Below are 91122 nucleotides of genomic sequence, written 5' to 3'. Positions count from 1 at the left end.
AATTTGTCTTAATTGCTCCTTTGCAATAGCCATAATAATAGGCTCCTCTCTGATAAGAATATTCATATTTAATTCTTACCAGATTGGAACCATTTATTACCAAAGACACAAAATTTATGACACTACCCAGATCTACAATCTGCTGCTTGAATTCAGGGGTATAGGATTTTTGATTTTTTGCCATGATTGAACACTCCTTTATTATATTATAGAATGTTCAACTTTCCGTGTCCATAGTTATATACTAACACCAAATTTTATCATGGTCATAGCCATAACTCTTACGGTCATACAGTTTTGATGTTCCTTGTGCTGCTCTTTGACGGATGCCCCACTTGATATTATCACTTCGAGCTTCATTCTCCGCTTGAGCCAAAGACTCGATAATAGAAATCATCAGCGAACTTTCTACATCTTTTGTATCCAAGCTTTCTTGTTCAAATATCACTCGGACTTCGTATTCTTTCATCAAATTCAAAGCTTTTAATGTGTCAACGGTATCTCTTCCAAAACGGCTAACGCTTTTTGTAATGACAATATCAAGCTTTTTATTTTTACAATCCTCAAGCATTCGCTCAAAATTTGCTCTTGGTGATTTTTTCTTTGCTGATGCGATGTCAACATAGCAATCTACCAATCTCCACTCGTCAACGGTAGATACCAATCTGGTAAGAGCAGAAATCTGGTTTGTAAGGCTATTCAGTTGTTCTGTATCATTTGTACTTACTCTGCAATAGATTCCAACTTTCTTCTGTCTGAAGGAACGAACTGCAGGTATGTAATTCACCTTCTTCTCCATCTCTGCTCCTCTCAGGCTAATCATCATATTGGTATATAATCCATATGATAATTAGCCTAAATTTCTTGTCAACAATCCTATCTCCACAACCTACCCATTTTCATACTGTCAACTCAACCCTAAGGCATTTTAACCGTGGATATGTTTGGTTTTAGGCAGTTCTACGGGATTTTTGAATTTCTTATTTTTCTTTGGAATCTTGAAAATCCCTTTATTTCAAGTCTTTTTAAGTGCTTACTTCTCAACCTTTGACATCAATACAACCGTCTCAACGTGTGTTGTCACTAACAAAGGAACACACTTCCTTAACCTCGTTTGTGATATGGGAACACAATTCTTTAGCTTTATCCACCGCACCATTCGTCTTGCCAAAACGCTCTTTGGCATTTCCAATTTCATTTTTCATTCCTGTTTTATATATGAAAGTTAACATATAGGGATCTTTATTTCCATCTTCATCTATTCCGCCGACTATAACCTTTTCGATTATACTCTCGAATATTCCTCTGTCAAACTCCTCCAGCACTTCATTTTTTGATAATGCCTTTTTAAAATCTGACAATCTCCGTTGTAAAGAATTTTCATCTATTATTTCTCCTTCAAGCATCTTAAGTTGAGCTTTCGCATTAGAAAGTTTTCTTTCCAGCCCCACATCAGTTTCTTCATAAATATCCTGTGTCACAACTCCATTCAAAAACTTATCTAATAGCATTTTACGCTTCGCCTGGATATTGTCCACACTTTTTTGTTGCTTTGCAATTTTATCTTCCAGAGAGTTTTCATTTAAAGTTCTCTCTATCCTTTTAAGAAATTCTTCCAAGACATCTCTATTGTCTACACATAACATCCGATATGATTCGACAAATGCTTCTTCTATAACCTGCTCTGGAATCCCTTTACTGTCAGGGCAGAATCTCTTTCCTTCTTTAGTAGACTTTACACATTGCCAGATGGTTTTCTTATACTTTGAACTGCTATGCCATCGCCTGCGTGATAGGCTCGCTCCACAGAAGCCACATTCCAACATACAACTAAATGCAAACTGTCTGCTGAATTTTTCTCTTTTTCCAACGGTTGCTGATTTTCGATTACCATTTCTACGACTTCGTATTTCCTGCGCTCTAGCAAATGTTTCTTCTGATATGATAGGCTCATGGTGATCACGAATATAAAATCGGTCCTCTTCACCTAAGTTTTCTAATCTTCGTTTTGAAATCGGGTCTACGGTAAAAGTCTTACCTAGTAAAATATCCCCTTTGTATTTCTCATTATTGATAATGCCCATAACACTTGATGATACCCAAGAATTACCCTTAATAGTCAAATGCCCCTGTTCATTCAGTTCTCTGGCAATCATCGTACTTCCAGCGCCCGCTACATACCTATCAAATATATAGCGCACCACCTTTGCACCTTCTTCGTTGATTGAGAGTGTTTTGGTTATCACATCATAATCATATCCGAGACATCCCTGAAAGCCAACCAACTCTCCACGCTTCATTTTCATCTTTAAGCCTTTTTTTACATATGCTGAAGTATTTTCCACTTCTTGCTGTGCCACTGAACTTAATATGGTCATCAAAAATTCCCCATCCTTCATGGTATTAATTTTCTCGACCTCAAAATAAACTGCAATGCCTCTCTCTTTTAACATCCTCACATATTTCAACGTGTCCAGCGTATTTCTCGCAAATCGTGGGATGCTCTTAGCAATAACCATATCTATATTACCCGACAAACATTCCTGAATCAATCTCTGGAACTCTTCCCTCTTATCCGTCTTAGTTCCTGTTATGGCTCTATCTGCAAACACGCCTGCAAAAATCCATTCCCTATTGTTCTTTATTAAGTCTGTATAATACGTAACCATAGAATTATAACTTTTTATCTGATCTTCATCATCTGTGCTTACACGACAATATGCTGCTACTCGTAGGCGTTCAATTTTTCTGCCCTTTGAGGAACTGTCAAATGGATCATTTGCTTTGATTACTTCTATTTCCACTTTATCCCCTCCTCTTTATTGTGTTCCTTTCGTAGTGTTGATATTATCATTATAATGCAATACACGTATTCCGTCAAGCAGTTATATTGGATATAACACCATAATCTTTCATTAGTCTTTTCTCAATCATAGCGTATTCTGTATTGTTGATTAACTTTAATGAAAGTAATTGTTTTAACATTGATAACTGCATACTATATCTCAATAATTTCTTTCCTTCCATAATAATACCCTTTCGCTATTTAAAAAAATAATCCTGCAGACAGCCTCGGAATATGGCCTCATTGGTATCTCACCATCTTTTCAGACCGGAGCAGCTACCTCCGGAAGTATCATTATCAGAAGCAGTATCATCGCCACAGAGTTCCCGATTCTCTGGCTGCAACCAGATATATTCCGCTCGTACCTTTACTTCAATGCCGTACAGAGCATTTCATCGTTTACAATGTGGGAAACTTTGCGACACGATGTCGCAAAGTTCCACACACAGGCAGTCATGGCGTATCTGTTGCAAGGCTCCACTGTTTCATATGTCCTGCAGGATAAATATTCATTTGTCAAGGTGCAAATTACGCCAACAGCCATAGACGGATAGAAAGGGTATCCCGTCCACAGTTACTTAGCGTACAATCTTGAATTTCAATATCTTAGTAATCAGCTTCGTTTCCAAACGTCTCCGCAATGTCTCATCCACGCAGTAATGTACATTCCCATATTCGTCATACATTCGTCTGGTAGACAGGTTTGCTATGTATCCTTTATAGTGGTCAAGCACTTCGTTGATTGATAACGTATCTCCTTCGGATGCCGCCTTAATAATATGAAATGGTAGCAAACCGCTTTCACACGTATGGTTATTTCCGTTTCTCATTTACGTTTCCCTCCAGAATTTCTTTTAATTGTTCCAGTGAACGTCTGCGGTGTTCATGGACTGTACTGCGCACCAGCTTCATTTTTCTGGCAATCTCCGCATCACTCATATCCATGAAATACGACAATAAAACTACATTTCTCCGTTTTTCAGTAAGTATCTCCAATGCCTCCGCAATCAGGCTGTCTCTGACTTCTATATCGTAGCCAAGCACCTTATACCATTGGCTGTCCAACTCATATTCGTCCACTGTGGACAGTTTGCCAAGTTCACTATCTGACAGCTCTGACAGCATCACCTCGTGATTCTGTCTATAAACCATATGCCGACAATAATCTGCGGCTTCGCCCTCTAAAGCCAGCTTACATACCCGGTCAAATTGATTCCGTACTGTCATCTCATCATAGGAAGAGGATTCCCTCATATCGAGTTCACCTCCTTCCCGTTCCACAAAGGCATGAGTGAAATTATTGTTCCCCTTTCACTCTTAGTCCCGAATGGGAATACCCGAATGTTCGGGTCTGGAAGAAAACTTTTTAAAAAATGTTTGAATTCAACTAATTTTTCTGTTTTATTGCAATCTATCTTTCTTTACCTCCGATTTGAATTTCAAAAAAATCAAATCGAAGTATGGCGGTGCTCTGATTGTTGCCTTCCTGTATTGTTCATATATTATTTTGTTGAATTTTGTCGCAAAAAAAAGTGTCATAACTCCGTCAAGAGTTATAACACCATATTGAATTTCAAATATATTTTTAGTTTTTCTTAAGTTTTCAGGCAAATATACTGCTCCTTTGTTTTTTCAAGGTTCTCCTTGGAATGCAACGAAAGCAGTATATTAGGTGCAACTATTATTGCACTGCCAAATACCAGGCAAATGACAACCTCTTTTAAAAATATGAAAAGACAGACCTAACTGACCAAAATAGCTAAGTCTGTCTATTTTACAACTAATTTAAATTGTTATCTCACATTTCGGGTACTTCTATCTATATCCCTCCCTAGACCTCATTTTATTTTATCTCAATTAATTAAAACATACCGAGGTTATCCCAAAGCTTCTCGTATCTTCTTAAGTTCGTTCCTAATATCAATATGCTGTGGGCAAACCTTTTCACACTTACCGCATTCGATGCACTCTTCTGCACTGTTAAGTCCATGTCCGGCTACTAACCACTGCTCCTGATTCTTAGCTGCTTCCCTTACATTAAACAAAGTCAAATAATTCATGGCCGTAAAAGAGCCTGAAATACCAATATGCATTGGACAGACCTTTGCACAATAATTACATGTTGTGCATTGAATTAGCGGAATTTGATTCAATGCTCTACGTGCATCCTCCAGAATCCTTTTCTCCCTAACAGAAAGCGGTTGAAAGCCTTTCATATAAGACAAGTTATCCTTCATCTGCCCGATATTACTCATTCCTGATAGAACTGTAATAACCCCCTCCAAACTTGCCGCAAACCGAATGGCCCATGATGCATTTGAAGCCTCTGGATTAGCTTTTTTGAATATATCTTCAACTATAGCTGGCGGTGTCGCAAGCATTCCACCTTTCACTGGTTCCATAATAACTATAGGTTTTTTATATTTGCGGACGATTTCGTAGCACTCCCTTGACTGTACCGCCGGACTTTCCCAATCTGCATAATTAATCTGTAACTGAACAAATTCGACTTCCGGATGTTCAATTAAAATTTTCTCTAATTCTTTTGGTGTTGAGTGAAAAGAAAATCCAACATGTTTAATTTTTCCCTCTTTCTTTTGCTCCTGTACAAATCCCCACATATCAAAATCATCAAAGAATTTTGTTCTTCCTTCTCCCAGATTATGTAACAGATAAAAATCAAAATAACCTGCCCTGGTCTGCTCCAAAGATTCAGTAAACTGCCTAATCGCATCTTCTCTATTCCTGCATTGTATCCAAGCCGAATTCTTAGTAGCTAATTGATAGTTTTCTCTCGGATAACGCTCTACTAATGCCTGGCGAATAGCATCCTCACTTCCCGTATACGCCCACGCAGTGTCAAAGTATGTAAACCCTGCTTCCAGATACATATCAACCATAGACTTAACCTGATCAATATCAATAACTCCCTCCTTTTGAGGAAGTCTCATAAAGCCAAATCCTAATTTTTTTATATCCTTTCCTAAATATTCCATCTCCACATTCCACTCATTTCACTCCTATATCTTTAAGCAATTTCTTGTTCCTTCCGGAATATCAATTAAATATGAAAATGCTGCATCTAGTGCTTTACTCCACGTATAGATATCATGATTTCCCTCCGTTTCCATATATGTAACTGGCACCTTGCTGTTCCTCAATTCCTCCACAAATTTTTTATCCTGTTGATAAACAATAAAATCATCTTTCCCACAAAATAGGAATATATCTTGACAGAACTCCTTGCTCGTGTACTGTTCTAAAAGGTTATACCCCAAATTATCATACATTCTTTTATTTCCAAATAATCTGTTAAAAAGTTTCTCTGAAAATCCAGAAACCGGATTACAAACCATAACATCATATGGATCTACACATGGTGAAAGTGCAACAACCTTTGAGAAAGTTTCATGATATCTTGCTCCATTATATAAAGCCCCATAACCTCCCATTGATATTCCGCCAAGAAATGTATCCTCTCTCCTGTGAGACAGGGGAAGCAATTTTCTCGTCACCTCTATAAGTTCCTCACCTATAAACTTACTATAATTTAGGTTATAGTCTGGCTGATCTATATAAAAGGCATTTTCACCATTGACAATTACAATCGCAATCCCTTTTAATTCACTTTGGCTCCTTAACTCTAAATATTGTAAAATTTCAGTGCTGTCCGCTCCATACCCCGGCAAAAAGTAAAGTGTTTTATAAGGTGTTGGTATTTCCATCCCTGCCATACAGTCAGTAGGTAATATTACCTCTGCTGATACTCCTCTTACCAATTCTTTCGATTTGAAGTTTAAACTAATATATGCCATTTTTGTCTCCCTTGCTTTAAAATGATATTTTGTATTCTAATGTTTTCAAATCAGCTTCTAACTTGGCCGATTCCTTTCCATTCGTCCATAAAAACCAGATTTTACTTTTTTCACATTTCACTTTAAAATCTGCACCATCCGCAAAAGCTTTGCAGTTATTCCGCATTCTGAGTAACTCTATTTGTTTCTGAACAATCGGTAATTTAATACGTTTCGTTATCTCGGCAATTGATAGATTTGTTCTGTTAATTTCTTTGTGCCCGCCCTCACCAGACCGCCGAACCGCTTCATAATCATTTTTCCCTGCAAACAAATCCAGGTACCAGACCTGAGGAGTACCTGGCATAAACATTTGAATTGCCCTTGCAAGCAACATCTTCTTTTCATCTTCTCCAAGCGCACTATAATAAGTGGCATTAACTTGATAATAAATATTCTTTTTTCCATGAAGATTCTTTACATACCCACCGCGCTTGACTACTACGTCTATCAACTGTTGAATTCTTTCATCTGGGAGCATTCCTTTCAAATCAAGAAGCGGAATCCCGTCATGGCACCCTAGCATATTTACCGTTTGTATTTGATTTTGCCACAGCTCCACTGCCCACGAAACCAGCATATTACCGCTTTTATTCTCCAAAGCATCGATAATCAGCCCAGGCAAAAAGAAATCATACGTCATATAGCCTTTTTCCGATAAAGTCCTATACGTCTTTTCATCATAACTCGCATGTATTTCCGGCAGCAGCTGCAAACGGTATTTATCCGCCATTTCCTGTACCTTTTCTAATAATTCCCACGTTCCAGGCTCATTCAGAAAATTCTTTGCGCCCACCTCCTTTGGTGCATATGCGAAAGCATCCAATCTGATAATCTTAGCGCCATAATCCGCCAAAGTATGAAGAACCTCATCATAATATTCCCACACAAGCGGTGAGTTAATATTCAAATCCATTTGCCCCAGATATTGCCTCCCCTCATCAACCACTTCTTGATAAAAAGTGTTCCAGTAAGGGATCTTTGTACCATCTGGCATGGGAACCATAAGAATTGGTAGTCCTGGTTTCCGAAAGAACATATCTTTTATCAAATCTGTATTTGGCTGAATGTATCCATCCTTGGTCATTGATCCATGACCTGCCCAAAATGTATTCCAGTTTATAAAAAAATCCTTATACTTGGACAATTGTCCATTCTTTAAAATGTCCTGGAACTGTTTTGACTGAATGGATAAGTGATTTAATACAAAATCCAGCTTCAGGGTCATTCCTGTGTCCTTAATCATATTCAACGCTTCTTTAGTGGCAAGTTCTGGATTTAAGTCATAACTAATAATCGAGAATCCCCTATCCAAATCTGAGACAAACAAGCTGGGCAATATATAGAAAGTAGAAAAGACTCCTTTAAATTCTTCTCTATTTAATATATCCGCTATATCTTGCAAAGTTCCGCCGATACTATCGGGATAAGCATTTAAAATAACATTACACGCCATCATCTTCCCCCTTTTATACTCTGTTATATACTAACTGCAGCCCATTTTTTTTCACACACATCCCTTGGCTAAGCCCATCATCTACATAAATTCCTTTATATTTTCCCGAAATAATATTGTCACACAAATCCAAATACCGTTCAAAAATGTCCGCCTTAACCGGCACTTGATGATGAGATGGTAAAATCTGATAACCGTCATGCTGTTTGTAAAACACTTGCATCTTAGTGATAGAATCTCTGTATCCACTGACACTGGAAGAATGTTCAAAACCAAGCAGCACTCCCTCTTCACATAGCATATCCCCCGGAAAAAATGTTTTTGTCTGCTCATCCCACAGGCAGATACTCCCTATTGTATGCCCCGGTGTTTTTAAGTATAAAACTTTGCGGTTTCCCAGTTCAAAATACCCTTTCTCTGGCAAAGGCAGTGGGTTAAATTTCTTAACATGTATGCTTTGTTCTGCCTCTTTCCTAATCTTTGCATTTCCAAAGAGTGTATTGATTGCAGGAACTGCTTTTTCATAATGGTTCAGCATTTCTTTTAATATCTCATAATCAGAGTGTAGTTTTGCAGTTTCCCAGTCCTCTTTCGACATATAAATTTTATCAAACTCACTATTACCGCCGATATGGTCAAAATGTCCATGCGTATTTACTACTTCCACAGGCAACTCCGTTACACTTTGTACGTATTCACGTGCATGAGTGTTTGAAAAACCTGTATCAATAAGCAATGCTTTTTCGCCACCAATAATTAGATACATATACACATCCGCCAGTCCAAGCCAATAATATTTAATCTGATAAATCCCCTCTGAAATCTGTACAATTTCATTTTTACTCATAATCTTTGGCCTTCCCTTCTATCTTAATACCCATCCCCTATTCCATAATCTGTAAATATGTAGAATAAGGCACAATTTTTCCTGATTTAGTTACTATAATTTTCGCTTTGTGCGCCTGACTTTTTAATTTTCCCTGCTCAATTTCCAATACCATAGAAGTAAATGGACTGTCTACAGAACCGTCGCGATTTCTTGCTTTACGATGATCTAGCGTTTCCTTAGGGGTACTGTTTAATAGGATTGCTACATCTATTCCTGTCAAATAATCGCTATTGCCATGTGTCCATTCCAGCATTAGAATACAAGTATCAGAAAAATCCACTTCCTCAAACCACAGTTCATCTTTACTTCTCCCCATACGCTTCAATTTTATTTTTGATTTTCCTGATTTAAAGGAATCAATAATCTGATTAACCATTCTAAAATCAATCTCCTGATCTGTACCGAGGTAATTAACTAATGCTTCCCTTCCTCCCTTTTCAAAAACCTTAAGCCGTTCGTTGTCATTTTCCGACGGTATGCGATATGGATAATTGTCTCCTGACATGGTATAGCTTTTCAGCCCTTCATTGCAAAGCATATATGAAAGAAGTGATGCTGTCTCCGATTTTCCTACGCCAGATCCTCCACATACTGAAACTACAATTTTTTCTTTTCCCTCTTCTTTCAGACCTCGAATATGTTCCATCAACTTAGGCATAATCACATTCGCCTTTTTAACATGGCTTTCTTCAATTTTAATCACATCTCCTGGCATGTCACCATGCGGAATATTACTATAATCCATAATTATCTCTCCTTATAATACAAGTTTTGTATGTACCTTATAGGGTATACCCCAAAAGGCATACCATAACCCATGCCTTGTTACGTACTCATCCTATGGAACAAGATATGAATATGCTTCACCTGTTGGTATATATATAACCTTTAACGATGTTCCTGCTAATTGCTGTATCCAATTCGTCGCCTCTTTCATACCTAATTCTTCAAGAGAAAAATGACCAATAGGAAAGCAGGATTTCCCTCTTCCTAAAAAAGAGGCATCTCTTATATAAGAAAGGATTGTCCACTCAACGATTTCACCTGGAATAAGCGCATCCATCTTTTCCGTTTCCATCACATGCATCAGATCCATACAGTAATCATGGTAGAATCCATCATGCCCTACCCCATCCATATAAAATGCATTTGGATACAAGTGTGCGGCAATTAATATTCTCTTTACCTCATCATCATCTTTTCCAATATATCTCGTTCCCTTTAAGCCAATTCTATTTGCCAGGTACATGCTCAGCTTACGGACTGTTGTTGGTTTTGGCAACTCAACCCTATAAGTGAGCGGTAATTTTATTTTGCCTTCTATTTGATGCTCTTTCCATCCCAATTGCTTAATAACCCCTGAGAATATACTGTCCGGCTTGTGTGCATGCATATGGTCATGATCTCTCCAGACCGTCATATGATATTCTTCCAGCAACTTTTGTTTTTCCTCATAGACTGTATTTTGAAAGGAACCCCTCCACTCAGAATAATCCGGTGTCTGATAAAATATGGGTTCGTGAGTTATTAAAAGATTGCAACCGCACCTGTGGGCTTTCTCAATTACTTCGGCTGAAGGCACAAGCGCTACAGCTATTCCCTTACACTCTTCTTCCGGTGACCCAGATTTATAAGTGTCACATCCAGAATAATCAGGCAACGCTGGATGATACTTAATAATCTTTTCAATTATCTCTCGGTTTTTCATTGTTTTCACCTTTGGCAATGTTTATATTTTTCTTTCTGTCCATTAGTTCTTTCTGAATTTGTGGATAAATCTTATCTAATTTATAAAAGTACATAAGTATACTTGCAGCTAATACTGCAATCAATGGAATAATTGTAAATGCCACATTGACAGCACTTATCGCTGATGCACTCTGATGAACTGCTGTTGCATCATATCCTCCGGCACTAATGATCCACCCTACTAAAGCACCTGCAAGACCATTGGAAATTTTAGTTACAATTGTAAGTGCAGCCATTCCAATCCCTTCTGCCTTAAATCCGGTTTTCCACTCGCCATAGTCTATCGTGTCGGCAGCTATCCCATACAGACAAGCACCCGCAAGACCACCACCAATCCCTTTTAAAACACTGCATACTGTAATTACGTTTAAAGAAGACGGCACAATCATCTGTAAAACACATGCTATTAGCATTATAATTGAACCTATCAGCACCGTGTTTCGTTTTCCGAATTTTTTCATTGGAATGAATGCTAAAAATAAAACTGCAAGCTGTGTAATTGTCATTGCATTCATAAATACAGCGTAACTTCCCTCATTCCCTAGAACTGCTTTTGCATAATATATTCCTGATGAACCAGTTATCGTTGTAAAAATAAGTGCTGCAAAGCTAAAAGCAATTGCTATTAACCAATATCGATTCATTAAAACGGACTTAAACTCAGTTTTTATGTCTACCTTATGTTTTTCTCCCGGATTAATATCAGATAAAGTACGCTCTTTCGTTAGCAAAAAACATACCAAATGTAAACATAATCCCAGTACTGCATATATACTGACTACGATCTGCCACGCACGTTGATCTCCGCCTAATGCAGCAGTCGCTTTAATTACTGTTGATTGTACTATCAAAGTGCCAAGTGTAGCACCAACCATTACAAATACGCCTAAAAGCCCTCTTTCATATGGCTTCGTTGTCATATTACAGGTCATTGTATTATATGGCACATAAAGCGCAGTAAGAAAAATTGTATTGAATAAATTATATGTTAAAAATACATACACATATTGAATTACTTCGGTTGCACTACCCGGTACACATACAAGCAATATTCCACTAATTGCAAATGGAATACACGTTCTCAAAATCCATACTCGTGCCCTGCCATATTTTGTAAATGTCCTGTCAACAATCATCCCCATTATAAGATCTGTAACACCGTCAAACACACGTGACACTAATAAAATAGTACCAATAATGGCAGGATTTAACACCATTACATCTGTATAAAAGAACATCAGGAAAGTGGCAACAATTGTATTAACCAATGCGGTTCCCACATTTCCAAACATATATGCCCCTCTTTCGATGACACCAAGACTTGTATCTGGTTCGAGCGAATTCGTAAATAATTTCATTTTATAATCCTCTTTTCTTTCCACTGTTTTTATAGATGGTTTGTTTAAACATCTTTCAAAAATTCCTTGATAATGCTTTCATATCTTTCATAGTCACAAATACTATATGCATGTTCTCTTCCCGGAAATATCTCCAATCTGGATTTTGAATTCCTACAAGCCGCATAAATTTCTTCCGCATCAGCTACCGGAACTGCTGTATCCGCATCACCGTGGATGATGCAAATCGGGACATCTGAATTCCCGACGCTTTCAACGGGATTTGTATTTTCAATATGTAAGCCTAGTTTATGTGCCTTTTGTAGTATTCCCCTTTTCATGAACGGATTTGGAATAGGCATCATACTGTGAAGGACATATAACGCCCCCTCTAATGCCCTTGCCGGTCCACAGTCCTCTATTAGATAATCAATTTTATCAGTCAGTGCCAATGCATTCATCCCGCTCATGGCCCCCATTGAGACACCATGAACAATAATCTTAGAATCATCGCCTCTTTTCTTCTTTATCCATTCAATTAAAGCTACAATATCTTTTGCTTCCAACTCACTAAAACCGCCATGTTCCGCCTGACTTACTCCAAAACACCTTTCATCAAAAAGTAAAACATCCATCCCCATTTTTCGGAATATTTCAGCATAAGCTACTGATTGATATCTGTTCTGTCCAAATCCATGTGCCATAATTGCACATGCTTTCGCATTTTGCACCGGATGAAACTGAGCCGGGATACCTGTTCCATAATTGTCAAGTACAAATTCCTCTTTCTCCCAACTTTCAAAAGCGTCATAATCTGCTCCCGAATACATCGTATGCTTACTCGCGAATTCTCTTACTAAATTAGCGACTATCTGCTCCCTAGTTGGACGAAATTTCTGTGGTGGCTCAAAAAGAAGCATTCCGCAAAACCTGGCTAACATATATGATAGTATGGTGTACAAAAGAATTGCCGCTATAATCACAATAACTAATGCTGCCATCCTAAACCCCCTTAAAGATCATCTGTGCAAAATCATTCAAGCAATGGCGCCATACATTCCATTCATGCCGACCCTGATATATTTTCCTGACAAAAGGTATTTCATATTTTGTAAGAAGTTCATCGTCACTTTTGAAATGTTCGAGGTAAATATCCTTGTCTCCTATTGCCCTGAAAAATAATTTGTTGTTTTGCATAAATGCTTTTAAGTTCTCTTCCTTTATGTGTTCAGTTGTTCCGGTAAGTAAATCCTGTACAAACCCACTGAACACACCAACATAATCAAACATATCTGAATGTGTCATAGTAATCATAGAAGTCTGTAAACTCCCCATAGACAGCCCAGCCATAGCACGCTGTTTCTTATCAGCTATTGTCCTGTAATTTGAATCAATATATGGAATCACTTCCTTCAGTAAAAACTGTCCAAATTTTGAAATAATTAAATCTATCCCCTTTTCATTTTCGTCATAGTACATACCATTGCACATAACAACAATAGATGGAACGGCTTTCCCCTTTGCAATTAATTCATCATATATAAAATTTACTTTTCCCTGATGATACCAGACAAGTTCATTTTCCCCATGACCATGCTGAAGATAGAGAACAGGGAATCTTTTTTCTTCTTCTGCCAAATACGTTGGTGGCAAATACACCGCGATCCTTTCCTGCCGATTTGTCACATCGCTATTAATATACTCTATATTCAATGTACCCCGCCGCACAATATTCTCTGATAGTACAAGCTCCCCATCTGGGATATCTATATAATTTAGAGCCCTGTTGCCAGAATAACCGATTGGTAGATACGGAGAAATTGTTTCATTTTCATCTACAAACAGGGATACTCCAACCAATCCTTTTCCAATATCATATGCCCCCTTAAAAAATTCCCCCTCTTTGTTTAATTTGAAATCACATCCAAAAATTGTCTTCATCTCAACTTTAGATGCCTTGGGATAATACAGACAAAAATTAACTCTGCCATCTTCTAGGATTTCATAAGTCTCTGGAAAAAATTGATTGACATCTCGATGAATTAGTAATGTGTCATCTGGTACTCCATATTTTATTTTTGTATTTGACAAAATGCTGGTTTCATATAAACGGTTCATCTTTATTACATTCCTCACTTTTCATGTTCTATTATTAGAATCAGTCTCCCACTTACTTTGATTACTGAATTCCTTATCTATTCACACGTGTAATTCGTATCGCCTCCTGTTCCACATTGTTCCATTATTTTCTTTTGAAGATTAGTTCTGTTCCATATTTTGAGTATACACATCCGACATTATCATTGCAATATATTTGCATTTATTTCAGCATTTACGACAACACTCTTGTATTTTTCTAATAAATGTGCATAAAAAAAAGATGGAACATTATTTTGTTGTTCCACCTTTTTCAACTTTTACAGGGATAAAATATTTTTTTTCAACTTTTTCTCCAGTAGTTCTTTTCTGAATCAGTTCTGCACAAGTTCTTGCAATCTGTGCCACATCCTGCTTTATTGTTGTGATTTTAGGTATACTTAATTTTAAAATATCATTTCCATCATATCCAACAATTTTAAGATTTCGAGGCACATCTATATTTAATTGCCTTGCATTTTCCAGATAACAATACGCTGTTATATCATCTGCAAAAACCCCATCTACACCATAATACAATTCCATATATTGCTTTACAACTTCTTCTACTACTAGCAAAGATACATTCGCTGCCGGATACTCTGCCACAGTAACATTTACCCCTCGTTTTTCCAAATATTTTCTACATTCCTCTATTCGGTAATCTGCATACACCCTTGTTATATGTTTTGCTGTTATAATAAGTACATTCATACAACGATTTTTATATAATATTTCGCCAGCTTTCCTTCCACCTTGTTTATGCTCTGATGCCACGAAAGGAATTATCTCACCAAGTAAACGTTCAAAACTTATAACAGGCAATTTTTCTAAACGCTTCAATTCCTCTGGCGAAACATCAGCATTCATAATAATTCCCTGAATGATTCCCTTTTCTGCCAGCTCTATAACCTCCAAAACACGTCCTTGTATCCCTAATGTATTACATATTAATGTCTTATATCCCGTCTTTGCAAGCTCTATCTCCACATATTTTACGAAATTTCCATAAAAAGGCATTGAAATATCCGGCACAATAACACCAATTATTTTTTCTGTTAATATGTTATTCTTTCTTTTCCTTTCGGGAATTTTATAACCTAATTCTTCTGCCGCTGAAAGAATTTCTCTTTTTTTAGTTTCTGCCACATATCCTGTTCCATTTAAAGCCCTGGATACTGTTCCGATTCCTGCATTAGCCTTCTTTGCCACCTCACGGATTGTAGTCATATCTTTCACTCTTCCCATCCTGTATTCTATATAAAATAACATACCTGCCATTACCAACAACATAATAAATTCGTTGCCTGTTTTTTAGTATAACATATCCAACTTATTTATCACATACCAATTTTCCGGCAAAAAAGGGACTTAAAAAGGATAACTGTGCTAGCAATTGAATGGTTTTCTCTGTTCTCTCAGTGCCATTGCCCATTAAACCAGTCAATCGTAGAAGGGCCATAGGGAAATTTAGTCACACTTCTATTCTGCTTCATTACTATTCTCACAAAACAAATACATTAATTATTTCTTTCCCAAGCTGAAGAATAAAACGGCTTCTATTAATAGAAGCCGTTCTACTCTTTCAGAGCAAGATTCGCCCAAGTAACTCAAAACTCACTTCGTGAACTTTGCTTACTGGTCAATCTTGATGGGGATTCCGTTTCCCCATACCCTCGGCAGCCGCACACTTATAACTGTACGGTATTGGCTCCTATTACATAGTCGCAGCGTGGCAGTTACCGCCACGGGAAAGGAAAAGGTCATGGCAAGACCAAAAAAAGAGAAAGAATTGAAACGCCGGCACAATATCATGCTCCGTCTCAATGAGACAGAATACGCAATCATATCAGAAAATGCAAAACTCGCAAATCTTCCGGTTGCCGAATATGCCCGGAAGTCACTGATGAATAAACGTATCTCTATAAAATATGAGGTTGTGGCAGATGTGCCGGAACTTAAAAAACTGATTGGTGAATTTGGCAAAATAGGCAGCAATTTGAATCAGATTGCCCGCCACTTTAATACTGGCGGTATTCATTCCCAGGAAATGCGGAAAGCAATCAACCAATGCATTGTAGAAATTTATGAGATGAAATTTATCGTCTTAAAGATGGCGGGGGATTTTCATGGCAATTCTGAAACACATAGCAAGTAAAAATGCAGATTATGGAGAACCGCAACGATATCTCCTGTTTCAGCATGACGAATTTACTGGAAAACCCATTTTAGATGCAAATGGTAAAATGATGCTGCGTGAAGAATATTATATGGACGGAATCAACTGTGATCCTTTCACATTTGATACGGAGTGCAAGGAACTGAATAACCAGTACCGCAAAAACCAAAATTACAATGACATCAAAACCCATCATTACATTATCAGCTTTGACCCAAAGGATTGTGAAAATAATGGTTTGACGGGAGAACGTGCCCAAAAGTTAGGGCTGGAATATGCAAAGCAGAATTTTCCCGGACACCAGGCTCTTGTCTGTACCCACACAGACGGTTACAACGAAAGCGGCAATATTCATGTGCATATTGTAATTAACAGTCTGCGTAAATTCGATGTGGAGCATCAGGTGTTCATGGAACGTCCTTGTGATTCCCGTGCCGGCAATAAACATCACCTGACAAATAACTACCTGAATTACTTAAAGCAGTCCGTTATGGATATGTGCCAGCGAGAAAAACTTCATCAGGTTGATTTACTTTCCCCGGCAAAGAAGAAAATCACAGAACAGGAATACCATGCAAACCGCCGTGGACAAAAACAGATGGATGAACGTAACAAAGTAATGCAGGCAGACAATATATTACCACGGCAAACAAAATTCCAGACACAGAAAGAATATTTAAGACTCTCCATTGAAGAGGCTGCAGCATCTGCCTGCAGTCTGGAAGAATTTCAGAAGATACTTTTAGAGCAGTTTAGCATTACTTTAAAAATCAGCCGTGGCAGAATTAGTTATCTCCATCCGGAACGAACTAAACCAATTACAGGCAAAAGCCTGGGAACACAATACGAAAAATCCCATCTTCTGAATATGTTCAGGGAAAATGCTGCCCGTCCGGAAAACCAGATTTTTATGAAAGCAGATTTACGCCTTATAATAGATCTGCAGCAATGTATGAAAGCGCAGCAAAACAAAGCCTATGCAAGAAAGGTTAAACTTTCCAATTTGAAAGAAATGGCCAGGACAGTTGCCTATATCCAGGAACATGGCTTTGATACTTTAGAATCCCTTGACGCTGCGCTGGTCAAAGCAAAAGAAGATACTGTTGCTTTAAGAAAAGAATTAAAGGATACCGGCAATGCACTCAGGGATATAAACGAACAAATCCACTATACTGGGCAATACCTGGCTCATAAGTCTATCTATTCTCAATTTTGTGAAAGCAAAAATAAGGGAAAATTCCAGCAGGAACATTCCACTGAACTTACACTTTATAAAACAGCCTTGAAATACCTGAAAGACAAATCCGGCAATGATAAGCTGCCCTCAATGAAATTATTAAAAGCGAAGAAACAAGACCTGCTTAAATTGCAGCATGAACAACAGGAAAGATACCACAACTGTCGTGACATCCAGAAAGAATTAAGTACCGTATCTTCTAACATTCACACAATCTTAGGAGACTCACAAATACATTCGGCGCAGAAACAAAAGCGCCCGGATATATCGTAAGAACCAAACAGAACCAGAGCATTTCCTTTATGGATAGCTCTGGTTCTGTCTTTTAGTAAAACTCTATTTCTTTATCATCCAAATACAGATGAAATTGCTCCTGGTCATTTTTTATATCATATTCATCGTTATATTCCAGTGGTGCATATCGAATATGGCAGACAGGCTCCTTCTCACGAATGTCATCTTCCCATAAGTATACGTTAATCTCCAGTCTCCTCGGATACCCATTCACATCAGTAGAAAACATAATAGAATGAAATGCATTGTCCTGGCACATATGAATAACTTTTCTGGCAAAGGCTTCTTTATCTGGAATTGTGTCACTATTTGCAACCACAGTCAAATGATGATCTTGATTGGTGGATGTACTGCTGACTGCATCCGGCACTCCCAACATTTCTTTATTCACATTTTTAGGCTTTTCAGAAAATTTAAGCAAAAATATAAGCATAACAAAAAACAACGCTACACACCATATCCGGTACTTTCCCCTTACTATCTTCATAGCAAATCCTCCCTCTTCATAACGGTATGCCGTTAATTTATCATGTTTTACTTTGCGAGTCAACCGTACACCATTAACCTTGTTTTTCAAAAAAACCTATACTCGTATTAACCGTACAAAGTTAAGGAGAAAATCATGACTTATTCTGATGCGATTATTAAACGCCTTACGCAGCTATGTAAGGAAAGAGGAATTACGGTCAATAAACTTGCCACTCTATCCGGCATTACCCAATCAACCGTGGATAACCTAATGAAAGGCAAGACCAGAAATCCAAAATTAAAAACCCTGCATAAATTGGCAGTCGGGCTGGAAATGACGGTATCTGAATTACTAGATTTTCCAGAAATGAATTTTACTGCATTTGATGATGAATAATACAAACATACCATAAGGAGGTTCTCCATGACCTATTCCGATGTCATTATTTTAAGGCTTACCAGATTATGTGAAGAAAAAAATATCACTATAAATAAACTCGCCACTTTATCCGGCATCACGCAGTCTACCGTTGAAAATATCATGTCAGGCAAAACAAAAAATCCCAAACTGAAAACCCTGCACAAGCTGGCTCTCGGTCTGGGAATGACAGTTTCTCAATTATTAGACTTTCCTGAGATGAATGAAACAATATTTGAGGACGAATGATTACCCATATTTTTCATATAATATTACTGAACCATATAGTAACCGTAGGATTTTATGGGCATCGGGGTTTTGGACGCCTATTGACATTTCTATGAAGTTTTGCTATATTGAGTTCAGTGATCGTGTTGCGGAAACTTGCGAAGCCCGTGACCGGGGGAGAACTTTCGAGTCTCTCCCCTTTTTTTATTAAGGAGAAAACAGTATGGCACAGCAAAAGATATTTTCAACCTTTTCAGAGCAGGTTGAATGGCTACAGAAAGAAAAGCATTTGATTATCTCGGACAAAGCATACGCCGAAGATGTTTTAAAACGGATTGGGTATTTCCCTTTGATGGGCGGATACAAACATTTATTTCGTATGCCTCTGACAAAGAAATATAAAGAGGGTACTACTTTTGAAGAAATAGTTGCTCTCTATGAATTTGATTCAGAGTTAAGGGAACTGTTTTTCAAATATCTGCTGCAGATAGAGCGTCACCTGCGTTCCCTCATGTCTTATTACTTTTGTGAGAAATACGGGGAATCGCAAAGTGCCTACCTGGATATAAATAATTTCAACAACACCCGCCGCACGTACAAAACAGTATTAAGGCTGATTTCCACTCTGCAGCGGGCAGTAACAACTACTGATTACGTTTATATTAACTATTATCGGAATACATATGGGAATATTCCTCTTTGGGTACTGATCAATGTACTGACTTTTGGGAACCTATCAAAAATGTACCAGGTTTTCCCACAGTCTCTTCAATCCAAAATATGTAAGAATTTTGGGAGCATCAACCAACGGCAAATGGAGCAGTTCCTGTCTGTCTTAACTAAATTCAGGAATGTATGCGCTCATGGGGAACGGCTTTTTACATACCGGACAATGGACAACATTTCTGATTTGCCGTTACACAAAAAATTGTCCATACCTATGAAGGGAATCCAATATCAATACGGAAAAAAAGACCTTTTTGCGGTTGTAATAGCTTTCCGTTATCTGATCCCGGCTAAAGATTTTCTGGCTTTTAAAAAGAAATTATCAAGGCTGATAGATAATGCCTCAACGAGCCTGACACATATGGATGATTCTGAATTACTTGAGCGGATGGGGTTTCCTCCAAACTGGAAAGACATTACCCGTTACCGTTTATCCTAATAAAAACAGGAAGATGCTGCTTATTTAAAGCACACACCTTCCTGTTTTTTTACTCTTTTCTACGTTCCATATCCTCCGCCACTGACCTGTCAGGTATTGGCTGATTACTCCGTTTTGCTATCTCCCTTTGCTTTTGGTGCAGCTTTGCAAGTACAGAACTCCTTTCCTTTTTCGGTGCGGTATTATTATTCCGACCGTCTATCATATTATAATTCTGCTCCTCACTCATTTCTGCACTCCGCAGATATTCACCGTTTTCCATATATTTTTGCCAATTTTCAAGAGATGGTTTCTGAGCGGGGATTGGTGGAACTGGTATTGGCTCCTGTGGATGCACATAGTCTTTTAATTGCTGTTTCGTATAATCATCAAATCCATTCCGGTTATCGTCTGCCACGACTTTGCCATCCGCATCCAAGACCACATAAGCGGCATCTGCCCCATAACTTTCATGTTCCATGAGGAAAAATTCCCTGCCCTCAATAATGATCGTATCCAGAACAAGCCAGCTTCCTGCTTTTCCCTCAATATGAAAGTTTGTAGTTTCAAAGTTTAGAAGCGCTCCTGAAGAACCATTACGGATAAACCCGGTAATGACTTTAAATCCCTCTTTTTCAACATAATAAGCGGTTACCTCTCCCTCATGGTTTAACACAAGCACATCGCTGACGCTGATGGAATGACCTCTAAAGTTTTTTGGCAGTTTCTGTTTTAGGCGTAACCTTATGCTCCCTGGCGTGTCCTCACGCTGCATCCTGCTGATATAGACCAGTTCATAATGTTCATAGCGTACTTGAACCCCACTTTTTTGCAGAGTTTCATAAGCACGAAAGCGCATTTGTCTTGTCTGAGGAATATTCTTCATCTGATAGACTGCAAATTGATTTATGTCCATGTTTCCCTCATTGGCTCCTCCTCATATATTTCTAAATCTAACTGCTGAAACTCCTGGTCTGATATACGCTTTAATTTCTGCAAAGTGCCATCTACCAAGGAAAACATTTCTTCATCCTCAGTCAAGTATGACAATACATTCTTTATTGCGCTTATTGTCTGCTGGCGATTCTCTTTTTGAAACATCTCCATTATGTAATATTCATCCTGTTCAAATATCTCCATCATAATTCTGCTTCCCCTTTCTTGTGTGCCTGTGAAGTCTGCTCCTGCTTTGGTTGTTCCTGTGCCTTTAGCTTTTCCTTACGCTTCCGAAGCGCACTTAATACAGACTGCTTTTTACTCATAACTTCTGGTTCACCTTTATCCAGTTCTAATACTTTTCCCGTTGTTTCTTCCTCTTTCTCCTGAATATACAGTTTCTCCGGCTCTTTTGCAGACTGTTCTTCCTGTACATTTTCCCACCCGGATAGTACAGCCTCCATATCCGCTATGGCTTTCTGAACTAAATGGCTTTCCCTGTAATGGGGAATATCATTAATAATATCCTTACTTATTTTTCCACCAACCATCAGGTCAAAATTACCATCATAAATGCTGCCGTCCTTTAGGCAGAAACCGATTCCTTTAATTCCGTTTATCCGCTCTGCCGGAATTTTCTCATATAACTTCACAGCCTCTTGAAATGTCAGATTTTCATGATAATCCCCCAAAATAGGAAACTCCATACACTCTGCCACGTAGAAAGAAATCTCAGGGTCTGGCAGGATAACTACCATTTTTCCCGTTATCCGTCCTAGCAAGTCAGCCGCATCTTTCACGATTGGTTCATCTGCCTTATGTTCATGAATCAGAGATTCCAAATGACTGACATATTGATCCGTATCCTTTCTGGCAAGGGCATTATAAATAATGTCGTGAGCCTGGTATATTGGTTCTGGCTCAAATTCAGCTTCTCCATTCCAGAAATCCAATAAATCTTCCCCATAGTCCATGCCAAACCTTATAATATCAGTTGTCAGATTTCGCATTTCCTGCATATCCAAATATTTTTCCGCATCAGTCAGATACTCTTCCAGTGTTCCGGTCTTTTCCAGGGATATAGGGTTGATATCAACCGGCAACCCTGCTATCTTAAGTCCATCTTCATGCAGCCTGCTAAAAAAATCATCTTCGCGTATTCCACCACTGTATGATAGCACAACGTCAATATCCGAATTTTCCGTATAAAGCCCAGTTCTGGTGCGGCTCCCATACACCCTTGCCCCTAGTATTTCAACCTCATCCGTTAAGCCCAAAGCATCAATCTCTGCCTGGGCATAGCAAAGCACAGTTTCCTCAATCCCGGCAGGGGTTTGTCCATTTAAGGATGCTTCTGGTGCTGTCCTGTCTGAAATCAGGGGGATTTTTTTTCGCTCCGCTTCCATATCAGAAGCAGTTCTGTCCGCCATCTCTTTCAGCTTCCGGAAATCTGCCTGCTCGGTTTCTTGTATTTTTTCCTGCAGGTATGATATATCCACTTCCCGGCATTGTTCCAAATAAAAGCCCTCATCCTCCAAAACATCCTCTAAAGCCTCCTGGAAGGACAACTTTGAATTATCAAGGATTCCACCATCCAATTCACGAAAATCCTCGTCATAATAGGTATAATCATACCCATCCTCCGTTGTCTGTATAAATAAGTATCTGTCCTCTATTTGATAGGCTCGCTCGTCATCCTGGCTCGCTGATTCTGTCTCCAGGATATTGTTCTGCATGGGCTTCAAGAACTGTTCCTGTATCCCCGACCTGGCAAGACCTATAAAGCCGTCCAGCACTGCCGGATGGCTGTCCACAATATAATCTGCATTTATATTGATTCCCCTGCTGATATTTTCCGGTATGACAACCCCCTCTGCCCATGCCTTATTTTCTCTGGAAAAACGCCCATCACTCATATTCTGTTGTATGGTATTAGCAAGAATGAATGTGACACGTTCTGCCCCATACTTTTCAAGAACCGGAACAGCGGCACTATGTTCAAGATGCATACCGTCAAAATGTTCCCGTATGGCACTCTCGATTGCCTTTTTACAATCCAGATTCAGTTTTCTGGAATCCAGATACTCATCGACTGCACTATGTTCCATTGCATAAGTAAGCGGATGCATATAAACAGGCGGATAGCTTTTTGTCTCTTGTGTAATAACTTGTTCTGATGCAATGCCCAATTCTAATTCTCTCTCCCGGACAAAATCTGGAAGTTCCTCAAATCCAAAGCTGTCCACATAGTATGATTTTACTTCTCCATCCTTTCTCGTCACAATCACATCACTAACAGATAAAGAATGCCCCACGAAATCTTCCGGATGGTTTACATTAAATTTATAAAACAGAGAATCTAACGATTCCTGATCTGACAGGACATCACCATATATGAATTGATAATCTGTACCTTTCACCTCCATGCCATGCTCTCTGACGAACTCAAAATTCATAAAGCGATACTCATTTCCGCTGTCACCTTTCAACTGATAAATTCCATAACGATTCCCAGTACCATTAAAAAGCAAATTTTCCTGTCCATGTTCGGATTCCTGATACATTTTATTGTCACTTTCTACTTCTTTTTCTTTACTTACAGCTTCCATTATCCGGTAACTTTCCCAGGCTCTTGTTTCTATACCGAACATCCCGCCATCTGCCAGGATATCCTCTTCCGTATTCATTAGAGTACGGCTACCATCTTTATGAAGGCTGTATATGTGTTCTCCTGCCTGATGCAGTTCCACAGCCCGCTCTGCCGTAAGTGGCAGCACTGCTTCATCGTAGTAGCCAAATTGATGCATTTCAGATAACCCTATCATGCCATCCGGTAAGGCATCAATTTGTTCCTGTGCTTCCTGCCGTATCTGGTAGGCTTCCCGTATACCATCGTTCTCTATCACATCTTTCAAATCTTCGATTAATGCCTTTGTTTCCTTGATATCATCAAACTTAAAGGCATAATTCACAATCAGGTTCCGATCTTCATCACTAAATATCGTTCTGCCATACTCTGCACGGTGTATTAACAATTCTGCCTGTTTCATTGTAGAAAGCGTTGATACGTCAGAACCCCCGGCATCATAATCGTATGCCACATCATAAAAATTTACTGGATATTCCACAGTCAAACTGCCTGTATCATGCCAGGGATACAGCCTTACTCCTTGCCCATCCAGAAATGTCTCCACTGTCATTTCATTGCTTTGTGAATATAATTCATGATAGGATTTTAATTGCACCAACAGCTCACCCTTCTCCATGTTTTCAACAATAAAATACGTGGTGAAACCAGTGGACGGAAAAGATGTTACGAGTATCAAATCATTTTCTTCCAAATGTTCTTTTTCCGGTTGGTTTTGCATCAGCTCCTGCAGAACCTTCGTCATATGTTCTATAAATTCCCCTGCCGTTTTCCGGATGGTATCCATTGACAGACGCAGTTCTTTCATATCTATGCTGCTGCTCCATCCTGCAATATAGGGAAAGGAGTAATCGGAAGTATCCAGACCAAAATACTGGCAGACAGTGTAAGCCACACTCTCAGCCTCAACTTCACGGGTCATTTGCCCCTTTTTCTCCCCTAATTCTTCCATAAGCTCCCGGTCATGGAGTTTTGCATGGGTGACTTCATGGACAGCCGTTTTCATGGTCTGGCTTTCACTCATGCCTTCCCGGATCACAATTTCTTTTTTCTCATTGTCATAATAGCCCTTTGCCTCACTTTCAATTTCATCGAACCGGACAGGCACCGGAGAAACTGCCTCAATCGCTTTCATAAATTGGGCAAAGTTTTCTACACTTCCCATTAACTCCGGTGTGGCTAGTTCTGGCAGTGGATCTCCATCTGTCTGTGATACATCAAATACACTTGTGATACGAAAACGTGGAATCACCACTTCCAATTCTTCTGTTTCCTGCTGCCCATCCGGACGCAGAACCGGCTCTTGTGTCACCGGATCAATCTTTTCCATCTCCTGCTTTTCTCGTATTGGCACTGGTGCAATAATCTGGATTGCCTTTTCCCCACGTTTTACATGTCGGTTAAATTTTTTCTGCCATGCCTGGTATCCTGCTACCAGAGTGGCATCCGGTTTCTGCATAGCAATCAGTACCGTATTGTTAAAGCTGTAATTATGGAACTGTGACATCGCTTTTAGATAGTCTGTGTACATCTCCGAAGTAAACAGCTCTTTCACACCCTTTTCCAGTTTCTCCGTTATATCCTTCATCTGCTGGTCATGTTTGCCCGCCATATATAATTCCCTCCTTCAAATTGCCTGCTTCTTTTGCAGCATAAGACTTTCCCTATTTCAAAAATCCCGCCACTGGCTGTCCGCCATGACGGGATTTTAGGCTTATCCAAGTTCTGCTTCTTTCGTCCGCATTGTCTTTTGTTTATTGTTCTGATATTTTTCAAGCCGCTCTTTTGCCTGTCCAAGCCTGCCCAAAACAGACGGCTTATGGCCACTGTCTGCTATGTGGGATGCTTCGGATACCCTCCCTGCCATTGTAACGGCTTTCCTCGGACAATCAGCCACCTGGGTTATATCGTCGGCTCCATCCATACCAAGCACCTCTGTTGGTCCCTTCTCATCCATATTCAAAAGCGCATTTAACTCTGTCAGCCGCTCCATTTTTTTCACCAGTTCTTCTTCTTTTGGAAAAGGTTTTTGTACTTCCTCCTGTGCAATGGCTAACTGTTGCTGCAGGTTTTCCATTTTTTGTTCTGAATCTGCCAGTTTCTTTTCAATCCCTGCCAAAGCGTTGCTGATGCGCTGTAGGTTGCCAAGAGGGTCTTTTCCTATCTCAATAGGATAACTGCACTGTCGTTTAATTGTCAGAATATATTTCTGATTGAAGCTGTCAAAGTTTGCCATTAAAGCAAATCCCTGAAATTCCCCGATCTGTCCTGCGCTCTTAACTGCTTTTAACCCTGCACAGGCGGCAATCACCGCTGTTCCGGCTTCCTTACGGTCTGTATAGGTTTTCCCGCCGATTATCATCGCAAAATCATCGGTTTCCTTATCTTTATCCAGCACTGGTTTTACCGCAAGTGCATCTGCCTTTAAAGCGGCAATCCGTTCTTTCAGCGCCGTAATCTGCGCTGGATAATTTTTCGCAATATCGGTTTCCAGGCGGTATTTCTGGCTGGTGTGGTTTGCTTTCAGAAGTTTCAGCTTACTTACCTGGATATCCAAGTCCATCTTTTCTTTTATGTAAGGATTCCCGGTTGCCAACGCTTTTATTTCCGCATAAGAAAGCGCCGCATCATCCACATCCTCACAGGCACGTACAGGGGATTTGCTTGTCATAATCTGGGATATGAATTTTTGCTTATTTTCCAGTATCTGCCACATATATGCGTCAAAAGTTGCTTCTGTGACATACCGGAATATCTTCACCTTTTCGTTTTGGTTGCCCTGTCTTAAGATACGCCCTTCCTGTTGTTCCAAATCCGAGGGTTTCCAGGGGCAATCGAGGTGGTGAAGTGCTATTAACCTGTCCTGAATATTCGTGCCTGCCCCTAGCTTTGGTGTAGAACCAAGCAGAATACGCACCTGTCCGGAACGCACTTTTGAAAACAGTTCAGCCTTTTTGATTTCTGTTCCCGCATCATGGATAAAGGCAATCTCGTTTTCCGGGATTCCCATTGCCGTCAATTTATCCCGCACATCTGCGTATACATTGAAAGTGCCATCATTTTTCGGCGTGGATAGATCACAAAAAACCAGTTGTGTAGACTTTTCTGTTGTTGTCTCCTTCCAAATTTCATAAACATTTTTTACACAGCGGTTTACTTTGCTATCTTCTGCATCCGGCAGCATATCATTTATCAGCCGCTGATCCAAGGCACACTTGCGTCCATCGTTGGTGATTTTCAGCATGTTATCCTGTGTCGGTTCAACACCGCCGGCACGTACAATTTCCGCCCGTTCTGCAAATGCGCTGACCAGTTCCTGTTGTTCTTCACTGGGCTTTAAGACCTCATTGATATATTCTGCTTCCGGAACAGGCAGGTTCAACATATCTGCCGTCTGGATATCTGCACTTTCTTTAAACAGAGCAATCAGTTCCGGAAGGTTGAAAAAACGGGCAAACCGTGTTTTCGCACGATAGCCCGTTCCTTCTGGTGATAGCTCTATGGCTGTTACCGTCTCCCCGAAAGTGGCTGCCCAGGAATCAAAATGCCCAAGCCCCAGCTTCTGCAGAGTATCATATTGTAGATAACGCATGATTGTGTATAGTTCCACCATACTATTCGATACGGGAGTTCCCGTTGCAAATGTGATTCCCTTCCCCCCGGTAAGTTCATCCATATACTGGCATTTCATGAACATGTCGGAGCTTTTCTGTGCATCCGTCTGTGCAATGCCGGCTATGTTCCTCATTTTCGTATAGAGGAACAGATTTTTATAATTATGTGACTCATCCACAAACAACCGATCCACGCCAAGCTGTTCAAAAGTAACTACGTCGTCTTTCTGGGTCTGGTCATTGAGTCTTTTCAATCTGGCCTCCAATGATTTACGAGTTTTTTCCATCTGTTTAATTGTGTAACGTGGACTCTCATCGCTCTCTGCTTCCTGAATTGCCATCTCAATATCCATTATCTGTTTTTCGATTGTAGCTGCTTGCCGTTCTTTTGATAAAGGTATCTTTTCATACTGGGAGTATCCGATAATTACAGCATCATAATCCCCTGTCGCAATTCGGGAACAAAACTTCTTTCGGTTTGCAGGTTCAAAATCTTTTTTTGTTGAAACCAGAATATTGGCACCAGGATACAAACGCAGGAAGTCACTTCCCCATTGTTCTGTCAGATGATTTGGTACTACAAACATATTCTTCTTTGCCAGCTCAAGCCTACGGAGTTCCATCCCCGCTGCAATCATCTCAAATGTCTTACCTGATCCAACGCACTGAGCGAGAAGAGAATTATTTCCATACAAGATGCGTGCAACTGCATTTCTTTGATGAGTCTGGAAAGTAATTTCTGGTGTCATCCCAACAAACTGGATATGGCTCCCGTCATATTCACGGGGTCGGATACTATTGAACAATTCATTATACTTCTGGCATAAATCTTCTCTTCGGTCAATATCCTTGAATATCCATTCTTTAAATGCCTCTTTTATCATGTCCTGTTTTTGCTGCGCCAGCATGGTTTCCTTTTTATTCAGAACACGCTGTTCATCGACTTTATCATATATTTTTGTATCCCTTAAATTAAGAGCATCCTCAAGAAGCCTGTATGCGTTCGCACGGCTTGTTCCATAGGTGGAAGTGACCAGTGAATTTCCGTAACTATCTAAATTTTTACCGGAGATGTTCCACTGTCCGTTAATCGGGGCATATTTCACATCAATGTCTTTACCAAGGTAATACTTTGGAGTATGGAATGTGTCTCCCATAAATGCTGTAATATAAGAAGGATCTATCCAGGTAGCTCCAAGACGTACTTCTATTTCTGATGCTTCCAAATCTTTTGGCTGCACTTTTTCCAAATACTGAACGTTTATTTCAAATTCCGGTTTATTTTCAGCAAATATCCTTGCCGTTGCCAGCTTCTCCCGGACGTTTCCTGACAGGTATTCGTCAGATGCTTCCCATTGGTCGGTCAGAGGATTCTTAAAAATCACACCTGCCAAATCATCCGTGATTTCATCCTCACTTTTTCCGGTAAGTCCTGCCATGAAAGGAACGTCCACTTTTGCCCGTTCTCCAATGGAAATAGCCAGGGCTTCACTTGCAGTATCCACGGATGTGACCGGCTCTGCTTTCCGTATGGTACGTTTATAGAAAATGTCTGCCTTCCGTTTCAGATTTCCTTCCTCGTCTAAATGCTCCAAAGACGCTAAAAGACAATAACTGCTGTCCTGTGAAAACGCCCTGCGGTTCGCTGTACTGCTGATTAAGCCATACTGGGCAGTGAATCGGTCATACTGGTAATTTAACTTTTCCTGCAGCCTTGCGATTGCTTCATCGCTGCCGTCCTCCATCTGGCATTGAATCAATTCCTGGGTCAGATTCCTAAGTTCAATCATTCCAAGCACACGTTCCGTTGTCATGGCGGGCAATTCCATCAGATTCATAATGGAATTTTCACGGTAATAAACTTTTCCGTTTACATTGGTAAAACTGAAATTCTTTACATCCGGGTCTGCAGGTATAGAATTATCCGGTTCGTTTAAATCAAAATCATCCATCTCTGCTTCTATAATCTCACCCTGGATATGACTGACAGCCTCTTTAAGCTGTTCTGCCAAATCCGCCCCCTCGATAGGAACTACCGTCACCTCCTGCTTGCCATACTGCGTACTTTCCGTTGTAAAATTACCAAGCACCATTTCCGGATGTTCGGTAAAATAGGAATTAACTGTATACCCCTCTGGTGTTTTTCCCAAGCTCACCCAGGATGGCTGTTCTAAAGATGAACGGTCACGTTTTTGAAGGAACAAAATGTCTGATACAACATCCGTTCCTGCATTTTTACGGAACGTATTGTTTGGAAGCCGGATTGCCCCCAATAAATCAGCGTGGCTGGCAATGTATTGACGTACAGACGGATTTTGTTTATCCAGCGTACCACTGGAAGTAACCACTGCCACCACACCGCCCGGACGCACCAGGTCAAGAGATTTGGCTATAAAATAATCGTGGATCATAAAATTGTGCTGGTCATATCGGCGGTCTGCCACCTTATAGTTTCCAAATGGAACATTGCCGATCACACAGTCAAAAAAATTATCCGGGTACGTTGTTGTCTCAAATCCCTGGATAGCAATATGGTTTTGGGGATATAGCTGCCTTGCTATCCTTCCGGATATACTATCCAGTTCCACCCCAAACATATGGATACCGTCCATACTCTCAGGTATAAGCCCCATAAAATTCCCCACACCACAGGAAGGCTCCAGCACATTTCCTGATTTCAGCCCCATGTTATTTAATGCTGCATACATGGCTTTGATCACTGTAGGCGATGTATAAAATGCATTCAGCGTGGAAGCCCTGGCCTCCCGGTATTCTTCCGGTGATAATTCAGCATACAGTTCAACAAATTCATTCGACCAATTTTCACTACGCTCTTCAAACGCCTGGGATAACCCGCCCCATCCGACATAACGTGATAAAATTTCCTGTTCTTCCGGTGTTGCCATGCGGTTATCAAATTCCAGTTCATGTAGTAGACGCACCGCTTCCATATTGTTCCGGAATTTCTGTTTCGGGCCGCCTATGCCCAGGCTGTCATCTGTGATACGGAAATTTACCCGTTCCTCCTTTCTATCTGTTGGTTCCTGGATGTTTTCCTCTATCGGCTCTAATGGAAGATTCAAGTCTTTCCGTACTTCGTTGACTTCCTGTGCATCCATGCCATGCTCTGTAAGTGGACGAATTTCATTCTCAAATGCAACCTGTTCTTGTACTTCCATGCGTTCCATCACATCTGCGATAAGCTGCATTTGTTCCGCAGAAAATTCCGGATTCAACATATGTGTCAAGTTTAAATCATTTCCTGCCGCCACATAAATTACATCCATTTGCTCCGGGGAATAAGCACCATAATCGGTGCCGGACTGTTCCATTGCTTTAGAAACTTTTTCTTCAACTTCATTCTCTAAGATTTCCCGGCTTTCTTCACCATACTCTTTATCCTCTGCCATTTCCGGCACTGTTTCTGTAACTGATTTTTCTTCTGGATCTGGTACAACACCTTCCACGCTTTGATTTACCAAATCTTCTTTTGATATTCCAGTATCCATTAAATCAAACAATGACAACTGCTGACCACTCTCAATAACTGGTTCTATCACTTTTTCCCGTTCCGGAAAGATGGTATATGTGCCCTCAATATACCCATGCACATCCGTAAGAATCTGCACTTTTTTCTCATAATTCTCAAAGTCAAGGGGCAGGGAAGCAAGAGCTTCATCCATATGGCGCAGAAGTCCATTTCTGCCATCTTCGCTATTAAACAGGCTGACAACATCTTTGTGCCATGAAAGAAAATCCACATTTCCCTGCCACGGACGAAGCATATCCTCTGGCAGATGATAATAGAAATTTACCACACGGCTTGCCATGTGTTCTTTTTCATATTCCGGCATACGGGAAAAATCACCAGCTTTCAGAAACTTATCATGATTTATAAGGTATTCTACCCGCTTTGCTACCTTTGACCATTTCAGCAGAATTTCCATATCCGGATTTCCATAGTTTCCTCTTGCCAGCTTCAGACCTTTCCCATCATAGTCCGCATAGGAATCATCTGCCCCCGAAAGGGCATGGCTACATCCACCAATCCCATACTGCTTTTTAATAAAATCCGTTTTTTCTTTATCTGTCTTATCTTGTATAAAATATGAATATATGGTCAATCGCCCATCCGAATAAGCGCCTCCCCTTGCCAGGAAAGCGTCAATCTCATCCTGGGTGATAAATACCGGATGTTCTTCCCATGCAAACCCTTCTCTTGACTGATAAGGCACTGCTTCTTTTGCAAACTTCTGAAATTGAGCCAAAACTTTATCTGGCCGGTAATGGTGAAAACGCATAATATCCTTATCTTCTTTGTAAGCCTCTGCAAGTCCTTCCAAGCGCTCAATAAGGTCTGATAGATAATCTGGCTGTTTTAACAGACTGCTTACCTTTTCAGTGACATCCGGAAATACTTTGCGAAATACTTCCGTATCTTCAAAGACAAGTTCCGCAACACCCTCCGCCATATCTCTCTCCATGTAAATCAATGCATTGGCGTGTTCCTCCAATGCATTTGACCTGGCGGCATCCAGTACCACTTGCGGGGCATACTCCCCCTGCAAAAGAAGCTGGTGGATACGTCCGCTCACATCTTCCCAGGACAGAAATGCCTTATCCAGTATCTGATCCGTTACGGTATGACCCACAGCTATCTGCATCCCCAATTCATCGTACCATACGGAATACTCTTTGCCGTCAATGACTAAACCAATACCACCAGTACCATATTCCCGCCGGACAAACTCTGTATATTCTTCCGGCGTCTGTTCTATCATAAAGTTGTAAATGATACGGAGATGGCTTCCTGTATGATTCCCGCCGGCACGTAAAACCTCATCCACCACATCTGATGGAATCGCAATCTCCCCGGCATACAATGCTGCCATCCGTTGTTCAATCTCCCGGATCTGCTGTGCTGCCGTAGGTAATTCGGGCAAAGATAAAGCAGAGGCTATTTCTTCCTCTGCTTCACTCAAATCCTGTTCCGTTGTTTCCTCAATTAGCTGTATACCAATTCCGTCAAGATGCTCTCCTCTGCCATTGCTGTCAAATTGTTCATATGAGCCACCCACGCCATCTGATCCGTCTCCTTGTCCGGTGCCGGATATTTCTCCAGCAGCCCTTTCATCAGGACTTCCATCCGTTCCCTGGCTGCCTTCTCTATCTCCTGCAGGTGACGGTTCAGTTTCCCTGTCATTCTCATGCTCTGATACCAGTTCTTCTTGTGTTCTTTCAGAAACGTCCTCCGCAGCATCCCGTATTTCCCGATTATCACTTCCTGTTCTTTCTCTATTGTCAGGTTCGGGAACAGGTAATCGCCCTTGCGATGATATGTCAGTTCCATGCTCTGTACCTCCTTCTATACTTTCGCTTTCACGAATTAACGTGTTAAATTCATTATAACCGATGTTATTCCCGGTTGCAACCGTTTTTTCGGTTTCCTTTTGCATTTCTTCCCGATGCATTCTGCTTATAGTCCGACCGATATCTACAAGTACCGGCTCCGCTGCGGCACTTACCGCATTTCCCAAAAAAGATAAGACCGACAACTTATTAAAATAAGTGATCCCTATAAAATCTTCTTCATCCAAATACTCCATCGGTTCAAGCCCACAGCGCTGCGCAAGGCTATAAAATGTACTGTTCACGAAAAGGTTGCGAAACTCTATACGGATGCTGTCCTCATCCATCCCCTCTAAAAAAGTGCCTTCCAGTTCGTATTGCAGCCCCTCCATTGCATCTTCCAGATTTTCATCTGCAAGCTGTGATGCGATTTCCAAAAGAACTATTTCCAATTGTCCCGTTTTCTCCATATCCAGGGTATATGTATCAATGAGATGGTCTATAAGCTCATCCCTGTATGCATCCTTAAACCGCCACAAGTTCGGGGTCTTTCCCCCTCGTACCATGTGGGTGTCAGATATATCAAACACATATCGAAGCCGCTCTCTAGGTCCGGTATCGTCAAGAAGTGCAATCCCTTTTGCCCCACGGTTTACCCATCGGTTCATCTTTTCATTCCATAATTCTAAGGATGCACATGCTTGTGCATCCGGGCGCTGGACATGAATCAAAAGAGTATCAGAAAACGAATAGCGGTACAGCTTTGCCGCCGTATTTAAATAACGCATCCAGTCCTGCGGTGACTTGCTTACGTCTTCCGCTGTATACATTGCCAGCCCCTTTATGTCATGTAGTTTGGACATATCAATTCCCTCCCTTTTTGTTTGATTTTATTCCATTTACTTTAGCACGGCAAATTTTTACTGTTGCTTTCGAGAACCCTTTTTTCCCTTCCCTTTACTCGTTCTAAACTCCATCTTAAAACTGGCTCTACCTTCTTTGACATCCAAAAGTAAATCAGCGGCAAAATTCCTGCCAGTTTTTTGTGAGTACAGATCCTCCACATAAGTCCGCCCTGTATCCAGTAATTCCAGCGCCATTTTTTTACTTAGCTGTTTCCTCATGCCGGCAAGATAACGATTCTCTTTCCAAAGGGCAAAAGAGCACTCTCTGCTGGAACAATAAAAATTCTGCTTTCCTTCATACACTGGACTGCCGCACAATGGACAATTACCAATGTTCTCCTTTGGATGAAAACGCCGCTGTTCACTTTCCGGTATTGCTGCACATCCCTCTAGCATACGATCAATTAAATCTGTAATGCCTTGCATAAACTCCTCTTTGGGAAGCTGTCCTTTCTCCATCAGAAGCAGTTGGTTTTCCCATTCGGCAGTCATAGCCGCAGATTTTAAGTAATCTGGCAGAAGCGTAACCAGTTCCATACCATCCTTCGTAGGTAATATCTGTTTTCCTTTTCTCACTGCATAACCAGAAGATACCAGCTTTTCAATCACACTTGCCCTGGTAGCCGGAGTGCCCAGTCCTTTCTTTTCTGTCTCCTTGTCAAATTCTTTGTTCCCGGCAGTCTCCATTGCCGATAGAAGCGTATCTTCGGTATATGGTTTCGGCGGGGCCGTAAAGTGCCTGCTCTTTTCTGCATGGACAGAGGGAATCTCTATGCCTGCCTCTAATCCCTCTGGAATAGAGGAATCAGGCTCCTCTTTCTTTTTCCCTTTTTGTACTGTCATGGTGAAAGCAGACGCTATGTCCTGAAACCCCTGCTGAATCGTTGTTTTACCTTTCATACCAAAATGCTGCCCCTCACACTGTGCTTCCACCTCTGTTTCCTCATACATGCAGTCCGCCGATACAGCCTGTGCCAGACGCTGACCAATCAGCCGGAAGATGTTCTGCTGTTTTACGGAGAGACTATCCATATTCTGCTTAATAGCTTCTTTTGTAGGCAGCAACGCATGATGGTCTGATACTTTATCATTGTTAATGATTCTGCCTACATCCTTACTCATCTTATCTATCGGCAGGAAAGAAAACATATCTGGAAGTATCTCTAAAAGTTCCAGAACGGTTTCTTCCATATCTGCTGTAATATACTGGCTGTCCGTCCGGGGATAAGTGACCAGTTTTTTCTCATAAAGCTCCTGAAGTTCTTTTAGCGTCTCCTGGGCTGTATATCCGAAAAACCGGTTGGCTTCCCGCTGCAGGGTAGTCAGGTCATATAGCTTCGGCGGGGCGCTCTTTTTTTGTTTTTTCTCCACTTTGGTAATAACAGCTATTTTTCCCTGGCATTGTTTTACCAGTTCATCCGCCTTTGCTTCATCAGTTATTATTTCTGAAACAACGGAAATCCCGTTTCCTGTCAGTGTCACTTTGTAATAGGCTTCTTTCACAAATCCTTCCACTTTCTGCTGACGTTCCGCAAGCATGGCAAGAGTCGGGGTCTGTACACGTCCTACTACCAGCCGCTTATAATACTTTGTTGTAAATGCTCTGGTGGCGTTCATACCAATCAGCCAGTCCGCTTTAGCTCTGCATATGGACGCTTCACATAGGTTTTCATACTCCCTGCCGTCTTTTAAACAATCAAATCCGTTACGGATAGCCGTATCTTCCATTGAGCTGATCCATAAACGACGTACCGGTGCATTGCTTCCGGATAAATCATAGACACGTTTAAAGATCAATTCCCCCTCACGCCCTGCATCACAGGCATTGACCACATATTCCAGGTCACTGCGGTTCAGTAATTTTTTTAACACCGCATACTGTTCCTTTTTATCTTTCGCCACGGCAAGCTGCCATTTCGCCGGTACGATAGGAAGGTCTGCAAACTCCCATTTCTGATATCTGCTGTCATATACTTCCGGGGATACATATTCTGCCAAATGCCCCAGGCACCAGCTTACGATACAATCCCGCCCCGAAAAAAATCCGTTCTCCCGTTTATCCGCTCCTAAAACCTTTGCCAATGCCAACGAAACACTGGGCTTTTCTCCGATTACTAAATACATGTTTCCATCCTTTCTGAAAAAGGCAGCCGGTTCCACCCGACTGCCTTTTCTCCCGTTTTTATTGTTTATGATTACCTTCTTATCTGCTTATTCTTCGGTTTCATCATCCGGATTCTCCTGATCTGCTTCCTCGTCCTCATTAATGTAAGCATCATCATAGAACTCCAAATCCTCACCCTCTGCATCTTCCTCCGCTTTTTTGGGCTTAACAACTTTAAAATAATAATAACAGCCAACGCCCCCCGCTATCAGCAGAAAAATAGCAAAGATAGCGCCCGTATTCACGCTTTCTGTCTCCTTTTCAGGCTTATCTTTTGTCTCTTCTATGGAAGGCACTGGCTCTGTCTCCTCCGGCAGTACCACAGATGGTTTTTCTGTTTCCGGTTCCTTTGTCTCTGCAATAAACTCTGACAGGTCATTCTCGTCAATCATAGACAGCATATAGACATTCTCTGAATTGCTGGAACGGTCTAAAACCATAAAAAATGTATTTCCATTCTTAGTCTGAATAGTAAGGAACTGTTTTGTATCATCTCCGGATATATCATCTAAGAGCTGCCCGTTTCCTTCCACAGAAAAAGGCTTTGCTTCTGTTTCCGCTGATGGTTCCTCCGGCAGCGGTGTTTCTGATGGTGTTTCCGCTTCTGGTGGTGTTTCTGTCTTTGTAACTGTCTCCGCCGGCGGTTCCGTTTCCGCAGCCTGCACTACTGCTTCATCCGTGTAGGCGTATGCCGTCACACCAGCGGGAAAAGCCATGCCCAATACAGCAATGAACAATATGATCCACTTCTTAATTTTCATTTTCACTATGTTTTTCCTCCTTTACTGCTTCCGGTTCTTCCGGTATTCCGCTTATTTCTGTCTGTTCTGTTTCTTCATTTATCTCTGTGTTTTCATCATCCAGCTCCAGACAGGGCAATGAAATTTTGCCTCTCTGTATCTCTTCTAAGACTTCTGACAGCCTGCGGCTGTCCAGCTTCATGGAACGGATAGTCTTAATAATTTCCGCATCCTCAATCTGCTTTTTCCGCAGGTTCAGATTCCTTAAATGCTCCTGCCATTGCGCAATCCTTTCTTCCGTTTTTTCTATTTCATCCAAAAGCCGTTTTAATCTCACATTCATTTTCTACTTTCCCCCTTTTACTGGATTCTGCCAAACGCCATAAAATGCTGTTGCCAGTATGCGGAATTGATATTTGCATACTGGATGGGATCTCCACAATGGATCATCATGTTTTCACCTACATAGATTCCTACATGGCTAGCCCCTGATGTGTTATAGGTTCCCTGGAAGAAAATCAAATCTCCCGGTTTTGCCTGTTCTGGTGATACATAGGAGCAATGAGAACGAAGTGCATCTGCGGTCACTCTGCCCACATTCCAGCCATTTCCGCAGTTATTGATAACCCAGCATACAAAGCCGGAACAATCAAAGCTGGTACTCGGTGAAGCACCTCCCCATACATAAGGATATCCAAGATATTTTTCTGCTTCCCGTATCATTCTTGCAAACTTTTCATCTGACAATGCTTCTGCAGGTATTTCATAACCGAAGCCCCCATCTCCATAAGACGGAAGGCTGTCCACATCAAACAGATAGTTCCGGTTGCCATACGTGGTATTATAAATCTCATACCGTTTCTTCTCATTTTCATTCATCCTGCTTCTGAGAACTGCGTCCAGGCTATGATTTGATACGGTTACATCCAGTCGGTTCACTTCCCTTGTGCTGGTCACTTCTACTTCCTGGCTGCCATTGCTGTCTGCTATGTACGCCTCCCAAGTCTGATGACCATGTGCAGATGCAGATGCGTGGTCGCCGTAGTAAACATCAAACTGCACTCCATATCGGTCAAACGCCCCTGTATCTTCCACCACATACTCCACACCATTCATGACTATATGTGTTCCCATTGGTACAAAAGGATTGGATGCATCCACCGCTATGGTATGGTTTGCCGTTGGATAAACGCCGCTGGCTGTCGGACCCCCTGACCATATCCCACAGCAGATGGAGCAACTGCAGTAGCCACTTGTTACCACCTGTCCAAGAGATTCCCCCACACGCACTGTCCTTGTTTCCGTCACAGTTCCCCTGGTTTCATCAATGTCCAGACCATATTGCTGCCTGAATATTTCTTCAATTTCATCCGCTACCTGGGCATAAGTGAAATCTCCGTAAAGTGCCGTAAAATAGGAAATCAGGTGGTAGGGATTATGGGAAATCTCATCCACCTGATAGCGGTATTCATCATATCCCGGATGTCGGGATTCCATACTGTTTATTTGATTATTTAATGCTTCCTCCAACTGTGAATAGGCAGCTTCCACTGCATAGATATCCTCATCATCACTGGCGTAGGTAGTGCTCACAAATGTGGATGTGCTGCCCTGTAGCATTGCCCCACAGCTTGACAATCCAGAAGATACCATGACAAATATAAGTACACTAACTGCCGCTATGCCAAAAATCCCTTTATGGCTCTTCATAAAATTTGTGGCAATACTTTTTGCTTTTGCTATGAAAGACTGAGCTGTTTTTCTGGTTACTTCTGCTGTTGCCTCACCTTTCTTTGCTGACTGATATGCCTTCTTGTAACGCTGTTTTTGCCAAAACCGCTGAATGATGCTTTTCTTCGCCTGTTCTGTCTCCGCAGCATGTCTGCCAGCCGCTTTCCCTGTTTCCTGTGCCGTCTCAAACTGCAATCCACCAGCTTCTGCACTAGGGATGTTTTCTTTCAGCCTGGGCGCTTTGTTATGGATGCGTTTCCTTGAAGCGGCATACTGCAAGGCTTTTTCTCCTGCCAGTTCTGCCCTATGTGTTCCTTCTACCGCCGCATTGTCCTGTTCTGCTTCATGCCCTTTGGCATGGACATAGGTAGCTGCGGATACTGCCGCCGCTGTTGCGGCTTTTTTTGTGATACCCACGCCGGCACCACGTACCATGCCGTTGTTGTCCTCATCATCAAAGGACAGGCGGGATTTTTTCTTCCTCTGCTCCTGTTGTGCCTTCCCCTTTTTCTCTCCGCTAAAAGAATCCCCTGTTTCCTGAGAAAACTCAGCCTGGCCAGATTCCGTCCGTCCGGCAACTGTTTCTTTTTCCTCTGCCCTTAACTTTTCCTTTCTGGAATAAGCCTGCACCTGTTTTTTCTTTTGGGAATGACTGGTTTCAGCAGCAGCCTTGACATAGCTTTCACTTCCTGAAGGATGTCCCCGGATATTTTCCATACGTGATGAATGTTCCGTAAGTTTCCCGGTTTCATCCATTGGTACAGAATCTGTCTCTTCTCCATATGTGGCAGTCTCGTCTTTTTCTGATAATGCCCTGCGTGAAAATGCAGCTTCTGGCATTAAAATAGCTGTTGCCATGCCGCTTTCCGGGGAAAGCGCTTGTTCAACAGCCCGGTTACGCCGTTTTAAAGATGTATTGACTGTATCCTCCAAAGTAGCTGACGGATTTTTTCCCACCTGCTTATGCCGGTTATTTTGGAAGCTGACTGAATCCTCTTCCTGTCCGGACAAAGATAAACAGTCCTGCTCCCTCTGGCTTATCCTGACAGATTCCCCACTGTAAAGATTTTCTTCTATCAGACCGTCACGGCTTATCTTCCTCACGGTCTTATCTCTTGCTTTATATTCATGTTCTTGCACAACTGATCACTCCAGTCTCTGCTGTCTTTTATACACAAGTTGTTGCATACAGTTCCCATTTTTCCATTGTCTGGTCTATCTGTTCCTTTATTTTCTGGCTGTACTCCCACATCTCTTTTGGCATTTTCTTTTCATTTAACATCAGCAGACGCAGCATGGAACCCTGCACATCCAGCAGGGATGCAAAATAAATGAGGTCATCCATCATACAGGCAAATATTTCTTCCCCATCCCCCTCCCGGTCTGCATTCAGAAGCTTATTTAATTCTTCACATCTTTCTTTTTTTTCTATGTTTTCATTTTCAAGTATCATATTTTTCCCTTTCTATTCAGCTTAATGATTTTGTTATTAACAGCAAAGACGTTTGCCAATTATCTGATAATACTTATGTTCAATTTCCGCCCCCAGGTAATCACGTCCAGTCTGCTTTGCTGCCAATGCAGTGCTTCCAGTTCCAAGAAAACCATCAAAAACCAGTTCACCCGGCAGACTGGAAATCTGGATAAGCCATTTCAGCAACTCCACATTCTTAATTGTGGGATGATGAATCCCCTGCTGGATATGCCATGCAGAGTTATATGTTGCTTTCGGATATTCCTCACCAAACCAGCAGGCATTGAATCTGGTTTTATATTTCCTGCTCGGCGGCCTTCCCCTTTGGAAAAGACTGCCTTCCTTTTTCCGATTTTGTAGTAATGTGGTGTGGTTAAACAAGCGCCGCCCTTTCTGGCAGAAGATGATCCACTCCGCATTGTTCGCAAAACTCCCCTGCAAATCGCCAATGCCGCATATATTTCCCTTCTCTACAACCATACAGTTCTTCACGGAAAAACCTGCCTTAACCAAACATTCATAGTGATGCGGATAACAGTCAAATCTGGTAAAAAAATAAGCATGTGCGTTATCCTGTAAAATACGGTAGCTTTCCCTTGCCATTCTTTCATAATCAATCCCATCATCCCCAGGCAGCAAATCATGTTTCCTGTTTGCAAAATTATTTTTGTAAGAAATTCCATATGGCGGGTCTGTCAGAATCATGGACACATAGCCATCTGGTATTTCCTCAAATAAGTCCATACAGTCACCATGAAAAACCCGGTTTCGCAAGTCGATTTTTCCTCCCGTCATACTGTTTTCTCCTGCCGTTCCTTCAAATCAGAGGGTTTTGTTGACATCAAAGTATACAGACGCAGGGAATGATCAAACTTGTCTTTAAATGGGATAATGGTGCTGCCATAGAATATCAGCCCTTCTCCCTCGCCACTGTTGGTTACATAGGATAGCTGGTGCGGTGAGATATTTAACTGTTTTGCGAGAATCTGCCTGTCTCCGGCAGCCTGGTTTAACATATAAATAAAGTCCGAGTTTTCAAAAATGTTTTCAATTTCCCGGCTCGCCAGCAAGTCCTTGATATTCTGGGTAATGCCTGTGGGAATACCGCCCCACTTTCTAAAACGCTTCCAGATCTCCACGCTGTAAGCGGCGGTCTGTTCTTCTTTTAAAAGCAATGCCGATAGGTCAGACCCTTGCGGGTCTTTCGCCCCGGCCCACACCGTGCAAGCAGCTTTCACTGCACACGGCGTTCCATGGGAGAAGTCTTTTATTGCTAATGTAGTTGTTCACAAAGTAGAAATGTTTAGTTTAATTCGGTCAGCAGTATCGGTTTCAGTCCGGCGGCAATCCGCCACTTGTTGACCTTTACCAATCTGCCTTTTTCTTTGCAACCTGTTAATTCAAGATATTTCAGGATTGTTTCCTTTGTAGTGGCATGAATCAGCCGATGGACATTTTCATGCACAATACGCAGGTTGGAATACTCGTCGGTTCCACCTAAAGACACCGGCTTCCAGTGGTGGCAGTGGACTTCTTCGGCTGTCAGCATAACTCCTGTGATTTCGCATTTACCCTGTGCCGCAACAAACCGTGATAGTCGGTTATCGCAGTATTCAATACTTCGTTCCGGGTTCCTGCTCTGGCTTAATTCAAACAAGGTGGCAGAATAGGCTTCCTTGCTCAACATCTTATGGATTTCCGTTCTGCCCTCCGGCGTGTACTGGTTGATTGAGGAACGGTGGCACATTGGATTCCTGTGCCGACAGTACGCAACCGGGGCAAGGATATAGCCGTTTATGTACCAAATCTGCTTGGACTTCCTGTATTTCTCATAGATGAATAAATCCATTCCACCATGCAGATTGGGCGGCTTTGCCCTGCTTAGGTTGCACCGGGTATTCAATCGGACTTTCATGGTTCTGTCCAAACTCGGAAAGAGCTTATGGACATCTTCATTTATCATGGTTGCCATGCTGTAATACTCATGGACACCCACAACAGCCTGATTGTAGCGGATTATCGCCATATGCTGAATCTCCGCATTTTCATAATCCTTGCAAGCCTTTACTAAATGCTGCTTCAAGGCGGCCTTTTGGGTCTTTATGGCTTTGTCAGTCATGTGTGACTTGACGCACCACTTTTTTCCTTTCCGATACACCTTGAATTGAATGCCTAAAAATTCACTGTAACCGTCTTTCAGGTTGGTAATCTTAGATTTTTCCTCGGAAGTTTCCAGTTGCAGACGTTCCGACAGCCACATTTCAGTCGCTTTTTTCAGACGCACCGCATGGTCATAGGTTTTACAGAACAGCTTAAAATCGTCGGCATAGCGGACGGAGAACACTTCTTTCAGCTTGCTTGCCCTTAACTTCTTGTAGATATTCCCCTTGTTAAGTGAACCATCACGATTGTAGGTGTAATCACTTTTACTGGGTTTCTGGACAATCATATTTGCCCACTGGCTGTCAATCCACCAGTCCAATTCATTCAGAACAATGTTTGCAAGCAACGGGCTTAAAACCCCGCCTTGCGGCGTTCCCTTTGTGGGAATGGTTCTTTCTCCGTTTTCTTCAATCGGCGCTTTTAGCATCTTGCTGATTAGGGACAGCAGACATTTATCCTGTATTCCCAGCGCCCATATCTGTTTCAGAAGTTTCCCATGGTTGACGTTATCGAAAAATCCTTTTATATCAACGTCCACCACGTAGTGAAACCCGCTTACCTGTGCCAGTTTATAGCACATGGCGACTGCCTGTTTACAGTTGCGGTTTGGTCTGAATCCGTAACTGTACCTATGAAATTTTGCTTCACAGACTGGCTCCATGACTTGCAGGACACACTGTTGCACAATCCTGTCAAGCACGGTGGGAATCCCCAAAGGGCGGAGTTTCCCGTTGGCTTTCGGAATATATACCCGCCTTACAGCTTTTGGCTGATAGTTGAATATCTTATCCCTGACCCGTTTTACAATGGCTTCTTCCGGCATTTGCTTCAAATCTTCAAACGTCACGCCGTCAACGCCAGCCGTGTTGCTTCCTTTGTTTGTTTTCAGGTTGCGGTATGCCAGCTTGATGTTTTGCTCACTGGCAATGGTACTGATAAGGTCTTTGAATACCTTACCGTCTTTGCTTTCTTGAAACAGCCTGTCCTGAATTTCCACCATACTGTAATACTCCGCATGGCGCAGACTGTTCCGTTTCAACATTTCTTTTCTTCGCATAGTCAACATCACCTCGCTTTTGGCTCGGCTCGGTTTCTTTTAGTCATACTCGAACCTATGAATGTCAACTACATTACTTTATTGCACTTCTTTTGCCGGATTGCTCCGGCTCCCACTAGAGGCTGTTGCTCCATTCCCATTACAGGAACTTCAACGCTCGTGCCTCCGCTTTCACAGCGGTTAAGATAGGTTATACTTGAGGTTTTCCCTATCAACAGGTCATAGCAGGTGTAACTGCTCGCTGTCCGCTGCTTCCGACGTTCCGATATGATACGATACTGTACTTAGGTGCTTCCTTTGGGCCTGATGATTTATACCGCCTGTAACGGTATCCCGACTTTCACATCCACTCTGCTACTTTTCGGTAATCATCGTCCAACAACTGGACATACGCTTTTCAACGTATCCGAATTTTAGACCCTTTATATCGTTTGTTCGTCCCCCGTTATGGGATTCTCACCATATACAGCCCACTACATAATCACCAACAGCCTGTACCTCTACAAACCTTTCCACAGCTTTACCTGTTTGGGTTGGCTTTTTGCTCTCCAGCCTAGCTTTATGACCCTTTCGCCTTACACAACTACTCACGCCATAGGCAGTTTACGTGTGCCCCTTCGTGGCGTTACCCACTCATTTGAGCAATATCATATCAGTTGTATCAGCAGTATTCGTGCCACTGGCACGGGCGACCACTGACCCCGTAGCCTATTAAGCTACGGAACGTCTCGCCCGATGGAACTCATCAATGTAATAGCGGGTGGACTTATGTACCGCACGGTTGATAGTGACACGGTTCCACACCTGATCCTGAACAATAAGCATCCCAAGCTTTTTTAACTGCTTGCCCAAATCCTTGATGTCAAAGCAGACAATCCGGTTAGAAAGCTCCACATTTGTACGATGATTGAACACCTTCAGAGAGCCATTTACATAGATTTCCAGGGCTGTGGCAATTCTTTGTGCCTGCACTTCTGTCTGTGCCCGCAAGCACTCATATAAGTCACCCAAAACCGGCATATTTTCCGGTATGGGATTCTCAAAGTATTTCTGATATACAATCGGCAGGCATCGGTCAATCACGGATTTTTCTTCCGCTTCAATACCATTTCTGGAACCCATGATTAACTCACATAGCGACAAAACAAAATCACTCTTGAATCCCAGTGGGTTATCATCGTCCGAATAATCGAGATTGATATCCATCGGGTTGATGTAATCATGGCTTGTTGGGGAAATATGAATCACCTGACCGCCGAGAGCATTTACCAGGGGATAATATTCCCCCTCCGGATCTCCGATAATGATGTCGTCCTGGGTGGCAAAAAAGGCATTGGTTATCTCTCTTTTTGCAGAAAAAGATTTTCCGGAACCAGGGGTTCCCAGTATCAGCCCATTTGGATTCTTCAACTGTTTCCGGTCTACCATGATCATGTTGTTCGACAGGGCATTTAAGCCGTAATATAAAGATTCCCCTGCCATAAAAAGCTCCTGTGTCGTAAAAGGTACAAAAATAGCAGTGGATGTGGTAGTCAACGCCCGCTTAATGGGAATCAGATTCATCCCAAGCGGAACACTGCTCATCAGCCCCTGCTCCTGCATATAGTCCAGCCTTCTAAGCGAACAATTATATTTCTGTGCGATTCCCGCTGTCTGGAATACCGCATTATCCAATTCCTGCCTACTCCCTGCCGTATTGAGGAACAGCACCGTTACGAGAAACATCCTTTCATTCCTGGACTGTAAATCTTCCAGCAGCCTTTTTGCTTCCCCACCATAGGTATTTAGGTCTGACGGGATAATGTCCATGTCATAGCCAGAACGCACCGCTTTCTTTTGTTCCTCAATCTTCATCCGGTTAATATCGGTCACTTTGCTTTTCACCAGCTTGATTGCCTTCATCTGGTCTAAAGACTGGATATGAAGGTTTACGATTAGGTTCGTATCTATGTCCAAAAATTCTGCCAGCATTTTATCCGTCAGCTCCGGTGCTAAAATATTGAGATAAGATGCAGCTCCGATGGTATTTCCCATCTGAAAAGTCTTTCCGTCTTTAAACACAAAACTGGTAGGCGCAATAAAGTCCTTCGTTCCCATTCCACTGCGCAACACATTATCATAGGAAAAGCGAAACGGAACTTTCTCTTCCGGATTGAAGGTTTCGTAAAATATCTTTAACCGCTCCTCCCCATTCAGCGGATAAGCCGATACACCGAGCACTTTAAAATTGTTCAGGATATCCGCTTCAATCCGTTCCAGCTTCGGCTTTGCCTCCCGTATATTCTCCGCTTCAATGCCAAACGTGATATACTTTGTACGGACTAAACCGTTATTTCCCTTAGCAAGTTGATTCTTCAACATCTGTGCATATTCCATGCGAACATCGTCAAATGCATCCTTCTGCGGCTTAATCTGGATAACAGATTCAAACTCCGCCATGCTGCTATGGTGGTTGATAAAGGAAATCTGGAAGTGGATGGTACTATCAAAATAATTGAGGAAATCACACCAGTTCTCAAATATGGCGTTTTTGTCCTCATTCTGCGCTAACTGATAGTTAATATCATAGAACCGGATTGTTTTAGAATAAAATTTCTCCCGCACCCGGCAGATTCCATCTTTCCCCATCTCTCTATACGGAATAGATTTTTGTGCAGACAGACGCTTTTCCTTTGCTTTTTTTGCCGCCGTTTTTGTCTGTCTCCGGCTCCCGGATTTTTTACCTGAACTAATCTCACGATGTATTTTTTTATCCGGCTTTCTTCTTACCGTCTTTTCCTTAGACCTTACTTTTTTTTCATGGAAAGTCCACTTTTTTTTACATGCTGCCTTTTTAGCGGCTTTTCTCTCTGCTTTTTCCCTCTTTATTCTTTGTTTCTCAGCTCTTTTTACTGCTTTCTTTTCCTGCCTGGTCAGCTTTGAAGGGGGATGATCCTTTACCATATCTTCCATGTCCTCGGTGTCATAAAGCGCCACATACCCATACTCCGGTACTTTATCGTTTCTTTTTCTTCTCAACTTTACCGCCTCCGTTCTTTGATTTTGTTGATACTTCCTGCCGCTCATAGAAGTTCTCCACTTCGTACCTGCGAATGGCAGGATTCCGAATTTTTACATTAATCACATTCCGCAGAATCTTTTCCAGCGGCAGTCCGTCTTTTTTATACATAGCAAACAGAAATGCCGGCATCATCAAAATTACCATGCCGGTAGCCGCATTGCTGGTTCCAATGTATCCCCTTGTGAGAAAATAAAAAGGCAGCCCCACAGCCGCCGCAGCCGACAGACAGATAATCTGTCTAGCCGTCATATTTAAAAACACTTTGTTCTTTACCCGTGCCAAATCCTTTGGCACACTGACAAACGCCATCGTATTTACTGACCGGAATTTTCAAATAATGATTTCTCTATTTTCCGGTATCTCCTTTCCTCTGATTTTTTCCAACCCCCGCATTTGCGGGGATATCTCCACTTCATTTCCCCATCTATCCCATCCAGGTGTTTCCTGTCTTGCAAAAAGTTCCACCCTGGGCAAATCCCCCATAAGCTCCACAATTTTTGTCCGAACTTCCTCCGGTTTCTTACTGTGTTCTGCACGAGGGCTGACAATAAGCTGGAATACCTTGTTAGAAATACGCCGGGGATGTCCTTTAATTCCTAACAGACAGATTTCTGCATTGGAACGTGTCCAATGCCCCAATCCAAAGAAAAACCCGTTTCCGGACTTATTCTGCTTCACCCATACAAATGCGGCAGTCTTATAGTTAAATCCCCAGGATTCCATCACTTTTAGAGCTTCTGGAAGCTGAGGGAACGTGATCCATAAAAACAGAACCGCATCTTTATCTGTAATGCGATTGATGGGAAGTGCACATATTTCTTTTATACTCATGGTTGGATAATGATTTTCTGCAATCCCCCGTCCTTTATTCAGTTGATATCTCCACGGCGGATCGGCATAGACAATGTTGTATTTTTTCTCCATAACCGCCTCCTTTAATGGGCATTAAATATTGATTTTGATAAGTTTGAGGTTTTCATCAGGCTAAAACATAGAATAACGGTATACGCTGCCACACCAAACAAGGCTGAATGCATGTTGTCTGAAATTTCTATGGTGGATATCAGAACTGCATATATACCAACACAGACCATCATAAAAAACCCCTGGAATCCAAGAGCCAGAAGCCCCCGGAAATAATTATTTCCCACTTGCCCCCATTCCCGGTTGGACATAGTTGCGAATGGAATTGGTGCGACCGAGGTAAAAAGATAAATTTCAATCATACGACCATATAAAATGACTGTAATCAGCACAGACATAATCTTCATGCATAGGCTGACCAGCATTGTTTCCAAAGCCAATATGACCAATTCCCCGATTTCCATAGATTCCATTGCTGTACGCATTTGTTCCAGCATAGAATCCACATTAATAGCTGTCTGTCCGTTAATAACGCCGGCGGCTGCATTTACCACATGCTGCCCTACATCAAATATTGCCATCACAATGGTAAAGGTATTGCTGACGAGATAAACCGCTACCCACATCTTGAAGAAATACTTAAAAAACATCCATGTGTCGATGTCGTGCATATTGTTTTTCTCCGTCATCATGGTAATCAGTTCATAACACAGGATAAACGTAATAATCATTCCCGCAATGGGCACAATCACAGAGTTTGACAGATTTTCTATCAGGCTGAAAATGCTGCCGTTCCATCCCTGCGGGGTCTGTCCGACCTGGGCAGCGATTTCACCGGTTTTTTCGTTCACATCGGCAAACATCGTTGTCAGGTTGGACTCCACCATTCCCGTCAGAAGCTCCCTCATCCATTCCTCGATTGCCTCAAAAATGCTATCGAACATGAGCGGATCTCCTTTCCATTATGAAAATAGATTTCCAAGCAGGGGAATTAACTGCGTTCCAATCAACACAACTCCACCCCCCGCCATCAATTGTTTGATGCCTTGTGATTTTGCCCCCGGATTGTCGTTACCATATCCCTCTAACAAGTTAATAACGCCCCATACTGCCAAACCTGCGCCAATAGCCACTACAAGGGTTTGTAAAATACTGATTGCTGAACTAAAAAATGCCATATAAATTTTTAAACTTAAATCTGGAAAACAGGGTTTTTCTCCCTGTTATGCACAGTATGAAAAAACCGCCGATAGATATCGCCGGTTCGCCCTTTCCTGATTCAGTTTTTCTCCCTTCCGATTTTTTGGTTTTTACTGTGCCCCGGACTATCCTTACCCTTTTTATGGCTCTGCCCGAATAGGTGGGCGCTTATATTTAGAGTCCGTATCTGCCAAATCCATTGCACCTTTCCTTTCCGCAGCTTTGCGACATCGTGTCGTAAAGTTCACAATTCTTTCTAAATATTACTTTTATTGCTCTGTATCAGCTTGTTCCTCTATAATTTCCTCACTTCCATCTACTTCAAACAATTCAAATTCCTCTGTTGCACTAAGTTTAAGTCGGTGTTCTAAGTATGCTTCCACATCAAAAACATTCTTTTTATCATAGTCCGATAGTTCCTGATATCGTTTATGCTTAGTGATGTCAAACTTGTCACTGAGAAACGGACGAACACCGCGGAGCTGCAGGATACATTTATTTCCATCCATGACCGCAAGTTCATCCCGGCTCATAAGTTCCTTACCTGTTTTCTGGTAATTCAAACCATAGGAACGGCTCTGCCCACGGGTATCCGACGTGTTATACAGATCAATCGTTTCTTTTCCTAAAGTTTCTGAAATTTCTTTTAATGTGGTACTTTCCTTGCCGCCTAAAAACAGCATGGTGTCACAGTTTCCTGTGATTGTTTCAGCAGCATCTTTATAGATTGTTTTTAGCTGGCTCTGTGACTGCAAAATAATAGAAGCCGAGATTTCCCGGCTTCGGATGGTCGCAATCAATTTATCAAATTTAGGAATCTGTCCGAATAGCGATAGGTAAGCCTCTGACTTGCGTCTCGGGCTTTTCCCCCGCTCCACACCGTGCATGAAAGTTTCCCCTCACACGGCGTTCCACCGACTGATTTTACTTCTTAGTATCTATATAGTCTTCGAATTGTATCTTTTCTAACTCCCTATGCTTACGGAGTTTGTTTACTTTATCTTGCATTTCTGCTGTAAGGCTCAGGGTTCTCACCATTCGCCTTATGGTCTTTTTGTTTTCCGCTAGAATCAGCTTTGAAACATCTGCTGATATAATTATCAGATTTCGGTATGTGTCATTCCTTTCACCATTTACCGGTTTGATATGCTGGCATACCATGTCATAGACGCATAGCGGCTCATGTGTTACTGCACACTTTCCTTTTTGTGCTATATATCTTAATAGGGCATTATCTGCCATTTCAAGCGTTGGATAGCTTTTTGCATTTTCCATCATGTATTTCATGACTTCAAAACTGACACAGTTTTCACCATCTGAATACTTCCGTATATATTTGTTGACGCAACGCCGTTTATACTTGGGATAAACATAAGATACATAACCCACCGGAAGAATCATTCTTCCTCTCATCCAGCGGAATTGTTTTGATGCTCCGTATCTTTCCATAATTACTTTACTGGTTATCTCTCCCTCTTTTTTTAATGGAATGCACCGCCTGTTATGATTCACACCATTACTTTTTCCCATTGCTTTATAGTGTATTTCAGCAAAATCCGCTGAAACCATCGTTGCCATACAGTAGTAGTTGTGCATACCCATAACCACAGAATTATATAATGTGATATTTTTCTCCAACTCTGCCTGCTTGCCCGGATTCTTGATGTCATTCCACAGACCTCTGATTCTATGAATCGCTTTCTCTTTACTTTTATCCGCCATATGCGAACGTACAATCCATCTCTTGCCCTTGGGGACTACTTTAAATTTGATTCCCAGGAATGTTGTATAGTTTTTCCTGAGATTCGTAATTCCCGACTTTTCATCGCTTGTCTGTAAGTGGAGATTCTCGGCTAACCACAGCTTCGTTGCACACATCGTTTTCTTTGCAGTTACATAGTCCCTGCAAAAAATTTTAAAGTCATCGGCGTACCTGACAACATACATTTCCTTTAATTTTGTAGTGGCTCTCATGCGGTTCCATTTTTGCGTCTTGTCAACTGCCAGTACATTTCCCTCATCATCAACTTTGTTATATTCATATCCTGTCGTTCCCTCTCTGATTTGGAACATTTCCCACTGACTGGCAATCCACCAGTCCAGTTCATTCAATACTACATTTGCCAGAAGTGGGGATAAAATCCCCCCTGTGGTGTACCAGTTTCCGGGGTCATTGTAATGTCATTGAACAGAATTTCTGCTTTCAGCATCTGCTTAATAATCATAATTAGCTTTCTGTCCTGTATTCCAATTCCCCACAACTGTCGGATGAGCTTATTGTGGTCAATGTTATCAAAAAATCCAACGATATCTACATCCACAACAAAATGCAGATTTTGTATCTGTGCCATCTTATAGCATTGGGCAATGGCATTCTGTGTGGAGCGATAGGGTCTGAAACCATTGTTTCGTTCATGAAATTTAGCCTCACAAACAGGCTCCAGTATTTGCAGGATACACTGTTGAATAATTCTGTCCCAGATGCTTGGAATACCTAATGGTCTGGTTTTTCCATTATCTTTCGGGATTTCCACTCGCCTGACTTTCTTGGGTTGGTAGTAATTCAGTTTGTTTCTAACGGTTTTTATGACCTCCTCAATGGATAACTCCTGTATTTGTACAATTGTTTTTCCATCTGTCCCGGGAGTCTTACTTCCCCCGTTTTTGCAGATATTTCGATATGCAAGCAGGATATTTTGCTCTGATACCACAAACGGCATCAGTCTTTTAAACGTTTTCTGATTCCCACTGTCTTCATACAGTTGATACCCGACTTCCTTTGCGTCATATCTCTCTGCATTTCGCTCTGCTTTGTTTACAATTCGTTTTGTCATAGTAATCAGCTCCTTATCGGAGATTGATTTTTTCCGGCAACCGGGGTTGCTTAGTCACACCTCGACAGCTATGAAAATCTCCTGTGTAGATTACTATATAGATATAAAAGTTACATCAGTATCGGCTTGTGCCTATCCCTCCACCGCTTATTATCACGGCTTCACAGGTACTGTGGCACTACTCTCACAACCATAAATGCTCTTATAATTTCAGGGGATATCTGCCCCTGTCCTCTTTCGATACAAACGAAATTCTTTATCGCCTTACAGCAGGCTCTTTCGTTGGTTGCTTTCCACGTTCCATATAATTTAGCATTGTTATCACTTAGGTCGTTTCTTTAGCCCTGCCAGTATTTCCCGGATTCTTTCCAGAAAACTTACGCCCTGTAAGCGCAAAGGGAATTTCACTGCTAACAACCATTACTTTTCCCCACATGGCGTACCCGATTGGTACACCGGCATTTCTACCGGCCATTCCTTTAGAGCCGTACATTCGAAAACTTTGTCAGACCGCCTTTTGGTCATTCTAACCTTATGATAACCCCGCCCGCACTGTCATACACAGCCTGCATCACTGCCGACCTTTCCTCACCTTTCCGTGTTAGGGTGTACTTCGCACGTCTTCCCCGGGCTTATAACCCCGGACATTCTGTATTGTCCGGCGCTATCCGAAGTATTAGCGTGTCCCCTTCCGGGCGTTACTCCTTCATTTGAGACATCAATTATATAGTTCTTTAAAATCACTCATTCGTGACCTTAAGCTACGGCTTTGTCGGTTATTCCTACCGTTTTAACCGTAGAACGCGTCACACTGTTGGCAAACTCATCAAGAAGCAGCCGCACGTGGTATGGAAGTCTGCCGCCATGCACATCATCTGCACGGTCACACAGAAGATTAAATAGCTGTGTGTACATAATTGCCACAATAAAGTTAAAAGTATCATCTGTATCAGAGATAATAACAAACATAGCAGTGCGCTGATCACCGAGCATGTCCAGTTCCATCTCATCATAAGAAGTCAGTTCCCGTAATTCGGCAATGTCAAACGGCGCTAACCTTGCCCCACAGGAAATGAGGATGGATTTTGCGGTTTTTCCTGCCGCCAGCTTATATTTCTTATACTGCCTCACCGCAAAATGCTCCGGCTCCTGTGCTTCCAGTTCTTCAAATAATTCGTCTACTGCATTTTTAAATTCTTCATCATCCTCCCTGGCTTCGGAAGCATTAATAAATTCCAACAAGGTAGAAAAATTCTGTTCTTCTTCCGGTGCTTCATAATAGATATAACCAATCAGCGCACAATATAAGAGCCGTTCCGCCTTCACCCAAAAATCCTCAGAGGACTTATCCCCTTCCCCTTTTGTATTGGCAATAATGGTAGTGACTAATTTCAGGATATCTTTTTCACTTCGTATATACCGGAAAGGGTTATAGTGCATACTTTTTTTGAAATTAATCGTGTTCAGAACTTTAATACGATATGGCTCATAGATAATTCTGCCATTCTTATCCCGTACAGGCTTCCCATCTTTCATTTTTGGCGTACCACGCCGCAGCATGGTTCCGCACTCGACCAGTATTGTTCCTTTCGGATCAGTCACCACATAGCTCACGTTTGGGGTCATTTGCATTAAATTGGGTTTCACGTAGAATCGGGTCTTTCCGGAACCGCTCCCGCCGATTACAATAACATTTTTATTTCTGGCATACTTTGGAAGCTTTGGTCGGCTGTTCATGGTAAGCCTCTCCGTCTGTGTCAACAGGATATTATTTTCAAATACCGGATCAATGAATGGTGCGATGTCCTTCGGTGTTCCCCATCTGGCAGAGCCGTATTCCTCACCCTGCCGGAACTTTTTTGCATTTTTTCCCTTAAAATAAACTGCCATTTTAATCAATCCTGCTCCTATCAGTCCAATCAGGAAATCATCAAGGTAAAAACTAGGAAAGGGATTTTTAAATGCTACCCCAAAATTCAAAAGCAATACCCCCAGTCTTTCAATTAGAGATTCTGCAAAACAGTGTCGGTACAGCCAAGCCAGTTTATCTACCAGATAAAACACAATCACATAGGGAATATTCATCACAATCAACCGTTTTTTATCTACAACAGGAATTTTCCCTGCGATATCCTGATACAATTTCTTTAGGCACTCTCCCAGGAATTTTCTTCCTTTGGAATCCTTTCCCTTTCTATCTGTCATCGTGCCGTATCCCTCTCTTTACTCTTTGTTTTTTCACGCTGCTTATGTTTTGCGATACGCTCTTTTGCCAATGACAGTTTCTTTCGTATAGATACCTTCTTGCTTTTTTTCATCTGCCATCCGGTATACTCTTTAAATGCAGCCGTCATTGAATCAACGTCCTTTGCTTTAAAAAACACAAAATACTGGGGTGGTTCAGCAGACCGGTTTTTTTGCAGGCTGTAGTCAATGTTATATTTCCTGGCATACTTTTCAAAAGACTTAACATTGCTGCCTGTAATCGCAATATTGGTAAGTTCCAAGTTCTGAGCTTTCAGCTTTCTTATACTCTGTTTTCCTTTATAAGCCCCCTGCCTTTTTATCTGCTCTTTCTTCATGCTTTTCTTATGCTGCCGCTGATTCTTCCGCTGCCGTAGATTCTGCTGTTTCCTCTTTTCCTCCTGCTCTATATCCACCAGAGCCTTTGAAAGAGAATTTTTCAAAATCCGGGCAGAAATTTTACCCCCATTGATACAGATTGATATTACCTTCTCATTTACTTCGTCCTGCATTTTTCTGTCCACCTGCCTTTCTATTGCCCTGTCTCTTCTGTTTCATCTCTAAAATAATTTTCTGTAAGCAGAAGCCGATACACGGTGTACTCCTGCCATATGGACATCCCCGGCAGTCCGGCATCTGCGCCGCACCACCAGCAGACAGGGGGGTTTTTTCCGGAAGCAGATAATAGCACTCTTTCTTTTTACAGCCTTTTAATTTACTCCAAAAATAGCAATAGGCACAGTCTGACGGCTTATCCCATGCATACCTTCTTTTATCCGCTTTCCCTGTCTGCATCCGGCTTCTCCTTCTTTCTTAATTCCTCCATCCTTCGATCCTCCAGTGCCCCCACACGGACACAGCAGTACATACAAAACGACACCACAACAGCAAAGCCTGTAATCACGATTCCCACCATTTTATCCTCCTCATTCAAGAAAAAGAGCGTCCGTAAAAAGCTAAATCACAGCTATCCACGAACGCCCATTCCTATATCATTTTATTTTGACTGTTTCATCAGTCTTTTTTCTTTTTGCCAAGCAGAAACATAGTGCCTGCACAGCCAGACAAAGCCAGCACCATTACTATAAACCAGAACAATAAATTGCTCTCATCCCCAGTCTTTGGCGTACTGCGGGATGGAGTGACGTTCTCCGGTGTATCCGCCGGTTTTGCTTCATCCTTCATAACAACCTTTTGGATTTCCCCAGTATCCTTTACAGAGAATTTCACATCCTCCGCTACCAGATACCCTTCCGGCGCCGCCTCTTCATGCAATGTATATTCTCCTATAGGTAGCATCTCAATATAATGCGGCTTCTCACCGGATGTCCAGCTTTCTATAACCTTGCCTTCCTTGTCCAGAATTACCAGCTTTGCACCTGGCAGCTCCTTACCGGCAATATCCGTTTTGGAGATTTCTACCTTCGTCACATCGTCTTTCATTGCCACTTTCTGAACCTCTTTCGTATCCAGGACGGTAAATTCAATATCCTCTGCTGTCACGTAACCATCCGCAGGCTGTGTTTCTGTCAGAGTATATGTCTTTCCCACTATTAATTCTTTGATAATATGCGGCTCTTTTCCGGAAGTCCATGCTTCGATAACTTTGCCTGTTTCATCTGTCACCTGAAGTTTTGCTCCCTCTATTTCTTTTTCATCCATAAGGGATAGTTTTGTGAACTCAAATACCGTAGGTTCATTTTCAAACGTAAACTCATACGAAATACGCTCCTTTTCGGCATCTTTATATGTAAAATCAAATTCCTGTGTTTCGTCTGTTGTAGCAAATCCAGGCGCTGGCGCAGTCTCTTTCACATAATAGGAATATCCAATAGGCAGGTCAGCCATAAAAACCAGCTTTCCTTCCTGATCCGTAGCTCTTTCCTCTATCAAAGTATCGGCTTCCATAACCACTTTACCATCTTTATTTTTAATATCCTCTTTTGTGTATAGAGCGAATACAGCGCCTTCCAGTACCCTGTCTGAATCTTTCTCCTTTTTCAGCACAGATACCTCCACTTTCTGACGGTTATTTAGCCAATCTGTAGAAAATGTCACTTCTGCCGTATTCTGGTCACGGTAGGTCAAATCAATCTCCCGGATTTCTCCATCCAGCACAAAGCCTTCTGCCGTTTCCTTTTCTTTCACATAATATTTCCCAAGCGGCAAGTTCTCAAGTTTTGCATAACCTGTTTCATCTGTAGTGATGGATGCTACCAATTCGTCTTTTTCATAATAATCATCACTTTCCCCATCGGCGGCTTTTATATCCTCGGATGCATATACCTCAAACGTGACATCCTTTAAAGATCCAGTAACATACTCAAACAAATGTGCTACCCATCCGCCAATGGAATCCAGGATGGAAACCTTATCTAAAAATTCACCCTTCTTGTTAATCAGCAATGTTCCGATTGGTACATCATCTTTCATTTCCACCCTCTGAACCTCTGCTGTGTCTTTTACTGTAAACGTAATTTCCTCCGCCTGCAGGTAACCATAGGGTGCCAGTTCCTCACGCAGCGTATAAGTTTCACCTACGGTCAGGCGTTCAATCAAGTGTTCCTTGCCTTTAACGGAAGTCCAACTATCTACTACATTCCCATCCTTATCAATCACTTTGAGCTTTGCCCCGGAAAGTTCAACACCGGTGGTGATATCTGTCTTTTTCACGACAATCTTTGTCGGCTCATTCAGAAATTCTGAGGACAGATACACAACTTTCACATCCTGCCCCTGGTATTCTGCCGTTACATCTAACACCTGGTCAGAAGATACATAGCCTGCCGGCGCTTCTGTTTCTTTGATATAATATTTTCCAAACGGTACGTCCAGATTAAATACTGCTTTCCCATCCTCACCTGTAGCCGATTTTACAAGCAGTGTATCCGCTTTTATAATTACCTCTCCATGTGCAAGGATATCCTCTTTCGCGTATAGTCCAAAGACAGCGCCTGCCACTTCTTTCTTTGTCTGTGCATCTTTTTTCACAACAGAAATTTCCACCTTCTGGCGGTCATTTTCAAAAATGGCTGTCTGCTCTATGACTGCAGTATTCTGATCCACATAGCTAAACGTTACCGTCTGTGTTTCTTCATTCAGCACAAACCCATCTGGAGCCACATATTCCACTATTTTATAAGTTCCAAGTGGCAGGTCAGATAGCTTTGCTTTGCCTTTTTCGTCAGTAGTCAAGGTTGCCACCAATTCCCCGGACGTATATTCTAAAATCCGGTTTCCCTCATTATCTTTCTGAAAATCAGCAGTATAAATATCCTCTTCAGCGAAAACCTTAAATACAGCCCCGGAAAGCTGTTCTGTCTCATAAATAAAGTCATTCTTAAAACCATCCAGGATTTCACCCTGCTTCACAATCTGCAGTTCTCCCTTTACCGGATGATTTTCATAGATTACTTCAATAATTGCATCCCCGGAAACGCTGTCTATCTGGTATGCCGTATTGGAATCTACAGCAACTTCATAATAATTCTCATTCAACGTGTAACCATAAGGAGCTTGCACTTCTTCAATACGGTAGTTTCCAATTTTCAGGTTCTGCGGCAGAATCAGATACCCCTGAGCATCTGTAAAATAAGATTTATGGACTATCGTTGTCGGATATGTTGTTACCTGTTCCACATATTCTTTTTTATCCAGATTGTAAATCTTAAACTCTGTATCTTTAGCCAGAACCGTTTTTTTTGTTTCATCATCCTGCTTCGTGATTTTCAGCTTTGCTTCAAACTCATCATCCAGAAGTACCCTCCATATCTGTGGGGTATTGGGCTTATGTTCTGTGATCCGCACGATAAAATCATCCACTGGTTTATAATTGTGAGGCGTTGTTGTCTCCCGCACGATATATGTACCGTAAGGAAGGGCAATGCTGCAGGCATAGCCTTTTTCATCAGTAAAGATTTCTGTTGCCCCATTTTCTCCAAGTATCACTGGGGATGCAGAATCAAAATCATAGCTTCCATCTTCCTTTATATCAAGGGAAGATAAGAGATAAGCAGTAAACCCGGCACCGGAAAGTAAATCGGCATCTGTTTTCCCATTGTCTGCCGCCTTAATAAGCTGAAATGGCTGTTTTTTTACCTGTTCCGGTGAGATACAGCCACGCTCAACAGTGGCTACCAGATCACCCTCATAATTGCACACAAGGTCATGCTCTGCTTCATCAGCCAGGTAACCCACAGGCGGCGAAATTTCTTTGACATAGTAACTGCCAAGATACAGGTTCCCGATAACAGCACCACCGTTTTCATCTGTGGTCAACGAAGCAACTTTCTCCCCGGCTTCATAAATCACACCAGTTGCCCCATCCGGATGCACGATATCTTCACGGGCATATAAACCGTATACTGCTTTATCCAGAGTGGCATCCCCCTGTGCTACTGATTCATTGGTTTCCGCATCTTTCTTCTGGATAGAGATTTTTGCATTAACACGTTCGTTCACAAAAGTATGGTTAAAAGCCACTTCTGCTTCCTCATCATTCGTATAAAAGAATCTAAAAGAATAAATATCATTCGTATTTCTCAAATAACCTTCCGGGGCCTGTTCCTCTTTTACGCAGTAAGAAAAACCTATGGGAAGGTCTGCCATAAATACTGCCGTACCATCTTCCCCGGTTGCTGCCTTCTCAATCAGCGTACCTTTTTTAACAACTACATTCCCATCCTCAGATGTAATGTCACTGTCCGCATAAAGTCCAAAAATACCGCCGTCCAATGGATTCAGCGTATCTTTGTCCTTTTTTATAACAGAAACCTTTGCTTTTTGACGGTCATTCGTATAAGTTGTCTCAGAAAACACCGTTTCCACATTCTGCCCTGCATAAGATAAAGTGACCGTCTTTTCTTCTGCCGGATTGTAGAAGTTCTCCGGAGCCTGTACTTCTTTAATCACGTAGGTTCCAAGATGTAGGTTTTTAAGGATAACCGCACCATTGGAATCCGTGGTCAGACTGCCTTTTACCAAATCTCCTTTTTTATACATCAGGGCACCATAGGCAGTAAAAACATCTTCCCCCGCATACACTTCATAGACAGCCCCCGCCTGGCGGCAGTTCTCATACCGGAAGATAGTTCCTGTGTCCGTCACATCCGCACCACACAACACTTGCCCTTCCTTGTAAACGGTCAGTTCACCAAGCTGTTCTACATCCGGCACTGTTACAGATGTCGTCTGGTTTGCCACCAGCTTTACGTTATATGCTGTTGTATTCAGCCGGTAACCTATTGGCGCTGTGATTTCCTTTAAGTATACCGTATCTTGTGTCATGACAATCTCAGCCGCTGACGCTCCATTGCTGTCTGTAGCAGGCATCTTTGTGATTAACTGGGTACATGCTTTATCTTTATAGATTCCAAAAACAGCACCAGACAATTTAGCATCCGGGTTCTTTGAATCTACCTTGCTAACCTTGACTTTTGCAAGTTCCAGCCAATCCACAGAGAAACTAACCGAATTTCCACTATCTTCCTCATAGTAGCTTCCGATATCCTGTGTATAATCTCCGGTGGACACTACAAGTGCTTTCCATATATTGCGGATACTTCCCCTCATATCCCCGGTTTTCCATTCCCCATTTACTGTTACCGGGGCTGTAAAATAAAAACTGGTTCCGCCGGCGATCCGCACTGTTCCTCCCGTCTGTGAGCTTCCAGTGGTTTTATTGTGATAGGTCACACCTTTAGGGATTTTAAGAGTTATTCCATTTCTTGTATCACCATTTAATTTGATTGTTCCTGTTGTCTGACCAGAACCGTCATAACTGGCTTTCAGTTCTGTTTTTGACAAGTTCAGGAATGGGTCTGGCGGAGCCGGTAAGGAAGCAAGGTAATCAATCCATCCAAGCACTCCACATTCCTGCAAATCATCCATTGTACACCCTGCAAACCCATCTATGCCGCAATAGAAATAGCTGGCAGCTATGTGTGTGAATACATATTTCAAATCTTCATCAAAATCAGGCATATATGTTCCACTTACATCACCAGCACCTCCATATCCGTAATAAATCGCTTTCTGCAGGTTGGGGTTTCCCTCTAAAACACTGCTGGCATAATCACCTGTGTCCGGTGATGCTTTTGCAGACTCAAGACAGTATGCAATTTTGCCATTGACTGTAAAGTAGCACGTAAAGTAATTTCCCAGGTTGCTCGGATAATAAATCGTTCTACCCTTCACCATTGTTGCTGTACCGGATGCCCTTGAAGTTGTGTCGGCTGCAAATAAAAGCAGACCTTCTTCAGCCGCTATTTCCACTGCTTCCGGTTCTTCTTCAAGGTTTTCTTTTTTTCTGGTTTCTGTCTCTGGCTCATCTACTGGTTTATCTGTGGATGGTATCTCCCCCAAAATTTCTTCCTGGTACGAATCCGATTCCCCTTCATCATTCTCTGATTCTTCCGTTTGATCTGTATAGCTTCCAGATTCCTGTTCGGTTTTCTCTGACTGTGTTTCTAAAACAGGCTCCTTGACAATTATTTTCCGGCTAATATGGTACGCAGGATTCCCGCTAACCGGCTGGATAAAATAAACTGCATTGTAGGTGCCTGCCTGGTCTATATCAAAATCCTGTCCATTCTCATTCTTTGCTTCATGGAATGTAACCTTGACTTTTTCCAGGTTTATATCCAAACCTGTAAAATCACATTTCACATCAATGCTTCCTATTTCTACCTCGTAGTCACTGGCTGTCACAACCTCATCTGCTTCCAGCATGTCTATGACCTTGCTAAGAGCCGGAAACTCTGCTTCATAGGGTGCAGGCTCCGGCTCTGCCGCATAAGCGGCTAATGGCTGTATGCAAGATGATAGAATCGTAACCACTGACAGCAAACCGGATAGCATCCGCTTTACTTTTCCCTTCATTTTCAATACCTCGCTTTCATTTTGTATGGCTTTTCAATCAAGTTGTCTTTGTTTCTCTATAATTATGTCCTCATAGCATCTCACCCCTTTTTTGCAACTTGCACTGTCCTTTGATAACAGCACATGGATACGGAGAAACATTTAAAAGTTTCTCCGCATAATATCTGCTGTTATCCAGTCCATAATAGTCAGACTGGTATTTTTTGAGCTTTTGCCTGTTCTCTTCCCTGAATCCGTTCCCTGCTCCGGCTCTCTATTTCCGCAGCGTTCTCTCTGGCATGGTACGCATAATGCACACTCTAATGCCAGGTATCCATCCAGGCAGGCGATGAAGTTGTCAAGGTACAGACAAGAGGGAATGATTTTTAAAAGTCCATAAAATTTGCCCTCTCACTAATCGCATATTTGAAAAGGCAAAAATTAACCGGTATGAGAAATTTTTTAATTTGTTTTTTGGAAATACTCATGAAATGGCTTTTTAACGAAACTGTGATGTAGTATAATCATACTTACAAATTAGAATTTATGGAGGATATTTAGATAATGAAAAACAAAAAAATTATTCGTGGAATTATATTGACAATATTGCTGATTTGCACAGCATTTTTAATTTACTCTATTGTAATAGACCCACTTGGTGAGCATGATATTATGCTTGCTCTTGCTGTTACAGCAGGATTTATTGCATTAGGACAGGATAAAGAAAAAGAGAGATAAATTAGAATTTGAATGGGAGGTACAGATAAATGGATTTACTCAAAAAGTTGAGAGAGGATCATGACTTATCAGACTTATTGTGTGATGTTTGCGATGTGGAAATTCTTTCAGAATTTAAGAAACCCCAAGACGAAGGAGGCCATTTAACCTATAATATTGCTGGCAAAACATTTGCCAAAGCGCGTAGTGGAAGTGAATACATTTTACTTGAAGATGGTTCAATAGGTTATTGGGGAAGTGAAGGTAAGTGTGGCAGAATTGCAGATAGCCTAAATGATTTTTTTGAATTGATGATAAATTGCCCTTATTGGTTAGATTATGTATGTGAAGAAGAATATCAGGACAGAGAAGCGCTTAGTGAGTTTGCCAAAGAAATTTTTAAAGAACATGTGGACGATGCACAAGATGATGAGTTTGATCTGTGTGAAGCGCAACAAGAATTAGCGGATAGTTTAGGGATTGAGATTAAAGCAGACGTTGCAGAGATATTGATGTGCTTCTATCATTGTGCAAAGCGTAATCCCCGGTTTATCCAAACATATACAGAAAATGATGGTAGTATGCACAGCGGTACAGGCTCACTATTCGATAGATAACTTAGTAGTTGACAGAGGAAATTACAATGATTGAAAGATTAATAAAAGAAATGGAAGAACATATTGACTGTGATGACTTTGAAGAAGTACAGGAAAAATGCTTGTCTCAAATCGAAAAAGCGAATTTTGGTATTTCTGCCGTTGAACCTCTTTTGCTTTTTATGGAAAGACATCCATTGAGTAATTTTGGTATTCCCGGTGCTATTGTACATTATGTAGAACAATTCTATAAAAAGGGATATGAAGATTTACTGATAACTTCTGTTATTCGTAGACCGACATTGCATACAGTATGGATGATAAATAGGATAAAAAATGCAGGTGAAAACTCTGATAAATATGAAAAAATATTAAATGATATTTTGGAAAAGCAAATATTGAGGAAAAAATAAAGAACTCTGTAAAAGAATTTATCTAAATAACTTTCCATTTATATGGGAGTTGAACAGAGCGGCAAATCGGAATAGGTGAAAATAAAATGTCCATCAAAAAAATAGGAATTGTAATCTATGGAGTATGTAAAAATAGAAGCGGTTTTTGGGAAGCATGGACAGACAAAGCCAAAGAATTAATTTGCATGATTGGATATCCCCCAACTCATGCAGGCATTTCAGGCACTTCGCTTTCAGAAAATCTCAGAACGCTTCAGCGTAGTGAACGGAAAATGAGAACAGTTATAGCAAATGGAGAGCCAGTCTGTTCATTATCCATTTATTCGTTGCCTAAGAATTATCATACCGCTTTAGATAGTAATTGTTGGCTCTGCATAAACGATCAAACATGGAACAGATATTCAAAATTTGCATATTGCGAAATGAACCTTGAAGAATCCAGTGAAGAACTGATTGAAAGGATTAAAAGTGCGCTACTTGATTTTATTGAAATGGAACAATGTGAGATATTTACAATGGATAAAAGTCAGGTGCCGTTTAATTATGTTATCAAAGGACAGGGAAATGATGTCAGTAAATACCCTACATTAGACATTTTATTGCGAACCGACAGAAAGTAAAATTCCAGTTTGTCAGCATGAGAGGGCGATTTACAGACAATCGCCCTCAATTCCCAATTCATTCATAATTTTATTAAGCTGCCCTAAAATCCGTTTTTTTCTATTCAGAATCGTTTTCCGGCTACACCCGAATATTTGAGCTGCCTCTTTAACCTTAACCTCTTCATAAAATAATAGATAAATCAAGTAAGCATCCGGCTCTGGCAGCTTATTTAAAGCATTTTTTATACTTTCAGTACAGAGATTTTTAATAGCAATTTCTTCCGCTCCACTATTTGTATCCATATCTCCTTTCAAAAAATCACCTTTTTGTGCCAGCCCATCCAGACTGCATACACCAAATTTACGGCTGCGTTCCTGCTGGTATTTTTCTCGGCGTTTCGACTGATACCATTCCAGATAAATTTCCCGTGTCACTTCCACAAGCGTTCCATCACCCATACGCAGTACATAACTTTTTCTTTCCTTTGGCTTTTTCCCCCGCATTATTGTTCCCCCTGTATTCCGTACCGACAGATTGAAACTCTGTTTAATTCCGGATATGTCCTGCGCACCCTCTGAATAGCCCTTGACAGTATCCTGGATACTGCAGGAACTGTAATACCCAACTCTCCAGATATTTGGTTCTGTGTCTTTTGGTGCAGAAAATATTGACGAACAACATTACTCTGCGGCTCTGTCAAAAGTGATAGAATCTCTTCTACAGTTTCTTTCCTGAGCATCCGTTCTAAAATACAATCCTCTGTTTCCATAATTCCCCATTCTTCCGATTCCGCACTATATGAGACAACTTTGTTATGTTCTTTTACATGCTGATTCCGTTCTAAGCGATCTTCCCCCTCTAGCATTAACCGCAGATACCAGGATTCCTTTTCAAATACTTTTTCTTCAATACTGCATCCCTCATAGATATACTCCTTACATGAATGGAGTGGAAAAACTGTGGCAGCTCCGCTTACCTCATAAAGCACATATCCGTTGTAGTATACGGAGAGTTTCGTGTCCCTGTTTAACTTTTCCTGAATGACAACTATGCCATATTCTCTTAAATCTTTAGCAGTTGGAGTTTTCTGCCCTTGATGTGGGGCTTTTACGATTTGTTTCAATTCCTGTAATGACAGCATGAGTACCACCCTTCCACGGGGAACCCAAAAGCCACATTACACAAAAAAGCAGTAAAAAACAGCTCCCGGCACACCCGTTTTTTTTAACGGGTGTAGCCTGAAACAGTTTATCTTTCTACATCCTCTATCTTTTATTTTTAAAGTTTAACAAAATATTCCTTCCTATACCTCAACCGATGTGGGGAGCTTTTCGGTAAATGACACCACATATGTAGAAAACGCATATTCTTTTACATTAATGACACAACGCATCCATCAATGCCTCCATAGTCTGTAAAACAATCTTTTGTTCCGTCTCATTCAATCGTCGGACACGCTGGCACATTTCAGATAAGGTGTGATTCTTCCCTTGCATCCTCTCACTTTCACCTAACAGTGTGTTGGCATCCACATCAAGAGTCCGCACCAGTCTCCGAAAAATCTCCACAGACATAGCCGTCTGCCCTCCCTCAATCCGGCTTATAGTGTTAGGGCTTATTCCTACTTTCTCAGCCAGGGCTTCCTGAGACAAACAAACTTCCTGCCGCCTGATACGGATACGGTTACCTAAGTCAATCAGATTCTGCGATCCAGCCCGGTTCCCCAACACTATGCACCCCCTTGTTATTCTATTTTTTGACTTTGCGACACAGTGTCGTAAAGTTCCCCTGTCAAAAAGGGCAGAAAAAAACAGCCAAACATGGTATCTTAGCTGTTTTCTTGAACCCATATTCAATTTTCACTTACACTGTTTATTACCTCAATCAATCCCATCAAATCTATCTGCTATTATCTAATCGCTTTTCTCGCTATCCAGAAGATTCCACGCCCCATCATTGCCACTGTATAGGCTACAACCATAATCAGCCGCCATATCAGAACTATACCGCCAATGATTCCCCCTACCAGAAGGTTTAAAACAAACATTCCTACTGTTCCCCCTATATCAAAACCCCTGGGGATAAGCCAAAAGTACATTCTATGTACACCGAACGGCATACCTGTCAGCATCCACAATCTCAAGTAATCACATTCTCCACCATCCATACACAGCGGATAAAATAAAGCAGACAGAAACAATGCCGCTACTACTGGAAAAACCACTTTTTTCACCATATTCTTTGTATTCATTTAGCCACCTCCATACATGTCATGGTTTACCTCTGCACGAAAATAACTGTCTAAGGTCAGCGAAGCATTGTAAAGCGTAGTAAGCAAATAGGCTTTTATGTTGCCAACCTTTTTCGTATTCTTCTGCAGGCATCCCAATACATACTCAATATGCGAATGAGTCAGCTTCATAAAACGGTTTTTTACGACTGGCACAGGCTTGTCCGCTCCCGCAATCCGTATGCTGCCAACATCAGGTGTAATCATGACTTCTACAATCAGTTCCACCAGTTCATCCACTTCATCAACCCTAAAATATTTGTCAATCTGAAAACACTCGTAAGAAATATTCTCTCTGATTATTTCACGGTATGCCTCCATCTCATCTATCACATCCTGTGGTTCCGAATGTACATAACCTGATAGATTAGATGTGATAGATGTATCAGTATCGCTACAATCAGTCTTACTAAAATCAGTTTTGTTAATATCAGTCTTATTACAGTTTGATTTTCGTACTTCTTGAAGTTCGATTTTCGCACTTCTTGAGGTCTGATTTTCATACTCCTTGAAGTCTGATTTTCGTACTTCTTGAAGTTTGGTTTTCATACTTCCAGAAGTTTGATTTTCATACTTCTGGAAATTCGATTTTGAAACTTCTTGAAATTCCATTTCCATACTTCCTGAAGTTTGATTTTCATACTTCTGCGTATTTTCGCCACTTTCCACTGGTTTCGCTTCTTGATCTTCCTCGGATATTTCTTTAACCATAAAATTTTTCACGTAAATAACATTGGGTTTTCCTAAGCCTAAACGCTTTTTCTCTATCAACCCAATTCCTTTTTCCGTATCAAGTTCTGCAATATTTTTAATTGCCTTCTGTCGTCCGCATCCCAAAAGTTCCATTATCTGTTCCACAGTAAAGATGATGTACACTCTATCCTCTTCATCAAACCAGCGGTTTCTAATGCTAAGGCTCATACGGTCTAGCATCAGACCGTATAAAACCTTTGCCTCACAGGATAATGTTTTGAAGCATTCAGCAGTGAATAATACCTTCGGCACACGATAAAAGCTGTATTGTTCTGCTTCCATTCCCCGAAAATATTCAAAACTAATTTCCTGCATCCTCCGGCTCCTCCTTCTCCCCATTTTCTTTCCATTTTTCCAGAAGTGTAAAAATAACATCTTCAATCTGTGCTTTCGTATAAGCGGGCGGGAAGTAATTGCGGATTTTCTTAGAGGATATTGTCACACCCACATTTTCACTTTCCTTTTTAACCAAAACTGCATATACTTTCCCTTCAGTCAATTCATCTGATTCACTCAAAGCCTTTAGTTGTTCTGCCTGTGCTTTAGATGGGAAAACTCCACTGTTTGCAATCGCTTCAACCACCCATTCCTGTTCCTCTTTTCTCAGATAGGACAATTTTTCACCCGCCATAATTGGAATTTTAGCAACATCCACATAATCCAGTAATTCCTGTACCAGTTCTGCAAGGCGTATATACCTCTGCACTGTCCTTCCACTGTCTCCGGCAGCTTCCCCCACCAGATCTGCAGTATTCTTCTCACTCTTACTTCCCTGATGCTTCATGGCTTCATATTTCATCTTATATGCCCTTGCTTTTTCACTGGGCAGAATATCCTCCCTTTGGATATTCGTATCAACCATTATCACGGTTGCGGCATCATCATCCAAATCACGGATAATTACCGGCATTTCCTCTAACCCTGCCAGTTCACATGCTCTCCATCGGCGGTGCCCGGCTACAACCTCATACCCAGTTTCAGGATGCGGACGGACAATCCCAGGCATTAAAACGCCATATTTTTTGACGCTCTCCACGGTTTCCTGCATCTTTTCATCATCGACCACCCGGAAAGGATGGTCTTTGAATGAATGGAACAAACTGATCGGAACAGACGTTATCACTTCACCGGATGTCTGTTCACTGGTTCCAAATAAATCATCATAGGATGTCAGCTTTACTTTTTGGGCACTTTTACTCTTCATCCGCCATTACCTCCCCAGTTAAAAAACGATATCCATCTGCTACAATTCCTTTCGGATCATGGAGATAGATGCTCTTTCCTTCAGCAGTTGTCTCAGCCGCTCTCACGGATAATGGGATACAGTTATTAAAGATGTGGATGTTATTTCCATATACTTCTCGTATCTGTGAAGAAATATCCCTTGCAAAGTTTGTCCTCCGGTCTACTTTTGTAAGCAGGATTCCCATAATTGAAAGTTCTGGATTCAGTTTTCTATGTACACGCCCTATCGTCTTAATTAACTGCTGTAACCCTTTAACGGGCAGATATGCCGCCTCTACAGGAATTAAAACGCTGTCGGCTGCTACCAGGGCATTGATCGTAATCATCCCCAAAGAGGGCATACAGTCAATCAGTATATAATCATACTCCCCTTTTATTTCATTTAGGTACTGCCGTAATATCAGTTCACGGCTCATTACATTCACAAGTGCTGTTTCCAATCCCGCAAGTTCAAGATTTGCCGGAATAAAATCAATACCTTCATCATGACGGATGATTCCTTCCCCTGATTCTAAATCCTCGTCATTAATGACTTTTTCTAATATGTTTACCAGCGTCACATCAAGTTCGTCCGGCTCTGAAATCCCCAAACTGACTGCCATACTTCCCTGCGCATCGGCTTCCACCAGCAATATCTTTTTTCCTTCTCTGGCAAGTCCAATCCCTAAATTGACACATGTGGTGGTTTTTCCCACTCCACCTTTTTGATTTGCGATTGCGATTACTCTACACATAACTTTTATCCTCCTGAACTATTTCTGTTCTTTTTCAACTTCTGCATATACACGAAAATACTTACTTGTTCCTTTATTGGTATAAGACTCGGAAACCTGCAATACGTTGATCCTTTTATCTCTTTCTAAAATCTTTCTGAACCACTTAATATCGTTTATTGTTCCTTGAAGCCTAATTTTCAGCATACATATCCTCCCAGTCCCGATAGAAGCAGTATTCCGGATAGCGAATCTTAATTGCCTCCCAGAAGTATCTGGCATACCCACAGCAGAATAAATCTTCCACTGTATAACAGCCACTTTCTTTTAACTGTTCTTCAGCATCTTCATAATCATTTACACTCGGTGTACTGTTACAGTAAAGATTGAATGCCATGCGAACAATTCTTGCACTGCCACTGGTAATCCATCCTTCCTGCAGGCACTCTGTCTGAACACACCCTGTCCTAAAATCGTAAATTCTCTTTATATTCTTCCTTGTATCCTCGCTGATTCCAAGGCAATACACCAGTGCCCTGTGATACACATCCTGATACCTGCATCGCGACAGGTATTCTTTGTAGAATTTTTCATGTTCCTTGTTTTTGAAAGTAATTGTGTGAGTAATCTTTCCTTTTGCACTTATCGCTGTGTTTGTCATCTTTCTTTTCCTCCTAAGAAATTATTTGTATGAAAAAAGACACCCCGTAATTGGAATGCCCTATATAAAAAATAGGGACACTCATATCTAAGTATCCCTATCCTCTATCAATATCTGATAGTTCTCTATTCACTTTCATTTCCAGGATCTATTGTGTTCCCCGTACCGAGGTCTAATGCCACAATAACGGTTACCTTCTTCACAAGCACTTTTTCCTTGTGATTTTTACCGATTTTATTGAAACTGAAAAACTCGACAAACTGCGTAAATTCAAGGATTTTTAGGTATCTTTCCGTTGTAGTCCTACCACAGTCTCCACGTGCACCGTCATCGGAAATAAATCCACTGCTCTCCCTCTTTCCACTTCATACCCTTTCCCTCTCAGATATTTTAAATCCCGTGCCAGTGTTGCGGAGTCGCAGCTTACATACACGATCTTCTCCGGTTTCATTTCCGCCATGGTCTCCAGCACAGACTCATCGCATCCTTTTCTCGGCGGATCTACTACTATCACATCTGCATGTGCCTCTTCTCCCGGGTGTTCCTCCCCATATTTCCTATAATACTCCGGCAATATATCTTCTGCTTTTCCCACATAGAATTCTGCATTTTCAATCCCATTGATCTTTGCATTATTCTTAGCATCTTCTATCGCCTGAGGCACAATCTCAACCCCATATACTTTCTTTGCCGCCTGTGCAAGAAACAAAGAAATCGTTCCAATGCCGCAATACAAGTCCCACACTGTTTCTTCTCCCTGCAGCCCGGCGTAATCCAACGCCAGCCCGTATAACTTTTCCGTCTGTACGGGGTTGACCTGATAGAATGACAGAGGCGAAATCTGATATTTAACCTTCCCGATATAATCTGTTATGAAATTCTGCCCCCAAAGGAGTCCATAACTGTCCCCCATAATCACATTTGTTCTCTTAGTATTTCTGCTGAACGAAATGCTTGTCATACCCTCTATTTTTCGAAGTTCCTGTATTAGTTCTTCACTGTGTGGAATCGATGCCCCATTTACAACCAGACAGATCATAATTTCTTTTGTAATAAATCCATACCGTATCAAGGCATGGCGAATGAGACCTTTTCCTGTTTTCTCATCATAGGCAGACACATTATGTTTCTTCATAAAAGCTAATATAAGCTCTAATATCTTTTTATTGTCAGGCACGCCTATGGCACAGTCTGTGTTTGCGATAATATCATGGGTCCGTCCTGCATAAAATCCTGTGATCGGATTTCCTTCTTTATCGGTTCCAAAAGGAAACTGGGCCTTATTTCTATAATAAAATGGCTCGTCCATTCTCTCGATGGGTTCCATCACCCTATCCAAAAACTCAGGGGAAAAACCGCCAATTCTCTCCAGATTCCCCATCACTTTATTGTTCTTAAATTCCAACTGCTTTTCATAAGACATTTCCTGGAGCTGACAGCCGCCGCATCTGCGCGCAATGGGGCATTTCGGCTCTACACGGTAAGGAGATTGCCTGATAATGTTCATTAATCGGGCATACCCATAATTTTTCTTGGCCTTCATTATCTTCGCTTCCACTTTATCCCCGATAATTCCATCCTTAATAAATAGGGTATAGCCGTCTACCTTGCCTATACCCTCTCCGTTTACTCCTATATCTTCTATTGTTACTGTAACAATATCATTTTTTTGCATATATTTGCTCCTTTATACATCCCATAACAGGATTTTAAATAGAAGTCTTTCTTAAGTTCGATTCAAACATCCTGTTATACCCAAGCCACTCTGTACCGCTTTTATTCTTAAATATCTCTGTCAGAGTCTGCATTTTTGCATCGGCATTATCCGCCAGGTTGAGTGCAAAAGCTTCCAGCAGCGCCGGCTTTTTCGGAGAACCATATTCTAGCTCGCCGTGATGTGCTATGATGCAGTGTTTCAGTTCACTTGCAAGTTTCCCCGGGAATCCGGGGATCGTGCGAACCGCATCATCAATCATTTCCACACCAATGATAATATGCCCCAGCAGCTGACCGTCATCTGTATAGTCATTGTCAGGAAAATTGGACAGTTCTCTTGTCTTTCCTATATCATGGCAGATGGCAGCGGCATAAAGTAAGTCCTTATTAAGAATAGAATATGTCCCCACAAAATATTCACACATTTTTACTACACTCAGTGTGTGCTCCAGAAGTCCTCCGGCAAATCCGTGGTGAACTGTTTTGGCTGCAGAATGTCCCTTAAAGGTTTCTGCAAATTCTTTGTCTTTTACAAAATAATATTCCACTATCTGGCGCAGATAAGGATTTGATATCTGCCGGATATAGGACAGTAGCTCTGTGTACATGCCTTCTATACTCTTTTCCGTTGTGGGCATATAATCCACAGGGTTGTACTCTCCTTTATCCGCTTTTCTGATCTGCTTAATATTGAACTGCAGGTTATTGTTATAATTGATTATATCACCAAATACCTCAATAAAATCTTTTTCCTCATAATCTGAAATCCCCTGAGAATTTGGATCCCATACTTTTCCATCCAAGGTTCCTGTTTTATCCTGAAGCAGCAAATTGTCGTAGGGTTTTCCATTCCTTGTCTCTGCGGAACGCTTTACTTTACAGAGATAGATACCGCGTACTGTCTCCCCTTCGTGCAATTCATCAATAAATTTCATGTTTTTCTTCTCCAATCTCTATACCTTATTGAACATTAGAAGTTCAATAAGTATGCATAATTCAGGGCTGCCGTGTGACCCGGCAGCCGCTTTGTCATCCGATATCATTATTCCAGTTTGCCTACTGTCACGTTAAAATCTATATCTACATACCCGTTTGCACCCCGTCGTTTGCCCTTCATTGTTATAGCTGCACCTACTTTGCTGCTCACAATCACTTTCTCATAGGACAATGTATTAGAAACTTTTGCCTCTGCTATCTTCTGCAAAATATCTCCGCTCTGGATTCCCGCTGCCATTGCCGGAGAATCTGGTTTTACTTCAATGACATAAACTCCGGCAGGCATGTTTTGCTCTTCCGCCACTGTATCGTTTATTGTAGTGCCATAAATTCCTACATAGGGTACACTTTCGCCATTCACTAAAAGTTCTATCGTGGATTTCAAGTCCGAAATTGCCAGTGCCTTTGTTGTATTTGACTCGGTATTCTCCCAAATACCCGGAGCAATCATGCCGATAGCCTCCCCCTTGAGGTTAAACAGTACCCCGGTTCCGCCACTCTCTGCCGGTATGTCCGTCGTAAGGACCCCGTACCGGCCGTCTGCAATCGGCTCCTCATAAGTATTGGAACTTATAATTCCATAACCTAATCCCTGGGCATAGTCAAACATATTTCCAAGAGCAATCACTGCATCTCCTTCGGTGGTAAGACTGGAATTGCCCAGGGTTGCCACCAGGATAGAATTCCACGTACTGGTGGTAAGATTTATACGCTGAACGCTAAATGCTGCAAATCCACTGTTCTTATCCTGCTTTTTCAGCGCTGCGGCATACTTGCTTCCGTCCGAAAATGTTACCGTCCAGTTCTCTGCATCCGCACATACAGAATTGTCACATAATATAAGGAGCTCTTTCCCATTATCCGCAGCAATCAAACCGGCAACACTATTTTCTGTGCCATTGCCCTCCGATGAAAAATTCATTCCTTTATCAGAAGACTGTATACTTACTACTGATTTTCCGGCCTCTTTTGCAATATCATGCATACTACTCATAATCTCTTTATAACTGTCTGCATTTAACGCAGGTGATACCGTTTCAGCGGTATCAGGAGTTTTCGTCTGCGCCGTGCCCTCATCCTCATCCTGCTGTATGGTCACTGTCTTCGGAATGTTTTGAAATCTGCTCTGCACCCAAGGTTTGAGCGCAAAAAAACCAAGGCAGGCAAACGCTCCAAAAGTCAGCCCATATATTCCTATTCTGGCTAGCTGCGTCAGGATCTTTCTCCTGGTGACTGGCTTCGGCTTTATCGTCTCCTGTATGAATGAGAACTTTTCTTCTTTCACTTCCCGGGAATCTGTATCCGACCCCGGTTTGGGCTTCTCATCGTACGGCATAGGCTTAATCTCCTTTAAAATATAGTATAACTGATTCATTTAAAATGTTCAATAAGATTTAAGCTACTAATGTTAAACAAGATATGGTAGAATATATGCATGATTTTAAGTAAAAAGGTGAGAATTATGAATCAGAAAACTTTAAATAAACTGGAATTTTATAAAATCACGGCACTTTTAGAAGAACAAGCCTCCTCTATGAGGGGAAAGCAGCTCTGTCGGAAGCTAAAACCAATGACAGACCGGTCACGCATCGATACCTGTCAGGAGCAGACTGCGGCGGCATTTACACGGATAGTCAAAAAAGGAAGGCTTTCTTTTAGTGATGCCTTTCCTGTAGGTGAGTCTTTGAAGCGGCTGGAAATCGGCGGTGTTCTGGGAAGCGGTGAATTACTTCGCATTTGCAGACTTTTAAAAACGGCGGGCCGTGCCAAATCTTACGGACGTCACGATACACAGGAAGATTTATCTGACTGCCTGGATACCTATTTCGAACAATTGGAGCCGCTGACATTGCTGACGAACGAGATCGAGCGCTGTATACCGGGAGAGGATGAAATCAGCGACGATGCAAGCAGCACTTTGAAGAGTATCCGTAGGAATATCGGCTCCATCAATGATAAAGTACATGCCACATTAACTAATCTGGTGAATGGGTCACTGCGCACTTATCTGCAGGACCCTATTATTACCATGCGCGGAGACCGGTATTGTATCCCGGTGAAGGCGGAACACCGCAATCATGTGAGCGGTATGATACACGACCAGTCTTCTTCCGGCTCTACTTTATTTATCGAGCCAATGGCTGTTGTAAAGTTGAACAACGACTTAAAGGAACTCTATGCCAAAGAACAGGAAGAAATTCAGGTCATTCTAGCTCGATTAAGCTCAGATGTCGCAGAATATATAGAAGAAATCCATACAGATTATAAAGTATTAACAGATTTGGATTTTATATTTGCCCGGGGAGCCTACGCTCTTTCTATAAACGGCAGCCGCCCGATGCTGAATACAAAAGGGCGCATCCATATCCGGGAAGGGCGCCATCCCCTGCTGAATCCTAAAAAAGTTGTTCCGATTACTGTCACTCTGGGAGAGGATTTCACCATGTTAATCGTAACCGGTCCCAACACCGGCGGCAAGACGGTTTCGCTGAAAACAGTGGGACTGCTTACTTTAATGGCCCAGTCCGGCCTGCACATACCTGCCAAAGACCGATCGGAATTTGCTATTTTTCATCAGGTTTACGCAGATATCGGTGATGAGCAAAGCATAGAGCAGAGCTTAAGTACTTTCTCCTCCCACATGACTAACATTGTTTCTTTTCTTCAGTCTGTGGATGAGAAATCACTGGTTCTGTTCGATGAACTGGGAGCGGGCACAGACCCAACAGAGGGCGCGGCACTTGCAATTGCTATTTTATCTCATTTGCACAATCGAAATATCCGCACAATGGCAACCACACACTACAGCGAATTAAAAGTTTATGCGCTGACTACACAAGGTGTGGAAAATGCAAGCTGCGAATTTGATGTAGAAAGCCTGAAACCCACCTACCGGCTTCTGATCGGAGTTCCCGGTAAGAGTAATGCGTTTGCCATATCTGGTAAACTTGGACTTCCGGATTACATTATTGAAGATGCAAAGCAGCATCTGACGGAACAGGATGTCTCCTTCGAAGATATGCTGACGAATCTGGAGAGAAGCAAACGAACCATTGAAAAAGAACAAGCGTCAATCAGTGCCTATAAACGTGAAATAGAAGCATTAAAAACCCAGGCAAAGCAAAAGCAGGAAAAGACAGAGGAACAGCGGGATCGTATTCTCAGGGAAGCAAATGAGAAAGCCGGTTCCATTTTGCGTGAGGCAAAAGAACTGGCCGACGAGACCATGAAGAACTTCCGCAAATTTGGCAGGGAAAATGTTTCGGCCGCAGATATGGAAAAGGAGCGGGAGCGCCTGCGCAAGAAGATAAAGGAAACCTCCGCTTCCAACGCACTGCCAGTAAGAAGGCAGAAAAAGTCATATAAGCCGGAGGATTTTAAACTTGGAGAGTCTGTCCGGGTGCTGAGCTTGAATTTAACCGGAACTGTCAGCTCCCTTCCGGATTCCCGAGGAAACCTGACCGTACAGATGGGAATTCTGCGCTCTCAGGTAAATATTTCTGACTTAGAAATTGTAAACGAGCCAGCTTCCTACACCTCTAAGAATATGAAGCAGACTTCAAAAGGACGGTTGAAAATGAGCAAGTCCCTGTCTGTCAGACCCGAAATCAATCTTCTCGGAAAGACTGTGGACGAGGCTGTTTCAGAGCTGGATAAATACTTGGATGACGCCCTTCTCTCCCACCTGGATACCGTGCGCATAGTACACGGGAAGGGCACCGGTGCACTGCGAAAAGGAATTCACGAATATCTTCGCCGCCAAAAGCATGTAAAATCATACCGGCTGGGAGAATTTGGAGAAGGCGACGCCGGCGTCACAATCGTAGAATTAAAATGATACCAGGTTCAAAAAATCATGCTTTTTCATGCTTGCATGAAAAGACATGACTTTGAGACCCGTAAAACATGAGAAAGTAGGGAGGTTAATCATGGTTGTAAAACAGAAAATTTTGGTTGTAGACGATGATGAGAATATTGCAGAACTGATTTCACTTTATCTTGTGAAGGAATGTTTTGATACGAAGATTGTTTATAACGGAGAGGATGCGCTGTCTGCTTTTGAAGCTTACCAGCCTAATTTAATTCTTTTGGATCTGATGCTTCCCGGCATGGATGGTTATCAGGTCTGCAGGGAGATCCGAGCCAAATCATCTGTCCCGATTATCATGCTCTCCGCTAAGGGGGAGGTGTTTGATAAGGTACTGGGACTGGAGCTGGGTGCAGATGATTATATCATGAAGCCTTTTGATTCGAAAGAAATGGTAGCCCGGGTCCGTGCTGTCCTTCGCAGATACCATCCGGTTAAAACAGAAAATTCCACGGAGGACAAAACAAAGTGTGTGGAGTACGACAATCTGACCATCAACCTGACGAATTATTCTGTTGTCTGTGACGGCCGCCCGGTGGAGATGCCGCCTAAGGAACTGGAACTCCTATATTTTCTGGCCTCTTCGCCTAATCAGGTATTTACACGGGAACAGCTTTTAGACCAGATCTGGGGGTATGAGTATATCGGCGATACCAGAACTGTCGATGTCCACATCAAACGCCTGCGGGAGAAGATTAAAGATCACTCTTCCTGGGGACTTAGTACCGTATGGGGAATCGGTTATAAGTTCGAATTAAAATAGTAATACTTTATCAAGAAGGAAGTGCCGCATGAAAAGTACTCTGTACTTAAAATTTATCGGAATTTATATTGTTTTTGGTTTCTTAAGCTTTTTTACAGTGAGCATCCTGACAAGCCAGCTTATGATGGATAAATTAATGGAAAACGATTCCCACAACTTATACAAAGAAGCCACCTTAATCTCCAACGACTACCTGCCTTCCTATTTTATGGAGGGAGGTTCTGCGTGGGCTGTCCACAACCAGCTCAATGCCATGAGATTATATCTGAACTCCTCTCTTTGGTTCGTAGATTCTGACGGTATATTGATAACCTCTGCCAACCTGGACAACACAACTGCTCCCGCTGCAATTGAAAACTTTGATCCTGCAGAAATCGGAAGCAACCAGTATATTACAGGGGACTATCATGGACATTTTAAGGAAGATGTGATAACCGTTATGGCTCCTGTGACACGGGGCTTTTACATCAAAGGTTATATCTTGATTCACAAACCAGTCTCTTTAATACAGGAAGTCTGCGATCAGATGATGTTTTCCGTCTATATCACGATTGCTGCCATTTTTGTTTTATCTTTTATAATATTGCTGGGCTTTCATTTTTTTATATATCGCCCCTTAAGACAAATTACAGAGGCCGCCAAACAATATGCAACAGGCAATCTGATCTACGAGATTCCTGTTTACACACATGACGAAATAGGCTATCTTTCAGCCTCCATGAACTATATGTCCGCCCAGCTTAGGGATATGGAGGAGTATCAAAAGAAGATTGTGGCAAATGTTTCCCATGACTTCCGTTCCCCCCTTACCTCCATCAAAGGTTATGTGGAAGCCATGACTGACGGCACTATCCCCCAGGAGCTTTACGGAAAATATTTGGATATTATTCTGTTTGAAACAGAGCGACTGACCGACCTGACAAAAGATCTGCTAACTCTGAATGAATTTGATACAAAAGAGCTGATGCTTGCGAAAAGCGATTTTGATATTCAGGAAATGATCAAGAATACTGCCGCCTCTTTTGAGGGTGTGTGCACCAGCAAACGCATATCTATCCGGCTGCTCCTGCTCCATGATCCCCCCATTGTATATGCCGATAAGGGCAAAATTCAGCAGGTCCTGTATAACCTTATAGATAACGCTGTCAAATTCAGCGAAAACGAATCGGAGGTCATCATTGAAGTGAGCCAGCGCGGCGAGAAGATTTTCATTTCTGTTAAAGATTCAGGCATTGGGATTCCCCGCAAAGAGCTCAACAAAATTTGGGAACGCTTCTATAAATCTGATCTCTCACGGGGAAAGGATAAAAAGGGAACCGGACTGGGTCTGGCTATCGTGAAAGAGGCCATACAGGCCCATGATGAGCATATCAATGTCATAAGTACAGAAGGGGTAGGGACCGAATTTATCTTCTCCTTAAGTAAACCCGAGTCAAAAGTTAAAATGGAAGTTCTGTAAAAAATTAATTGAGGTTATGGATTTCTCTCCCATAACCTCAATCTGCATATACTTACTCTTTTTATTGATACAGCATGTTCTGTATAGACTCTTCTTCAAGGTTGTCCTCTGTAACCCATATATATCCGGTGTTCACTTTCGCCTCATTTCCAATCTCCAGTATAGACCGTGAAGCAGCTATTACCGAAGCATAACCGATTCCAAATGAATTCTGCACCACGAGACCTTTAATCTCCCCGCTTTTCAGCGCATTAATCTGTTCTTTTCCTGCATCGAATCCCATCAATACTATATCTTCTGTCTTGTTCTCCTGCCTCAGTGTCTTCAGGCCAAGTTGAGTTGCCACAGCATTTGTTCCAAAACAGCCTTTAACGTCAGGGTGCTTTTCCAAATAATATGCCACAACATCCGCATCGGTCAAGTCCTCAGAAATAACCTCTTTTTCGTCTTCTTTTTTGGACTTGTTCTTCTCTTCTGCAATATCCTTTTTCATGTCATCCATCTTGTCCAAATAGAGCGTTTCCGCGATGGAAACCCCGGGATGCCTCTCTTCTATCTCATTCTTAAAGCCCTCCAGGCGCTCCAGACTTGATGCCGACTTTGAATCATGTATAAGGAGAAGGATGCTTCCCTCATCTTCCATCTCATCGCTTAATTTGTATGCTCCCGTCCCCGCGGCTTCTGCATTATCTGTCCCTACTGTACACTGTATCCCCTGATAAGAATTGCCCGAATCCAGAGCAATAATAGGGATTCCATTCTCCGTAGCCAGATCAAACTGTACCTTGCATGCTTCTGCATCAATACTGGCAATTCCCAGCGCGTCCGGATATCGTGCAAGCTCTTCATCCAGAAGGTTCACCTGTTCATCAATATTCTCCATATCTTCCGGTGCGTTATACGTAGCTTTAATCTCTTTATCTCCGGTATACCCCAACGCCTTGTTTAGGTCCGCTGCCGCCTGCTCTACACCTCTTTTTATTTCCATCCAATATGCAGAGCTGCTGTCTTTTCCAATAATAGATATATAAGTCCCCTGCTCTATTTTCAGTCCGCGCACATTATTATACGCTGTGGGTGAAATCACATTCAAGCTGCCCTGGTAGGCTGGTTCCTCTGTTGTATTACCTGTAAATGTCGGTGTGTCCTCTTTGCCGCAGGCGGAAACCGTCAGCATAATGCCGAGTAATGCAGGTATAATGGCTGTCCATCTTCTATTCATAATGATTGCCTCCAAATTTCTACTTATATACTATACACTAATCTTGTGAAAAAAAAAGGAATATTTTCTTAAATTTTTCAAAATTCATTGTACTATCCCGGTAATTGTTCCTGATTTAGAGCACGAAAACTGCTTGTATATTTGCCTTATATGTATTAGAATTAGGCTTAGACAGTTACATAAAAGCTCTGTCGAAGATTTCATAAAGGAGGATAATACTATGGCACACGTAATTAGTGACGAATGCGTAAGCTGTGGTTCTTGCGAAGGTGAATGTCCAGTAGGTGCTATCTCTGAAGGCGATGGCAAATATGTCATTGACGCTGATGCCTGCATCGATTGCGGAGCATGCGAGGCAGCCTGTCCTACAGGTGCTATTTCAGCAGAATAATTCCTATATCGTAAAGTGATCACAACGTGTTAAGAGGGGCAGTGCACTAGTGCAGTGTCCCTTTTTTCATAATACTTTCAATCTCCTCAACAGTTCTCGGTGTATCCTTTGATAAGTTGCTGCACCCATCTTCGGTGATCAGGCAGTTATCCTCCAGACGGAATCCGATTCCCCACTCCTCATGGTAGATTCCTACATCAATGCAAAATACCATTCCCGGTGCAGTAACGGCATCTGCTGCGTCTACAGCGTCATGTACGTCAAGGCCTACATGATGTGCCCCTTTATGCCACATATAGGTTCCGACTTCATCGTAGCTTTTGCAGATTCCGGCTTCCTTTAGCTGCTCATAATTGTATCTGCGGATTGTGTTATCAACTTCCTCCATTGGGATACCCGGCTTCAGTGTTTGAAACATATATTCTGATGTACGGTAAGCGCACTCATACAGAAGACGCTGTTTATCAGAAAACTTACCGTTGCAGGGCCAGCCCCTGGACACATCCGTCACCTCATAGTCCCAGCGTGCACCCACATCATTTAAAATCATGTCTCCATCTGCAGCCTGGCCGGTAAAGCTGTCATAATGGATGCAGAAATTATTTTTCCCTGCACTTATAATTGAAAATGGTGCCGCCACACCATTATGCTGAGCCAGCGCGTAATCGTATTCCGCTTTATACTGGTACTCGTACATACCGGGGCGGGAACTCTTCATCATGGCCTCGATTCCTGCTTTCGTGATTTTCTGCGCTATTTCCATTGCCTTTATTTCACAGGGTTTCTTTATAGTACGCAGCTTTTTCATAACAGGCAGTGCATTATTAACTTTTACATGAGGGTAGGTCTGATTCAGATATTCCTGCATTCTATCTGCACAACTCTTCAAAAGCTGCCCCGATACCCTGTCTATATCAAGATAAACTGCATTCACGCCAATTTTTTCAAAGACTCTTTTCACATCATTCGGAAACTCTTTTATAAACTTAATATTCGAAATACCGGATATTGCTTCCGCTCTCTCGGCAGTTATCCGGCTTCCCTCCCAGCGTTCTTTCATAAAATCCGGTTCCATGATATATAGTGTCTCAAGGCAGGATTCTCCCTCTTTCTCCAAGAGCAGTATACTCTCCTTCTGGTTTATCCCACACAGATAAATAAAATTACGGTTTGCAAAAAAGTCGTAATTCTCATCGCAGGACCTTCTTATCGTCTCTCCGCAATAAAATAATGCCGCCTCCCCCGGCTCCATATAATCCGCAAATTCTTTTCTGTTCTGCCTGTAAAATGATGTCTCCATGTTCTATCCTCTCCTTTGCTGGTTTCAGTCTGGGTAACCCTTATAGCTTAGCCAATAGCGGGGCTGTAACACATATTCTGCCGCAATTTGACGAACGATTACCCACTTGTTTTTACTCTCTATATGGTATAATAACACAGAACGAAGAATAAGAGTACCATGTTTAAGGAGGTATAAGTATAATATGGGTGAGGTCAGATTTATGATTTCTGAGGCCGCCAAACAGGTTAAAGTCGAATCCCATGTATTGCGTTACTGGGAAGAAGAACTGGATCTGAAAATTGGACGCACAGAAATGGGGCATCGATATTATACAAAGGATGATATACAGCTTTTCCGTTGTATTAAAAAACTAAAGGATGAAGGTATGCTTCTTAAGGACTTAAAACCCATTATCCCCGAGTTGAAGCAGACACGTCTTAAACTTCAAAACTCTGCAGAGCCAAAAGCTGAGAGCATTAAAAAGGCTGCCGGGAATAAGCCCTCTCACAAAGGGGAGGAGAATGATTCTAAAGACATAAAATCAGGTAATATTGATCCCGAGCCGGCCTCGGACAAACCTGCTGCAGGGGACAAGCCCTCGGACAAAGAAAAGTACACCAATATATGCAAATCTGACGCACAGGACAAATCTGGCAGCCTGCAAAAAGCTGACAGTACGGACAAATCTGACAAGCAGGACAAACCTGCCGTACAGGAAACCTCTTCAAAAGAAACTTCCGGAGAGCTGAGTATTACAGATACAGAGGTGATTCCTGCCACACAACTGGAGCAAGTCCGCTTCCTAATCGGTGATGTTCTAACAGAGGTTGTCACTGCCAATAATGAAACTTTAAAAAGCGATCTCAGCCAGACCGTCACCAAAAACGTCATGCGTGAAATGGATCTCCTGTTTCAGACAAAAGAACGCCAAGAGGAAGAGCATTTCCGTAAATTAGATTGCCTGATCCGCCAGCAGCAGGCAAGCCGCCGAGAAACCGCACGTGAGAAACCCCTGGGCAAGTTAAAAAAGCTCTTTACATAGTACATCCCAAGACTCCATGCAAAAAGAAGCCGCCTGCTATTGTAAATCAATAACAGCCAGCTTCTTTTTGCCCCTACAGTTGCATTTATTTATTCTAATTTTCACTCCAGGTTTGCATGGTATTCCCACAAACTGTCTATGTCTATTTTTCTATCCTTTATCATCATCATTGCCGTTGTGTCTCCAAAGAGCAGCAATGCCTGCTCAAATAGAGAGGTCATAGGCTGCAGTGAATGGATTTCATCTTCTCTTTTTGCCCGGCTCTCCACCGGTATCCTCACAAACAGGTCGGCCGCCTCCCTAAGAGAACTGTTCGGGTTGCTTCCTATATGAATTATCTTTGCACCGATTGATTTCGCCTTTCTTGCGATACCGGCAGGATACAGTGTCTCCCCGCTGCCAGAACCTACGACGAGGATATCTTTTTGTGTAATTGCAGGTTCCGTTATCTGGCCTACTACAACAGTTCGAATGCCCAGGTGTGCATAGCGCTTCGCAATTGCCTCCAGCGACAGCAGAACCCTGCCAACCCCAATGAAAAATACCTTTTCTGCATCAGTGATCATTTTCAGGTAGGTCTGTACTTTGTCAGCCTCCACGGCTTCCAGGGCTTTTTTACATTCATCAATTACAATCGTCCTCATTTGTTCATATTCCCAATTTCCCAACTGTCTCACCTGCTTTCCAAATTTTTATGCTGTCTGGTGCAATGAGACAGCATACTAGCTGATCTTGCTCAGCCTCTGTGTTCTCCTTCTGTCAAGGGCAAAGTTCATAATAAGAACACCAATTAGCGCAATACCCCAGATCAAGTCTCTGTAATAATTACTGATGCCCGGAAACATATTTAAATAGGATGACATCATCTGTAAAATGACAACCGCTATGGCAATGCCGGGAATTGTTCCGAACCCGCCGTTTGGATTGACACCGCCCAGTACCGCTATCAAGATGCACTGCATTGTAAAACTACTTCCAAAATCAGCTTTTGCTGAATTAATTCTTGCCAAGCTCAGGAGCCCTGCCACTGCGGACAGAATTCCTGATAACATATACGTGCGAATTAGTACTGCGTTACAATGGATTCCTGCGAATCTCGCCGCTTTCTCGTTGGTTCCCACAAGATAGACTCTGGTTCCGAATTTTGTCTTGCTCATAATAAATGTAACCGCAATGACCAGGAGGATGAATACTACAAATGAAAGTGGTATATATCCAAACAGAGCCGTTGTAGCAAAAACTGTATACTCCGCCGGAATTCCGCTCACTGTACTTCCTTTAGAAGCAATAATAGCGATTCCCATAAACAGCTGAAAGGTTCCCAGCGTCGCCAGCATGGCCGGTATTCTTAAGTAAGATACCAAAAACCCGTTAAAGATTCCGCAAATAGCTCCGACTATCAGGGCCATAAGTATGGCAAGAGGAATATTCCCTTCACCGCGCATCATAAGCCCTGCCATAATGCCGCATAAATTAGAAATATAGACCGTTGACAGGTCGATTCCTCCGGAAATCATACAAATTCCAACACCGATTGCCATTAACCCATACTCGGAAAGCTGTTTTGACATGGTCTGGAAGTTCCCGATTTTAATAAACTGTGACGGTTTTGTAGCGCAGGCAATCACCGCGAAAGCAGCAAGAATTATTAGTAATCTTTTGATATTACTGTCCATTTTTTTCATAATTATGCTGCCTCCTTCTTTCGTCTGGTTTTGACTTTACGTCCTGCATGAATCTGTACTGCAGAAACCGCCGTGCCTACAATAATAATGGCTCCAATAAATACTTTCTGCCAGTATACTGAAATACCTAGTAGAATCAGGCTGTTGGATACCATAGTCAAAAGCAGTGTTCCCAGCAGGCAGCCCTTTAATGTCCCAATTCCGCCTGTCATTCTGGTTCCGCCCAGGATAATAGCCGCGATAACTATCATTTCCCCGCCGGCATATTCAGTCGGCAGATACCGCATAGACATAACCGCATAAGAAAGGCCGGCCACAGCAGCAATTCCACCGTTTACTACAAAAATGCCAAAACGAATTCCTTTCACATTAAACCCGGCACGTTCCGCAGATACCTCATCACCTCCAACAGCATATACCCCACGTCCAACTATCGTTTTATTCAGCACAAGATATGCGATAATGTAAAGAACTATCATAAGCAAAAATGTCATCGGCAGAGTGGAACCCAGACCGCTTTTTGCATTCTTGACAGTGACAAGTGACGCTTTCCCAAAGGTTCCCAGGTTTTTCGGCAGATTCATTCTCTCCGCTTCAAATGCCCCCAGAAGAATGCCGCTGAATAAAGAACTAGTTCCCAATGTTACAATCAAACTAGGAAAATTATATCTTACGATGATCAATCCATTTAATGCTCCCATGATACATCCAAAGAATATTCCAATAATAAATGTAACAAACCATGGTGTTCCTTCAAGTCCCAGGTTATTTGTTATGATTAATGCAAGATAACTGCTTAAAGCTGCAATCAGGGGAAATGATACGTCCGGGCCTGTACTGACAAAAGCCAGAAGCGCACAAATCGCATACATAGACGGAACAATCATAGAACGGAGTAAATCTACTATATTATTATTTGTAAAAAACAGACCTGATCTGGCCTGAATCACCAGAGCTAAAACTATAATAATAAGAAATACATAGAATTCTGTCTGTTTTATCATCTTCTTAAAAAATTTATCCATCTGTACACCCTCCTTTCTATACTGTTGCCTGCGTTGTCTGATCCGTCAGTGCACCTGCCTTCAGATCCTCCGCAGATAACTTTCCGGTTACCCGCCCTGCCTGCATTATCAGTGCCCTGTCACAAGTCGTCATTACCTCTGATGCATCGTCGGATACAACAATAATTGCCATCCCCTCAGCTGCCAGTTCTCTCAGGAGCTTATGGATATCATACTTTGCGCCAATATCTACACCAACTGTAGGCCCATTCAAAATAAGTACCTTAGGATTCGTAGCAAGCGTTCTTCCCAAAACCACCTTCTGCTGATTACCACCTGAAAGAGTCTGTACCGGGAATGCATGGTCTTTTGTTGCTACACCCATATTCTTCACCCATTTTGCAGATTCTTCCTCAGCCTTTTTGCCACTTAAAATTCCAAGCTTATCTACAAGCTGATCCAGTCTGCTCACCGTTATGTTTCTGATAATAGACTGGGGCAGGAACAATCCTTCTGTCAGCCGATCCTCGGGAACCAATGCAAGCCCCAGATCCTGTGCATCAGACACATTCTTAATGTGAACCTCTTTTCCTTCCACAAAAACCTGTCCGTAAGTGGGCCGCAGCAGCCCGGAGAGCGCCAGTGACAATTCGGTTCGTCCGGAGCCAAGCTGCCCGGTAATCCCAAGGATTTCTCCCTTGTGAAGTTTAAAACTTACGCCCTCAAATCCCATTGCCGCAAGATCTTGTGTCTCCAGAACAACATCACCGTAACTGTCTTCCTTTTTAACCTGTTTGTCAAAATGCCGTCCGGTCATGTAATATGCAAACTTATCTTCTGTCATCTCTTTTGTAGGACAGCTGATAACATTCTCGCCGTTTCGCAGTATGGTTATGCTGTCAGATATCTCAAACACCTCATCAAGTTTGTGAGATACAAACAAAATTGTAACTCCGCTTTCTTTCAGATTTGTAATAATCTCAAAGAGACGATCAACTTCCTTTTTCGTTAATGCTGTTGTAGGCTCATCCATAATAATTAGTTTCGCATTATCAAGAAGGGCTCTTGAAATCGCAATCAGCTGCTTGTCCGCAACAGGGAGTGTCTCCACAAGAGCATCCAGATCCACATTAAAGTTAATTTTCTTTACAGCATCTTCTGCAATTCTTCTGAACTCTTTTTTATTGACCAGCTTCTTTTTATTGGCAAGAACCTGGTTGAAAGCCAGATTTTCTATCACTGTAAGATTCGGGAAAATGGAAAAGTCCTGATAGATAACCTGAATTCCTGCCTTAATAGCTTCTGTAGGCGTCATAACGGGATACCCTTCTCCATCCACTTCAATTGTACCTTCATCTGGCTTATAGAAACCCGATATCACTTTAATGATTGTAGACTTTCCACAACCGTTTTCTCCTGCCAGACAATGGGTTTCTCCCCTCTTGATCGTCAGATCCACACCTCTTAGGGCATGGACACCGCCAAATGATTTTTTAATTCCTTTTACACAAAGGATATTGTCATTTTCCATCGTGTCACCGTGCCTTTCTTTTCACTGGTGTAACGTAATTATTTCAATATATCTCACTTACGCTGCCCCAGTCCGAAAAAACGCACACCCCACACGCATGTAAGATGTGCGATTACTGTTATCTAAAACTCATAATCATTGATGTTATCTTTTGTGATTGTGAGGTCAGCCTGTCCGATCAGACACCTGTTGTCTCCCTCAACCAGCTGAAGTTTATTGTATCCCTCCATACCAAGATCTGTGCCGTCGCCGACGTCTTCTCCTGCAAGAATCATGGAAGCCACCTTACACATAACATATCCTGAATCCTTTGGATCCCACAATTTGATTGTAGAAATTGTCCCAGAATCAACATATGGCTTGAATTCAACGGGTGTTCCTACACCTACAACCTTTACATCCAGTCCTAACTCCTCTACTGCCTTTGCAATACCCGGGCAGTCTGTAGAAGCAACACCTGTGAAGCCTTTCAGATCAGGATTGGATTTTAAGATTTCTTTTGCTCTTTCATAAGCTGTATCAATAGATTCTTCTGATTCAGCAGAAGGGATTGCTCCGTCATTGATCAGCTCCATATCCGGATATTCTTCCTGTTGACGCTTATACTGCGCATTGGCATATTCCATATGGGTTGTGGAAGTTGTATAAGCAACCATCATAGCATATTTGCCTTTTTCACCCATGTCTTTCGCAAGGGCATCCATAATAGCTGCCCCAAAGTCCTGTGCAGTAAAGGCTTCAGTATCAAACAATGTATTCTTCTGGTTGGAGGCCTCATGGCTGATTACCACAATTCCTTGTTCCATAGCATTTTTTAGTGATGCCTCAATTGCTCCCGGGTCAATAGGTACGACACAGAGAGCATCCACACCCTGGTTAATTAAATCATCAATTACCTGAACCTGGGAAGCTGCATCTGCATTGGCCGGTCCCTTTTGGATAACATTGAGGCCTGTCTCTTCTCCAAATTCATTTACACCGACTTCCATTCGCTTAAACCAATTTGAAGTATTATCCTTTGTAACAACCGCAATGGTCCACTCGGATTTGTCTTTATCTGATTTATACTTTGCAACATCAAACAAATCACCGTCTCCAGCCTTAGAATCGGATTCTTTTGTCTCCTTTTTGCCAGAAGATACTGCGGTCTTTTCAGAGCTGCAGGCGGCCAGAGAAAATGTCATAACTGCCGCTGCCATGATTGCTGTAAACTTTTTCAGCTTTCTCATGTTTTTTCCCTCCTATTTTTGAGATTTATATTATCACTCCATGCCTTTGCATGGCCCATTATGGGCGTTTTTAATGAAGACTTTACTCTGCATTCCTGTGTCTGCCTGCATCTTTAGTCCCCCTCATTAGGATATACAGTTTTTTCAAATTCAACCAGCTGATCATATTCTTTTTCAACCATTTTTGCCATCTCCGGTGCCAAACCCAACATATGCTCAGCCTCAAGCCAGGCATTGGCCATCTCAATTCCCATCTCATTTCCGATAATAAAGCCTCCCATACAAAGTACATTTGTATTGTTTACTGTTTTTGCTCGTTTTGCCTGATACAGACTCTCGCAAAGTGCCGCATATACGCCCCTGTGCTTATTGCATATAATACTGACACCCATCCCGGTACCGCATATGGCGATTCCTCTTTCATACTCTTTACTCTGTACCCCCTCGGCTACCGCCTTTGCTGCCTCCGGAAAAAGCACTGGACTGTCCGGATCCATGTCTTTAATTTCATATCCCTTCTTCAACAAATCCTTTTTTATCGCATTTTTAAGTGCAAATCCTGACGAATCCGCCCCCATGATAATCTTCATCCTTACCCTCCTAATTCTGAAAATTCCACACTTTGATGTAACCACTTTATTATTATTTGTCTATTTCATCAAATAATCCCCATTTCCCAATGTTTTATACAATAAAAAAAACCACCGGGTACAATCTGTGCACTTCATAATCAGGTTATGTAGTATGCACAAATAGTTCTCGATGGTTTATTTTTTACTCTTTAATGATCTTCCTGACGCAGTTCGTTTCCAAACCGTGTGTACTGCGGCATCCATGCAAGCCGAACTGTCCCCACAGGGCCGTTCCTCTGCTTTGCGATGATAATCTCTGCAATACCCTTATCCTCGGTATCGGGTATGTAGTAGTCCTCACGGTATATAAACATACAGACATCGGCATCCTGCTCGATGGCTCCCGACTCACGGAGGTCGGAGAGCATAGGCCGTTTGTCGGTCCTTTGTTCCACTGCACGGCTGAGCTGTGAAAGAGCAATAACCGGCACATTCAATTCTCTGGCCAGGCCTTTCAGTGAACGGGAGATGTCCGAAATCTCCTGTTGGCGGCTCTCATTACTTCTTTTACTGCTGCCGCTCATCAGCTGCAGGTAGTCAATGATTATAAGGTCCAGACCATGTTCAATCTTGTATTTTCTGCATTTGGATCGCATCTCCGCTATGGAAATACCGGATGTATCATCAATGACCAGCTTTGATTTTCCGATCCTGCCAGCCCCTTCTATTAATTTTTCCCAATCTGTATCTTTTAGATTACCCGTTCGCAGAAGTTGGGCATCCACATGAGATTCCAGGGAGAAAAGACGATTTACAAGCTGTTCTTTTGACATCTCCAGGCTGAAAATTGCAACTGACAAGTTCTGCCTGAAAGCTACATGCTGAGCAATGTTCAGTACAAAAGCGGTCTTCCCCATGGAAGGCCGGGCCGCGATCAGAACCAGATCAGAGCGCTGAAGCCCTGAAAGTTTATAGTCGAGGTCGATAAAGCCTGTTGGGATACCGGTTACACTGCCTGAGGTTCTAGAGGCCTTTTCAATAACATCAAGCGCATTGAGAACAACATCCTTAATGGGTGTGTACTCCTGCGCTTTTCCTCTTGCCGCCAATTCAAATACACCCTTTTCAGCCTTTTCCAGTATATTCTCCACCGGCTCATTTTCCAGATAACAGGTGTTGGCCACTTCCTCATTTATCTTAATCAGCTTGCGGAGAGTAGCTTTTTCCTGCACAATCCCCGCATAGTATTTTACATTGGCGGAAGTCTGCGTACCAGTGAGCAAGTCCTTTACAAATTCCATACTGCTGACTTCCGGCGGTACATTTTTGGCTTTTAAATGCTCTTTTAATGTAATAAGATCCACCGGCTTTGCTGCCTGAAACAACTCCACCATGGAATCAAATAAAATTCCGTAAGCAGTCTGGTAAAAATCTTCCCCGGTGATAATCTCAGACGCAGCTGCAATTGCATCTTTGTTCATCAGCATAGCTCCTACCACTGCCCGCTCGGCTTCTTCACTGTGCGGAAGGATTCTCTTAATCGCTGCTTCTATTTCCATAAAGTATTTCCCCTTATGCCTCCGCCGTCACAACGACCTTCAAGTCAGCCGTTACCTCCGAATGTAGTTTAACAGGCACTTGTTGAGTTCCAAGCATCTTAATGGTGTCCTTCAGCTGGATCTTCTTCTTGTCCACATCGAGTCCCATCTGGTCTTTCACAGCAGTGGCAATTTCCTTACTTGATACGGAGCCAAATGCTTTTCCGCCTTCTCCTACCTTGATAGAGAGCTCCACTTTTCCTGCCTCTAGTTTTCTGGCCAGTTCCTTAGCTGCCTCCAGATTTTCCTGGGCAATCTTCTCTTCTTTCTTCTTCTGCAGACGCAGATCATTCATGTTTTTATTGTTTGCTTCAATCCCAAATTTTTTCGGCAGAACAAAATTTCTTGCATACCCATCACTTATATTGACAATCTCACCTTTTTTCCCAAGAGATTTCACATCCTGCAATAAAATAACTTTCATCCTAAATATCTCCTTCCTCTATCATCTGGTCAATTGTTTGTTTCAAAGTCTGTATCGCTTCATACATGTTTGTATGGTCGAACTGAGCCCCCGCAGAATTAATATGACCTCCGCCGCCCAGTCTTTCTGCTATAATCTGCACATTCACCTCATCGATGGACCGGGCACTTAGATATATCCTGCCCTCATATGTCGTCAGTACAAAAGAGGCCTTAATACCGCTGATGTCTAAAAGCTCATTGGCTGCCTGAGCTGCCAAAACTGTAGGACTGTCAATATCACTGGGGCACTGTGCAATTGCATACTCTTTTCTGTATACCTCTGCCATCCGTGTTGCTTCTGCTTTGGCCTGGTATGATTCCATATCATCACGGAACATCTTCCGCACACGTGTAATATCGGCTCCGCATCTTCTCAAAAATGCGGCCGCCTCAAAGGTACGTACTCCCGTACGGTTCATGAAATTTCGTGTATCAATCATAATACCGGCATACAGGCAATTTGCTTCCGCTGCCGAAAGTTTGATATTATCCACAATGTACTGGAGTACCTCTGCCACCATTTCGCAGGTAGAAGATGAATATGGTTCTATATAGGATAAAACAGCATTTTCAATAATATTAGTACCCTGGCGGTGATGATCCAGCACAGCAATAGTCCGGGAATGCTCCAGAAGCTCAGGGCACTCTGTCAACTGGGGCTTGTTTGTGTCTACTACAATGACCATGGTATTGTCTGACACGCGGCTTAAAGCCTGCTCAGAATTTACAAAAATATCTTTCGGGTAATCCGGACTTTTTGCAATCTCATCATACAGCGGACGCACGGAACTTGTCACCTCATTAATGACAATGTAAGCTTTCTTTTCCAGCTCTGCAGCCGCACGATAGATTCCCACACAAGCTCCAAGTGAGTCCGCATCCGCCATACCATGTCCCATGACAATCACTTCATCCTTGCCGTCAATAAACTCCCGCAGAGCCTCCGCCTTCACCCGGGCCTTTACACGAGTGTTCTTAGCCGCCTGTTCCTTCTTGCCTCCAAAGTATGTAATTTCCCTGCAGTCTTTCACGACAGCCTGATCACCGCCTCTGGAAAGTGCCAGATCTATGGCTATACGGGCATAGTCGTAGCTTTGTGTATAGGTCGCAGTATTGAGTCCGAGTCCTATGCTTAGTGTGGCAGAACGGGTATTCCCTATACTGACCTGCTTTACCTCTTCCAGAAGAGAGAACTTATCCGCTGCTGCTTTATAGTAACCTTCCTTTTTAATGCCAATAAAATACTTGTCCTTTTCCAGTTTCTTAACAATGCCGCCGATATTACCAAAATATTTATTAACTTTTCTATCAATCAACGCAATCAAAAGAGACTGGCGGACTTCTTCGACACTCTCCAAAATTTCATCAAAATTATCAATATAAATCAGGCCGGCAATAAATTTCTGGTCTTCATTCTCTTTAATATAAGCATTCAATTCTGTTATATCTTTCATAAAGAGGGCAATAAAATATTCACTTTCCCTGGGAATCTGCAGCAGCTGTTCGGCCTCATTGAACCCCTCCATGGAAAATTTTCTAAGCTCAACCTGATAATCTCTCTCACGATAGGAAACCTCCAGCTCCACATAGTCGTCCTCCGTCTTTGGAAATACACCATTATTCAGTTCCGGAATCATTTTGTTCAGATACTTTTTCCTGCTTTCGGCGTTTATTACGTCCAGAAAACTATCATTTTCCCACACCATACGGCCATCTGCCATGACTATCGCACAGGGAACCGACAATTCCTTCAGCATTGTGTTCTGTATTCCTTTATACTGGGCAGCAAACTGAATCAAGTCAGCCATAATCAAAGAGCGATTGTAAAAATACAAGAGTCCCACAATCACAGCGTAAATCACAATGAAGGCAGACATCACAGCTCCTGCCTTTCTGTCGATTTTATATATCCAGATGTTCATAACAAGCAGCAGTACTGTCATGATCACAGGCCACTGCATATATGTCCTGAGCTGCCCTTTGAAACGCATGTTTTTCTTATTCATGATTACCTTCCTCACACATTATTCCTTTGGTTGTGCCAATACTCCCTGTCAATGTATTTAGTATATCACCTTTCCCGTGATTATTCCATCTAGTTTTCGTCTTGAGTTTCCGCAGTTTTATCCACATAGACCTGAATTAAACCATGTCTTTATAAACAACTTTCAAAAAATGCCCCAAATATAAGGAATCTGATTCCTTTTTGATGTAAAATTAAGCTATCAAAGAA

The 91122-nt window shown here is 41.9% G+C and carries 77 protein-coding genes and 4 pseudogenes; 14 read left to right on the top strand and 67 right to left on the bottom strand.

Annotated elements, in window-relative coordinates; translation table 11 throughout:
* The 16 genes from BN3456_RS07755 to BN3456_RS07675 all read right to left on the bottom strand — a co-directional run.
* Positions 1 to 184 (bottom strand): hypothetical protein (locus tag BN3456_RS07755; RefSeq protein ID WP_141654505.1); only part of this gene is annotated, 184 nt, incomplete at its 3' end.
* 60 nt (positions 185 to 244) lie between these two features.
* Positions 245 to 826 carry a recombinase family protein gene (locus BN3456_RS07750; RefSeq protein ID WP_242862832.1) on the bottom strand — a complete coding sequence of 194 codons (582 nt, stop codon included), beginning with the start codon at positions 824 to 826 and terminating at the stop codon, positions 245 to 247.
* A gap of 241 nt (positions 827 to 1067) precedes the next feature.
* Positions 1068 to 2804, bottom strand: a complete 1737-nt coding sequence (locus BN3456_RS07745) for a recombinase family protein (protein ID WP_089983564.1) — start codon at positions 2802 to 2804, stop codon at positions 1068 to 1070.
* Between the two features lie 73 nt (positions 2805 to 2877).
* On the bottom strand, positions 2878 to 3027 hold the full coding sequence (locus tag BN3456_RS16275; RefSeq protein WP_089983563.1) for an SHOCT domain-containing protein: 150 nt from the start codon (positions 3025 to 3027) through the stop codon (positions 2878 to 2880).
* 396 nt (positions 3028 to 3423) lie between these two features.
* A complete protein-coding gene (locus tag BN3456_RS07735; RefSeq protein WP_089983562.1) occupies positions 3424 to 3675 on the bottom strand; it encodes a helix-turn-helix domain-containing protein in 252 nt (83 codons plus the stop codon).
* Complete coding sequence (locus tag BN3456_RS07730) at positions 3659 to 4099, bottom strand: sigma factor-like helix-turn-helix DNA-binding protein (protein ID WP_089983561.1); 441 nt, start codon at positions 4097 to 4099, stop codon at positions 3659 to 3661. Before BN3456_RS07730 ends, BN3456_RS07735 begins: the two co-directional genes overlap by 17 nt.
* 623 nt (positions 4100 to 4722) lie before the next feature.
* The gene (locus BN3456_RS07720) at positions 4723 to 5841 is read right to left on the bottom strand and encodes an aldo/keto reductase (RefSeq protein ID WP_089983569.1); all 1119 of its coding nucleotides are present in this window, start codon (positions 5839 to 5841) and stop codon (positions 4723 to 4725) included.
* A 24-nt stretch (positions 5842 to 5865) separates the two neighbouring features.
* Positions 5866 to 6660, bottom strand: a complete 795-nt coding sequence (locus BN3456_RS07715) for an alpha/beta hydrolase (protein ID WP_089983559.1) — start codon at positions 6658 to 6660, stop codon at positions 5866 to 5868.
* A 16-nt stretch (positions 6661 to 6676) separates the two neighbouring features.
* Entirely contained in the window at positions 6677 to 8158 is a 1482-nt protein-coding gene (gtfA, locus tag BN3456_RS07710) for a sucrose phosphorylase (RefSeq protein ID WP_242862831.1), read from the bottom strand.
* Positions 8159 to 8168: 10 nt separating this feature from the next.
* The gene (locus BN3456_RS07705) at positions 8169 to 9002 is read right to left on the bottom strand and encodes an MBL fold metallo-hydrolase (protein ID WP_089983557.1); all 834 of its coding nucleotides are present in this window, start codon (positions 9000 to 9002) and stop codon (positions 8169 to 8171) included.
* A gap of 37 nt (positions 9003 to 9039) precedes the next feature.
* Positions 9040 to 9789: an adenylylsulfate kinase gene (locus tag BN3456_RS07700; protein ID WP_089983556.1), complete on the bottom strand. Its 750-nt coding sequence runs from the start codon at positions 9787 to 9789 to the stop codon at positions 9040 to 9042.
* Positions 9790 to 9882: 93 nt separating this feature from the next.
* A complete protein-coding gene (locus BN3456_RS07695) occupies positions 9883 to 10761 on the bottom strand; it encodes a Nif3-like dinuclear metal center hexameric protein (protein WP_242862836.1) in 879 nt (292 codons plus the stop codon).
* Positions 10730 to 12151 (bottom strand): MFS transporter, encoded by a 1422-nt coding sequence (locus tag BN3456_RS07690; RefSeq protein WP_089983554.1) that lies wholly within the window; start codon positions 12149 to 12151, stop codon positions 10730 to 10732. The genes BN3456_RS07695 and BN3456_RS07690 overlap by 32 nt, the downstream gene beginning before the upstream one ends.
* Before the next feature lie 44 nt (positions 12152 to 12195).
* Positions 12196 to 13131 carry an alpha/beta hydrolase gene (locus BN3456_RS07685; protein WP_089983553.1) on the bottom strand — a complete coding sequence of 312 codons (936 nt, stop codon included), beginning with the start codon at positions 13129 to 13131 and terminating at the stop codon, positions 12196 to 12198.
* 1 nt (position 13132) lies between these two features.
* Entirely contained in the window at positions 13133 to 14248 is a 1116-nt protein-coding gene (locus tag BN3456_RS07680) for an alpha/beta hydrolase-fold protein (protein WP_089983552.1), read from the bottom strand.
* A gap of 270 nt (positions 14249 to 14518) precedes the next feature.
* Entirely contained in the window at positions 14519 to 15496 is a 978-nt protein-coding gene (locus BN3456_RS07675) for a substrate-binding domain-containing protein (RefSeq protein ID WP_242862835.1), read from the bottom strand.
* A 535-nt stretch (positions 15497 to 16031) separates the two neighbouring features.
* Here BN3456_RS07675 and mobC point away from each other — a divergent pair.
* Entirely contained in the window at positions 16032 to 16424 is a 393-nt protein-coding gene (gene mobC, locus BN3456_RS07670) for a plasmid mobilization protein (protein ID WP_089983550.1), read from the top strand.
* Positions 16396 to 17955, top strand: coding sequence for a relaxase/mobilization nuclease domain-containing protein (locus BN3456_RS07665; RefSeq protein WP_089983549.1), 1560 nt, complete (start codon positions 16396 to 16398; stop codon positions 17953 to 17955). The genes mobC and BN3456_RS07665 overlap by 29 nt, the downstream gene beginning before the upstream one ends.
* 52 nt (positions 17956 to 18007) lie before the next feature.
* On the opposite strand, the gene BN3456_RS07660 is transcribed toward BN3456_RS07665, so the two are convergent.
* Positions 18008 to 18463 carry a hypothetical protein gene (locus BN3456_RS07660; protein ID WP_089983548.1) on the bottom strand — a complete coding sequence of 152 codons (456 nt, stop codon included), beginning with the start codon at positions 18461 to 18463 and terminating at the stop codon, positions 18008 to 18010.
* Positions 18464 to 18598: 135 nt separating this feature from the next.
* On the opposite strand from BN3456_RS07660, the gene BN3456_RS07655 reads away from it, so the two are divergent.
* The 3 genes from BN3456_RS07655 (at position 18599) to BN3456_RS07645 (ending at position 20255) form a co-directional block, all read left to right on the top strand.
* Entirely contained in the window at positions 18599 to 18841 is a 243-nt protein-coding gene (locus tag BN3456_RS07655; RefSeq protein ID WP_089983547.1) for a helix-turn-helix domain-containing protein, read from the top strand.
* A 27-nt stretch (positions 18842 to 18868) separates the two neighbouring features.
* A complete protein-coding gene (locus BN3456_RS07650; protein ID WP_089983546.1) occupies positions 18869 to 19111 on the top strand; it encodes a helix-turn-helix domain-containing protein in 243 nt (80 codons plus the stop codon).
* Between the two features lie 202 nt (positions 19112 to 19313).
* On the top strand, positions 19314 to 20255 hold the full coding sequence (locus BN3456_RS07645) for an Abi family protein (protein WP_089983545.1): 942 nt from the start codon (positions 19314 to 19316) through the stop codon (positions 20253 to 20255).
* Between the two features lie 49 nt (positions 20256 to 20304).
* Here the strand turns inward: BN3456_RS07645 and BN3456_RS07640 are convergent, their stop codons facing one another.
* The 27 genes and pseudogenes from BN3456_RS07640 to BN3456_RS07530 all read right to left on the bottom strand — a co-directional run bounded on the left by BN3456_RS07640 (position 20305) and on the right by BN3456_RS07530 (position 60096).
* Positions 20305 to 21150 carry a YodL domain-containing protein gene (locus BN3456_RS07640; RefSeq protein ID WP_089983544.1) on the bottom strand — a complete coding sequence of 282 codons (846 nt, stop codon included), beginning with the start codon at positions 21148 to 21150 and terminating at the stop codon, positions 20305 to 20307.
* Positions 21141 to 21377 carry a transposon-transfer assisting family protein gene (locus BN3456_RS07635; RefSeq protein ID WP_089983543.1) on the bottom strand — a complete coding sequence of 79 codons (237 nt, stop codon included), beginning with the start codon at positions 21375 to 21377 and terminating at the stop codon, positions 21141 to 21143. Before BN3456_RS07635 ends, BN3456_RS07640 begins: the two co-directional genes overlap by 10 nt.
* Positions 21374 to 25429: a DUF3849 domain-containing protein gene (locus BN3456_RS07630; protein WP_089983542.1), complete on the bottom strand. Its 4056-nt coding sequence runs from the start codon at positions 25427 to 25429 to the stop codon at positions 21374 to 21376. Before BN3456_RS07630 ends, BN3456_RS07635 begins: the two co-directional genes overlap by 4 nt.
* Before the next feature lie 102 nt (positions 25430 to 25531).
* Positions 25532 to 30448 (bottom strand): annotated as a pseudogene (locus tag BN3456_RS16270) (DEAD/DEAH box helicase family protein); the annotation flags it as partial.
* Between the two features lie 1988 nt (positions 30449 to 32436).
* The gene (locus tag BN3456_RS16265; RefSeq protein ID WP_242862830.1) at positions 32437 to 32781 is read right to left on the bottom strand and encodes a TnpV protein; all 345 of its coding nucleotides are present in this window, start codon (positions 32779 to 32781) and stop codon (positions 32437 to 32439) included.
* A 919-nt stretch (positions 32782 to 33700) separates the two neighbouring features.
* Positions 33701 to 35809, bottom strand: a complete 2109-nt coding sequence (locus tag BN3456_RS07620; protein WP_089983568.1) for a type IA DNA topoisomerase — start codon at positions 35807 to 35809, stop codon at positions 33701 to 33703.
* An 87-nt stretch (positions 35810 to 35896) separates the two neighbouring features.
* A complete protein-coding gene (locus BN3456_RS07615) occupies positions 35897 to 36610 on the bottom strand; it encodes a CD1107 family mobile element protein (RefSeq protein WP_242862834.1) in 714 nt (237 codons plus the stop codon).
* The gene (locus tag BN3456_RS07610) at positions 36600 to 36932 is read right to left on the bottom strand and encodes a DUF4315 family protein (RefSeq protein ID WP_089983539.1); all 333 of its coding nucleotides are present in this window, start codon (positions 36930 to 36932) and stop codon (positions 36600 to 36602) included. Before BN3456_RS07610 ends, BN3456_RS07615 begins: the two co-directional genes overlap by 11 nt.
* A gap of 17 nt (positions 36933 to 36949) precedes the next feature.
* Complete coding sequence (locus BN3456_RS07605; protein ID WP_089983538.1) at positions 36950 to 39460, bottom strand: C40 family peptidase; 2511 nt, start codon at positions 39458 to 39460, stop codon at positions 36950 to 36952.
* Positions 39461 to 39488: 28 nt separating this feature from the next.
* Positions 39489 to 39773 (bottom strand): hypothetical protein, encoded by a 285-nt coding sequence (locus tag BN3456_RS07600; RefSeq protein WP_089983537.1) that lies wholly within the window; start codon positions 39771 to 39773, stop codon positions 39489 to 39491.
* Positions 39774 to 39809: 36 nt separating this feature from the next.
* On the bottom strand, positions 39810 to 40589 hold the full coding sequence (locus tag BN3456_RS07595; protein ID WP_089983536.1) for a DNA-methyltransferase: 780 nt from the start codon (positions 40587 to 40589) through the stop codon (positions 39810 to 39812).
* Positions 40586 to 40969: pseudogene (locus tag BN3456_RS07590) on the bottom strand (conjugal transfer protein TraE); the annotation flags it as partial. The pseudogene BN3456_RS07590 and the gene BN3456_RS07595, both read right to left, overlap by 4 nt.
* A gap of 128 nt (positions 40970 to 41097) precedes the next feature.
* Positions 41098 to 43014 (bottom strand): group II intron reverse transcriptase/maturase, encoded by a 1917-nt coding sequence (ltrA, locus tag BN3456_RS07585; protein WP_089983534.1) that lies wholly within the window; start codon positions 43012 to 43014, stop codon positions 41098 to 41100.
* A gap of 711 nt (positions 43015 to 43725) precedes the next feature.
* Complete coding sequence (locus tag BN3456_RS07580; RefSeq protein ID WP_242862833.1) at positions 43726 to 45966, bottom strand: VirB4-like conjugal transfer ATPase, CD1110 family; 2241 nt, start codon at positions 45964 to 45966, stop codon at positions 43726 to 43728.
* A gap of 43 nt (positions 45967 to 46009) precedes the next feature.
* Positions 46010 to 46384: a PrgI family protein gene (locus tag BN3456_RS07575; protein ID WP_089983533.1), complete on the bottom strand. Its 375-nt coding sequence runs from the start codon at positions 46382 to 46384 to the stop codon at positions 46010 to 46012.
* A gap of 21 nt (positions 46385 to 46405) precedes the next feature.
* Complete coding sequence (locus BN3456_RS07570; RefSeq protein ID WP_089983532.1) at positions 46406 to 46999, bottom strand: MT-A70 family methyltransferase; 594 nt, start codon at positions 46997 to 46999, stop codon at positions 46406 to 46408.
* An 11-nt stretch (positions 47000 to 47010) separates the two neighbouring features.
* On the bottom strand, positions 47011 to 47883 hold the full coding sequence (locus BN3456_RS07565; RefSeq protein ID WP_089983531.1) for a VirB6/TrbL-like conjugal transfer protein, CD1112 family: 873 nt from the start codon (positions 47881 to 47883) through the stop codon (positions 47011 to 47013).
* 18 nt (positions 47884 to 47901) lie between these two features.
* Positions 47902 to 48117 carry a Maff2 family mobile element protein gene (locus BN3456_RS07560; RefSeq protein WP_089983530.1) on the bottom strand — a complete coding sequence of 72 codons (216 nt, stop codon included), beginning with the start codon at positions 48115 to 48117 and terminating at the stop codon, positions 47902 to 47904.
* 291 nt (positions 48118 to 48408) lie between these two features.
* Positions 48409 to 48972: pseudogene (locus BN3456_RS07555) on the bottom strand (TraG/TraD/VirD4 family protein); the annotation flags it as partial.
* Positions 48973 to 49063: 91 nt separating this feature from the next.
* Positions 49064 to 50251, bottom strand: coding sequence for a hypothetical protein (locus BN3456_RS16065; protein ID WP_347457990.1), 1188 nt, complete (start codon positions 50249 to 50251; stop codon positions 49064 to 49066).
* Between the two features lie 2 nt (positions 50252 to 50253).
* Complete coding sequence (locus BN3456_RS16580) at positions 50254 to 50973, bottom strand: reverse transcriptase domain-containing protein (RefSeq protein WP_207644091.1); 720 nt, start codon at positions 50971 to 50973, stop codon at positions 50254 to 50256.
* A gap of 325 nt (positions 50974 to 51298) precedes the next feature.
* On the bottom strand, positions 51299 to 51466 hold the full coding sequence (locus BN3456_RS15890) for a hypothetical protein (RefSeq protein ID WP_176699135.1): 168 nt from the start codon (positions 51464 to 51466) through the stop codon (positions 51299 to 51301).
* A 320-nt stretch (positions 51467 to 51786) separates the two neighbouring features.
* Positions 51787 to 53058: pseudogene (locus tag BN3456_RS07545) on the bottom strand (type IV secretory system conjugative DNA transfer family protein); the annotation flags it as partial.
* Between the two features lie 116 nt (positions 53059 to 53174).
* Positions 53175 to 53729 carry a PcfB family protein gene (locus BN3456_RS07540; RefSeq protein ID WP_089983529.1) on the bottom strand — a complete coding sequence of 185 codons (555 nt, stop codon included), beginning with the start codon at positions 53727 to 53729 and terminating at the stop codon, positions 53175 to 53177.
* The gene (locus BN3456_RS07535) at positions 53710 to 54012 is read right to left on the bottom strand and encodes a hypothetical protein (protein WP_089983528.1); all 303 of its coding nucleotides are present in this window, start codon (positions 54010 to 54012) and stop codon (positions 53710 to 53712) included. Before BN3456_RS07535 ends, BN3456_RS07540 begins: the two co-directional genes overlap by 20 nt.
* Positions 53990 to 54133: a hypothetical protein gene (locus BN3456_RS15885; RefSeq protein WP_176699134.1), complete on the bottom strand. Its 144-nt coding sequence runs from the start codon at positions 54131 to 54133 to the stop codon at positions 53990 to 53992. Before BN3456_RS15885 ends, BN3456_RS07535 begins: the two co-directional genes overlap by 23 nt.
* Positions 54134 to 54231: 98 nt before the next feature.
* On the bottom strand, positions 54232 to 60096 hold the full coding sequence (locus BN3456_RS07530) for a SpaA isopeptide-forming pilin-related protein (protein ID WP_089983527.1): 5865 nt from the start codon (positions 60094 to 60096) through the stop codon (positions 54232 to 54234).
* Between the two features lie 543 nt (positions 60097 to 60639).
* On the opposite strand from BN3456_RS07530, the gene BN3456_RS15880 reads away from it, so the two are divergent.
* From BN3456_RS15880 to BN3456_RS07515, 4 genes are all read left to right on the top strand, one after another.
* Complete coding sequence (locus tag BN3456_RS15880) at positions 60640 to 60813, top strand: hypothetical protein (protein WP_176699133.1); 174 nt, start codon at positions 60640 to 60642, stop codon at positions 60811 to 60813.
* Positions 60814 to 60842: 29 nt separating this feature from the next.
* Complete coding sequence (locus tag BN3456_RS07525) at positions 60843 to 61409, top strand: hypothetical protein (protein ID WP_089983526.1); 567 nt, start codon at positions 60843 to 60845, stop codon at positions 61407 to 61409.
* Between the two features lie 26 nt (positions 61410 to 61435).
* The gene (locus tag BN3456_RS07520) at positions 61436 to 61801 is read left to right on the top strand and encodes a hypothetical protein (RefSeq protein ID WP_089983525.1); all 366 of its coding nucleotides are present in this window, start codon (positions 61436 to 61438) and stop codon (positions 61799 to 61801) included.
* A gap of 86 nt (positions 61802 to 61887) precedes the next feature.
* Positions 61888 to 62421, top strand: coding sequence for a hypothetical protein (locus BN3456_RS07515; protein ID WP_089983524.1), 534 nt, complete (start codon positions 61888 to 61890; stop codon positions 62419 to 62421).
* A 30-nt stretch (positions 62422 to 62451) separates the two neighbouring features.
* Here the strand turns inward: BN3456_RS07515 and BN3456_RS07510 are convergent, their stop codons facing one another.
* The 12 genes from BN3456_RS07510 to BN3456_RS07460 form a co-directional block, all read right to left on the bottom strand.
* Entirely contained in the window at positions 62452 to 62907 is a 456-nt protein-coding gene (locus tag BN3456_RS07510; RefSeq protein WP_089983523.1) for an RNA polymerase sigma factor, read from the bottom strand.
* Positions 62907 to 63545 carry a sigma-70 family RNA polymerase sigma factor gene (locus tag BN3456_RS07505; RefSeq protein WP_089983522.1) on the bottom strand — a complete coding sequence of 213 codons (639 nt, stop codon included), beginning with the start codon at positions 63543 to 63545 and terminating at the stop codon, positions 62907 to 62909. Before BN3456_RS07505 ends, BN3456_RS07510 begins: the two co-directional genes overlap by 1 nt.
* Before the next feature lie 235 nt (positions 63546 to 63780).
* On the bottom strand, positions 63781 to 64134 hold the full coding sequence (locus tag BN3456_RS07500) for a helix-turn-helix domain-containing protein (RefSeq protein WP_347457986.1): 354 nt from the start codon (positions 64132 to 64134) through the stop codon (positions 63781 to 63783).
* A gap of 179 nt (positions 64135 to 64313) precedes the next feature.
* Positions 64314 to 64655, bottom strand: coding sequence for a DUF6050 family protein (locus BN3456_RS07495; RefSeq protein WP_089983521.1), 342 nt, complete (start codon positions 64653 to 64655; stop codon positions 64314 to 64316).
* Positions 64656 to 65762 carry a DUF6017 domain-containing protein gene (locus BN3456_RS07490; RefSeq protein WP_089983520.1) on the bottom strand — a complete coding sequence of 369 codons (1107 nt, stop codon included), beginning with the start codon at positions 65760 to 65762 and terminating at the stop codon, positions 64656 to 64658.
* A complete protein-coding gene (locus BN3456_RS07485; RefSeq protein WP_089983519.1) occupies positions 65749 to 66651 on the bottom strand; it encodes a ParB/RepB/Spo0J family partition protein in 903 nt (300 codons plus the stop codon). Before BN3456_RS07485 ends, BN3456_RS07490 begins: the two co-directional genes overlap by 14 nt.
* On the bottom strand, positions 66641 to 67426 hold the full coding sequence (locus BN3456_RS07480; RefSeq protein ID WP_089983518.1) for a ParA family protein: 786 nt from the start codon (positions 67424 to 67426) through the stop codon (positions 66641 to 66643). Before BN3456_RS07480 ends, BN3456_RS07485 begins: the two co-directional genes overlap by 11 nt.
* An 18-nt stretch (positions 67427 to 67444) precedes the next feature.
* Positions 67445 to 67612 carry a hypothetical protein gene (locus BN3456_RS15875; protein ID WP_176699132.1) on the bottom strand — a complete coding sequence of 56 codons (168 nt, stop codon included), beginning with the start codon at positions 67610 to 67612 and terminating at the stop codon, positions 67445 to 67447.
* Complete coding sequence (locus BN3456_RS07475) at positions 67599 to 68066, bottom strand: DUF6075 family protein (RefSeq protein WP_089983517.1); 468 nt, start codon at positions 68064 to 68066, stop codon at positions 67599 to 67601. Before BN3456_RS07475 ends, BN3456_RS15875 begins: the two co-directional genes overlap by 14 nt.
* Before the next feature lie 280 nt (positions 68067 to 68346).
* A complete protein-coding gene (gene rlmD, locus BN3456_RS07470; RefSeq protein WP_089983516.1) occupies positions 68347 to 69741 on the bottom strand; it encodes a 23S rRNA (uracil(1939)-C(5))-methyltransferase RlmD in 1395 nt (464 codons plus the stop codon).
* A 34-nt stretch (positions 69742 to 69775) separates the two neighbouring features.
* A complete protein-coding gene (locus tag BN3456_RS07465; protein ID WP_089983515.1) occupies positions 69776 to 70717 on the bottom strand; it encodes a 3'-5' exoribonuclease YhaM family protein in 942 nt (313 codons plus the stop codon).
* 107 nt (positions 70718 to 70824) lie between these two features.
* Positions 70825 to 72114 carry a S1C family serine protease gene (locus BN3456_RS07460; protein WP_089983514.1) on the bottom strand — a complete coding sequence of 430 codons (1290 nt, stop codon included), beginning with the start codon at positions 72112 to 72114 and terminating at the stop codon, positions 70825 to 70827.
* Between the two features lie 126 nt (positions 72115 to 72240).
* Between BN3456_RS07460 and BN3456_RS07455 the strand changes: the two genes are divergently transcribed.
* From BN3456_RS07455 to BN3456_RS07445, 3 genes are all read left to right on the top strand, one after another.
* Positions 72241 to 74616: an endonuclease MutS2 gene (locus BN3456_RS07455; protein WP_089983513.1), complete on the top strand. Its 2376-nt coding sequence runs from the start codon at positions 72241 to 72243 to the stop codon at positions 74614 to 74616.
* A gap of 91 nt (positions 74617 to 74707) precedes the next feature.
* Complete coding sequence (locus tag BN3456_RS07450; protein WP_089983512.1) at positions 74708 to 75409, top strand: response regulator transcription factor; 702 nt, start codon at positions 74708 to 74710, stop codon at positions 75407 to 75409.
* A 28-nt stretch (positions 75410 to 75437) separates the two neighbouring features.
* Positions 75438 to 76868: a sensor histidine kinase gene (locus tag BN3456_RS07445; RefSeq protein ID WP_089983511.1), complete on the top strand. Its 1431-nt coding sequence runs from the start codon at positions 75438 to 75440 to the stop codon at positions 76866 to 76868.
* A gap of 61 nt (positions 76869 to 76929) precedes the next feature.
* On the opposite strand, the gene BN3456_RS07440 is transcribed toward BN3456_RS07445, so the two are convergent.
* A complete protein-coding gene (locus BN3456_RS07440; RefSeq protein ID WP_089983510.1) occupies positions 76930 to 78090 on the bottom strand; it encodes a substrate-binding domain-containing protein in 1161 nt (386 codons plus the stop codon).
* Positions 78091 to 78310: 220 nt separating this feature from the next.
* On the opposite strand from BN3456_RS07440, the gene BN3456_RS07435 reads away from it, so the two are divergent.
* Positions 78311 to 78481: a DUF362 domain-containing protein gene (locus tag BN3456_RS07435; RefSeq protein WP_089983509.1), complete on the top strand. Its 171-nt coding sequence runs from the start codon at positions 78311 to 78313 to the stop codon at positions 78479 to 78481.
* 46 nt (positions 78482 to 78527) lie between these two features.
* Here the strand turns inward: BN3456_RS07435 and BN3456_RS07430 are convergent, their stop codons facing one another.
* Positions 78528 to 79781 carry an aminopeptidase P family protein gene (locus BN3456_RS07430; protein ID WP_089983508.1) on the bottom strand — a complete coding sequence of 418 codons (1254 nt, stop codon included), beginning with the start codon at positions 79779 to 79781 and terminating at the stop codon, positions 78528 to 78530.
* A 184-nt stretch (positions 79782 to 79965) separates the two neighbouring features.
* On the opposite strand from BN3456_RS07430, the gene BN3456_RS07425 reads away from it, so the two are divergent.
* Positions 79966 to 80805 carry a helix-turn-helix domain-containing protein gene (locus BN3456_RS07425; RefSeq protein ID WP_089983507.1) on the top strand — a complete coding sequence of 280 codons (840 nt, stop codon included), beginning with the start codon at positions 79966 to 79968 and terminating at the stop codon, positions 80803 to 80805.
* Between the two features lie 101 nt (positions 80806 to 80906).
* Here BN3456_RS07425 and hxlB read toward each other — a convergent pair whose 3' ends face one another.
* The 9 genes from hxlB to BN3456_RS07380 all read right to left on the bottom strand — a co-directional run bounded on the left by hxlB (position 80907) and on the right by BN3456_RS07380 (position 90895).
* Positions 80907 to 81482, bottom strand: coding sequence for a 6-phospho-3-hexuloisomerase (gene hxlB / locus BN3456_RS07420; protein ID WP_347457979.1), 576 nt, complete (start codon positions 81480 to 81482; stop codon positions 80907 to 80909).
* 45 nt (positions 81483 to 81527) lie between these two features.
* Complete coding sequence (locus BN3456_RS07415) at positions 81528 to 82490, bottom strand: ABC transporter permease (RefSeq protein WP_089983506.1); 963 nt, start codon at positions 82488 to 82490, stop codon at positions 81528 to 81530.
* A 2-nt stretch (positions 82491 to 82492) separates the two neighbouring features.
* Positions 82493 to 83515 (bottom strand): ABC transporter permease, encoded by a 1023-nt coding sequence (locus BN3456_RS07410; protein ID WP_089983505.1) that lies wholly within the window; start codon positions 83513 to 83515, stop codon positions 82493 to 82495.
* Between the two features lie 16 nt (positions 83516 to 83531).
* Positions 83532 to 85025 (bottom strand): sugar ABC transporter ATP-binding protein, encoded by a 1494-nt coding sequence (locus BN3456_RS07405; protein ID WP_089983504.1) that lies wholly within the window; start codon positions 85023 to 85025, stop codon positions 83532 to 83534.
* A 122-nt stretch (positions 85026 to 85147) separates the two neighbouring features.
* The gene (locus BN3456_RS07400) at positions 85148 to 86254 is read right to left on the bottom strand and encodes an autoinducer 2 ABC transporter substrate-binding protein (protein WP_089983503.1); all 1107 of its coding nucleotides are present in this window, start codon (positions 86252 to 86254) and stop codon (positions 85148 to 85150) included.
* A gap of 113 nt (positions 86255 to 86367) precedes the next feature.
* The gene (locus tag BN3456_RS07395; RefSeq protein WP_089983502.1) at positions 86368 to 86844 is read right to left on the bottom strand and encodes an RpiB/LacA/LacB family sugar-phosphate isomerase; all 477 of its coding nucleotides are present in this window, start codon (positions 86842 to 86844) and stop codon (positions 86368 to 86370) included.
* 191 nt (positions 86845 to 87035) lie between these two features.
* A complete protein-coding gene (gene dnaB / locus BN3456_RS07390) occupies positions 87036 to 88385 on the bottom strand; it encodes a replicative DNA helicase (protein WP_089983501.1) in 1350 nt (449 codons plus the stop codon).
* Between the two features lie 13 nt (positions 88386 to 88398).
* Positions 88399 to 88848, bottom strand: coding sequence for a 50S ribosomal protein L9 (gene rplI, locus BN3456_RS07385; protein WP_089983500.1), 450 nt, complete (start codon positions 88846 to 88848; stop codon positions 88399 to 88401).
* A 1-nt stretch (position 88849) separates the two neighbouring features.
* The gene (locus tag BN3456_RS07380; protein ID WP_089983499.1) at positions 88850 to 90895 is read right to left on the bottom strand and encodes a DHH family phosphoesterase; all 2046 of its coding nucleotides are present in this window, start codon (positions 90893 to 90895) and stop codon (positions 88850 to 88852) included.
* Positions 90896 to 91122 lie beyond the last annotated feature (227 nt).

This window comes from Clostridium sp. C105KSO13 (assembly GCF_001517425.1).
In the GTDB taxonomy this organism is placed as follows: Bacteria; Bacillota; Clostridia; order Lachnospirales; family Lachnospiraceae; genus Muricomes.
This window is presented reverse-complemented; position numbering and strand designations above follow the sequence as displayed.

What these genes read in the sequence shown, in the direction of transcription:
- BN3456_RS07750 (WP_242862832.1), bottom strand. Translation starts at nt 826, where the DNA reads ATGATGATTAGCCTGAGAGGAGCAGAGATGGAGAAGAAGGTGAATTAC.
- BN3456_RS16275 (WP_089983563.1), bottom strand. Translation starts at nt 3,027, where the DNA reads ATGGAAGGAAAGAAATTATTGAGATATAGTATGCAGTTATCAATGTTA.
- BN3456_RS07735 (WP_089983562.1), bottom strand. Translation starts at nt 3,675, where the DNA reads ATGAGAAACGGAAATAACCATACGTGTGAAAGCGGTTTGCTACCATTT.
- BN3456_RS07730 (WP_089983561.1), bottom strand. Translation starts at nt 4,099, where the DNA reads ATGAGGGAATCCTCTTCCTATGATGAGATGACAGTACGGAATCAATTT.
- BN3456_RS07720 (WP_089983569.1), bottom strand. Translation starts at nt 5,841, where the DNA reads ATGGAATATTTAGGAAAGGATATAAAAAAATTAGGATTTGGCTTTATG.
- BN3456_RS07715 (WP_089983559.1), bottom strand. Translation starts at nt 6,660, where the DNA reads ATGGCATATATTAGTTTAAACTTCAAATCGAAAGAATTGGTAAGAGGA.
- gtfA (WP_242862831.1), bottom strand. Translation starts at nt 8,158, where the DNA reads ATGATGGCGTGTAATGTTATTTTAAATGCTTATCCCGATAGTATCGGC.
- BN3456_RS07705 (WP_089983557.1), bottom strand. Translation starts at nt 9,002, where the DNA reads ATGAGTAAAAATGAAATTGTACAGATTTCAGAGGGGATTTATCAGATT.
- BN3456_RS07700 (WP_089983556.1), bottom strand. Translation starts at nt 9,789, where the DNA reads ATGGATTATAGTAATATTCCGCATGGTGACATGCCAGGAGATGTGATT.
- BN3456_RS07690 (WP_089983554.1), bottom strand. Translation starts at nt 12,151, where the DNA reads ATGAAATTATTTACGAATTCGCTCGAACCAGATACAAGTCTTGGTGTC.
- BN3456_RS07685 (WP_089983553.1), bottom strand. Translation starts at nt 13,131, where the DNA reads ATGGCAGCATTAGTTATTGTGATTATAGCGGCAATTCTTTTGTACACC.
- BN3456_RS07680 (WP_089983552.1), bottom strand. Translation starts at nt 14,248, where the DNA reads ATGAACCGTTTATATGAAACCAGCATTTTGTCAAATACAAAAATAAAA.
- BN3456_RS07675 (WP_242862835.1), bottom strand. Translation starts at nt 15,496, where the DNA reads ATGACTACAATCCGTGAGGTGGCAAAGAAGGCTAATGCAGGAATCGGA.
- mobC (WP_089983550.1), top strand. Translation starts at nt 16,032, where the DNA reads ATGGCAAGACCAAAAAAAGAGAAAGAATTGAAACGCCGGCACAATATC.
- BN3456_RS07665 (WP_089983549.1), top strand. Translation starts at nt 16,396, where the DNA reads ATGGCAATTCTGAAACACATAGCAAGTAAAAATGCAGATTATGGAGAA.
- BN3456_RS07660 (WP_089983548.1), bottom strand. Translation starts at nt 18,463, where the DNA reads ATGAAGATAGTAAGGGGAAAGTACCGGATATGGTGTGTAGCGTTGTTT.
- BN3456_RS07655 (WP_089983547.1), top strand. Translation starts at nt 18,599, where the DNA reads ATGACTTATTCTGATGCGATTATTAAACGCCTTACGCAGCTATGTAAG.
- BN3456_RS07650 (WP_089983546.1), top strand. Translation starts at nt 18,869, where the DNA reads ATGACCTATTCCGATGTCATTATTTTAAGGCTTACCAGATTATGTGAA.
- BN3456_RS07645 (WP_089983545.1), top strand. Translation starts at nt 19,314, where the DNA reads ATGGCACAGCAAAAGATATTTTCAACCTTTTCAGAGCAGGTTGAATGG.
- BN3456_RS07640 (WP_089983544.1), bottom strand. Translation starts at nt 21,150, where the DNA reads ATGGACATAAATCAATTTGCAGTCTATCAGATGAAGAATATTCCTCAG.
- BN3456_RS07635 (WP_089983543.1), bottom strand. Translation starts at nt 21,377, where the DNA reads ATGATGGAGATATTTGAACAGGATGAATATTACATAATGGAGATGTTT.
- BN3456_RS07630 (WP_089983542.1), bottom strand. Translation starts at nt 25,429, where the DNA reads ATGGCGGGCAAACATGACCAGCAGATGAAGGATATAACGGAGAAACTG.
- BN3456_RS16265 (WP_242862830.1), bottom strand. Translation starts at nt 32,781, where the DNA reads ATGGAACTGACATATCATCGCAAGGGCGATTACCTGTTCCCGAACCTG.
- BN3456_RS07620 (WP_089983568.1), bottom strand. Translation starts at nt 35,809, where the DNA reads ATGTATTTAGTAATCGGAGAAAAGCCCAGTGTTTCGTTGGCATTGGCA.
- BN3456_RS07615 (WP_242862834.1), bottom strand. Translation starts at nt 36,610, where the DNA reads ATGAAAATTAAGAAGTGGATCATATTGTTCATTGCTGTATTGGGCATG.
- BN3456_RS07610 (WP_089983539.1), bottom strand. Translation starts at nt 36,932, where the DNA reads ATGAATGTGAGATTAAAACGGCTTTTGGATGAAATAGAAAAAACGGAA.
- BN3456_RS07600 (WP_089983537.1), bottom strand. Translation starts at nt 39,773, where the DNA reads ATGATACTTGAAAATGAAAACATAGAAAAAAAAGAAAGATGTGAAGAA.
- BN3456_RS07595 (WP_089983536.1), bottom strand. Translation starts at nt 40,589, where the DNA reads ATGACGGGAGGAAAAATCGACTTGCGAAACCGGGTTTTTCATGGTGAC.
- ltrA (WP_089983534.1), bottom strand. Translation starts at nt 43,014, where the DNA reads ATGCGAAGAAAAGAAATGTTGAAACGGAACAGTCTGCGCCATGCGGAG.
- BN3456_RS07580 (WP_242862833.1), bottom strand. Translation starts at nt 45,966, where the DNA reads ATGGAAGATATGGTAAAGGATCATCCCCCTTCAAAGCTGACCAGGCAG.
- BN3456_RS07575 (WP_089983533.1), bottom strand. Translation starts at nt 46,384, where the DNA reads ATGGCGTTTGTCAGTGTGCCAAAGGATTTGGCACGGGTAAAGAACAAA.
- BN3456_RS07570 (WP_089983532.1), bottom strand. Translation starts at nt 46,999, where the DNA reads ATGGAGAAAAAATACAACATTGTCTATGCCGATCCGCCGTGGAGATAT.
- BN3456_RS07565 (WP_089983531.1), bottom strand. Translation starts at nt 47,883, where the DNA reads ATGTTCGATAGCATTTTTGAGGCAATCGAGGAATGGATGAGGGAGCTT.
- BN3456_RS07560 (WP_089983530.1), bottom strand. Translation starts at nt 48,117, where the DNA reads ATGGCATTTTTTAGTTCAGCAATCAGTATTTTACAAACCCTTGTAGTG.
- BN3456_RS16580 (WP_207644091.1), bottom strand. Translation starts at nt 50,973, where the DNA reads ATGACAAAACGAATTGTAAACAAAGCAGAGCGAAATGCAGAGAGATAT.
- BN3456_RS15890 (WP_176699135.1), bottom strand. Translation starts at nt 51,466, where the DNA reads ATGTACGGCTCTAAAGGAATGGCCGGTAGAAATGCCGGTGTACCAATC.
- BN3456_RS07540 (WP_089983529.1), bottom strand. Translation starts at nt 53,729, where the DNA reads ATGCAGGACGAAGTAAATGAGAAGGTAATATCAATCTGTATCAATGGG.
- BN3456_RS07535 (WP_089983528.1), bottom strand. Translation starts at nt 54,012, where the DNA reads ATGCAGACAGGGAAAGCGGATAAAAGAAGGTATGCATGGGATAAGCCG.
- BN3456_RS15885 (WP_176699134.1), bottom strand. Translation starts at nt 54,133, where the DNA reads ATGGTGGGAATCGTGATTACAGGCTTTGCTGTTGTGGTGTCGTTTTGT.
- BN3456_RS07530 (WP_089983527.1), bottom strand. Translation starts at nt 60,096, where the DNA reads ATGAAGGGAAAAGTAAAGCGGATGCTATCCGGTTTGCTGTCAGTGGTT.
- BN3456_RS15880 (WP_176699133.1), top strand. Translation starts at nt 60,640, where the DNA reads ATGAAAAACAAAAAAATTATTCGTGGAATTATATTGACAATATTGCTG.
- BN3456_RS07525 (WP_089983526.1), top strand. Translation starts at nt 60,843, where the DNA reads ATGGATTTACTCAAAAAGTTGAGAGAGGATCATGACTTATCAGACTTA.
- BN3456_RS07520 (WP_089983525.1), top strand. Translation starts at nt 61,436, where the DNA reads ATGATTGAAAGATTAATAAAAGAAATGGAAGAACATATTGACTGTGAT.
- BN3456_RS07515 (WP_089983524.1), top strand. Translation starts at nt 61,888, where the DNA reads ATGTCCATCAAAAAAATAGGAATTGTAATCTATGGAGTATGTAAAAAT.
- BN3456_RS07510 (WP_089983523.1), bottom strand. Translation starts at nt 62,907, where the DNA reads ATGCGGGGGAAAAAGCCAAAGGAAAGAAAAAGTTATGTACTGCGTATG.
- BN3456_RS07505 (WP_089983522.1), bottom strand. Translation starts at nt 63,545, where the DNA reads ATGCTGTCATTACAGGAATTGAAACAAATCGTAAAAGCCCCACATCAA.
- BN3456_RS07495 (WP_089983521.1), bottom strand. Translation starts at nt 64,655, where the DNA reads ATGAATACAAAGAATATGGTGAAAAAAGTGGTTTTTCCAGTAGTAGCG.
- BN3456_RS07490 (WP_089983520.1), bottom strand. Translation starts at nt 65,762, where the DNA reads ATGCAGGAAATTAGTTTTGAATATTTTCGGGGAATGGAAGCAGAACAA.
- BN3456_RS07485 (WP_089983519.1), bottom strand. Translation starts at nt 66,651, where the DNA reads ATGAAGAGTAAAAGTGCCCAAAAAGTAAAGCTGACATCCTATGATGAT.
- BN3456_RS07480 (WP_089983518.1), bottom strand. Translation starts at nt 67,426, where the DNA reads ATGTGTAGAGTAATCGCAATCGCAAATCAAAAAGGTGGAGTGGGAAAA.
- BN3456_RS15875 (WP_176699132.1), bottom strand. Translation starts at nt 67,612, where the DNA reads ATGCTGAAAATTAGGCTTCAAGGAACAATAAACGATATTAAGTGGTTC.
- BN3456_RS07475 (WP_089983517.1), bottom strand. Translation starts at nt 68,066, where the DNA reads ATGACAAACACAGCGATAAGTGCAAAAGGAAAGATTACTCACACAATT.
- rlmD (WP_089983516.1), bottom strand. Translation starts at nt 69,741, where the DNA reads ATGCAAAAAAATGATATTGTTACAGTAACAATAGAAGATATAGGAGTA.
- BN3456_RS07465 (WP_089983515.1), bottom strand. Translation starts at nt 70,717, where the DNA reads ATGAAATTTATTGATGAATTGCACGAAGGGGAGACAGTACGCGGTATC.
- BN3456_RS07460 (WP_089983514.1), bottom strand. Translation starts at nt 72,114, where the DNA reads ATGCCGTACGATGAGAAGCCCAAACCGGGGTCGGATACAGATTCCCGG.
- BN3456_RS07455 (WP_089983513.1), top strand. Translation starts at nt 72,241, where the DNA reads ATGAATCAGAAAACTTTAAATAAACTGGAATTTTATAAAATCACGGCA.
- BN3456_RS07450 (WP_089983512.1), top strand. Translation starts at nt 74,708, where the DNA reads ATGGTTGTAAAACAGAAAATTTTGGTTGTAGACGATGATGAGAATATT.
- BN3456_RS07445 (WP_089983511.1), top strand. Translation starts at nt 75,438, where the DNA reads ATGAAAAGTACTCTGTACTTAAAATTTATCGGAATTTATATTGTTTTT.
- BN3456_RS07440 (WP_089983510.1), bottom strand. Translation starts at nt 78,090, where the DNA reads ATGAATAGAAGATGGACAGCCATTATACCTGCATTACTCGGCATTATG.
- BN3456_RS07435 (WP_089983509.1), top strand. Translation starts at nt 78,311, where the DNA reads ATGGCACACGTAATTAGTGACGAATGCGTAAGCTGTGGTTCTTGCGAA.
- BN3456_RS07430 (WP_089983508.1), bottom strand. Translation starts at nt 79,781, where the DNA reads ATGGAGACATCATTTTACAGGCAGAACAGAAAAGAATTTGCGGATTAT.
- BN3456_RS07425 (WP_089983507.1), top strand. Translation starts at nt 79,966, where the DNA reads ATGGGTGAGGTCAGATTTATGATTTCTGAGGCCGCCAAACAGGTTAAA.
- BN3456_RS07415 (WP_089983506.1), bottom strand. Translation starts at nt 82,490, where the DNA reads ATGAAAAAAATGGACAGTAATATCAAAAGATTACTAATAATTCTTGCT.
- BN3456_RS07410 (WP_089983505.1), bottom strand. Translation starts at nt 83,515, where the DNA reads ATGGATAAATTTTTTAAGAAGATGATAAAACAGACAGAATTCTATGTA.
- BN3456_RS07405 (WP_089983504.1), bottom strand. Translation starts at nt 85,025, where the DNA reads ATGGAAAATGACAATATCCTTTGTGTAAAAGGAATTAAAAAATCATTT.
- BN3456_RS07400 (WP_089983503.1), bottom strand. Translation starts at nt 86,254, where the DNA reads ATGAGAAAGCTGAAAAAGTTTACAGCAATCATGGCAGCGGCAGTTATG.
- BN3456_RS07395 (WP_089983502.1), bottom strand. Translation starts at nt 86,844, where the DNA reads ATGAAGATTATCATGGGGGCGGATTCGTCAGGATTTGCACTTAAAAAT.
- dnaB (WP_089983501.1), bottom strand. Translation starts at nt 88,385, where the DNA reads ATGGAAATAGAAGCAGCGATTAAGAGAATCCTTCCGCACAGTGAAGAA.
- rplI (WP_089983500.1), bottom strand. Translation starts at nt 88,848, where the DNA reads ATGAAAGTTATTTTATTGCAGGATGTGAAATCTCTTGGGAAAAAAGGT.
- BN3456_RS07380 (WP_089983499.1), bottom strand. Translation starts at nt 90,895, where the DNA reads ATGAATAAGAAAAACATGCGTTTCAAAGGGCAGCTCAGGACATATATG.